The following is a 115343-nucleotide window of genomic DNA, read 5'->3' as shown; positions in this document are numbered from 1 at the left end:
AATTCAAGTACTTCCGAACGCCACCTTCAAATTCATCTTCTTCAACAATCGCCGCTTTTACAGCAATTCCTTTTTCTAAATGAAGATTCAACTCTTCTTCTGTCAGAAGACTAAAATCGTCGATAGCTAATAGTTCTGATAGCCACTGTTCATTAGATATAAAAGCATGTTTGATCACTTCGGCCATGCCAGATCGAACTTCTCCAGATGGTAAAGTGGTCAATAATCCACTGTCATATAAAACAGCTTTAGGCTGATAAAATGTACCTATCATATTCTTACCTAGCTCGTGATTGATTGCTGTTTTTCCGCCTACTGCGCTATCATGTGCCAAAATCGTCGTCGGAAGCTGAATAAAAGGAATGCCCCGCATAAATGTTGAAGCGACAAACCCTACAACATCTCCAGTAGCTCCTCCGCCAAATGCTAACAACAATGAATTTCGTGAACAGCTTTCAGATAGTAGAAAGCTGTGGCAGGCCATAAAGGTCTCCACAGATTTCGCACTTTCTCCGGCAGGAATCGTTAATACACGAATATCCCAATCCGTTAAATAATTCAACAAATATTGTAAATGAAGATCTGCCACTTTTTCATCTGCGATAACCACAATTCGGTCAGCTGCATCTAGTAAAGGGCGATAAGTATCCGCAAACAAATCGAATGCTCCGGCACCAATATGAACAAGATAAGGATGATCAGCTTCGACTTGCAATTGCTTCATGCTTAAAACTCCTTCGTGTAATTCATATAGTTTTTCAAGTTATCAACTAAACGCGGCATTTGATCAGCATCAAACTGATCTAATAATGCATTTGCCACTTCCCAAGCTACAACGTGTTCAGCCACAATCGAAGCTGCTGGAACCGCACAACTATCTGAACGTTCAATGCTTGCTTGGAACGGTTCTTTTGTTTCAATATCTACACTTTTTAGTGGTTTATATAAAGTTGGGATTGGCTTCATCACACCTCTTACAATAATCGGCATACCCGAAGTCATACCACCCTCGAAACCACCAAGATTATTGGTATTACGTGTATAGCCATTTTCTTCGTCCCATAAAATTTCATCATGGACTTCACTGCCAGGTTTTCTCGCCATTTCAAATCCTAATCCGAACTCGACACCTTTAAAAGCGTTAATACTCATAATAGCCGCAGCGAGTTTGGCATCTAATTTTCGATCATAATGGACATAGCTGCCAATACCTGCTGGCATACCTTCTACAATAACTTCTACTGTGCCCCCAATAGAGTCACCATTTTTTTTCGTTTGATCGATTAAATCAGTCATTTCTTTTGTCACTGATGGATCAGCACAATAAACAGCATCATTTTCAACAATTTCGCGAATTTCATCTGCTGATTTCCCAATATAACTTTCAGGATTAACTTTTATGCCTCCAATTTCCGTAACGTGAGAAACAATTTTGATGCCAAGTTCTGCTAGTAATTGCTTCGCAACTGCTCCTACCGCTACTCGCACAGTTGTTTCACGCGCTGACGAACGTTCTAAGACATTACGAAGGTCACGGTGACCATATTTCATCCCGCCGTTTAAATCGGCGTGACCTGGGCGTGGACGTGCTATTTGACGTTTCACTTCTTCTGTTTCTTCAATTGGTTCAATGCCCATAATAGATGTCCAATGCTTCCAATCGTCATTTTTGACGACTAAAGCGACAGGAGAACCTAATGTTTTACCGTGTCGAACGCCAGAAACAATTTCAACCGTATCTTTCTCGATTTGCATTCTTCTACCGCGTCCGTGTCCGCCTTGGCGTCTTTTTAATTCTTTATTAATCATTTCTGCCGTTAAAGGCAACTGCGCCGGCAACCCCTCTATGATGGCAGTCAATTGCGGACCGTGTGATTCTCCTGCTGTTAAATAACGCATTTACACTTTCTCCCTTCAACGTGCTAAAGTATTTATGTATCACTATACCATAAGGCATTTCTTCAATTCTATATTAAAATCACTTAAAGTGAAACTTCAATCAATTGAAAATTTTTATCTTCATCAATTATTCATATTCAACAAAAAAGCCGCCCCAAAAGGGACGGCTTTTTAAAGGGTAAATTAGTTAACCCAGCTGTTCATTGTTTTTTCATATGATACTAACTCTTCTTCTTTGAAGAATAAGCCGATTTCGCGTTCTGCACTTTCAGCAGAATCCGAACCGTGAATCATGTTTTTACCAACAGTTACTGCGAAGTCTCCACGGATTGTTCCTGGAGCTGCATCTTTAGGATTAGTAGCGCCCATCATTTGACGTGCAGTCAAAATAACGTTTTCGCCTTCCCAAACCATTGCGAATACAGGACCTGAAGTGATGAATTCTACTAATTCACCGAAGAATGGGCGTTCTTTGTGCTCGCCGTAATGCTCTTCAGCCAATTCAGTAGGGATTTGCATTAATTTAGCACCTGCTAAATGATATCCTTTTTTCTCGAAACGTGCGACGATTTCTCCGATTACGTTGCGTTGAACGCCATCTGGTTTAACCATTAAAAATGTTTTTTCCAATGTAAACACTCCTCTATTAAAAGCTCGGGCTTTTTGCCCACCTTAAAAAATACTATCATTGTCGAGTCATTTGTCAACTAGCAACTTAAAATTTTCGTTTCCCAATAAAGAAAGCAATTTTGCGCATCGTTTTTACGCCTTGCCCTTTTGGCAAGAACGAAAGTTCACGCAAAGCCTTTTGTAAGTAACGTTCACTCATTTCTTTTGCTTCTTCGATTCCTGAACTATTGCGTATTGCTTCAACTACTTTAAAACGCTCTTCGTTAGAAAGACCCTTATTCAAATTCGCTTTTAACATCGCATAAAGTTCAGGATCTTTTCGTGCACATAAAATCGGCAAAGTTATGTTCCCTTGAATAAAATCGCTACCCGCAGGTTTGCCCAATTCTTCGTCTGTAGAAGTAAAATCCAAGATATCGTCAATAATTTGAAATGACATTCCGATAAAGTAACCAAAACGTCGCAAATGCGCTGCAGTCTTTTCATCGGTTCCGGAAACAAGAGCTCCCAGTTCGCAACTAGAAGAAATCAACAATGCTGTTTTCCGTTTAATACGCCGGAAATAATCACGTAAATTTTGATCTAGTCTATATTTGTCTTGGATTTGAATAATTTCGCCTCGGCAAACTTCAATTAAGGTTTTAGATAAAATTTCATGCACACGCGGAGATTCAATTTTAGTAATGTGTTCCAGTGCTCGCGCCAAAATAAAATCACCTGTGTACATCGCTACACTATTATTCCACTGCGCTTTAACGGTTGGTTGGCCTCTACGGATTTCCGAATCATCTATAACGTCATCGTGAACGAGAGACGCCATATGAATCAGCTCGAGTGGCACAGCAACTTGTTTCATCACATCGATATCATAATTTCCAAATTTTCCTGCAAGCAAAACAAAAACAGGTCGGATTCTTTTCCCTCCGGCCTGCAATAAATGAAGAGACGCATCATTTAAAAGGAGAGATTCGGAATCCACTGCCTGTTCCAATTCTTTCTCGATCATTTCTAGTTCCGGTTTAAGATCGGAATAGAGCAACTTCAACTTCATCTTTTCCACTTAAAATCCTTCTCCCGCTAGTTTACTTTTTTTATTCCTAAATGGAGGGCGGCGGCGCCTCCTGTATAAGGCTTGTATTTAACTTTTTCAAATCCGACTTCAGCAAACAGTTTTGCTAATTGTTTCATGCCCGGAAACGTTTTTGCTGACTCCTGTAACCAAGAATATTCGTTGTAACTTTTAGCGAAGAGTTTACCAAAAGCCGGCATAATGAATCGGAAATACATTCTAAAGAAAGGTTTGAAAATCATATTTTCAGGTTGAGATGTTTCTAAGCAAGCAATCATTCCACCTGGTTTTAACACACGGTGCATTTCAGCAAGCACTTGACGGTAATCTGGCACATTGCGTAATCCAAAACCGATTGTCGCAAAATCAAACGAATTGTCGGGGTATGGCAAGGACATTGCATTTCCTTGGATCAATTCGATTTGCGGCATATCCTTTGTTTTGTCATGGCCAACATTCAACATGTTTTGACTAAAGTCCAGTCCAATCACTTGTCCGGTTTCGCCTACTGCTTTCCCTAATGCAATCGTCCAATCAGCCGTTCCACAGCAAACATCGATAGCTGCGGCACCTTTTGGCACCTGCATTTTAGACATCGTATCTTCACGCCATTTATTATGTTGTTGAAAACTTATCACCGAATTCATTTGATCGTAGTTCTCAGATATTTTTTCGAATACTTCGTGGACTCTCTGTTCTTTCGTTTTAGGCATATCAGTCATCCTTCTCGGGTCAGCTGCTCAGCTCTATGCTGGTGCGGGGTTATTTGATGGAGCAGAAATTGTGCCAATTCATAATCTAGTGCACAATCAGCGATCGACGCCAAAATCTGTTCATGCAGGCTATCCAACTTTTCCGTTAGCCAATATTTCGTATAATTTTCATGGACTAGATTTGTGTTTAGCTCTCGTAGAAAATGCGAATAATTTTTAGATTGCAGTCGTTTTAGTTCTTCAGCATAACGTATATACAGCAAGGCTTGTTTTGCCAGTGGTGCATATTCGGTATAGCCATAGAATGTATAAAAAGACATTAAAAGTTCAGTTTCAATAACGGTAATGGCTTTTTCAATTTCTTCTACCGTTCGAAATTCCTCTTCAAAAAAGGAGGTTTTGCTTTCACTCACTTTTATAATAGCTGATGCCAATTGCTGGACCATCGAAATATTTTTAGCGTTCACTAACATTTGATAATATATTCCACTGTATAAGTCTCCAGCTAATACGGTTAGCTGTTGTTCTTTAATAATGGGAGCATCCTCTTTTATTTGATCATGGGCATGTAATGCGGCATAAACAATGGAAACCGTTTTTGCAGAGGCTTCAATATCCGGCGACCAAGTTTTCCCGCTGAAAAAAGGCAATAGTAAAAAAAACAAACGGGACTCTTTGACAGAGGGACCTTCTGTAAATTGATCGAGCGTCCGCTGTCGCACAGCATTCAAGACCTCGATTTCCATTGAGATGATTTTCGATTGTATTTGATGTCCCTTCATACTGCTTGCTCCATTCATGATTTAGCCATACTACATCAGTATATCACAGGCATAGCCTTGCCTTCATCAATATCGTTTATTTTTTAGCTTCACTTTCAACGATACCATGGGCAGAATGAATCTCCGCTTTGCCACGGATTTTCATAGCTGAAGTGTGTTCAGTAAATTGGGCAATCATCACTTCGCCTTTATCCAATTTTTCAGTATGGTGAAATTTTGTATCGTTCCCTCGAGTCAACCCAATAACGTTTACGCCATCTTCTTGAGCACGGATAATAATATATTCTGTCTGAGCCATTCTCGCACCTACTTTATAGTTTTAATTCATATTGATGTAAGTAATTATTTCTGAACGCTTAACCGCATCGGTTTCAAGAATCCCTCGTGAAACAGCTGTCACTGTTTTCGCTCCTGGCTTCTTAATCCCTCTCATCGTCATACACATGTGTTCTGCTTCAACCATGACATAAACGCCATGTGGATTTAAGGTTTCCATTAAAGACTCAGCAATCGACGATGTAATACGCTCTTGAAGCTGCGGACGTTTTGAAACCGTTTCTACCGCACGAGCCAATTTACTTAATCCCGTTACGACTCCATCGCGAGGAATATAAGCAATGTGCGCTTTACCGAAAAACGGCACAAGGTGATGTTCACACATCGAATAGAACGGGATATCTTTGACAAGTACTAATTCTTCATGACCTTCATGAAAAACAGTTTTAAAATATTCTTTTGGATCTTCTTTTAATCCAGAAAATACTTCCGCATACATCTTAGCTACCCTTTTCGGTGTATCTTGTAACCCTTCCCGACTTGTGTCTTCTCCAACTGCTTCTAAAATCATCGAGACCGCTTGCTCGATTTTATCAAGATCTACTTTTTGTGTTTTCACATCTATCACTCTGCTTCCCCCTGTTGAAGACGAATCGGTTATTTGTTTGGCAGCAAGATGGCTGCTCATATGTTTTTTAGCTCAATTTACTTTTACGTACATTTGTATCAATCTAAAACTTCAAGAGCCTGAGACGGCTCCCTCCGCTTTTCTCTGTCTAGCTTCAGCGGTCTGCTCCTCGGGTCATAAGTCATTTTGGCTTGACGGCTGAAAAACGCCGTTTCGCCAATCCGTCTTATGCCTGTCGGAGCAAAACGACCGCTTCCGTTTTTCTCACTGTCTAGCTATGGGAGCCAGCCCCTCGGGGTCATAAGGCATGCTGACTGTGCGGCTGAAAAAACGCCGCTTCGTCATCCTGCCTTATGCCTGTCGGGGCTAAGACGGCTCCCTCCGCTTTTCTCACTGTCTAGCTATGGGAGCCAGCCCCTCGGGGTCATAAGGCATGCTGACTGTGCGGCTGAAAAAACGCCGCTTCGTCATCCTGCCTTATGCCTGTCGGGGCTAAGACGGCTCCCTTCGCTTTTCTCACATGAATCGTAGCATACGCGCGGGTGTTTCGCAAAATTGTTGGCTCAAAAAAAGGATGACTTTTGCAAGATTGTGTCTCGCAAAAGTCATCCTATGTACAGAGGCTAAAGCTTACTTCACTGCGTCTTTAAGCGCTTTACCTGGCTTAAATGCAGGAACTTTGCTTGCAGCGATCTCGATTTCAGCACCAGTTTGCGGGTTACGTCCTTTGCGGGCCGCGCGTTCGCGTACTTCAAAGTTACCGAATCCGATCAACTGTACTTTTTCACCTTTAGTTAAAGCGTCTTGAATCGTCTCAAATGCAGCGTCAACTGCTTTGGCAGCGTCTTTACGAGAAAGTTCAGCTGCTTCAGCAACAGAGTTCACTAATTCTGTTTTGTTCATGCTATTCACCTCCTCTCAAAGGGGATGCAACCATCAATCCTGTAAAAAGAGTATCACATCGAAAATCGCATAGCAACAACAAACAACCCACTTTTCCAATAAACATATCAAATGCTAACAAAATTTTCTAAAAAGCAGCTATTTCTATCAAAAACGCGTTAAATCAAGGTTTTTTACTCTGTTAAAAATATCGGTTCATTTTCTTCGTTTATGGTGTATGGAAGTGAATAAGCCGGGAGTACCGGATAGTCTTCATACAAAATAAATCGAATATCCTGACCAGGTTCTAGCTCTCCCTCATACTCTTGAAGCTCTGTAAAAAGGTCCATGGCATAATCAATATAGACGTCTCCACTTCCCGTAATGACCATTGGTAAGTTTCTACCGCTATAAGGGCTAACTACAGTTGGTTCTTCTGAGAATCCCATTGCTTTATGATTAAATTTATAGACATTATCTGCCAATATTTCAGCGATTGGAGCTTTTCCTCCATTTGCACTTTTTCGTACGTTCACTGATCGAATCGCATCTGCAGCTTTTAAATCAACCAGTTTTACCGTTGGATTCTCTTCAACATCTACTAATACATATTGAAAAATTCCGCCCATTTCAAATGCATTGGTCGGTATTTCTGCAGTATATGCAGGAACAATTTTTGAAAAATCGATAGGATATTTAATATATTGATCTATATCCATATCCCGAGTTTTAATCGGTAACAAACCACCTGTCGCATTTCTATACTGATTTACAGCATTTTGCACAGTGATTAATTGGTCTTCATACGGAACTTGATTTTCAGCTCTCTCGCTTTGCGGATAGCCACAAGCCGTCAGAACTCCAATCGTTAACAACAATAAAAACAACATTACTATTTTTTTCATTTTTTTCACCTCAAGCGCCACCAGTCGGTCCGCTGAATACCGTGAATATCATGATGAAAAATCCAAGAATCAGCAAAATATATGCAACTAGCGCAAAAATAAATTTAAGAATGCCATTTTGCAATTTGTATCTACTTAAATAGATTAGACCCATTGAAAGTAGTAAAAAAAGAATTCCGGCAAATGATACCCACATTTTGTCTAAAGCACTCATAATTGCCCGCCTTTCGTAGTGTTTCAGTCCATAGTATAGCATAAAAAAAGAAGAGTCTGCCTTAAGCATCCTCTTCTTTTGTGACAATTATAGCAAGTCGACTAAGTCTTCCATTTCGTTCTTTTTCGTGCGTCTCATCAATTTTCCAACTGCGTCATCTGTCGACACATTATCAAAAAGTACCGAATAAAGAGCAGCTGTAATTGGCATAGGCACATCATACGCTTCTGAAAGCTGATAAGCAGCTTTCGTCGTCCGGATTCCTTCGACAACCATGCCCATTTCTTCAAGCACTTCGTCTAATGATTTTCCTTTGCCTAACATATTCCCTGCTCGCCAATTGCGTGAATGCACACTTGTGCACGTCACAATCAAATCACCTACACCAGTCAAGCCCGAGAATGTTAGAGGAGTCGCTCCCATTTTGACACCGAGACGGGCGATTTCCGCTAGCCCACGTGTCATAATAGCTGCCTTTGCATTGTCACCAAACTCTAGTCCGTCTGTAATTCCGACAGCTAATGCGATGATATTTTTTAAGGCTCCACCAATTTCAACACCGATTACATCAGTATTTGTGTAAACACGGAAATAATTATTCATAAACAGATCCTGAATTCGCACAGCTGCCGCTGTATTCTCACAAGCAGCTGTAACCGTTGTCGGATGCTCTTGAACTACTTCTTCCGCGTGGCTTGGTCCAGATAATACAACTACTTCCTCAATCCATTGTTCCGGAATTTCTTCACGAATCATTTCACTAATACGTTTCAACGAATCCGGTTCAATTCCTTTGGAAACATGCACAAACAAAATTTTACGGTTGAGATTTTTTTTAATTTCTTGACAAACTTCACGAATAGCTTTTGTCGGAACAGCCAATACAAAAATATCACCGTGCTCAACCGCCTGTGGCAAATCACTTGTCGCCTTTAGACTTTCCGGAAGTTGAGTATCTTTTAAATAGCGTTTATTTGTATGCTGGTTGATTTCATCAGCTTGCTCTTGACGATGTGTCCAAAGCAATAAATCATGACCGTTTTGAGCCAATACATAGCTCAGCGCAGTCCCCCAGCTTCCTGCTCCAAATACAGAAACTTTTTCCATAAGCTAAAACCACCTTTACCTTAAGTACGAGCTCTCGTTATTAGACGAAGAGGAGTTCCTTCAAAATCGAAGCTTTCGCGAATTCGGTTTTGTAAGAAACGTTCATAACTAAAGTGCATCATTTCGGGATCGTTCACGAAGACAACAAATGTTGGTGGTTTGATAGCCACTTGTGTTGCATAATAAAGACGCAAACGACGACCTTTATCCGATGGTGCTGGGTTCATAGCAACTGCATCTTCAATAACTTCGTTTAAGATACTCGATTGAATACGTCTTGAATGGTTATCGTTCACTTTGTTAACAATTTCTAAAATATTATGCACGCGCTTGCCGCTTATTGCCGAAACAAACATAATTGGTGCATAATCTAAAAACAAGAAATGTTCGCGAATTTTACGTGTCATGACATTCATGGTTTTTTCGTCTTTTTCAACGGCATCCCACTTATTGACAATAATAATGACAGCTTTACCCGCTTCATGTGCATATCCTGCAATTTTTTTATCTTGTTCTTGAATGCCTTCTTCTGCGTTCAAGACCACTAAAACAACGTCTGAGCGTTCAATAGCGCGCAAAGCTCGTAATACACTGTATTTTTCAGTTGTTTCATAAACTTTCCCTTTTTTACGCATACCCGCAGTATCGATAATAACGTACGGTTGCTCATTGTACTCATATTGCGTATCAATAGCATCGCGCGTTGTCCCTGCCACTTCACTGACAATAACACGCTCTTCACCTAAAAATGAATTTACAAGAGAAGATTTACCAACATTTGGACGGCCGATTAATGAGAATTTTATGACATTGTCAGGATATTCTTCATCGTCGTCTTTCGGGAAGTTTTTAGCAACTTCATCCAACAAATCCCCTAATCCTAAACCGTGAGACCCAGAAAGTGGGAAAGGTTCACCCATTCCTAATGTATAAAAATCATAGATCATGTGACGCATATCAGGATTATCAATTTTATTGACAGCTAAAATAACTGGTTTTTTCGTCTTATATAAAATTCTTGCCACTTGTTCGTCTTGCGTAGTGACGCCATCGCGTCCATTTACAAGAAAAATAATAACATCTGCTTCGTCCATAGCAATTTCTGCTTGTTGACGGATTTGTTCAAGAAACGGTTCGTCACGAAGATCGATCCCGCCTGTATCTATAATATTGAATTCGTGTGTCAGCCAATCTGCCGAACTGTAAATACGGTCACGCGTCACTCCTGGAATATCTTCCACAATTGAAACCCGTTCTCCTACCACGCGATTGAAAATCGTGGACTTACCAACGTTCGGCCGGCCAACTATTGCTACTACCGGTTTTGACATAATAAATTCATCCTTCCACTTCTGATATGCCTATTATACACGAAAAAGGCGATGTCATCTGTTAAATGTCCATCCCCTTTAATTGTGCAATATTCAGTTTTTCGTAACACCTGCATAAGAAGCTGGATTAAAGCCTCTGGCAGTTAAATATTGTGCCAATTCTCCCGTTATTATTGCAGGACATTTCTGTAGTTCCATTAAGTTTTTAGCGCCTAACGCTGTCATCATCATAGCCAAATCTTCATACAAAGAGTGAATCTCCGAAATCAGCTGCTTTTCGCCTTCTTGCATCGCGATTTTTAAAAATGAGCCAGCTAAACCTACCGCATCTGCTCCTAGCAAAAATGCCTTTACCATGTCTCGAGCATCTTGTATTCCTCCAGAAGCAAGCACTGTTTTATCAAAAACACTTTTTACTTCAACAATTGCTGGCGCGGTCGGAATACCCCAGTCTTCAAAATAAGATAATTTTTTTTGGCGTCGCTCGTTTTCAATAGAGGCAAAATTTGTTCCTCCAAAGCCACTGACATCTATCGCTGAAATGTCAAAATCACTTAATTTCACTGCCGTTTCACGTGATATACCAAATCCGGTCTCTTTTACGATTACAGGGACCTTGACTCCTTCTACAATGGCTTGAATACGCTCAAGTGCACCCCGAAAGTCACGGTCTCCTTCTGGCATCGTTAATTCTTGTACAACATTTAAGTGAATTTGCAGTGCATTGGCTTCGATCATTTCGACTGCGTCCTTTGCTTGTTGCACAGTTGCTTCACTTCCAAGGTTACTGAAAAATATACCATCCGGATTTTCTTTCCTGACTACAGCGTATGATTGTCTCTCAGTCGCATTTTTAAGCGCAGCCATTTGAGATCCAACTGCCATAGCTATTCCCGTCTCCCGAGCAACACGAGCTAAAAGACCATTCAACTTTTGAGTGTCTTGTCCACCTCCACCAGTCATTGCATTAATAAAAACAGGTGATTCTAAATTCAAATCACCTGTTTTTGGTTTTATGCAAATATCGGATACCGCAGAATTAGGCAATGCTTGGTGAACAAAACGAATATCATCGAACATGTTCTTTTTGCTTTGTCCTGTAGATAAAGCAAACTGTATATGATCCATTTTACGTTCAGCTCTCGACATCTTATTCCGACTTAAACCCTTTTAGTTTATCACCAATGACGTCACTGATTGAGAAACCAGATGACTCTTCAGGCATATCGTAATTCGAGAAATCTTGCTCGCCTTGTTTCTCCTGCAATTCTTTAATGCTTAGAGACAGGCGTTTATCAGCTTTATTGACTTCTAAAATTTTAACTTCTACTTTTTCGCCTTCTGTTAATACTTCATTTGGCGTTGCGATATGTTTATGTGCAATCTGCGAAATATGAACCAATCCTTCTACTCCAGGTAAAACTTCCACAAATGCACCATAGCTAACTAAGCGCTTAACGGTCCCTGTATGAACAGATCCTTTTGGCGCTTTTTCGTCGATAGCATCCCACGGCCCAGGAAGCGTATCTTTAATCGATAACGAAATTCGTTCAGAATCGCGATCAACAGATAAAACTTTCACAGTTACTTCTTGGCCTTCTGTTACCACGTCAGAAACTTTTTCTACATGTTCATGTGATAGCTGAGAAATATGGACAAGTCCATCAACTCCTCCAATATCAACAAAAGCACCAAATGACGCAATGCGTTGCACTTTACCTGTTAACTCATCACCGGCATGAATTTTATCCATGACTTGTTCTTTTTGCGATTCTTTTTCCTTCTCAACAACTGCACGATGAGAAAGGATTAATCGATTATTTTCTTTTTCCATTTCGACGATTTTAAATGTCAGTTCTTTTCCTTTATAATCTTCAAAAGACTCGACAAAATAGTCTTCAACTAGCGAAGCTGGAACAAATCCACGTACGCCTAAGTCGACAACTAAACCGCCTTTAACAACATCTTTTACTTCGGCTTCGATAATTTCGCCTGATTCAAATTTCGTTTCCAAATCATCCCATGCTTGTTCTGCATCCACTTTACGTTTAGATAAAACAAAATTTTCATCTTCTACTTTAGTAATGATTAACTCTAATTCATCTCCAACTTGAACTGAATCTGAGGCTTTTTCAATGTGTAAGCTAGATAACTCACTAATCGGAATGATGCCATCAAATGGCGCCCCTTCAATCGTTACCGTAACTGCTTTTTCTTCAATTTTTGCTACTACCCCTTTAACGCGATCTCCTGTTTGGAAGTCACGGTTTTCCATCTTATTCGTTTCCTCTGACATAAGTAGCCCTCCTTCACAAACTATCCACCTTCTATTTTATTCGAATTCTCTAATAAAAACAAAAATTATCACTTATTGACTGAATAGTCATCTAATATCTTTTGAATACTTGCCATAATGACTTCAGTCACTTCTTCTGCCGAGGCTTTTCGCTCACGAAAAGGTGCCATGAGGATTGGTTCACCGTAAACAACTCGTACTTTCCTGAATGCCTTATAAGGTCCGATAATCGCACATGGCATGACATCCGCATTGCCTCTTAATGCAAAAAAGCCTGCTCCACTAAGACCTTTCTTTAATACGCCATCCGTTGAACGTGTTCCTTCTGGAAACAGCCCAACCACATCACCGTTTTTTAATATTTTTAATGCAGTTCGAAGAGCTTCACGATCACTCATGCCACGCTTTACAGGAAAAGCATTTACTTTTGGCAAAATCGATCCGAGAATTGGCGCATTGAATAGTTCTTCTTTTGCCATAAAATGCACTGTTCGAGGAGCAGTCATTCCAACAACGGGTGGATCTAAAGCATTGATATGATTCGAACATAGAAGAATACCGCCATTTTTTGGAAAATTCTCTTTGCCAATTACTTCAAACCGGTAAAGAGGACTTAATACTGTTTTTACAAGTCCTTTGCCAAATGCATATAAATTCACTTTAAATCAACCTCTCTTCAGCCAATTTCAATATTTCTTGTGCAGCTTGTTCAATAGTCAAAGACGTCGTGTCCAAATAGATAGCATCATCTGCCTGCCGCAATGGTGCCACTTCACGTTCACTGTCCATTTTATCTCGCTTGGCAATTTCGGCTTGAAGTTCTTCAAGCGACGTCACAATATCTCTTTTTTGATTTTCCACAAATCGTCTTCTCGCTCGTTCTTCCACTGTTGCGGACATAAATACTTTTAATACAGCATCCGGAAGGACATGCGTTCCAATATCTCGGCCGTCCATGACAACTCCACGGCCTTCAGCCAATTGTTGTTGCAGTTCGACCATACGCATACGCACCAATTCATGCGCGGCCATTTCTGACACCGCTTTCGTTACATTTTGCGAACGAATTGCTTCAGTTACATTATTTTTATCGAGAAAGACTAATTGGCCATCTTCAGACGGTTGCAAGTCAATTTCAGTTTCCGCCAATAATTTTCCAGCTTCTTCATTGCTAGCCATATTAATGCCTTCTGCTAAAGCTTTCATCGTAATAGCACGGTACATAGCACCGGTATCGATGTAAACATAGCCCAATTTTTCTGCTACAATTTTTGCGATCGTGCTTTTTCCAGCAGCGGCCGGGCCATCGATTGCTATTTGTATCGGTTTCATCAAAATAGTCACCTCATCCTAAGTATTCATCATATTTTAACATAAAAAAAAAGTCTTCATATGTAAGACTTTTTTAGTATTTACTTTAATCTTCTGATTGCCCCGACGAATTTTGATCGCTATAGTGTGACAACGAAAGTTGATGAGCTTGCTTTGCCTTTCGAAGTCCAAACCACCATAAGAAAAGCATGAACGGAATTGCTCCGTACACAATATTATCGTAAATGTACAAACTCGAATTATATGCAAGATGAAGAATTACTGTGCTAACAATCGCCCAACCAATCCATCGTCTCCTCGTGCCGCTTTTGCTAAATTTGGCTTTCCCAAAATAATAACCCATGACCACCCCGAATAACGCATGACTTGATACCGGCAAAAAAGCCCGTATAAATGCCGTTTGCAAACCAAATTCCAATATGTATAGTATATTCTCAATTGTTGCAAACCCGAGAGAAACGCTAGCACCGTATAAAATTCCGTCATACGGGTCTTCAAAATCAACGTGGCGATAAACAGCTATTAATAATACTAACCATTTGAAAAATTCTTCAATAATACTGGAAAACACAACATTTTGTATAAACCTATTCGTAAAAACACCTTCAGCATCAAACACATATTGAACGAAGAGAATTGGAAATGTTAAAACTGCCCCATATACAAAGCTTTGAAACAGCAGCTTCGATGGTTCCCCAGAAAATTGATCACGCAAATAAAAGTAACTAAAAAGCGCTAGACCGGGGGCTATTGCTACCGTTAGTAAAATAATCATACGCGTACCCCTTTAATTGGATTACACTGTTTACTCATACTCATGTATCTATTTTTCACTTCGCGCTTAACACTTATTCCAATTTTATCTTTCAAAAGCATTTGCTTGAATCACGTTTTGAGTGGATAACAATACAGAAAGCTTTATACGTGCTTTTTTACTGTCGTAATCACTACCAAGAATCACGCCACGAGTCAATAAATCATGAGCACTACCTGGATAACTATATGCCGGATAGGTATTTCCTTCTTCAGCACTAGTTGTTAACACTACTGGAATGCCCTGTTTTATCGCATGATCAATTGCGTCTACCATATGCGGAGATACTTGCCCTCTACCCGCAGCTTCTAAAACAATTCCTTCTGATGGTCCTGTTACTAGTTGGTCAATTAAAAAACCATCCTGCCCCGAATGACATTTAATAATATCAACACGTGGCAATCGACCTTTCACTATATGTACTTCATGCATCACCGGTTTCTGATAAATACGCACCGTATCGTTATCAATAATACCAAGATAACCATGCCCAAACGAATCAAAACCTTGTAAATTACTAGAATGAACTTTTTTAACGTATTTAGCGCTATATATACGTTCGTTAAATACTACAACAGCTCCAATCCCTCGCAGATTTGGGTCTACCGCTACGTATATGGAGTTCTGCAGATTTGAGTAAACATCTGTACCAACTTCTTCTGGAGATCGCTGAGACCCTGTAATAACCACTGTACGATCATCATCAATTGTTAAATCCAAAAAGTACGCTGTTTCTTCTAACGTATCTGTTCCGTGCGTTACAACGACTCCTTCAACTTCAGGGTCTTGTAATTCTTTAAGAATAGCTTGTCTAATTTCCATCATTTGTTCAAAACCAATATGCATACTCGGCAACTGGAAGACATCGACTACTTTTACTTCGATTTCTTCTGGAAGCTGACAAAGCTCAGCTAATTCTTCTCCTGAAATCGCTCCCGACTTTAATAGCCCATTTGAAATTTCTCGACTGGCAATTGTTCCGCCTGTCGTAATTAGTGATACTTTTTTCTTCATACCCAAACTCCCCTTCTAGATTAAAAAATAGTACATTTATGTAAGACGATAAAAAGAAGGCACAATTATGCTGTGCCTTCTTTTTTTGCAATAGCTTCCGCAATTTGCTGTCCATGAAAGCGCCCATTTTCAATAAAAATTTCGTTAGCATTATTTCCTGCTGCTATAACGCCAGCAATGTATAAATTATCTACATCGGTTTCCATTGTTTGCTCATCAAAAGTTGGTCTACCCGATGCCTGATCAATAGCAATACCCATAGATGTTAAAAACTTATGGTCTGGGTGATAACCAATCATCGCAAAAACAAACTGATTGGGGATCGTTTCTTTTTGATCATTGACTGTTAACTCAACATTGTCATCTGTAATTCGATCGACCATTGAATCGAATAACATTGTGATTTCGCCTTTTCTCACTAAACCATCAAATTCCGGTAAAATCCATGGTTTAATGCTTTTAGAATAGCTCGTACCATGATAAGACACTGTCACTCTGCTTCCAGCTTTGTGTAAGGCTAATGCAGCATCTACAGCCGAATTTTTGCCACCGATTACTAAGACATCCTGATCAAAATAAGGGTGTCCTTCCTTAAAATAATGCATCACTTTCGGTAAATTTGCGCCTTCTACTTCAAGTTTATTCGGTTGATCATAATATCCTGTCGCAGCGATAACATATTTTGCTTGATATTGACCTTTTGACGTCGTGATTTTAAAAAGGTCGTCCTTTTCAACCTGTTCAACCGTTTCGAAAGGTCGCACTTGAATACCACTTCTTTTAACAACTTCTCGGTAATACACTAGAGCTTGGTTTCTTTTTGGCTTACGACCTTCAATAATAAAAGGCACGTCACCTATCGATAGTTTTTCACTTGTACTGAAAAAAGTTTGATGCGTTGGGTAATTGAAAATAGCATTGACGATGTTGCCTTTCTCAATTACGGTCGTATGCAATCCCTTTTTCTCCAATTCAATCGCAGCCGACAAACCGCAAGGACCGCCTCCGATAATAAGAGCATCTACATATTCCATTTAAAACATCTCCTGTATTTAATCCTTATATAAGCATAAAGGACTTCTACTTTATTTGCCAAATTTTATTCGTTCATATCCGTTTAGGAGCAATTGTTAGCAAATGATATTCTGCTGGCGCACCTAACCGTAGATGTAATGTCGTAGTACCAAACCCATTCGTGATTAGTTCAATTCGATCGTTTTTATATTTTATCGCACCTTTTTTGAACATCCCAAAAGGTCCAACACGTATTTGACCGCCATGCGTATGACCGGCAAGCAGCAAATCGGCTGAATACGGGGCTTTTATCTTCCAAAAATCAACTGGTGTATGTGAAACAAACACTACTGTGTCTTGTTCTTTCACTTCACTGAATGCATTTTTTAATCCATCAGGTTTATAGGCGAAATGATCTAGCCCAACCAACTTCAATTGTGGATTGTTAAACAGCAGAACAGATTTATCATCTAACACAATCACGTCGTATTGTTTAAAAATCTTTCTGAGTGCCTCCTCATCTACTTCTCGGTCATTATTTCCCCAGACAAAGTAAACAGGGGCATGAGATCGTAAGTTTTTAATATTGTTGGCTACTCGTTCCAGTGGCACGCCTTTTTCAACTAAATCTCCACCAATGACGATAATATCTACAGGAAAATTGATTAAGTCTACTTTTATATTTCTGCGGTGAATGTCCGCAATAAAAAGCAAGTTAAATGGCTCAAAAGCTCTGGTTGCAGGCAGTTTGATTGTCTTTTTAATCAGGTTTTCTGAAACAGCATTTCGTGCCATGTACAGGAGCATTGACAATGCTACGAATCCAATTCGCATTAAATATTTCATGTGGAGTTTCCTTTCATAAAAGAAGAAAAAAACATAAGCCAGGCTTATGTTTTTCTTTCATTCTACTATTCGTCTTCTGCAATATCCAATACTCGGAAGCCTGATTTCTCAAGTTCTTTTACAAAACGAGCAATATTGTCTTTCTTTTCAACCTTTAATACTATGCGCCGAACCATTTTATTCGTCTCATCAAAAGTAACTAAAGAGATTACAGATTCTTTGTATTTCTCAATAATTTCTCCTAAGCGGCCAATACGACCTTCTGATTCTACGGAAGTAAAAGTAATTCGGAATCCCGGTTTATCTATCCCAAATGCACTTTGCAATTGGTTAACGATATCAAAACGAGTAACGATTCCTAAAAATTGACCTTTATCAACTACTGCGATAATCGGAAAATCATTTAGTTCAACTAACGCTTTTTCGTAAACATCGTTAATTGTTAAGTGGACTTCCTGGTTTACAACTACGTCGCTCACTTTAGTGGAACTGATAAATTCTTCTTTAGTTTTTCCTGAATAGAAAAACGCACGATATGCATGGTACCAAGTAAAGATCCCTTTGTACTCTGTTCCATCTACTACTGGCAAAGCATCAATTGTGTGCTTTTCTAGTAGATCGAAACCTACTTGTACTGAATCTTCTAATTTCACTGTATAACATTTTTCTCTTTTCACCATTACGCTTTTAACAAACATCTATTCGCCCCACTTTCTATTTTTTTACTTTGGTCGTAGCTATTTCTTCACCCTTAAGTTTATGGCAATGTTATGCTTTGCCCTGGGCTGATGCTGTTTGAACTTAACCCATTTGCTTGTTTGATTTTTTCTACAGCCGCAGCTGCTCCTGCTGCGCCGTAATTATTAACAGCGATTCGATATAATGTTTCACCAGGTTTCACTACGTAAGTCTTACCAGAAGCACTTGGTACTTCTTCTTTTTTATCGGCTTCGGCTTTGGCTTTGGCTTTTGCATCAGCTTCCACTTCGGCTTGTGCGTCCGCTTCTTTTTTAGCTTTTGCATCAGCTGCAGCTTTCGCATCGGCTTCTTCCTTTGCTTTTGCATCGGCTTCGGCTTGTGCATCAGATTTCTCTTTATCTACCTGCGCTTGAGCGTCTATTTTTTCTTTTTCAGCTTTTGCTTGTGCATCAGCTTTTGCTTTTTCAGCTTCAGCCTTTTCTTTTTCTTCTTTTTCGGCCGCAGCGACAGCAGCACTAGAAGGCTGGGAATTCATTTCAAAACTCACTTCATTTTCTGTAGGTTTGGCTGTCAAAGAATCGTCGGGTTCAAAAAAGAAAGCTACATAAATCAACAAAGAAACTGGAATTAATATAAAGATAAAAAATAACGCAGGCATCAAAAGACTTTTACTTTTTTTAGATTTAGGCTTTTGGGCATGTCTTTGAGCTGCTCTAGACAACGCTGATTGATCGTCTACTGATATTTCTTGCCGATTCTTTTCAATCGACTCATGATAACTATGATTCCCCATACATGACTACCCCTATCTGTACTAATATATCTATTATGACGAAAAAAGGCTCATTTGTAAATGACAGTTAATGAAAACCTTATATAGGTAATATTACACTTAAACGACCTTGCCAATCAAGGGGTATTGGTTTTTTTTCAGAATAAGAAAATGCCTCAAAAACACCGTATTCAATTCCATCATTCACACAGCAATTGTCAGGTTTGTTGATAAGTTGTTGATCAAAGCAACTTATAATATAACTTCTCAAACAACCGTCTCGTGTAATCAGTTCGCGAATTTTCGATGCTTGCTGTCTCTTACCTATTCTTAGCTGTTCAATTTGGCTTGTAACACCAGCTAGCGGTAATTTAGTCATCCAGTAAGCGATGACACGAAATGCAGTTTCTCTCACAATTCCTTGGTCGATTAAATGCGTTGCTGATGATCCACCATTGAATACTGCCGCTATTTCATGTTTTGTCGGCAAATCATCCATTACTAAACTTTCAAGTAAAGCCTCATCTCCTTGGGCATAGAGCAGCGTTGCTAAAGCTGGAAGACCGTCCCTTCCAGCTCTTCCTACTTCTTGGACATACCCTTCGATAGAAGTTGGTACTTGAAAGTGAATAACTTGTCGAATATTTGGAATATGTACCCCCATACCAAAAGCATTTGTGGAACAAATCCACTCTACTTCTTCATTTTGAAATTGCTGTTGAACGAAAACCCGATCTTGATGTTCCATTCCACCGTGATAGTAGGCAGATGAAATTCCTTGTTCCGTTAAAAGCATAGATAATTCTTGGGACTTTTTTCTGGTTCCGGCATAAATAATTCCGGGACCTTTAAATTTTTGAATAAAAGCTCTTAAAAACTCAAGCTTTTCACGGTTATCTTCAAATTTCTTTATATCGTAGACAATGTTTTTTCTATCCATTGGATGACAATAAACGTATGGCTTTATAAGCGCCAAATATTCTTTGATTTCATTAGTAACTTTGTCAGTAGCAGTTGCTGTTAATGCTAAAACTTGCGGGAATTTTAAAATCGGCAATACTTCGGAAATCCGTAAATAATCTGGCCTAAAATCAAATCCCCATTGAGAAATGCAATGAGCTTCGTCGGCTACTAATAAAGAAACGCGTATTTCTTGTAATTTTTTTTTGATGAACGGTTGAACTAGCATTTCCGGTGATATGAAAATAAATTTATACGAGCCGAGATTGTTCATAACCCTATCTTTATCTTCTGGTTTTAAAAAAGAATTAATGGCCACAACTGATTTTTCGCCCATTTTCTTTAATTGTGCTACTTGGTCTTGCATTAAAGACAATAACGGTGAAACAATCAAGACACTGTCGGGCAAAATTTTTGCTGGTAATTGATAACAAATGGATTTTCCCATTCCGGTAGGCAATAACGCAATCACGTCCTCACCAGCTATTACCTTCTCGATAATTTCTTTCTGCCCTGGACGAAAAGAAGAAAACCCGTAAGTCGAATATAGTAACTCCTCCAAATTCATTGATTTTCCTCCTTAATCGATAACGCAAGACGTATTTGAAAATAGCTCGCATCAGGTAAATGCTCTTTGATGTCACGTAACCTTTTCGATTGCTGACTTTTACTTTCAATAATGATTGCTTTATACAATTCTTGACTCATAAATGACTTGAAATTAAAATACGGATCATTCATCGCAAGTTCTACAACATGATCTTCAATCGTGCTAGTTTTCAACTGTCGTAAAGAAGCAATTTGTTCTAACGTAAAACCTCTTTCAAATAATTTTTCTGTACGTTGTGCAGTTGCCGTCAAAGAGGACTGCTGGATGACGCCTTCCATTAAACCTAATAGTAGCGGAGGCTTAGACTTTTCTATTTCTGCCATCCAGCTGTGTAGAGCTTCTACAGTCATCAATTGCACATCTAAAACAGACAATTTTTTAGATGTGGCAATTTGTTGCCACGTTAACCCACTCAAAGCAAGACCCGTTAATCGTTCTGTGAGAATCATTTTATGTGTTTCAGAAATAGCTGAATCGGCTAAAGTAGTGAAGAGTTCTTTTTTAAACGCCTGGACTACTGCTAAATCTCGAAATTGAATTTGTTGTAAATATTTTTTCACCCACATTTGTATTTCTTCATTATTGACAATTGGGTCAAAAATTTTTACAGACTGACTCATATGGGATAAAGTTTGAACAATTAGTGACAATCGGTTAAAAAAGAGAATTTCATTTCCACGGTATTTCCAGCCATTTAACGGCGTGTCGGAAATACTTGTATTTATCGCTTTTTCAGTGAGTTCGATCACTTGTTCATTTGCTAGCAAATAACCTTGTGAAAATAAGCTCTTAATCACTTGGTCATAGGCTTTCTTATCCAATTTAGGGAAAATACCAAAATAAGGATAAAGGCCAAAATAGCCAATATCCTGTATTGTTTGTCCGGACTTCTTTCCTTTTATTAAATGATAAGGAGAAGAGATGGTACGTTGCCGATTTAAAGGTTTCATAATGGCCAAAATGAGTTCACTAAATAACAAGCTTGGACCCCCTTAGCGGTTTTAGGTTGAAAAACTTCTCAAACACCTTTAGAATAAATACGATAGTATAACTGAACTTGTTCGGAGATAAAGGAGTGGAAAACAATATGGCTAAGTATACCATTGTTGATAAGGATACTTGCATCGCTTGTGGTGCTTGTGGTGCTGCTGCACCCGACATTTACGATTACGATGATGAAGGAATCGCGTTTGTTATTTTAGATAATAACATGGGAACAGAACAAGTTCCAGATGAACTCGAAGAAGACATGGAAGATGCATTTGAAGGCTGTCCAACAGATTCTATCAAAGTTGCAGATACATCTTTTGAAGGCGATCCTTTAAAATACGAAGATTGATTAAAAAAGAAGGCGTTCTGGAATTTCCCAGAACGCCTTCTTTTTATGTGTTCCTGTCAGAACTGACCAGGCACTTACGCTTTTTTTGTCTAGACTCCACTAGCCAGATTCTAGGTTCATAACTCTCTCTGGCTGTGCGGCTAAGAACATGCCGCTTCGCCAGAGCACCTTATGCCCGTCGAATCTACACGGCTAGTTACGCTTTTCTTTGTCTAGACTCCAGTGCCTAGCTCTTCGGGACATAAGTCAACCCAACAGAGTGGCAAAGAACGCCACACTGCTAGGTCTCCTTATGCCTGTCAGAGCTGACCAGGCACTTACGCTTTTCTATTACATTTATGATAAATAGTAGGTTCTTTGTTTTTCAATCCACGTGTGCATGCTGCTGAACATTAGCAAGACTACTGCGGTTAAAAGAACGCCTTTGATTAAGTTAAACGGGAGTATTCCTAAAACAATCATTCCGAATAATGCATCACCAGTTGTTGGTGGCATGTTAAGGAAATATGTGTACATCGGTAGGAAAACAAAATAATTTAAAATGCTCATGCCGATTGCCATCGACAATGTTCCTATCGTTAATCCAAAAGCCATACCTTTTTTAGTTGCCAGTTTTTGATAGATAAAATAAACCGGCAAAATAAACAACAAGCTCGTTACAAAATTTGCCATGTGGCCAACTGGAACTCCTGTTGGGCTACCTGCGAAAAGCCAATCCAACACATTTTTAAAGAAGGCTACTAAAATCCCTGCGACCGGCCCCATTGTAACAGCGGCGATTAATGCAGGCACATCACTAAAATCTACTTTCAAAAAAGCAGGAAGTGCAGGTAGTGGAAAGTTAAAAAGCATCAATATAAAAGAAATACTGCTTAACATCCCAATCGCGATCATTGTTTGTAACTTTTTGTTCTTCATATTCCTCTCTCCTTGTCGTGATTCACCAGAAGAAAGGTTCGGACTCCGTATTTACATATAAAAACCCTTAAGTAATAACTACTTAAGGGAGAAAAGGCACACTTAATAGCGTTCCGTCTACATGTAAACGACAAACGTCCGCACCTTCACCTTCTCCCATCCAGACTATACTGTCGGCTTTGGAATCTCACCAAATCCTGCGTTTTACGGCTCGCGGGCTTATGAACAGAGTTCAATTACCGCCGGTAGGGAATTGCACCCTGCCCCGAAGATGAATCGATATTTTGTTATGCCCTAATATTAGTATAAAAAAGAAAGGTTGTAAACAAATTTGTTTACAACCTTTCTTTTACTTACTGTAATGGCCACGCTATTAAATTAGGCGCTACCGGATTTGGTAATGGCTCATTAAAATCAAAACCGTTCCAATTCTCTTGCTGTATTCCTCTCACTACTACTTCTTTATCGAAAGTATCAGCTGTCAAAACAAGACTTTCAAGCAAACGAACTGCCTCTATTTTGTCTAATGATTCTAGGTCGACACTGTTCATAAATTCAACTTGAACAAGTTTATCGGTTTCTGACACTTGAAATTTCCAATCTTGTGGGATTGTTGCCTTGTATATATCATTCGGATTTTCAGCAAGTGCTGTAATGGCTTCTGTCACTGAATCAAACGGCATATTGTATGCTGGTGCCAGGTAAATTTCACCATGCTCCGTTTGATAAGCATAGTATGCGAGATTTTCTACTCCCGGAACTAATTTTTCTACCGGTCCAACTTGAGAAAACTCTGCAGTAGAACCATCTTCATTCACAACGTTAATTTCTGTTACATCTTTAAATGTCTCTGTAATGGTATCCATGTATACACCAATACTTGCTGAGGCCAAATCATATTGATGGTCTTGCGGAAGCAAATGGCGAATGCCTGTTGCCGTCTTCTCTAAAGTTCCAACGTACGGATGATAATTATCAAATCCTAGTGCAACCTCATCTAAGTCATCTGCATATTCTTTATATAAATCTAACGATGTCGGCATAGAACCTTCAAAAGTTTTCATTATTTCTTCATTCGGAATTAGAAAAGACACCGGTATAACGAATGCATTCTGAGTCATCCCAATAGTCATCAAAGTTTGATCACCTATTGTTTCTTCATAAACTGCTGTTCGCAATGTCCCATCTACTTGAGCCGTTGAATATGAATCTGCACTTTCAGCTCTAGATTCTCCAGCTTCAGGTAATCCTTCCTGTTCTTCTACACTTTCCTGAGACTTCATCTCTGCCCCGTTGTTCGAATTATCAGCAGAACTTTCACTGTTTTGAGCAGAATCGATGCCATTTTGATTGATAATGGAGGAGACCAACAGTCCAACAGCGATAAACGCCAATGCTGCAACAAGAAGCGGTAACCATCTATTTGGCCGCTTATGAGCCGGCTCTTTTTGAACCAATTGATTATAGACTTTTTCTTTTGGCCGGTTATCTTTTATCGCAGGGAAATCCTTCAACAAATCTTCGATAGATTCATCGGTCCATTTGTTATTCGGCATTTCCATCTCCCCCTTCCCTAGCGATTAATTTTTCGCGCAAGGCTTTAATTGCACGGTGCTGGGTTGTTTTCACTTTCCCTTCAGTCCAGCCTAGTACTTCAGCGGTTTCCGCAATTGACAAGTCCTGAAAGAATCGCATAATAACGACCATCTTTTGATCTCCTGTACAAGTGTCTAATGCCTTGTATAAAAATATTTTATCTTCATTTAACAATGAAACTTCTTCTGGGAGTTTTTCCGACGAAACTAATTGCTGTGTTTCCCAATCAAAATACTCCATCGAATGTTTTGAGCGAACTGCCGCTTTTCGAAAATGATCAATTGCCACATTTTTAGCAATTGAAAAAAGCCATGTTTTCTCTGAACTTCTTCCTTCAAATCGATCATATGCACGAAAAGCACGAATATAAACTTCTTGCATTAAATCTTCTGCTAAATGTCTGTTTTTCACCAGATAAATTAAAAATTGAAAAACATCCTGGTGATACTCATCGTACAGCCGGTGGAAAACGGAGTCTTTCAATATACTCCCTCCGTCCTTTAGATTAGTCGTCTCTGAAAATGAAAAGTTACATGTCTTTTAAAGGCAATAAGAAAACAAAAGAAGTACCTTGTCCTACATTACTTTCTGCATAAATCTGACCTTCATGAGCTTGTATAATATTGCTCGCTATTGCTAAACCAAGTCCTGTTCCACCTTTTCCGAGCGTCCTTGCCTTATTCGCCTTATAAAATCGTTCAAATACAAATTCCAAATCTTCTTTTGATATACCGACTCCGTTATCATTGATCGAAATCTTCGCATACTCTTTTTGTTGTTCGACACGAACGACCACTTGCCCTTCTTTAGGCGTATGGCGTATGGCATTATCGATTAGGTTCGTCATCACTTGTTCTATACGATCTTCATCAATCTCCGTTGCCGCCCAATCATCGATAGTCGTTTCGAAAGACAAATGAACTCCGTTTTCTTTCGCAATTTGAGAAAACTTAAGTGTCATCCGTTCAATAGAGCTGTTTAATTGAACAATTTCTTTATAGAGTCGCATATATCCTGATTCTAAACGGGCCAGATTCAATAAGTCAGTGACTAAACGACCCATCCGTTGTGATTCTTCGTATATGATTTTCGTCATTTCACGACGCTCTTCTTCTGTTGCACCAACATCATCTAAAATCGCTTCACTATAGCCTTGAAGCATGGCAATAGGTGTCCGCAACTCATGTGACACATTGGCGATGAAATCTTCTCTCAGCTTCTCTAAGCGATGCTGTTCTGTCATATTATGCAAAACAGCAACAGCTCCACGAATCGATTCACCACTATACAATGGACTGAAATTGATAGCGTAATATGCACCCTCGATTTCTAACTCTTCTTCAATCTCTTCTTGAAATCCGATTACATGATCAAGCATATGAAGCATTTCAGCAGGCAAAGGTCTCGCATATTCAGAATCATTTTTAATCGTCCAGTGCTTTAATAATTTTTCAGCTGGCGGATTACTCAATAAAATGGTTTTATCCTGATTAAACGTGATAACAGCATCTGCCATCGACGTTAAAATACTTGATAATTGCTCTTTCTCTTGATTGATTACTTCTACATGATGCTTGAGCTGTCGACCCATTTGATTGAAAGCAGTAGCTAATTGACCAATTTCATCACTAGATGTTGCTTTAACTTTTGTATCAAAATTGCCTTTCGCTAACTCAAATGCACCTTCACGCATTTTTCGTAGAGGCGAAGTGATTCGTGAAGATAAAAAGAAGGCAAAAAATGTTGTTAATAATAAGGCGATAAATGCTGATAAGAAAACAATATTAGTCGTTCGTTCCGCAGTACGGTCCATTACTTCCAATGATTGATAGATAAATACAACACCATGCTCTTCTTCTCCGGTTTTCAACGGACTGGCTAAGACAATATAAGATTCAAGACGATTTTGCTCTGTTAATGAAGGCAAAAGCATTTCTTTCATCACAGTTTCATTTGTTTCAAAAACTTTCTGAAACGCTTTTTCATTTAAGATTTCTTCCCGTGTCTTTGTCCCATTCAATCCATCATGAATATAATAGCTACTTTCATACGGTTCTTCAGCAATTACTGCATTTGTTTCAGCGCCAATAATATCACCAATGATTTCTAACGAATTCACTACTTCTTCATGCTCGTTAAAAATATTCGCAATCATATTCGCTTCACTATTCAACGCTTCTTCCACAGTTTGACTATGATAGTTCCCTAGAAACTCCAACAGCAGAACGGTCACAATAAAAAGGACAAAGGAAACGAGAAGCAGGATCGTAATCCAAAGCTTCCCGACAACACTATTCCATATTCTATTCATTGCCAACCTCAAATTTATAGCCGACGCCCCATACCGTGACAATCATTTTCGCAGCTGATTCTGATACGCGATTCAGTTTTTCACGCAATCGTTTGACGTGCGTATCTACTGTACGTAAGTCACCAAAAAAGTCGTAATGCCACACTTCTTTGAGTAAGTGCTCACGGTCAAAAACTTTATCGGGTGCTTTTGCTAAAAAGTACAATAACTCATATTCCTTCGGCGTTAAGTTTACTTCTACGCCATCCGCTGTGACACGATGAGCATCGTGATCAATAGTCAAGTGAGGGAAAACAACCAAGTCTTTTGAAACCGTTGAATTGGAAATCGGTGAATAAGCAGACGAACGACGTAATATTGCTTTCACACGCAACACTACTTCTCTCGGACTAAAAGGCTTCACAATATAATCATCAGCTCCAGATTCAAAACCTTCCACTCGGTTAGCTTCTTCCCCTTTTGCAGTAAGCATGATAATAGGCGTCATTTTAGTTTCGCGTAATTCTGTAGCAACAGCGACTCCATCTTTTTCAGGCATCATCAAATCGAGCAAGATGCAATGATAATCTTTTTCTAGTGCCATCTCTAATGCTTGAACACCGTTTTCTGCTTCTTCCACTACATATCCTTCACGCTCTAAATACATTTTCAACAACCGTCGAATTCGTTCCTCATCGTCTACTACTAAAACCGTAATTTCCTCTGACATCCTAACCCCTCCAACTTTCTACTGTTATGTCTCATTGTACCGATAACCTTATTAAAAATAAAGAAAAGTGTAAGCATACGTTGAAGTCTAGACTAAAATAAAAGACCTTTTCCGTTACCGGAAAAGGCCTGCTTGTTATGCGTAAGAATGCAACCCGGCGATTATTAAGTTTACTGCAACTAAGTTAAACATGATGATTATAAACCCAAGCACAGCTAGCCATGCAGATTTTTCACCTTGCCACCCTTTGCCTAAACGCAAATGCAAGTATGCAGCATAGAATAACCAGGTTATCAGAGCCCATACTTCTTTCGGGTCCCAGCCCCAGAAACGAGACCAAGCAATTTGTGCCCAAATCATGGCGAAAATTAATGCACCTAATGTAAATACTGGGAACCCAATAATTACGGCACGATAACCGATTTCATCCATCAATTGTATGTTAACGTTTTTAACAAATGGTTTTAAGATTGCAGCAATCCGTTTTCTGAAAACCAAACGAATTAGCCAATATAGAACCGTACCGACCAAAATTGACCATACAACAGTCGTCAATTTTCCTGCATGAACAATCGCAGGCATTTCAACAAGTGGTGTCATGGCATCATCCGTTAACGCGACATAGTCATTCATGCCGAAAAGCGGGGGCATCGTGTACGTCACAGCCGCATCTTTGCTTTCTTTATCCACATAAGTAAATTCTGCTTCATAGCCTGTTAACGAGAAGAAACTACTAGCGACAACAAATCCAAGAACTAGTACAAGCGAATACATAATGGCTTCTAACCCCATACGTTGCTTGGATTTTTTCGTAAGATCTACTACTTTCAATAAATAAATCAATCCTGCAGCCGCACTAATTGCTAAAATTCCTTCCGCAATTACAACTGTGCTGACATGAATCGCCAACCAGTTTGTTTGAAGAGCTGGAATAAGCGGACTCACTTCACTTGGGAACATACTCGCAAACGCAATGATCAATAATGCGACAGGCAATACGATCATGCCCAATACAGGCGTTTTATACAAGAAGTACAAAATGATAAATCCGCCAACTAAAGTCATTCCGAATGCCGTTGTAAATTCGAACATATTACTTAGCGGCGCATGACCTGTTGCGCCCCATCTTGTGAAGAAATAGCCAAGATTGGCAGCAAAACCGATGAGCGTAATGGTAATTGCAACCATACCCCATCGCGACTCTGATTTGAATGTACCTTCTTTATTTCCTTTAACTGCTCCACCGAAAACAAATGTTGCAATAAGATAAGCGACAAAGGCTACATATAATAAACTTGAACTTATTTCAGCTAACGTCATGACAATACTTCACCTTCCTTTTCCGCTTTCTCTTGTTTTTCGATTTCATCTTGTTGATCTGTGTAAGCGGGCAATGATGCATATTCAACAACTTGATTTAAATCTTTTTTCAAGCCGAACCAGTTTTTGTTGGTATGACCGGCTAATAGAATGGTGCCGTCAGTTTTTTGCTGAATCCAGAAGCGACGGTGATTAAAATACATCCCTTGAGCTACACCAATCATAAAGATTAAACCGCCAAGACCAAGAATCGGCAAGGTGCTGTCTTTACGAACTGTTAAACCTGACACATCTCGTGTTTCAACACTTTGGAAGGCTAATTTATACTCGTTTTCACCTAAAGGCTCAACCGTATTTTTAATCGTAATAAAGCTCGTTTCTCCTTCTGGAGTATCAGGAGTAAACAATTTCACTAAAAAGCCAGGATTGTTCGGTAATGGTGTTGCCGTTTGCGGTTCGCCATTTTCAAATCCTGAGAAATCTGGATAATAGCCAATCAATTTAACAGAAGCGCCATTATCAAGTTCATAATCTTTTTTTGGATCGATCAAATCAATGGTCAATTCACCAAAAGATTCTTCTGTCTCTTTATTAATAAACGAGAAAGTCATTGCTTTTAGTTCATCTAGACGGAAGTCCATTTGATAAATAGCGTACCCAGCAAATTTTAGTGGTTGATTTACACGAATTGGATATTCTTTCACAACTTCCTGCCCATCAACTGCACCGGGTAATGCATCTTCTTTCTTTTTATACAGAACAATATCTGTCTGATAGTTTTTAGCTACCGTACCCACACGATCCAAAGCTTCTCCGAAGATTTCTTCGCCGCCTTCACCTGAATAATTTTCAAGTTCAAAGTTTTTGTTTTCCAAGTAATAACCAGGTACTTCTGGAATTGCTCTTGTTTCACCTTCGCGAATCCAAAGACTCTCATCAATATAAAATCCTGGCATCATACGTAACATAACCCCGAACAAAAAGATGATAAGTCCGATGTGATTGACATAAGGACCCCATCTAGAAAAACGACCTTTTTCAGCTAATAAGCCATTTTTATCTGTGCGGACTTTGTATTTCAGTTCAGATAATTTTTCTTCTGCTTTTTTTAGCGTATCTTCTGCTCCTGGTCCTTCAGCGTAAATTCGCTGCTTGTCCATAAAGCTTGGATGACGCAACACACGTTGATTTTTTAACGATTTATAAAGAGGCACAAAACGATCTAAACTAGCAATAATCAACGAAATGGCTAACATTCCAACTAAAATAATAAACCAAAACGAACTGTATAAATCATGAAAGCCAAGTGCATGGTAAATTTGACCAACTACACCATACGTATCAGCATAATATTCTTTAATCGTTGCTTCTGTATTAGCAGGAACAAATGCTTTCTGAGGCAAAATGGTCCCAATTGCAGCAGCCACTAACAATAAGACAATAATCCCAACACCGACTTTAACACTTGAGAAAAAGTTCCAAATTTTATCGATGATGGATTTATTATAAGTTTGTGAACGTCTTGCAGTTCCTTCGTAACGCATGTCGACCAGTTTGCTATTTTGTTCTTTTTCAGTCAAAGACCGCCCACACGATTCACAAAGGTTCGTACCAGGCGGGTTTATATGACCGCATTGACATTGCAATTTTTCCATCCAAAAAATCTCCTTAGTCAGGTTTGATTTCTTCCATAAAGCCTTCAATATCCTGTTCTGTCATTTCACCTGTAATGATGCGCTGAATGTTCCCTTCCGGATTCACAAGCACTGTGGTTGGCAATGGCCTTATGTTATAAGCCGTCATCACACTTTTTGTTTTATCAATCACTACTGGGAAAGACAAGCCGTATTGATCTGCAAAAGATTGGACTTCAAAATCTGATTGAGCAATATTAACTGCGAGCACCTGAACTCCCTGGTTTGTGAAAACCTCGTATTGCCGATCCATTGCCGGCATTTCTTTTGCACAAGGCTTACACCACGTACCCCAGAAATTTAAAAAGACACCTTGACCTTCGTAATCTGATAACTTATGGTTTTCGCCTTCAAGATCTACTAAGGTGAAATTAGGCGCTTTATCACCGACTTTTAGCACCGTCACATCTTCAGCTGTAGCGCTGTTATAAATTGTATAGCCAATCGCAGCTATTAGGATCGCTAAGATGGTTGTTCGCATCACAGCTCTTTTTCGCTTCTTGCTATTCTTTGTTTGTTTTGCTTTTTCATCCATACTTGTTCCCCCCTTCGAGGTATCTTACGCAAACCTAATTATAACAAAGTTTAAACCGTCACAAATTTGGAGTTTTGAAGGGTTTGTGAACGTTAGATAATTAGACGCGCTTGCCCGTTTCAGCTAACACGCGTAATAATTTCACTTCATGCGCAGATAGCTCACGTGATTCGCCAGCATTCAAGCCATGCAATGTTAGGAAAGCAAATTGTTCACGGCTCAATTTTTGAACTGGATATCCGATAGCTTCAAACATTCTCCGAACTTGGCGATTTCTTCCTTCGTGAATGGTAATTTGCACAATTGCTTTACCCGTCTTTTTATCGCCTGACAAAAGTTTCACTTTCGCAGGTGCTGTCATGCCATCTTCTAACTTGATGCCACGCTCTAATTTTCTTAAATCATCCTTTTCAGGAATACCTTTTAAACGTGCTACATACGTTTTATCAATTTCAAATTTCGGGTGCGTGAGCATATTGGCAAATTCACCATCATTAGTCATGATTAATAACCCAGATGTATCGTAATCTAAACGACCAACTGGATAAATACGTTTTTCAATTCCTTCGAAAAAGTCTGTTACCACTTTTCGGTTTTTATCATCTGAAACAGCGGAAATGACGCCACGTGGTTTATATAGTAGATGATAGACTTTCTGCTCTTTTTCAAGCTGAACGCCTTCTACTTCGATTTTATCTGAGTTTGAAACTTTTACCCCAAGCTCTTTTATTGTTTTTCCGTTCACTCTTACTTTGCCGTCTAAAATCAATTGTTCCGATTTACGTCTTGATGCTACCCCTGCATGTGCAAGTACTTTTTGTAATCTTTCCATAAATAAGTTCACCTCATTAGTATTTTTTCGAAAAGCGTACGCATCTGAGTGGAACAGATGCTACAACTAGGTAGTTTAAAACGTGTTTCACCTTATCTAGCCGAGTACTGCAAATATATTACAATAACTTGATATGCCGTTCGTTCCTCTCGGAATTATGTCACATTTCTCTGAAAAGCGGAAGCACTAAGCTCAAAAGAAAAGAAGACTGTCAATAACACAGCCTTCTTGTAAAACCTTACACTTTCACTTCTTCTTTAAAGGTTTGTTGAAAATTTGTCATAAAAAGATCGGTATCTTCATCCAGGTCATTTGCAGCCTCTTCCGGTAATGGAGGAAGTTCTTCTAGATTCTTCAACCCAAAATAATTTAGAAACTCTTTCGTAGTACCATATAAAATAGCACGCCCTGTTCCTTCAACACGTCCAGCTTCTTGAACCAGCCCTTTAGCAGTTAATGTTTGGAGTGCTTTTTCACTTTTTACTCCGCGCAAGTCTTCTACTTCTACACGCGTAATGGGTTGCTTATAAGCAATAATTGCGAGTACTTCTAAAGATGCTTGTGACAAAGCTTGAACAGTAGGGTTTTCTACCAATTTTTGAATGGTTTCAGCAACTTCCTGCTTCGTAACCAATTGAAAAACACCCGCTAATTCTTTTAGTGCAATACCACTAGTTGAAGAGCAGTACCTTTCATCTAATGCGGTAATCCCTGCTTGTAATTCTTCTAAGCTGACCTCTGTTAAAAATTGAAGCTGTTTTACTGTTAGGCCATCGTCTCCAGCCACAAAAAGTAAAGCTTCTATTTTACTCGAAAGATTCGTCTTCATATTCCCACTTGTCCTTTCTGAGTTCCACCATCAAATCAGTAAAATTCTTTTGCTGCTCTACTGCAACCACTTGTCGTTTCATCAATTCCAAAATCGATAAAAACGATACCACGAGCACAGATTTATCATCCGAAGGAAATAAATCACTAAAAGCTGTACGGCCTTTTGACAATTTTAACTGATCCACTATGGAAGTCATTTGTTGCTTGATGGAAATCTCTTGTCTAGCAATCCGCGCGGATAAAGGCGCTTTTAACTGTTTGCGACGAAGCATTTTCTGAAAAGCACCAAGCATATCGTAAGCATTTACTTCAAGATTGACTTGGTCATCAGGCAAAGTTATTTGGATATCCGATAAATCCATCGGCGCTTTTGTATAAATTATTGAACGATTGCTTTCAAGTTCTCTTAAATTTTCTGAAGCATCTTTGAATTTCCGATACTCTATGAGTCGAGACACTAATTCTTCTCGTGGGTCCTGCTCATCAAATTCAAATTCAACTTCATCCAATTCTCGTTCATGGACCGGTAAAAGCGTTTTACTTTTTATCGCAAGCAAAGTAGCTGCCATTACAAGGTATTCACTCGCTTCATTTAATTCAAGGACTTGCATCGCACGTATGTGTTCCATATACTGTGAAGTAATCTGTGAAACTGGAATATCGTAAATATCAATTTCCAAACGGTGGATTAAATGCAATAATAAATCAAGAGGACCTTCGAAGGCCTCTACTTTCACTTCATAAGACATGACTATACCACCTGACTGTTAAAATACTCATTTATCCCGATTAATGGGCAATTATTCTTTATTATAGTAGAAAGGGGATCAAAATGCATCCACTTCAACATCCACTGTTTATCCAGTACATTGTTAATTTTAATCTAGAAAAAGATTTTTTTGAATGTCATGAAGTTGGCGAGGACTACTGGAAGTTAGTTGCACCGAAAGATAAAATGCACCCCCTTACCGGTTGGATACAATTAGCTGTTGGCATGTACCACTGGCGAAGAAGCAATTATCCTGGTGCATTGCGCTCGTTTATCCGTGCCAAAGTTAAGTTAACACCAGGAGGCACTTGGGTCGAAGGGTTTGATCACGAAAAATTGATCGGCATTTTAACTTATTCGATAAAAGCTGTTACAGAAAGACAGCCTTTTGTTGTACAGGAAATTCCTGTTGTTTCAGAAGAGTTGATAAAAGCAGTAGAAGCATACTGTTCTGATAACCCTTTACCTCAACAAGATCCTTATTTCCTTATGCACAAACATAGACTTCGAGATCGATCTTCAATTATTAGTTTACGTGAACAAAAAAAAAGGCGAAACCTTTAACTTAAAGGTCGCCTTTTTTTACTGGGCATTTTTTTAGAAAGGCATCGGTTTCTTCCGTTGCACGCATTTCTCGTTCTTGCATTATATCTTGGATTTTACCGATCATCTCATGACCGATTCCTTCTCCACGATGTGAAGGGTTTACTGATATGTGGTGGATAGTATAAGATTCTTCTTCTACTTGCAGTCCTAATAATCCAACAAAATCATCTTCTTTTTTCCAAAGGAACAATTGCCAATCCGGATTTTCTTCATAAATATGCATGGTTTGCTGAAGTTTTTTCAACTCTCGTTCTTTCGGCATGAACGACATTAGCCCCATCGCAATCTTTTCGAATGATTTCTTATATCTGAATAACATATTTAAATCCCTCATTTTCGTCTTAAAGCGGCTTTTACCATACTACTATAAATCTCCTGATAACTCAAGAGAGCCTTTTTTAGCCGCTAATGACATTTTCTGCAAAGAAGAGCCAGTAAACAATTCCCCAACCAATAGCCATTGCTAATATAAATAATAGCAAAACTACGTTTCCTTTTTTCATTCTTGCACAGCCTTTTGTGAATAAGGCAAGTCTTGTTTGATCAAATCATCGTTTGTTTCACGTTTGACAACAAGCTGAGAAACGCTATTTTCGACAAAAATAACAGCTGGTCGTGCAATACGATTATAATTGCTCGCCATTGAATAACCATAGGCTCCGGTACAGAAAATGCCCAAAATATCCCCTGCCGTTACAACAGGAAGGTCTGCTTGTTCAATTAGTTTGTCTCCAGACTCACAGCATTTCCCTGCAATTGTATATTGTTCAGTCAATCCAGCATTTGCATTATTTGCGATTACTGAACTGTATTTTGCCCCGTACAAAGCCGGGCGAATATTGTCCGACATTCCCCCGTCAACCGCAGCATACTTCCGAGTTCCAGGTACTTCTTTCGTAGACCCAATTGTATATAGTGTCGTTCCGGCGTCACCAATTAACGAACGACCTGGTTCGATCCAAATTTCAGGAATTGGGTATCCAGAAGCTTTGGCCGTTTGTTTCACCGTTTCAATCATCTGCTCTACATAAACAGCTGGTTCAAGTGGCTTGTCTTCTTCTGTATAACGAATCCCAAAGCCTCCACCAAGGTTTAATACAGGACATGTGTAATCAAATTGCTCTTTCCAACTCGCCATTTTTTGCATTAGTTTTTCAGAAGCCAGTTGAAATGCACCCGTATCAAAAATTTGCGAGCCGATATGGCAATGCAGACCTAATAAATTCAAATAGTCGTGGTCAAAGGTTTGTTCAAATGCACGATCTGCTTGACCATTTTTCAAATCAAAACCGAACTTTGAATCTTCTTGGCCTGTTGTAATATAGTCATGTGTATGAGCTTCAATGCCCGGAGTTACACGCAATAAGATATTCATTGGTTGCTCTAATCGCTCGGAAAGTTTCTTCAATAAGTCGATTTCATAAAAATTATCGACTACGATGCAGCCAATCCCCACTTCGAAAGCCATCTGTAATTCTTCTACACTTTTGTTATTGCCATGGAAATGGATTTTTTCAACCGGAAATCCAGCTTTAACAGCTGTATAAAGTTCACCAGCAGAAACCACATCTAATGACAATTTTTCTTCTGCTGCTACTTGGTATATCGCAATCGTCGAAAAAGCTTTACTAGCATAAGCAACTTGGTAGCCAATTCCTGCTTTTTCAAAAGTTTCTTGAAAAGCTCTAGCTCGGTCGCGAAATAATTGAATATCGTATACATAAAGAGGCGTACCGTATTTTTTCGCCAACTCTACCGAATCAGTTCCACCGATTGTTAAATGACCTTGGTCATTAATTGTTTGTGTGCCATATAAATGCAATTAAAACCCCTCCTGATAATAGCTTTATAAGAAAAATCTTGCTGAGCAATTACCCAGCAAGATTTAGTGTCAATCGGTTATCAAAGCTGAAATCAGTTTGATTTTTTCAACCGGTTCACTTGTATATTCGATACTATTATATATCATTTTAGAACATTCTGCGAGCTCTTCTGTATTCGAATAAATTGTAGCAATCGACTCTCCCGCTTTAACGAAGTCTCCCACTTTTTTGCGGAGAACAATTCCAACAGCTAAATCAATTTCTGATTCTTTTGTTGCGCGTCCTGCACCAAGCACCATTGCAGCAGTACCAATTTCATCCGCTTCCATAAATGAAATATAGCCTTCCTCTTTTGAAGGCACTTCAGTTACGAATTGAGCTTGTGGCAATAATGTGACATCATCCACAACAGCTGAATTGCCACCTTGATCTGCGATAAATTGCTTGAACATTTCTAAAGCCTGTCCATTTCGAATTACTTCTTCTAACATTGTTCGCGCTTCTTCAAGTGTTTCTGCTTTTCCGCCGACAACGACCATTTGGCTACCAAGAACCATGCACAATTCGGTCAAATCTTCTGGACCATTACCTTGTAAAGTTTCAATGGCTTCTTTAACTTCTAATGCATTACCAATAGCAAATCCAAGAGGCTGACTCATATCAGAAATAATCGCCATTGTTTTTCTGCCTGTTGCATTGCCAATTCCAACCATAGCATGCGCCAGTTCTTTAGCGTCTTCCGGTGTTTTCATGAATGCCCCTTCACCAGTTTTCACGTCTAGAACGATCGCATCCGCTCCGGCTGCAATTTTCTTACTCATAATCGAGCTTGCAATTAACGGAATGCTGTTTACAGTACCCGTGACATCACGCAACGCATACATTTTTTTATCCGCCGGAGTCAAGTTACCACTTTGTCCAATTACTGCTAGTTTATGATCATTTACTTGTTTGATGAAATCTTCCGTTGAAAGTTCAACGTGGAAACCATCGATTGCTTCTAACTTGTCGATCGTTCCACCAGTATGACCTAGACCACGACCACTCATTTTTGCAACTGGAACGCCACAAGCAGCGACTAATGGACCTAAAACTAAAGTCGTTGTATCGCCCACACCACCTGTAGAGTGCTTGTCGACTTTAATGCCTTCAATTGCTGACAAGTCGATTTGGTCACCTGATTCTGCCATCGCCATTGTTAAATCTGCGCGTTCACGTTCTGTCATATTTTGAAAATAAACTGCCATTAGGAAAGCGCTCATTTGATAATCAGAAATATCACCATTTGTATATCCTGTGATAACAAACTTAATTTCTTCTGTCGATAACTCATTGCCATCTCTTTTTTTCTCGATTACATCTACCATTCTCATGCATACTACCGCCTTCTCAATTTGATTTTCAAACAGTTAAACTGCATTTCAAATATTACTTATTGGTTAATGCGAGATAAAAAGCTCTTACCGAATTTAGGCATATCTACTGAGAAGTTTTCAGCGATCGTAGCACCGATGTCAGCAAAAGTTTTACCTGTTTCAAGCTCATGTCCACCCGTGAAACGTGGAGAGTAAGCTAAAAGTGGTACATATTCACGTGTATGGTCTGTCCCAGGGAATGTTGGATCGTTCCCGTGATCAGCTGTAATGATTAACAAATCATCTTGCTGCATTTTTTCCAACACTTCTGGCAGACGAGCATCAAATGCTTCTAATGCATCTCCGTATCCTTGTGGATTTCTTCTATGACCATAAAGTGCATCAAAGTCCACCAAGTTCAAAAAGCTTAGTCCGTTAAAATCTTCTTTTATAACTTGCACTAGTTTATCCATGCCATCCATATTATCTTTTGTACGAATCGCTTTCGTCACACCTGCACCGTTGTAAATATCATCGATTTTCCCGATAGCGATAACATCTTTTCCACCATCTTTTAATTCGTTCATAACCGTACGATCAAATGGTGCTAAAGCATAGTCGTGACGATTTGATGTACGCTTGAATGCTCCAGGCTCTCCAAGAAATGGACGCGCAATAATACGGCCTACTAAATATTCAGGTGCTAATGTCAATTCGCGAGCGATTTCACAAATACGGTATAGTTCTTCTAATGGAATGATTTCTTCGTGAGCCGCAATTTGTAACACTGGATCAGCAGAAGTGTAGACGATAATGGCGCCTGTTTCCATATGCTGTTGGCCAAGCTCATCTAAAATTTCAGTACCACTTGCGGGTTTGTTACCAATCACTTTACGCCCCGTTTTTTCTTCAAGTTGTTCGATTAATTCTTTTGGGAAGCCATCTGGATACACTTTAAAAGGAGTATCAATATTCAGGCCCATAATCTCCCAATGCCCAGTCATTGTATCTTTTCCAACTGAAGCTTCTTGTAATTTTCCGTAATAAGCGGATGGTGAATCTACGTTTGCAAGCCCTTTCACAGGAACGATATTGCCAAGTCCTAAATTCTCCATATTCGGCATTGTTAAACCGCCTACAGATTCCGCGATATGTCCGAGTGTATCTGATCCTATGTCCCCGTATGCTTCAGCATCTGGCGCTTCTCCAATGCCTACTGAATCTAATACTACTAAATGAACGCGTTTAAATGGTTTTGTCGTCATAAGTATTCCTCCTTATTTTGCTTTTAGTTTACCACATACACTACCCTTGTCGGAAGTCAGACCTTTATTATGCACGTGGATGGAATTGAGAATAAACGTCTTTTAATCGCGTTTTACTCACATGCGTATAAATTTGAGTTGTAGAAATATCTGCATGGCCCAACATTTCTTGAACAGCGCGAATATCTGCTCCATTTTCTAGTAGGTGTGTAGCAAAAGAATGACGCAGTGTATGCGGTGTTAACTCTTTCTGAATACCAGCTTTTTGGGCATGCTGCTTTAGAAGTTTCCAAAATCCTTGACGAGTTAACCGTTTTCCCCGTTGATTGATAAAAAGGGCATTTGTCTTTTCTCCACTCTTCACTAAATCCATCCGTCCTTGCTCAAGATACGTTTGACAAGATTTTAAAGCAGATTTACCCAGAGGAATAATTCGTTCTTTGCCGCCTTTTCCTGTACAACGAACAAACCCCATTGTTAAATGCACATCTTCTATATCAAGATTAATACATTCGCTGATACGCATCCCACTAGCATACAGTAATTCCAACATTGCTTGATCACGCAATCCGTTTGCTTTGTTGGTGGCAGGTGCTTGTATTAAGGCATCAACCTCTTCAATAGATAAAATGTTCGGTAATTTTTTGTCCATTTGAGGCATTTCCAAGTGAACGGTTGGATCTGTTTCGACTATACGTTCACGAATCATAAATTGATGAAAAGAACGAATGGAGGATATATGACGAGCTACTGTTCGTGGTGTTTTTGTCGTTTCTTTTAAGTGACGTAAATGATTTAATATATGCACGCGTTCTACTTTTTTCAATGAATCGAGCTGCTCTACTTCTTTTAAATACTGTAAATAGACTTTTAAGTCGCGTTCATAAGACGATAAAGTATTGTCCGCAAGCTGTCTTTCAACACGCAGAAAATGTATATAATCATCGAGTGCATCTTTTCCAAAATTCATGTCTCTGCCTCCTTCACCTACTACGTTTACATATGGGTTTTCCCACAATAAAAGGACGGCCTGTATGGGCCGTCCTTTTTGGCATCAGTTATTCTGATGGATTTTGAGAATTGCTGTCGTTGCAGCGCCAGCAGATGCCATGGAAAGTAAGACGGTGGTCTTTAATTTGGAAATTCCAGCGTTTCTCTACTATGTTCTCCACATCTTCTAAAAGGTCTTCTTGTATTTCATCTACTGCTCCACATTCCAAACAAACAAGATGATGATGGAAATGTGCCGCACCTTCTTGACGCAGATCATAACGTGACACACCATCACCGAAATTTATTTTGTCGACAATTTTCAATTCAGTTAAAAGTTCTAATGTCCGGTATACTGTTGCCAATCCGATTTCCGGTGCAATGTCTTTCACTAAAAGATAGACGTCTTCTGCACTCAAATGGTCTTCTTCATGGTCCAACAAAACTCGAACTGTTGCTTCACGCTGTGGCGTCAATTTGTAACTCGCAGCGTGTAATTGTTTTTTTATGCGGTCGATTCTAGTTTCCATGCGACGCCCTCCCTCAAACTGCCTTTATTATATCAAAAGGGAGTTCTCAATTACAAGAATACTATTCATTGTTTATTAATAATCGTTATAAAGTGATAATCGTTTCAATTCTCAATTGACAATCGATGCTTTGCCCACAATACAGCGAACGCTGTTTTTGCATCGTAAATTCGTTCATCTACTACCATTTGCTCTGCTTCTTCTAGCGTGACTTCCATTAGTTCAACAAACTCATCATCATCTAGTACTGCGCCATTTGTCGCTTTGCTCAAACCTTCTGCTACGAATAAATGAACCACTTCATCCGCAAATCCAGGTGAAGTCGCAAACGTTTGGAGTTTCACTAACTTTTCTGCTGTATACCCTGTTTCTTCTTCTAATTCACGCATGGCAGTCGTCTTAGGAGCTTCTCCTGGTTCAAGCTTACCAGCTGGAATCTCTACTAGAGATCGCTCTAGCGCTTTACGGTACTGTTCTACAAGAATTATTTTATTGTCAGGTGTAATCGCAATAATCGCAACCGCCCCTGGGTGCTCAACCAATTCGCGTTTTGACGTATGGCCATTTGGTAACGAAACATCATCAACTTTAAGATTGATGACCTTACCTTCGTATAAACGATTGGAATGGATTGTTTTTTCTTCAAACTTCTTCATTAGAACCCTCTTTTCATTTGTGGTTTCTCTGACAAAAAGTATACCATATTAGAGACGACAGACTAAATGAGGTGGGAAAAGATGAAGAAAAGACAATTAGGTACAAGTGGACTTGCAGTAAGTGAAATTGGCTTTGGCTGCATGTCTCTACCGACTGACGAAAAAGATGCAGGACGTATTGTTGACGAAGCAATTGCTCACGGCATTAATTATTTTGACACTGCAGATTTATACGACAAAGGAGAAAACGAAAAAGTTGTCGGCAAGGTATTAAAGCATCATCGAAATGATATCATCCTTGCCACTAAAGTAGGCAATCAGTGGCAAACCAACACAGATGAAGTCCAGTGGAACCCAAGTAAGGACTATATTAAAAAACAAATTCACACAAGTTTAAAACGATTGCAGACTGATTATATCGATTTGTATCAATTGCATGGTGGTATGATCACCGATAACTCTATAGAAACCATTGAAGCTTTTGAAGAATTAAAAAAAGAAGGCTTAATTCGCGCTTATGGGATTTCATCAATTCGCCCAAATGTTATCAACCGCTTTTTAACGGAAAGTGAGATCGCATCTATTATGATGCAATACAGTTTACTAGACCGCCGCCCAGAAGAGTTACTCGACATGATTCATCAATCCGGTAGATCCGTAGTGACTCGTGGGACATTAGCAAAAGGCCTACTAACTGCTGAAGGTCTTGAACGAGCAAATCAAACCAAAGGATATTTAAATTACGAGTCAGATGAACTAAAGAACACATTGCAACAGCTTATGAGCATTCACAACAATCTCCACGCTTTGTCAGTGCACAGTGTCTTGCAGCATAAAGCAATCGGTTCAGTGGTAACAGGTGCTAGCTCTCCAGAACAAATTAAATCAACCATTAAAGCTTATGAAACCACTGTCACGCAAGATCAACTAGAGCAAGCAAAAACAGTAACACGTCAAGATGTCTATAAAGAACATAGAATTTAAATTTTTTTCGACATACTTTAATGAAATTTATATTAGGCATAGAGCTCAGGTTTCCAACGGAGCTCTATGCCTATTTGTATTTGCTTGAAGTGCTAATCATCTGGAATTCCCAACTAATATAAATCTAAAAAACGCTTAAAACCCAGTAGTTACAATAGTCTAAGTGACTAAATTTAAAAAAGAACACTAAATATTCTAAAAATATGGAAAAATAAGTTGTTTTTTAAATTTTCTTTGTTATTATGAATAGATAGAATCACTTTTAAGTGAAAAATTAAAATAAGGAAGGAATTCTATAGGTATTAATACCTTTATTCACGTAAGGAGAAAAGTTTTTACAGATTGGATGCAATACCCATTAAAGGAGGATGAAAAAATGATAAAGAAGATTTTTACTACTGCAGCTGTATTAACTTTAGTATTAACAAATGCCAGTTTGGCACCTTTAGCAGCCACTACTTTTGAAGATCCAAGCAATGTAAAACCAGCTGACTATGCAACAGATGTCAGTTTAAATCCAACATTAGAAGCGATCGTTAAAGATTCTACAGGAGCAGTTATTAACACAGTAGACTTTAAAAAAGGAGTCAAATACGACTTTGCGAATAACAAAAACATGACAGGATTTGAAAACGATGCTGCAGAGAACCCTCTCTCTTCAAGTATCCCGACAAATTCAACTCCTTTAACAGCCCAAAAAATTGATGCAATTGCTAAAAATGATAACAAAACCGCAATTACTAAAAGTAGTAATGGTTTTCCATCTCAACGCTTTGTAGTTGATGTATCTAAGGACATGGCCGCAGGAAATGCAATCGAGATTTACTGGGAAGGTAAAACGCTAGCGAACGGATTAGCGAATTTATCTGCATGGGACTACAAAGCAAATAGTTGGATTGCTTTGAGCCAACAAGAAGGAAATTCAAAAGGTAACGAAATAGCCATGTCAGCTGAAATTGATAAAGAAAGATTTGTTAAGGATGGAAAAGTTCAAGCAATGGTTCATGACTCTGGCACTGTAACGAATTCTAAGGATGAAGACTTTACAATGCTATGGTTTACAGACACTCAATATTACGCGGAAGATTATCCTGAAGTTTGGACTTCAATGACAGACTGGATGATTAAAGAGTTTAAAAACAAAAAATTTGAATATGCCATGCATACGGGCGATGTTGTCAATCAAGTTGACAAACCAGAACAATGGGAAGTCGCCAAAACAAACTTAGATCGACTAGATGCAGCTAATATTCCTTATGGTGTATTACCAGGAAATCATGATGTCGCGTATGATAAAGTCAATGACCTCTATGACTATTCTATTTTCGCAAGATACGCTGGAATTGATCGCTTTAAAGACAAACCATGGTTTGGCGGAGCCATGAATGAACAAAACCAAAACCATTATGACTTATTTTCATTCGGAGATCACGACTTCATTTTCCTATACCTTGGTTTTGGCCGAAACGGTTCTCCAGAAACTGTTGAATGGGCAAATAAAGTTCTTAAGCAATACCCAGACCGCAACGCTATTCTTGGAATGCATGAAAATATTAATTCCTTGAATCAATACGTAACTGATGACGCAAGACTCGTTAGCAGAGAGATTGTCAATCCAAACGCAAACGTTAAAATGGTTCTTAGCGCGCATCATCACGGCTCTAATTACCGCGTCAAAAAAGTTACAAATGAAGACGGTACGCAACGAGATTTAATAGAAGTATTGGGCAATTATCAGGGCAACACTGCCCCTGATCGAGGTCAAGGTTACTTACGCTTGTTGACGTTCGATCCAACTGACGAAACTTTGGATTTTGTTTCGTATTCTCCTTATCTTAACGATTTCGATTTTGATAAATTTGATTCAGCTAAAGAAAGCTTTACAGTGAATTTTGATTTGGCAGATGTAAAAGCTAAACCAAATCCAAGACAAATCGAAACAGATTACTTAGCTGTTAATATCTATACAGATCAAGCGATTGGACAAGTTAAAAATGTAAAATCAGGCGATAAAGCTACTGTTCAATGGAATGACTTAAACGAAAAAACAAACTACCAATGGTATATAAATATGATTAATGCTGCTGGAGAAAATGAAAAATCCCCAGTTTATCAATTTACAACTGGTGCAAAAAAACCGGATCCAATTCCAGACCCGAATCCAACACCAGACCCAGATCCAACACCAGACCCGGATCCAACACCAAACCCGGATCCAACACCAGACCCGAATCCAACACCAGACCCAGATCCAACACCAGACCCGGATCCAACACCAAACCCGGATCCAAGTGCATTCACAGATGTGTCTGATAGATATTTAATTGCAGTAAATTACCTTTTATCAAAAGGGATTACTGAAGGTTTAACTACAACACAGTTCGGAACAGACTTAACCATCAAGCGAGTTGATGCTGCAGTATTGCTTGCAAAAGCTTTAAATATCGAAACAATAAACGTGAAAAATTCTGGTTTTACAGACGTTCCTGATAGAGCTAAAAAATATGTCGACGCTCTAAAAGAAGCTTCTATTATTAACGGGAAAACACCAACATCGTTTGGATCGAATGCAGAAATCACACGTGGCGAAGTAGCTATTATGCTGACAAACGCGTACAAATTAAAAGCAAATACTAATAGCGTACCATTTACTGATGTATCCGATAGGTACAAAGATTCTGTAGCCGCTCTTTTGGAACATGAAATCACGCAAGGGAAAACAGCTACAAAATTTGGAACAGAAAGTTCACTAAAACGCGGTGAATTTGCGATTTTCCTATACAAGTCTAATCACTTAGGAAATTAAATTCGGAAATCCTTACCCTCTCTCAAAGTAATAGCACTTCATCATAGCTAATGTTAATTTTTAGAACCAGCTATGTGAGGCACTATATTTTCACAAAAGCACTTACTGTATAAAACTAGCCCAGTATAACAATATCAAATACACAAATAGCCAACCCTCACTTCAACAGGGTTGGCTATTTCACTTTTCTATTATCTATATTTGCATAATGTATATTTATTATCTTTAAAACTTATTCCCTTTATCCCCGTGACGTTCTAGCAATTCAGCGAACGACAAATTCTTCTCACGTTCTTTCCGTTCAAATAAGCGTTGCGCTTCTTTTTCTTCTTCTAGCTTTTGCTCTTCTTTAAGTAGTTCTTTTTTTGTTTCTTTCAACTTTGATAACATGTCTTCAGAAAACACACCATTAGATTCTTCTTTTCTTTTAGCCACAGGTTTTCTCTCCTTAAGGACGTTTAATAACTGTTGCGATACCTTGGCCGCCACCGATACATAAAGTCGCAAGACCTGTTTTCGCATCGCGTTTAATCATTTCGTGTAATAACGTAACGAAGATGCGTGTTCCACTTGCACCGATTGGGTGACCAATAGCAATTGCTCCACCATTAACATTTAAAATATCATGGTTAAATTCTAGTTCACGATCAACTGAAATTGACTGAGCCGCAAATGCTTCGTTCGCTTCGATCAACTCAATATCACTTAGTGACATGTTCGCTTTAGCTAACGCATTTTTCACTGCTTGTACAGGACCAATCCCCATAACAGCTGGATCCACTCCTGCCGTTCCACTTGATACGATTGTCGCAAGCGGTGTTAATCCTAATTCCTCCGCTTTTGCTTTCGACATCACAACAACTGCTGCTGCGCCGTCGTTAATCCCCGATGAGTTCCCCGCCGTGACACTACCATCTTTTTTGAACGCCGGGCGCAACTTCGCTAATTTATCTTCGTTCGAGCTACTCTTTACGTACTCATCTGTTTTAAAGATGACCGGATCGCCTTTACGTTGCGGAATTTCCACGGGTACGATTTCATCATCAAAGCGACCTGATTCAATTGCAGCTGATGCACGTGCCTGTGAACGCGCTGCAAACTTATCTTGTTCTTCTCGCGTGATATCATATCTGCTACATAAATTTTCTGCTGTAACGCCCATGTGATAGTCATTAAACGCACATGTCAATCCATCAACAAGCATGCTGTCGACTATTTTTTGATCTCCCATGCGGAAACCACTGCGTGCGTTTTCCATTAAATAAGGCGCACGGCTCATGTTTTCCATACCGCCAGCTACCACAATTTCTGCATCCCCCGCATAAATCGCTTGATACGCTAATTGAATGGATTTTAATCCAGAACCACACACTTTATTAATAGTCATTGCTGGAACAGTTTCCGGTAGACCTGCATTAATCGACGCTTGACGAGCCGGGTTTTGACCAAGTCCTGCTTGGAGTACATTTCCCATAATAACTTCTGATACTTGATCTGGTTGAATGCTTGCACGCTTTAGTACCTCTTTAATAACGATTTCCCCTAACTTCGTAGCTGGAACATCTTTAAGAGACCCTTGAAATGAACCTACCGCTGTTCGGACAGCGCTTACAATAACGATTTCTTGTGACATGAATTTTCCCCCTTGAATGATTGTTTGCTAGTTGCTCTTTCATCCCACTCCTCTATACAATGGATAGTAGGGGGGATACTATGTTCAGTTTACCAAAGAATGCAACGATTATCGAGGTTGGGCCACGAGATGGTCTTCAAAACGAAGGGAAACTTGTTCAAACAGAGGATAAACTTCAATTTATTAGCGCTTTACAAAAAGCAGGAATCCAAGAAATGGAGCTAACTTCATTTGTTTCTCCAAAATGGGTGCCTCAAATGGCAGATTCTAAAGATATCGTTGCCGGCACAGAAAAAATGGGTCGCCAGTTTGTCTTAACGCCAAACGAGCGTGGCATTGATGCCGCTCTAGAATCCGGTGCCCAATCACTTGCTGTTTTTGTAGGCGTTTCTAATACATTCAATCAAAAAAACATTAATAAAACGACACAAGAAAGTATGGCCGCCTTAAAGCCGCTTGTTCTTGATTTGAAAAAACAAAATGTTTTTGTTCGTGCTTGCATTTCTACGGCTTTTTATTGTCCTTTTGAAGGCGCTATTTCTCCTGAAGCGACAATTGATCTTTGTCGCGAATTTGTCGATTGGGGTGTTGACGAATTGAGTGTCGCAGACACCATCGGGATGGCTAATCCAAAAGAAAGTTATGACTTATTTACAAAACTCGTAAATGAATTTCCTGAAGTGCTGATGACCGCTCACTTCCACGATACGCGAAGAATGGCTTTAGCCAATATTATTTCAGCGCTTCAAGCAGGTGTTACACGTTTCGATGCCTCTGCAGGCGGTTTAGGCGGCTGTCCTTTTGCTCCTGGAGCAACAGGCAATGTGGCGACGGAAGACGTTGTTAATATGCTTCACCGGATGGACATTCAAACAGGAATAGATATAGACCTTCTTTGTGCAGCTATTGGAAAAATAGAACCTCATGTGACAAATCCAGTTACGACAGGAATGTACACGTTATACAAAAATCGACTTTAAGGAGCCAACGCGATGAAGAAAAGATTAATCTGGACTTCAGCAATTGTTTCTAGTGTTTTAACAGCATCCGCGACCGTCGTAGGAATCATCGCCAGCAACCGACTCATGTATGTAAAGAAAAAAGATGATCAATTAATTTTGGAAAGAGAAATCACGGCGAAACGCTATGACGAAGTATGGTATGCAAACGTGCCAAAAAGCGAACAGTGGATTGAATCAGAAAACGGTTATCCGATTAAAGCTATTTTTTTAGAACCTCATGATACCAATCGTTACGTCATCATTTGTCATGGTGTGACCGAATCAAAAGTTAACTCCTTTCGGTTCGCTCGGATGTTCGAGCATTTAGGATTTAACTCGGTCGTATACGACCATAGGCGCCACGGCGATTCCGGCGGAAAAACAACCAGCTTTGGTCATTTTGAAAAACTCGATTTAAAGGCAGTTGTTAAAGCACTCCGGTTGCACGCGGGACCCGATTTGTTTTTCGGTATCCACGGTGAATCAATGGGGGCTGCGACCACTCTTTTATACGGGGGTATGGAAGATACCGCAGATTTCTATATTTCAGATTGTGCATATTCCGATATATATGAACAAATTCTGCATGTCATGAGAACGACAACGCCCTTACGCACTACTTTAGCATTAAGACTCGCAAGTCTTTTCATGAAAATGCGTGAGGGTTATTCGATCGCTACAGTATCACCTCGAGAAACCGTAAAAAATATTAAGAATCCTGTACTTTTTATACACAGCATCAATGATGATTTTGTTTTACCGAAAATGAGCGAAGAACTATTTGCCTTAAAACAAGGCCCAAAAGAATTAAAGCTGTTTTCAGAAGGTGCACATGCACAGTCGTTCAATAAAAACCCAGAGGAATACGAAGAAACCGTCGCTGAATTTCTAATGAAATACGGACTCCTAACGCCTAATCAGAAAGAAATTCCGGTATCTTTTCCTATTAATCTTACTAACACATAAGAAAAGCACTCCGCGGAGTGCTTTTTTTATGTGTTTTTGTTTCTGTTTAAAACTAACTTCATGCCAGCTTCTCCCTCTAACCCAATGAATAATTCAGTAATTGGTCCACTTTTCACGATACCTGTAACATGCAATTCAATCGTATCTAAGTTGTAATCTGTCATATCCTTCACCAATTCTTGAATCTTATCCAAAGAAACCGGAAAAGCTTTTTTGATACGCTCGTTTTCTAGATGAAACTTCCCCGCCTCTTTTCTATCTTCTTCAATAACCGGCAAATAAAACTTCAACTCTTCGTTTTCTGCCATTTTGCATTCCTCCTTTAGTTTTAACGCGAACATGGGGACTTATTGCCACAATACCCGATATCGTTAAATCTAATTGCAAATTGCGACAAAATAAAAAAAGCACTCCGGAGAGTACTTTTTATTTTTTAACTTTTTTTTCTGGTTTAGTTGATGCTTTATTCATTTGAGACATCATTTGATTGATTTTTTTCTGAGACGGTTTTTGTCCCATTTGCATCATCATGATTCGTAGCATTTCTTCATTGATTGGTGGGTTATCTTGCAAATATTTCATCATATATCGACGAGCGATATAGAATCCAAGTGCAACACCTGCGAGTAAAGCCACGATAACGATTACGATCCAGATCCATGTATCCATTCTTGTTACCTCCTTCGTGTTGCGTAAATAAGTAGTGCACCACAATGGATTATACTATAAAAAAAGTATTGTGACCATAAGTAGAAAAATAATAAAAAAATGGGAGCCATAACTGCTCCCATTCCTCATTTTACTATTCGTTAATTAAGTTTTTCACTTTGTTTGCTACGTTTTCAACAGTAAAGCCAAGCTCTTCCATAATGCGTTCGCCTGGTGCACTTGCGCCAAAACGATCAATTGCTAGAATATCGCCTTCGTCACCTGTATAACGATCCCATCCGAATGAAGTACCTACTTCAATCGCTAGACGTTTTTTAACAGTTTTCGGAATAACAGATTGCTTGTATTCTTTGTCTTGTTTTTCGAAACGATCCCAAGACGGCATTGAAACAACAGATACGTTGATGCCTTCTTCAGCTAATTGCTTTTGAGCTGCAACAGCTAAACCAACTTCAGATCCAGTCGCTAATAACAATGCTTGTGGGTTTTCAACAGGTGATACCACATAAGCGCCTTTTTCAACGCCAGCTTCAGCTAATTCTCCGCTGTTTTCCAAGATTGGTAAATCTTGACGAGATAAAACTAAAAGAGTCGGTGTTGTTTTAGCTGTTAATGCTAAACGCCATGCCGCTTTTGTTTCGTTTGCATCTGCTGGGCGGACAACACTCAAGTTTGGCATTGCACGAAGAGAAGCTAAATGTTCAACTGGCTCATGAGTTGGACCATCTTCCCCAACAGCTACACTGTCATGTGTGAATACGTACGTTACAGGGAGCCCCATTAAAGCAGCTAAACGAATTGCCGGGCGAACATAATCACTGAAGACGAAGAACGTTCCACCAAAGACATGAAGTCCGCCGTGAAGTGCCATACCGTTTAAGGCAGAACCCATCGCGAATTCACGAACACCAAACCAAATGTTACGGCCTTCAGGATGTTCAGCGTCAAAGTCGCCTCCACCTTTGATGTTAGTTTTGTTAGATCCAGCAAGGTCAGCACTACCGCCGAAGAATGAAGGAACTGTTTTAGCGATTGCATTGATCATATCTCCAGAAGAAGCACGCGTTGCTTGTTTTTTACCAGCTTCGTATGTTGGGAATTCCGCATCAAAGTTTTCTGGAAGTTCCCCACGAATAGCCATTTGCAATTGCCCAGCTAGTTCTGGGTGTGCTGATTCGTATTGAGCGTACAATTCGTTCCATTCAGATTCAGCTTTTGCTCCCAATTCTTGAGTAGCTCGTTCAAAAGTTTCATAAACTTCTTCGGGTACGTAGAAAGATTCTTCAAATGTCCACTCGTAATTTTCTTTTGTTAACTTCATTTCAGCTTCACCAAGTGGTGCTCCGTGTGAATCTGCTTTACCAGATTTGTTGGGAGAACCGTAACCAATTACTGTTTTAACTTCGATTAATGTTGGTTTGTCTGAAGACTTCTTCGCTTGTGCAATTTTTTCAGATAAATCATCCATTTCGTTGCCATCATCTACGCGCAAGTAGTTCCAGCCGTATGACTCAAAACGTTTTTGAACGTTTTCAGAAAAACTTTTGCCCAGTGGTCCATCCAATGAAATATCATTGCTATCGTAAAGTACTACTAATTTATTTAATTTCAAATGACCCGCAAGAGAAATTGCTTCTCCCGCAACACCTTCCATCAAATCACCATCTCCGCATAAAGCGAATGTGTTGTGATCGACGATGTTCATGCCTTCTTTATTGTATGTAGCTGCTAAGTGACGTTCAGCCATAGCCATACCAACTGCCATACCAATTCCTTGGCCAAGTGGTCCGGTTGTTGCTTCAACGCCTACAGTGTGACCAAATTCCGGGTGACCCGGTGTTTTTGAATCCCATTGACGGAAGTTTTTAATTTCATCCATTTCCAAGCCATAACCGCTTAAATGAAGCAAGCTATATAAAAGCATGGAACCATGTCCTGCCGATAACACAAAACGGTCACGGTTAAACCAATCCGGATTTTTCGGGTTATGGTTCATGTGTTTTGTCCACAATGTATACGCCATTGGAGCTGCGCCCATTGGCAATCCTGGATGTCCAGAATTTGCTTTTTCAATAGCATCGATGGAAAGCGTACGAATTGTTGTTACTGCAAGTTGATCTGCGTGGGTTGACATAGTAACATCCTCTCTCAAACAAAAAATTTAATCCTATTCTAGTTTAGTCAACTATAGGAAAGAATACAATAAAAAAGAGAATAAGTATTTAATTCAAATACTTATTCTCTCGAATATTTTTGACCTTGTCAGGAGTTACATCGTTTCCTTCAGGGTCGATTACTTTTACGTTTTCAATTGTACCGCGCATTGTCTTGCGGAAAGTTTGCAAATATTCTTGGCGTAAAGCAGATTGTTCTTTCGCCTCTTCTTTAGATAAACCTTCTGTTTTAGATTTGCGAGACAATTCATTAATACGGTTTAATTTGTCTGGTGATAACATACACATCCACCTTTCTTCTTTTCATATCGTACAAAAAAAGTCGGGTTTCTGCAATGTTTTAGTCTTCCATAAGTCTTTCATATTCTTTGAAACGGCGATGTACTGTAGCTTTGCTTGCCTGATAACCGAAACCTTGAAGCGTTACAGCAATTTCGCTAAATGTTAAACCGTTGGACTTTAAACTCACAATTTGATCAATAGGTAAATCTAAGCGTTCCCGTCCATCAGGATTCCCTTTACCTTTTAAATTTCTTTCTGGTTTATAGCCATTATCCACAGCGCGTTTCATGCCTCGTTTTATTTTGGCATTGTGTATTTTACGCTGATATTCTTCGACAATCGCTAATATTTCTAGAACCATGTCGTCCATATCGTTTAACGCAATTGGTCCTTGATCTGATAATGTATAAACTTTCACATCATACTTTTTCATCACATGTAAAAGTGCTATACGCGCGTGTCCTCTACCTAAGCGTGTTTCATCTTGTATAAACACCGCTTCTACTTTTTCAGTTTTAATGCTGTTGAGCATTTCTAATAATCCATCACGGTCCATTTCGTACCCACTATGTTGATCAGTGAACACACCATCTACTTTATAAGATTGCTGAAATGCAAACTTCATCAATTCTTCTTCTTGTCTTTCTAGTGAAGATTCTTGCGTGTCTTTCGTTGTACTGACACGGCAATAAATAAATGCATTTTTCTTCATTCAGAATCACCTGCAAATGTTCTTGTCTCATCTGGGGAAAAATTTAGTTGTTCACTGGGTATCTTAAGAGATTGCCCTGCGATAATTTTTGCGGTAGAAAGATTATTTTCTTTCATAATTTCCTCAATCCATTCATGATGGGGAGTCGAACCACTGAAAGATTCAGCTAATGTCCAGAGCGTATCCCCTTCTTCTATTTTTACTTGGCTTGTTTGTACACTATTTGTATTATGGGTCAAAATTACGTAAAAAGTAAATACCATAATTAAAGCAAAAAATAAGATTAGGTAAGAATTTTGTCGGATGATTGTCATCTAAATCGCCTCCTGAGAATAAGTGTTCGGAATGTATGTTCTCATAATAATGCGAACAGGTGTTTTTGTCAACGATAAAATTCGAACCTATGTTTGCATTTCATTTCCCAAGTTGGTATACTATTGGTAGAAATCCAGTAGAACTACTCAAATGAGGTGAAACGGTTGAAAAAAGTATCTAAACGTCAAGAAGACATACTGACATTCATAAAAGAAGAAGTCCGCCTAAAAGGTTATCCGCCTTCCGTTCGTGAAATTGGAGAAGCAGTTGGTCTAGCATCTAGTTCGACCGTTCACGGTCACTTGGCACGCCTTGAAAGTAAAGGCCTTATCCGCCGTGATCCTACAAAACCTAGAGCGATTGAAGTGATCAGCACTGAAGAAGCATTAATTGATAAAAGCCCAGTATTACACGTTCCGTTAATCGGTAAAGTAACAGCGGGTATGCCAATTACGGCCATTGAAAATGTCGAAGAATATTTCCCGCTACCTCAAAGCTATGGTACGGAAGATGATCATATTTTCATGCTTGAAATCATGGGAGAAAGTATGATTGAAGCTGGAATTTTAAACGGAGATTACGTGATAGTAAAGCAACAGCAAACAGCCAATAACGGCGATATTGTTGTGGCCATGACTGCTGAAGATGAAGCCACTGTTAAACGTTTTTTCCGTGAAGAAAACTATTTCCGCTTGCAGCCAGAAAACTCTTCAATGGACCCAATCATTGTTGATCAAGTTTCTATTTTAGGTAAAGTGGTTGGCGTTTATCGTCAAATTCATTAAAGAAAAGCATTAAGCTAAAGTTTTGATTAAACTGTAGACAAACTCGAGTCGTTTGAGTTTGTCTACAGTTTTTTGGTATAAACAGGTTGCTCTAATCGCTTTAAGGATGGTTCTCTCCAGATCCTTGTGGCTCACCTATCCCACGGACACGTCATCATGAAACATACATCGATTAATAAACAAAAGAAGCGTTGGAATAAACTTATTCCAACGCTTCTTTTGTTTAAGCTATAAAATGAACTTCCATCTATTATCCCTAATATTATTATTATGTAAACAAGATGCTTTATTATTTACTACAACTAAATGCTAAAATGACTGGTATTCTTTTTCTTCGTTCATATTCTTCTATGTTTTGGAAATCTTGACGTCTCGGCATTCCTTCGCGAAGTCCAGTAATTGTAAATCCTACCTTCGTTAAAGAGGCAAAGTAGCTTTCAATCGTACGATGATGCTTGACAACTATTTTATCTATCCATGGTTCATGCCGTTCGCCTTCTTCAAAGTAGTCATCGACAATCCAATTACCTCTTCTTTCACCTGTCTTTTTGCTTTCAAAAGAAGAAGTCGTTAAAGGATGTTGAACACTGAAGACAAACTTCCCATCCGCTTTTAAATTATCGTGAATTTTGCGGAATAATTCCTCCACATCTGTCAAATAATGAATTGCCAAGCGGGAAGTAACAATATCTATGTCTTCTTGTGGAAAATCGTATGCTTCCATCGCGGACTTTGTGACCTTACCTTGGAGGCCATGTAAATTTTGAGACGCCAATTTGCTCATTTGTTCAGACCCTTCTACACCATGATAATATAGCGCACCTAAATCCATTAGCTCTTTTCCAAACTGTGCATCTCCGCACCCTAAATCTAGTATGCGCTTGTCTTGAACACTTCCTAGTAAATCATATACCACAGGTTTTTCAATACTGTTATTCGGACTGTCTACTCGATTTCTTCTTTGTAAATAGTTAGACAAAAAATCTGTTTCCTCATAAACACTCGAACCTTTAAATTCCAACATAATTCCCCCTTATTTTTTTGAACCATAATCAATTTTTCCGCAAAAAAAGATGTTGCTTGAGCAACACCTTTTGTGCAGCTCATAATTGAAGAAATCTTCTACAACTCGCTGACTTTTATATAATTAACTAAGTTAATTGTAATACGAAAAATACTACCTGTTTCTTTGTCTGAAACTTCGTAAGTACCATTTGACGGAATTTGACTTAATACCGCTTCTTTATCCGCAGCTTGAACATGATGAATGAATGTGTTTTCTTTATCAAAATTAAACTCTACTCGAAACATCTTCATGTAATGGCCTCCTTCAATCTAATTGCATTAAACCTTTTCTTTCTGAATCAGTCTAACATAGTTAAGACTCTATTGCTGTTTGGAGAATTCTTTAAGAATAATCACTTTAAGTGCCAATAACTCTTCTTCACTTAAATCTTCTTCTAGTTTTTTGATAACTTCCTCTGGAGACATTGTTCCATCTTCTACTTCGGATTTCATGTTAACCAAATTTTTTATTCCTACTTTTTTTACCAATGTTTGAGCAGCATCTTCTGTCGTTTTAAAGGGCAAAGTCTCATTAGTATTAGTTTGCTCTTGTTGCTGATCTGATACTCGAATTTCTTCTATATAATTAATCATTTGTGGATCATTTTCTACATATTCTACTACTTTTTCCATTTGACCACTATCTTTTAACTTTTCAGTCGTCTCTAAAACAAAACGTTCTGCCGACAGATCAGGTCCGATGACATACACGCCAATACCGGCAAATGAAAAGAATATCAAAAAAATGATGATTGTCATTAAAAAACGCATTGTCAACTTCCCCTTTTCTTTACTATTATAACAGCATATACAATAAAATGTATAAAATTCCCAAAAAAGCCTCAAATCCCATTAAATAGGAATTCGAAGCTCTCTGATATTACGTATACTCGTTTGATTGTTGTTTCCGCTGCTCAGCAATCCACCAATCAATATGTTCTAAGTTAAATATAATGATATCTTGGTAAGCTTTGCGATGCGGTATCTTTCTTTTTAACATCAAATCTGTAATCTCTTCAGCAGCCATTGGATAACCTACTGACTCCAAATAACTTACTAACTTTGAAAGCCCTTGAATCTTCCTCAATTTAATCCCCTCCCACAAAATCCTCCTTTTGTGCAAACAAAGGAAAATTCAGTACGAGTTATTAAATTTGTAGGCTGCTCTATAGTATAACCATAAAACAAGGACTTTAAACCTTTCTAATAAATTCTAATACAAAAATATATAACATATACATAGATTAACATCATTAAAAGACGAATTTTTATCATTTATAAATATTTCTATAGTGAACTTTAAAATTTTTGAGTATCAAAAAAATAATGGCCAAATTTATTGACGTATCTCTTTTTCCGGTAATTGCCAACGCGTATATTCTTCAATGAAAAAATAAACGAATAAGCTAATCACTGGGAGGTAAGTAGCCACAGGGAACCAAACAAGTCCAAATGCCACATAAAAAAAGACTGAAACATAAAACGGTAAAGAAAAGTACTCAATTAAGAAATGGATAAATAATGAGACCGGTAAAACATAAAGAAAATACCAAGAAAATATGAATACAAAAAGCGCATAACCCACAGAAAGGGAATCATCCGAAAAAAAACTTACAACGGAAGCAAATTCTGCTAAGAAAAAGGCCATGATATAAAAGAAAGCAATAACAGCCATTGAACTGTATAAAGCTATTTTTGCTTGTTTAATAATAGATTCTTTTGTAAGAAGAGAATTACTAAACAAAAAAACAATCAACATCCCAATAAAGAAAAGAATTAGTTTTGCGAAAAGCGAAACTTCAGACACTATAACTATTGATAAAAATACTAAAATTGTCCCTGTCCGCAACACTGTATATGCCATTCATATTTCTCCTTACAACTGGTTATTTTTTTTTGTGATAAAATGCAGATTTTACTATCTCTGCCACATAACTTATATGATATATATTTGCATTCGGAACTTATTATCGCAGCTCTTTATTGTCTTTTAAAAGCCAATTACTCATTTACTCTAATTCCCTCCATATCATGTGTCAACTTGATATTAGACTCGTCTGAGAGATCTTGTTAGCGAAAAATGTTACTTCATCTTGACAATATTTTATCGAACTTTTCTTACAAATTTGAAACTTCCTCATTGCAACTCCGATACAACATTACGCTATTATGAAAATACAGTCGGTAGTTTCAATCTCGTTGAGTGCTGGCCGCCACGTTTAATCTCGCAATTTTTCATCTTGGTTTTGCATTACTCTTTTCTCTTCGAACATCTTTCTTTATTACTAATCCTTCTAAGTCTAACATCACTCGATTAACTCCAGTACTGGTCATTTGTAGGTGCTGGATTTTTCTTTTTAAGGTCAATCATAGTTCATCTAACCAATCGCGATACTTTTCTCTTTCGCATAACCTTTTTCATTTTTCTAGGAATGGTTATTGCTGCTAATATCCTTCTTTTCCAAAGAGGCATACAAGTATAGTCACACAGCTAGTCTTACCATAAAACGCAAAAAAACCGTTGGAGCTATAAGCTCCAACGGTTTTACTATTAATACATTTTCAAGTATTGCTCGCGTTCCCACGGGTGGACAGATGTGCGGAACATGTCCCACTCGATTTCTTTTGCTTCGACGAAGTTATTTAAAATATGTTCGCCCAATGCTTTAGTCATTACTTCATTTTTTTGTAATTCTTGTAGAGCAGCATACAATGTGCCAGGAAGGTCTTTAATGCCGACTGCTTCGCGCTCTTTTTTGTTCATAGCGTAGATATTGCGATCTACCGGGTTTGGTGGAGTCAATTTTCTACGGATGCCGTCAAGACCTGCACCTAGTAGTACTGCCATTGCTAAGTAAGGGTTAGCAGCTGGATCGACTGAACGCACTTCAACACGTGTAGACAAGCCGCGTGATGCCGGAATACGGATTAACGGGCTTCTGTTTTGTCCTGACCAAGCGATGTAACAAGGCGCTTCGTATCCAGGAACTAGACGCTTATATGAGTTTACTAGTGGGTTTGTAATAGCTGTAAATCCTTCAGCGTGCTCTAAAATACCTGCAAGGAATTGGTAAGCTGTTTCACTTAGTTTCATTTCGCCGTCTTCATCTAGGAATGTATTGCGGTCTCCATCAAACAACGAAACGTTCATATGCATACCAGAACCGTTTACACCAAATAATGGCTTCGGCATAAATGTCGCATGAAGTCCGTGTTTACGAGCGATCGTTTTAACAACAAGTTTAAACGTTTGGATATCGTCGCATGCTTTTACAGCATCAGCATATTTAAAGTCGATTTCGTGTTGCCCAGGTGCCACTTCATGGTGAGATGCTTCAATTTCAAAGCCCATTTCTTCTAACTCAAGCACGATGTCACGTCGGCAGTTTTCGCCAAGGTCCATAGGTGCTAAGTCAAAATAACCACCGTGGTCATTTAGTTCTAATGAAGGTTCGCCACGTTCGTCAAGTTTGAACAAGAAGAATTCTGGTTCAGGTCCAAGGTTGAAGTGTGTGAATCCTAATTCTTTCATTTCTTTTAATACACGTTTCAAGTTTGTACGTGGATCTCCAGCAAATGGCGTACCGTCTGCACTGTAGATATCACAGATTAAACGCGCTACTTTTCCTTTACCTGTGATCCATGGGAAAACAACCCAAGTATCAAGATCCGGGAATAAATACATATCAGATTCTTCAATGCGTACGAAACCATCGATTGAAGACCCATCAAACATCATTTTGTTATCGAGTGCTTTGTCCAATTGGGATGTCGGTATTTCAACGTTTTTAATGACCCCAAGAATGTCGGTAAATTGCAGACGAATAAAATTAACGTTCTCTTCTTTTACTAATCGTTGAATGTCTTCTTTTGAATACTTGCCCATGTTCTCTTCACTCTCCTATGAATGTTATATGTAAGCCCATTTCAGTTAAAGAAACGGGATAAATCACCTTGTCTAAAGCCGCCTTTTTCAAATGGACGGGCTTGGTGTTTCAATTCTTCATGCAACAACTTTCGCAACTCTGAATCGCTTAAGCTTTTCGGCTCAGCTTTTTCGTTTTTAGGCGTTTCTTTTAAATCGTAAAGTTTTTTAATGCCTGCGATATTAAGCCCTTGATCTAAATAGTCTTTAATCTCAAGCAAAGCATCGACGTCATTTAGTGAAAACATACGTTTGTTGCCTTCTGTACGGGCAGGGCTGATTAGCTTGTGCTCTTCGTAATAACGAATTTGTCTCGCTGTCAATTCCGTCAGCTGCATAACTATGCTGATGGGAAGAAGCGGCATCGTCCGTCTGACCCGGTTAGTCATAAGATTCACTCATTTCAAATAATTACTACTTCTAAATCATACATCACGTTACATTAGTTGTCAACGAAATGTTATGTTTTCTAACATGTGAATTTTTTGCGTGTTTATTAACTAAGTATTATTTAAATTAGTTGTCGTTTTTTTAAGGCTGCAACGGAATTTAATACAGCAATTTTCACATGTTCATATGTAAGTCCGCCTTGGACAAATGCCGTATACGGTGGCCGAATCGGACCGTCTGCTGTTAGTTCAATACTAGATCCTTGCACAAATGTCCCTGCCGCCATAATTACATCGTCTTCATAGCCAGGCATATACGCTGGTTCGGGCTTGAATTGCGCGTTGACTGGTGAACTGGCTTGTATTGTTTGGCAAAAAGCAATCATTTGTTCAGCAGTTTGAAATGATACTGATTGTATTAAATCTGTGCGTTTATCACTCCAATGAGGCGTTGTAGTCATGCCTACTTCTTCTAATAGTGCAGAAGTGAAGATAGCTCCTTTTAAAGCTTGTGAAACTACATGAGGTGCCATAAAAAAGCCTTGATACATATCAGGTAACGCATTAAGTGATGCTCCAGCCTCTCCCCCTATACCCGGAGAAGTCATACGATAACCGCATTTTTCGATTAAATCCTTTCTACCAGCAATATAGCCACCAATTTTAGCCAAGCCGCCTCCGGGATTTTTAATTAATGAACCTGCGATCAAATCCGCTCCTACTTCGATTGGTTCTAGTATTTCTACAAATTCACCATAACAATTATCAACGAAAACAATCGCCTCAGGTTTTAACTGCCTGATATTCACAATCATTTCTTTAATTTCTTCCATAGTAAAAGAAGGACGCGTGTCATATCCTCTCGAGCGTTGAATGGCAATTACTTTTGTCTTGCTGTTAACCGCTTTTTTGGCAGCATCCCAATCAATCTTTTTCTCCACATTTAGTTCTACGTGCTGATAGCTAATACCAAAATCTTTTAATGATCCTGTATCTTTTTCTCCTCCAGAAACAATCGAATCTAATGTATCGTATGGTTTACCAGTAAGATACAATAATTCATCTCCCGGACGTAATACACCAAATAAAGAAATTGTAATAGCGTGAGTTCCTGAAATGATTTGCGGTCGCACAAGCGCCGCTTCTGCTTTAAATACATCAGCATAAACTCGTTCTAACGTATCTCGACCTTCATCATCGTATCCATAGCCTGTTGATGGATTAAAATGATGGTCACTAACACGTTGGGTATGAAAAGCCGTCAATACTTTCTCTTGGTTTATATAAGCCGTTTCATCAGCCTGTTGAAGTTGTTCTTGAATCTTTTCTTCTATATTTTTAATAGTTGTTAACATGTAATTCTCCATTCTCTTGAATTTCTCTTTCTATTATGCGGCATGACTTGAAATAGCGTCAAATTCTGCTACAATTCATAGAGTTGTATGTTGAGGAGGAAAAAGGCTATGGCTTGGGAAGTACTGAGCGCAATCGGCACGATTGCCTTTGCAGTATCCGGCGCAATTATCGCTATGGAAGAAGAATATGATATTTTCGGTGTGTATCTTCTTGGTGTTGTCACAGCCTTTGGCGGTGGCGCTATCCGGAATTTATTAATAGGAGTGCCTGTTTCGGCATTATGGGAACAGGAATTTATGTTTCAATTGGCTTTTGTCTCGATAACGATTGTTTTCTTATTTCCACATAAATTGCTCGGTCATTGGAACCGTTGGGGTTACTTTTTTGATGCCATCGGATTGTCAGCATTTGCTGTTCAAGGAGCCATTTATGCAGTTGAATTAGAATTGCCGCTGTTTGCGGTTATCGTGGCCGCCGTTCTGACTGGGTCAGGTGGAGGAATCATACGGGATATGTTAGCTGGAAGAAAGCCACTCGTGTTAAAATCTGAAATCTACGCCGTTTGGGCAGCATTGGCAGGCTTGTTTATAAGCTTTGATTCAGCCAACACCGACTTGATGCTGTATTCATTGTTTGTCTTCATAACAATTTTGCGTGTTTTATCGTATACGTTTAAATGGAGATTACCCGCTCGTAAAATTCATATTATTTGAGAAAACAGGCCCCTCGGCAGTATACCGAGGAGCCTGTTTAAATTTTGCTTATGCGATGGTTTCGCCATTCCAAGCTAGCATGCCACCCTCAACGTTAGTTGCGTTGATATCATTGGTTTCTAGAATCCCTCCAGCCATTTCACTGCGGCGACCTGAACGACAAATCATATAATACTCTTTTTGTGCATCTAGTTCTCCGACACGTTCTTCCATTTCACCAAGAGGAATGTGTTTTGCCCCAGGAATCATTCCTGTTGCCACTTCATCCTCTTCACGAACGTCGATGATGTTCAACTCTTCGCCCGCTTCTACACGTGTTTGCAATTCATCTGTTGTAATGGTTTTCATCAATATCCCTCCTGAATTTAAATCTTACTCACACAAAAATCCTATACCCCAAAAAGCAAGCTGTCAATCAGAAAAGCGCAGGCAGCCGTGTAGATTCGACGGGCATAAGACGCGCTGACGAAGCGGCGCTTTTGCCGCACAGTCAGAGTGGCTTATGACCCAAGAATCTGGCTGCCGAAGCTAGACAATCAGAAAAGCGGAGGTGCCCATGTAGCTCTAATAAGGAAATCAAAAAAAATACCGGACTGCATCGACAGTCCGGAACCCCTCTTATTCTTCGTGCTCAATTGCTACAGCTTTTGCTGGCGAGAACGTTGAAATCGCATGTTTGTAGATTAATTGTTGTTTGCCGTCAGTTTCAACCAACACCGTAAAATTATCATAAGATTTAATGATTCCTTTTAGTTGGAAGCCATTAAGTAAAAAAACGGTAACATAAATATTATTTTTACGAAGCTGATTTAAATAGACATCCTGAATATTGATCGGTTTCATGTGAATCCCCCTATTTCTCTGTTGGCGTTTGGTTTGCCGTAAGTTTATCAATTCGACAGTCTCTGTCATTTCCCTGCATAAAAGCAATTATTTCCTGGAGATTTTTTTCTGGCTTTTCCAATGCATCAATCCAGAAAATAGGTAACTTGTTTTTAAAATACGTAAATTGTCTTTTAGCATATTTACGTGAGTTTTGCTTGAGCTTTTCAACTGCTAACTCTAGACTCCATTGTCCATCTAAATAGCTATAGATTTCTTTATAACCAATTGCTTGAATGGATTGAACATTTCGAATACCTCTTTGCTTTAACGCTTCTACTTCTTCGACTAAGCCTCGGTCTAGCATTATGTCCACCCGTTGGTTGATACGCTCATATAGTACACTTCTCGGAATATCTAGTCCAATAATGACTTCGTTATACATTGGGGACAAGGCTAAATTGCCGTCTTCTTTTTGCTGACCACTCATGAATATTTCTATGGCTCGCAAAACACGGCGCGTATTATTTGGATGAATATCACTTTGCGGATCCAATTTCACCAATTTTTCATGCATCCATTCAATACCGAATTGCTCTAACTCCTTATTCAAGCTCTCGCGCAACTCTTGATCAACAGCTTCTTTTGAAAAACGATAATCAAATAATACCGCTTGAACGTAAAGACCTGAACCCCCAACAATAATCGGCAACTTGCCACGTGATTGAATATCAGCAATTTTTTCCCGCACCAATTGTTGATATTCAGCTACCGAAAAACTTTCATCAGGCTCTTTAATATCGATTAAATGATGAGGAATGCCCGCCATTTCTTCCGGCAAAATTTTTGCTGTGCCAATTGTCATATCACGGTAAATCTGCATAGAGTCTCCGTTAATGATTTCCCCGTTTAGGTGTTTGGCTAACTCTAGGCTTAGTGCAGTCTTACCAGACGCTGTTGGACCAACTAAGGCCAATACATCAATCATTTCCGCACATCCAATCTCCAATTACACTAAAGTAATTGTGACGACCAAGTTCGTTTAGTAGTTCATGTCTTGCACCTTCAGCAAGATATACTTTAACTTTACTCACACCTGCATCACTAAATTGTTTGGCTGCACCGAAAACACCTTTGCCATTATCGCCTACAGGGTCTACCGCTCCACTAATTAGTAAAATCGGCAAATCTTCACGAACGTGAGCGATTGCTGCCGGATTGTTCACAGTAGTAATTCCCGAGAACAGATCACGATAAAATTGATTAGTCGATTCAAAACCACAGAGCGGATCTGCTTCATATTTTGCAACCATTTCTTTGTCTCGACTTAACCAAGCATATGCGGAACCTTCATGTTCAAATGGTTTATTAAAGCTACCAAACGTTAGTTTTCCAAGTGCTTCACTTTGTTCTTGCATGCCGTACATTTTTGCAGACGCAGCTGCTATGACTTTTCCAAGTTTTCCAGAAACACCTGGGTCTCCACCTGTAGCAGACAATACTACACGGTAAACCGACTCACTATACAATTGAATATAACGACGAGTCACAAATGAGCCCATGCTATGACCAAACAATACAAGTGGCAGTCTTCCAGTTGCTTGTTGCACTTCTTGTATAACTGTATGCGCATCTTCCACCACGCGTTCAAAGCCATTATGATCTGCAAAATATCCTTGTATGCCGTTACGTTCAACAGTTTTTCCGTGGCCCCGTTGATCGTGTGCAGATACTATAAATCCGCGTGACACTAAATATTCCGCAAATTCTTGGTAACGTTCTATGTGCTCTGCCATGCCATGAATAATATGGACATGACCAATCGGGCTTATTGGTTCGTAACACTCATAATATAGTTCGTGACCATCAGAAACGCGCATATAGTCTTTCGTTATTTGCATTTTCTACACCCTTTCTCATATCCTATACCCTAAAATCTGTCCATAAAGACAGCAAATTTTAATTCATTACACGTTTGAACATTTTTTCAACATCATAGGTTTTAAAATGAATAATAACCGGTCGTCCATGCGGGCATGTAAAAGGCTGTTCAGCTTTTCTCAATTCTACTAACAAACGTTCCATTTCGTGTTTTTGCAGAAAATGATTTGCTTTAATCGACCGTTTACAACTCATCATGATTGCGGCATCTTCACGCAATTTTTTCACGTCAACTTTGCGTTCTGCCAAAATTTGTTCGATTAAATCTTCGATGACTTCTTGTTCAAAGCCTTTTGGAAACCATGTTGGGTATTCACGGACAATAAACGATGTATCTCCAAACTCTTCTAGAAAAACACCACTGTCGGAAAGAACAGGTAAATGATCTTTTAACCTTAAAGCTTCATCTCGACTATAGTGGAATGTTAACGGCAACAACAAAGCTTGTCGTTCGTTACTATCAATATCTCCGACTTTTTCACGGAAGTATTCGTATTTAATACGTTCTTGTGCTGCATGTTGATCGATCAAATAAAAGCCATCGTTACTTTGCGCTACGATATATGTTCCATGAATTTGACCAACGACTTCAAGTTCTGGAAATTGAGGACCTTCTTCTCGTTCTTCCTCGTACTCTTGAACAGGTGGTGTTTCCTCAACGGATGGGTAATGCTGTTGAACAGACTCTTTTTCTTGTTGAACAAATACTTTTTCTTGTCCTACCGAAAGTTTTGACCATTCCTGAATCGGCTCTTCTTTTGTTTCTTGAACTGTAAACGAGCTTTTCCACAAATCTAATTGTCTTGTCGGCGCTTGTTTAACCGGTTTTGGTTTATCTATTACGGGTGCTCGAACTACTGTACTAATAGTTCGACGAAGCGTTTCATGGATCAATTCCATTAATTCTTTTTCTTTACTTAAACGAATTTGCTGCTTTGATGGATGCACATTGACATCCGTCAAATAAGGGTCTCCTTCAATATTCATGACAACTATTGGCTGGCGCTCTAACGGCAAAAACGTATGATATGCTTTATGAACTGTATTGGCAATCGCGTAATGCTTAACCCAACGCCCATTTACAAATAAAGAAATATAATTTTTATTGGCCCGCGTTATTTCAGGAAGCGATGCATAACCTGATATTTTGTAGTCATGAGATTGCCCTTCAAAAGGAATCATTTTCTTAGCAATCGCTACGCCATATATATCCGCCAATACTCGTTTGATTTCTCCACTGCCTGAGGTTTGAAGAATAGTTCTGCCATCATGCCCCAGCTTAAAAGCAATTCCCGGATAACTCAGTGCAAAGCGGTTTAACAAATCAATTGAATGACCCAACTCTGTCTGCAAGGTTTTCATATATTTTAAACGAGCAGGTGTATTGAAAAACAATTGATCAATTTTTATATCCGTTCCTTTTCTAAGAGATCCCGCGCGATGTTCTGTCAAACGGCCGCCTTCCATATGCACAAAAGTACCACTTTCACCGTTTGATGTATGCAATGTTACTTTCGATACTGATGCAATACTAGCCAATGCTTCCCCGCGGAATCCAAGTGTCCGAATTCGGAACAAATCATGTTCGTTCGCTATTTTACTAGTCGCATGGCGAGAAAATGACAATAATGCATCTTCCGAATCCATACCAGCCCCGTTATCGATTATTTGAATAGAAGTCAGTCCTGCTTCAACAAGCAATACTTCAATGGCCGTACTCCCCGCATCGATAGCGTTTTCCACTAGCTCTTTAACGACGGAAGTCGGCCGTTCTACTACTTCACCAGCAGCTATTTTATTGGATAGAGGTTCGTCCATCAATCGAATGATGCCCATGCGCTCACTCCTTATTGGTTTAACTTCTCTTGTAGGTCATTAATCATTTGCAATGCTTGAAGCGGCGTCATCGCCGACACTTGTACATCTTTAATGGTTTGTAAAATTTCGTCTTTTTCTGTATCCGCTTCATCAAAAAATGATAATTGTTCGATTGTTTTTGGTTGTTGCTTTTTATCTTGTTCAAAAGTTTTTAACAATTCTCGTGCACGCGCAAGAATGGCTTCAGGTAAATTGGCCAACTCTGCAACGTGAATTCCGTAGCTTTTATCAGCAGGTCCTTTTTTTACTTTATGAAGAAATACTACTTTGCCTGACTGCTCCATAGCTGCTACGTGAACATTGTGCAGTTTTTCAAGTGAATTTTCTAACGCTGTTAACTCATGATAATGCGTCGAAAACAGTGTGTTGGCACCGATTTCTCTATGAATATATTCAATCATTGATTGAGCTAGCGCCATTCCGTCATATGTCGAAGTACCACGGCCAATTTCATCAAACAGCAATAAGCTGTTTTTGGTTGCATGGGTAATGGCGTATTGCGATTCCAGCATTTCAACCATAAATGTACTTTGTCCAGAAACTAAGTCATCAGCTGCTCCAATACGTGTGAAAATTTGATCGACAATTGGTAAGTTAGCAGATTCAGCAGGTACATAACTACCAATTTGAGCCAAGACGATTGTCAATGCAACTTGTCGCATATACGTACTTTTACCTGACATGTTTGGTCCTGTAATAAGTAGCATATTTTGATTTTCCGCAAGAACGCAGTCATTTGGTACATAATGTTGTTTGTTGAGCATTTTTTCGACAACTGGGTGACGCCCTTCGATTATGGAGATTTCATTGGAATCATTAAAATCAGGTTTTACAAAACGGTATTTTTCTGCCACATTGGCAAAGCTTAAAAAGACATCTAATCCACTAAGTGAAGAAGCCAAGCGTTGAATGCGTGAAATATACTGTTTCACTTCGTCTCGAATCGCTACAAACAACTCATATTCGAGTGCTAAACTTTCTTCTTCAGCTGTTAGGATTAACGCTTCTTTTTCTTTTAGTTCAGGCGTGGTATAACGTTCAGCGTTTGCTAATGTTTGCTTTCGGTCATAGCGCTCTAAATCCGCTAAATGCATATTAGCTTTTGAGATTTCAATATAATAACCAAAAATACGGTTATAGCCAATTTTTAACGATTTGATGCCGGTTAATTTGCGCTCTTTTTGCTCCAGTTCAGCAATCCAGTCTTTACCATTACGTGAAGCATATCGGAATTCATCCAGTCGCTCATGGAACCCATCGCGAATCACTCCACCTTCTTTTGATGACAGGGGCGGATTTTCACTAATGGCTTGCAGTAATTCACAAACTTCAATACAGCGATCCAATTTCTCACCGAATTCCAGTAAAGCTGGATTACCTGACTTCGCCAATTCATCGATTAGCATTGGAACTTTCTCCAGAGAGCTGCGAAGCTGCGCTAAATCTCTCCCACTAGCGCTACCAAAGGCGATTCGCCCAGATAGACGTTCTAGGTCATAAACTTCTTTTAACAAGCCTTGAAGCTCTACACGCACGAAATACCGCTCGATCAATGCCGCTACCATTTGTTGGCGTTCTTCGATCATTCGTTTATTCGCTAATGGTTGATGCAACCATTGCTTTAATTTCCGGCTTCCCATTGCTGTCATTGTTTCATCTAACAACCACAGTAAAGTGCCTTTTGTTTCATTGCCGCGAATAGACTGCAGTAATTCTAAATTTCGTTTAGAATGAAAATCAATGCTTAGTAATTGGTTATTTTCTTTATAAGCAAAAGCTTGGATATGGTCTAAAGATTGTTTTTGTGTACGAGCAATATACGTCATCAACCGGTGACAACTAGTTTGTAAATCTTCTGGACAATCTATCGTCAAAGATGCATTCATCTGATAAGAATCTTCCATGGTTTCAATCGACAAGACTAAATCTTGTTCTTCTTCTGTCAGCAAGACAAACAATTGCTCTGAGACGACTAATTCACGAATGCTTAAAGAGCGCAGTTCCTGTAATAACGCTTTTTCAGTTCCCATTATGTACGTCGCTGTAGCTTCACCCGTACTAATATCCACATATGACAAAGCGAAACCATCTGTTAGTTCATCAGCAGCAGCTAAAAAAACATTAGATTTGGAATCTACACTTTTTCCCTCTGTATGTGTCCCAGGTGTTATTAAACGGACGACCTCGCGCTTCACAACGCCTTTAGTCGTTTTCGGGTCTTCTACTTGTTCACAAATGGCCACTTTATGACCTTTTAAGATTAACTGATCAATATAGTTTTTTGCCGCATGGTGAGGCACGCCACACATCGGAATCCGGTCATCGCCATTTCCTCCACGTGCGGTTAACGTGATTTCTAGTAGTTGAGATGCTTTAATCGCATCATCATAAAACAATTCGTAAAAATCGCCTAAACGGAAAAACAAAAAAGCATCCAAGTATTCGGATTTCACTTGAAAATATTGTTGCATCATTGGTGTCGGTGCCATTTTAAAACCTCTTTCAAATCGATTCGTCGTTTCTCCATTATACCAAAAATAAAGGCGGAAAAGAAAAAACTGAAAGAGCTTTGGCTCTTTCAGTTTAATTCTGTTTAAATGCGTTTCACTTCTCGCTTGTATTCGGTTATAAAGACCAGATTGTTTTATGCCGTCGGAGCTTAACGGTCGTTTACGCTTTTCTCTTCGGCTAGCTTCAACGACCAGCCCCTCGGGTCATAAGCCACTCTGGCTGTGCGGCTGAAATAACGCCGCTTCGCCAGATCGTCTTATGCCGTCGGAGCTTAACGGTCGTTTACGCTTTTCTTGTTACCCGCAGCTTCCTGGTTTGTCGTTGCGGACTTTTGATCCTGTTTCGCCGCGTAACAAATCGCCACCTGTTTCAGTAATGATGTTGTTTGTTACTTGGTTAGCAATTGCTGTTGATACCATTTGTAACAATGAGTTGACATCGCTTTGCGATTGCTTGAATTCTTGAACGATCGGCACAGCGTCAATTTCTTCTTCAATCTTCGAAATTTTACCTTCGATTAAATTCAACGCACGTTCTTTGCCGTATGCTTGGAAGTTTACTGCTTGTTTTTGTAAACTTTTCAGGCTAGCAATTTTTTCGCGAATTTGTTGGTTTTCGTTAATTTGTGCTTCTGCACGTTTAAAGAAATCCACTTCTTCTGTTGCTGCGATCATATCTGCGACTTCGCGTGCTTTGTCGACGATTTCTTGTTTTGTGTATGTCATTTTTAAACACCCATTTCTTGGCCAGCGACAGCTTCTAGTTGTTCACTGCATTGCGACCATGTTTTAGTTTCGGTAAATCGGACTTTGACATCTTTATTTTAAGCACAAACCCTTACTGTACGTATTTACAACTAGCAAGGTCTATACCTTTTGATAGCATTTAGATATTTTTTAAATCTCACGATCTGTTCGAAGTTTGTAAAGAAATAGATCTTTCCATCTCTAAAAAACTCTTTTTACTCACTCCCTCATTATACTGAAAATGAGGCTTGCACTTCAAGGTCTCTGCTCTAATTGTCGAAGTTTCGTCACGAAGCTGGAGATTTATCCTTGGAACGGATAATCTTCATTGATATAAACGCGTTCAAAGCTTGTCGCTTTACCCGTTTGATCATCCACTTCTGTGAAAAATCCACTCACCACTGAACGGCCACGTTTTGGCACTTCAAATCGAGTTGGCATATTCGTTTTGAAACGATACAACACAGCTTCTTTGTTCATGCCTAATATTTCATCATACGGTCCCGTCATTCCCACATCCGAAATGTACGCAGTGCCATTTGGTAAAATACGTGCATCGGCAGTTTGAACGTGTGTATGTGTTCCAACAACCACTGAAGCGCGCCCATCTAAATGCCAACCCATCGCAATTTTTTCGCTTGTTGCTTCTGCATGAAAATCCACAAACACTAATGGCGAAATAGCTTTAGCTTCGGCTATAAGCTCATCCGCTTTTTGGAATGGATCTTCATGAGGTGGTAAGAACACACGGCCATGCAAATTAATAACAGACAAAGTTTGACCATTTTTTGTGACCGTAGCCATTCCGCGACCTGGTGCTTCATCTGAAAAGTTTGCTGGGCGAATCAAATAATCAACTTCATCTATAAAATCAAAAATTTCTTTCTGGTCCCATGTATGGTTACCCATCGTTACCATATCCACGCCCATGAATAAAAGGTCTTGATAAATAGCTTTAGTAATGCCGCGACCTGCTGCTGCATTTTCACCATTGGCAATAATTACATCTGGTGCATATTTTCTTTTTAACCTCGGTAAATACGATTCTAGTGCATCTCTTCCGATTGATCCGACAATATCTCCAATAAATAAAATTTTCACAAACTCACCTTTTTCCCATAAGAAAAAGGCTTCTTTGAATAGACATTCATCGAAGCCTTACTCTTATTATTTTGCGTATTCAACTGCTCTAGTTTCTCTAATAACCGTCACTTTAATATGACCTGGATAATCTAACTCTTCTTCTATCCGTTTCCGGATGTCTCGAGCTAAACGATGTGCTGTCATATCATCAATTTGTTCAGGTCGCACCATAATGCGAATTTCACGTCCCGCTTGAATAGCGAATGATTTCTCTACGCCTTCATACGACTCGGAAATTTCTTCAAGTTTTTCTAGGCGACGAATGTAGTTTTCCAATGTTTCACTTCTTGCACCTGGACGAGCGGCAGACAATGCATCTGCTGCTGCGACAATGACAGAAATGATTGACGTCGCTTCTGTGTCACCGTGGTGGGAAGCAATACTGTTAATCACTACAGGATGCTCTTTGTACTTAGTTCCAAGTTCTACACCGATTTCAACGTGGCTACCTTCTACTTCGTGATCGATTGCTTTACCAATGTCATGTAGTAGTCCGGCACGACGAGCTAGTGTAACGTCTTCTCCAAGTTCAGCTGCCATTAAGCCTGACAAGAATGCTACTTCCACAGAGTGCTTCAGCACATTTTGTCCGTAACTTGTACGGTAGCGAAGGCGTCCAAGAATTTTGATCAAATCTGGATGTAAATTATGAACTCCTACGTCAAATGTGGTTTGTTCACCAATTTCACGAATTTGTTCATCCACTTCACGTCTAGACTTCTCAACCATTTCTTCAATGCGCGCTGGATGGATACGACCATCTGATACCAGTTTTTCTAGAGCCAATCGAGCCGTTTCACGACGGATTGGATCAAATCCTGACAGAATAACCGCTTCTGGTGTATCATCGATGATTAAATCGATTCCTGTTAAGGTTTCAAGCGTACGGATGTTACGTCCTTCACGCCCGATGATACGACCTTTCATTTCATCGTTTGGCAGATTTACTACTGATACAGTAGTTTCTGCTACATGGTCTGCCGCAAATCGTTGCATCGCCAATGATAAAATATTTTTCGCTTTTTTGTCCGATTCTTCTTTTGCACGAGCTTCAGATTCTTTCATCATTACCGCAATATCAGTTGAAAGTTCTTTTTCAACATCTTGCAAGATAATAGATTTGGCTTCTTCTCGTGTCAAAGATGAGATTCGTTCCATTTCAGATTGTTGCTGTCGGACTAAATCTTCGGCTTTGCTCTCCATCTGTTCAATATGCTGTTGTTTTTCTGTGAGTGCTTCGTCTTTACGTTCTAGACCCGCTTCTCTTTTGTTTAATGCATCATCCTTGCGATCCAAATTTTCTTCTCTCTGCAACAACCGATTCTCTTGTCTTTGTAGTTCAGAACGGCGTTCCCGAATATCAGATTCTGTTTCAGTACGCAATTTATGATTTTCGTCTTTCGCTTCCAATAATGCTTCTTTTTTCAGCGCTTCAGCTTCTCGTTTTGCATCTTCGACAATTTGCTCCGCAGAGTTTTTAGCGCCTGCAATATTGGAATCGTTTGCTTTTTTTAATGCAAAATAACCAACAACTACACCGACGATGATACCAAGCAAAGCGAAGATGAACTCATTAATAACCATTCGGACACCTCCTCTTGCTATTGAATTTTTTTCATTTTAAAAGATGAATGATCAAACTTGTTTCACTACAACTATTTTAAAATTAGTAAATTATACAATTTTAATTGTATAGATGGACTTATGTCGTGTCAACCCAGGAAAGCGTAAGTAGAAGTACAACGCTAAAGAGAACTTAGCAACTAGTTCGAGTATACGGGCACACTAGATTCTACTGAAGACAGATGTCACTTCATCTGTTATAACAAAAAAAGCCGCAAAGCTTCTGCTTAGCGGCTTTTTCTGACTTATAAAGCGAGTCTTATTTATCGTCTTCGTCAATTAGAAGATTAAAGTCTTCTGGTTCTTCTTTAGTTGCAGCAATTGTATACGTAGCTGCTGCCATCCCGTAAGATTCACGGATTTTATTAGAAATCTCATTACGGATTTCCGGGTTTTTAAGCAAGAATTGCTTAACATTTTCACGGCCTTGGCCAATTCGTTCTTCGTTATACGAGTACCATGAACCACTTTTTTGGATAATTTCCAAATCAGAACCGATATCCACGATTTCACCTTCACGAGAAATCCCTTTTCCGTACATAATATCCACTTCAGCAGTACGGAATGGTGGAGCTACCTTATTTTTCACAACTTTTATCTTCGTTCTGTTACCAATAATTTCTGTACCTGATTTTAATGCTTCTGCACGACGTACTTCTAAACGAACAGATGAATAGAATTTCAATGCGCGACCACCAGGTGTTGTTTCTGGGTTACCAAACATTACGCCAATTTTCTCGCGAATTTGGTTAATGAAAATAACAATGGTATTAGATTTGTTAATAACACCAGATAATTTACGAAGAGCTTGAGACATTAAACGTGCTTGCAATCCCATATGCGAATCGCCCATCTCGCCTTCAATTTCAGCTTTAGGTACTAATGCTGCTACTGAATCGACAACGACAATATCAACTGCTCCACTGCGAACAAGTGCTTCAGCGATTTCCAATGCTTGCTCACCTGTGTCCGGTTGTGACAACAATAATTCATCAATATTTACACCTAAATTTTTTGCGTAAACTGGATCTAAAGCATGCTCTGCATCGATAAACGCCGCAGTTCCACCAATTGCTTGAACTTCTGCGATCGCGTGAAGAGAAACCGTCGTTTTACCTGAACTTTCAGGTCCGTAAACTTCTATTACGCGTCCACGTGGATAACCGCCTATTCCTAATGCTGTATCCAATGCCAATGAACCACTTGATACGGATGATATATTACGGTCGGTTTTTTCCCCCAATTTCATGACAGAACCTTTACCGAATTGCTTTTCTATTTGTTTTAACGCCATGTCTAATGCTGCTTTACGATCGCTCAAAAGAAATCCTCCTCTAAATGAAAACCTATTTTCTATCTGTCTCTATTATACTAGCTTATTGAGAAATACACAAGAAAAAAGCGAACGTTTATTCGGTTATTTATTTTTAAAATTTATTTTTAAACGTCCTATTTTACGCATTTCCCGATTTTGGCAATAAAAAAACACGCAAAATTAAATTTTGCGTGCATTTTCTTCTGTTAACGTGCGAATGACGTAATATAACGCGAGTTTAACAGCTCGTAAACGATTGGTATTGCGCATTCCTGACAATTGAAGGCGATAAGATTTAGAAGTTTCTTCTGTTGCTATTCCAATCCAAACAGTTCCTGCTGGCTGGTCACCATGCGCGTCTGGTCCTGCTGCACCGGTTAATGAAACGCTAATATCGGTTTTAAATTTAGCTCGTACAGCTTCTGCCATAGCTAATGCTGTCTGCTCACTAACAACGCCGTATTCAGCTAGTAATTCAGCTGATAAGCCAAGCTGATGAACTTTCATTTCTTCGTTGTACGTAATGACTCCACCTGACAAAACAGCACTTGCTCCTGGAACCGAAGCCAATTCAGACTGAAAAAGTCCTGCAGTTAAACTTTCGGCTGCAGATATTGTTTTACCTTGATGTTTTAAAAGCTCAACTACTTTAGAGGCGAGTGAATCGTTATCATAACCATAAAGATAATCACCTACGACATCTAAAATTTCCTCTTTAGTTCCATCAATCAACTTCCACGCTTCTTCTGTTGTATTGGTTTTAGCTGTAATACGTAAAGTGACTTCTCCATCAGCAGCGAGTGGTGCAATTGTCGGGTTTGTTTGTTTTTCGAGAATATGGTGCAAACGGTCTTCGAGTTCTGCCTCACCTATACCATAAAAGCGCAAGACGTGTGACAAAATAACATCAGCTTTGTTTAATAAGCTTGCAAGTTTAGGTTTTGCCTCAAATTGGAACATTGGCTCCATTTCTTTGGGTGGTCCTGGCAGCAAAATATAAACACGTTCGTCTTTTTTGTACATCATTCCTGGAGCCATGCCATTATAGTTAACAAGAACGTCACTGTCTTTTAAGACCAACGCTTGCTTTTTGTTATTCTCCGTCATTGGACGTCCTGCACGCTCAAAAAATGCGACGATTGAATCTAACGCTTCCACGTTCATCTCAAGTGACGTATCTAAATGACGAGCAATCGCTTCTTTCGTCAAATCATCTTTTGTGGGGCCTAGTCCTCCAGTAAACAAAATAAGGTCTGCACGATTTTCCGCAATCTTGATAGCATCTTCTAACCGTGCCGGGTTGTCCCCAACTACTGTATGGTAGTACACATTAATGCCAAGTTCCGCTAAATGATTAGACAAAAACCGAGCATTTGTATTGGTGATCTGTCCTAATAATAACTCTGAACCTACTGCAATAATTTCTGCGTTCATTTATTCGAACCCCTTTTTTGCGCTTATTTTGAAGTCATTAATGCACGACGATTGGCATAGAAATAATCCCAGCCAGACCATACTGTGAAGATCAATGCGATATAAAGCATAATTTGACCAAATGGCAAACCAACTAAAACAAAAATAGTATCATGTAGCAATAATGCAGATATCGCTAAAATTTGTGCTGTGGTTTTTATTTTCCCTAAACCACCGGCTGCAACAACTTCGCCTTCACCTGCTAGAACTAAACGTAATCCCGTAACTGCAAACTCACGGCTAATGATGATAATCACAATCCACGATGCTGCAAATTCTAGTTCTACTAAAATGATTAAAGCTGCTGAAACCAATAGCTTATCCGCTAAAGGATCCAAAAACTTCCCAAACGTTGTAACTAAATTGAATTTACGGGCATAGTAGCCATCTACCCAATCTGTTAAGGATGCAAAGATAAAAATTAATCCCCCAACAAAGTGAGTAACGGGCATTTCAGCGCCAAAAAGCGTCATTGTTCCCCAGTCAAAGCCGGCTAACATAACTACCATAAATACAGGAATCAATAATATCCTTGAGATGGTAATCTGATTTGGTATGTTCATTGTTGTTTCCCCTTTCAAACTTTCAAGAAAAATAGCCATCCAAAGATGGCTATTCGACGTTTGTCAATTGAATAACGATATTTTGGGTTTGGAGCGGTTGCGTATACTCGATGTTTTCACCGTTCATAGTCAATGTAATATTAGCGTATTCACCAATGCGTACATGTACACGGTCCACTTCAGCTAAATCGAGTGTTTCTTTTTCTCCAGCTTGCATAACACGCGCTTTCGAAGTTAACTCTTGTTGATTCTGATCAGTGGCAGCAATCCAGGACGGTCCATCCGCAACTATTTCTAGCTGAGGATTTGCCGTTCCTTGCCACGTGTAAGTCGTTGTTTCGCCTTTTGTTTCCTTAAGAGAAAGGACAGACGTAGGTTCTGCAGGTTTTTCCACTGGTTCTTCAGCAACAGTTTCTTCTGTTTCTTTTGGTGTAGCAGGAACAGGCTCTTCGTATGGAACGCCTACTCCTTCATCTTCTACCGGTCTATTTGCTGTGTCTCTGTTCGTCGATGCACTATAAAAATACCAAGACACTGCCAGAATTAAAACAATAAAAAAGGCGACCAAAACTTTTGGGATGATTTCGGCATACGTATCGTTCGAAGCTGTGCGTGTAACTGAACGGCTTCTTGAAGTGAACGTTTCCGGCATTTGCTTTTTTTCAACCGTGTCACTAGCCGGCATTTCTGTTTTAAACTGGTCAAGCAATTCTTCACCATTTAATCCTACAGCTGCAGCATACTGCTTAATAAAAGCACGTACATAAAAAGCACCTGGCATCATACTGTGATTGCCATCTTCTATACCAGCCAAGTACCGCTTTTGTATCTTGGTCAAATCCTGCAAATCTTCCAAACTAAGATTTTTGGCGATTCTGGCCTGTTTTAGCCTTGTACCCAACTCACTCAAACCGATCACCTGCCTACTTAAAAGTTGAAGCCGTCTCCAAACATATTACCTTCTGATTCTTCATTCATGAATGTATTTTTCTCCAATACTTCATAAGTGATCTTTTCATCTGGGTGGTGACGTAATTCAATAATATAATCAAAATCATCAATGCTGTATTCGGATTGCTCTACAAACTTATCCGGATGCTCTACTACTTTAATCGTTGGCATGCGCATCATTTCACGTACTAATTGCATATGCCGTTCATCGGCCGAGCGGCGGGTAACAATGCCATCTAAAATAAAAATATTGTTATCATTGTGCTCATCACCCATTAACTGGTTGCGAACAGTTTGTTTAATCATTGTAGAAGATAGGAAAATCCACTTTTTGTTCGCACTAACACTTGCAGCAACAATGGACTCTGTTTTTCCTACGCGTGGCATTCCTCTTAACCCGACCAACTTATGACCTTCTTGTTTGAAAATTTCTGCCATGAAATCTACAAGCAATCCTAGTTCGTCACGCACAAAGCGGAATGTTTTCCGATCATCAGCATCTCGTTGAATATACCTGCCGTGTCGTACTGCTAAAATATCCCGCAGTTTTGGCTCACGGAACTTAGTGACAGCAATCGTTTCGATAGTTGATAGAATTTGTTCAAAGCGTTCTAGTTGGACATCATGTTCTGCACGCAACAACATACCCCGACGCCCTTGATCTACACCATTAATAGTCACGATATTTACCCGTAACATTCCCAAAAGAGAAGCGATATCGCCAAGAAGACCAGGACGGTTGACTTGGATTTCGTATTCAAAATACCATTCTTTCATGCAATATCCGACCTTTCTCTATACAAGCTGTCTAAAAGGGTTTCTAGTTAATATGATAGCTGATTTGCTGCTCTCGTGAAAGAGGCATTTACTTAGAGAAATACGATTACATCAACCATCCACCATTAATGCGTAATGTTTGCCCTGTCATATAATCTGCTTTTCCTCCGATTAGAAAATCTACAGCATCTGCTATATCTTGAGGAGATCCAAGTCCGAGTGGAATTTCTTCCTCAATTTCCTGTATCTCTTCTTGAGAAAAACCGTCATTCATTTTTGTTTGAATAAAGCCAGGTGAAATGGCATTCACACGCGTTCCCGAAGGCGCCATCTCTTTTGCATAAGCTTTGACAAACGCCAATTGTGCACCTTTTACCGCTGAATACATTGTTTCCATAGATGCACCTATCTCTCCCCAAATTGAGGACACAAAGACCACGTAAGACTTGTCGTGGCGATGAAAAAATGGTGATAATGATTGAATTACCGAAATCGGGTTTTTTACATGTACACGCCATAAAGCTTCCATATCTTGTTCCGTTGTATCGATTAGCATCTTCATCAGCGATTGCCCACTAGCAACAACAATGCCCGACGCATCATATACATTGTTTGTCAGCTTCTCTACACCCTCTTCATAGGTAAAGTCAGCTTGGACCGGTATAAACTCCTGCAAAGGATATTTTTTCGTGAGTTCTTGTACGAGTGTAGCTGGCGAATTAGCATTCCAGTGTAAATACAAAGACCAACCACTTTCTGCTAACTGTCGCGCAATGCTTTCACCAATTTCACCGGACGCCCCGAGCAGGACAACAAATCGTTTCACTGTTCATCCTTTTTCGGAGGCATAATCGTAAAGACAGATTGCTGGGATTCGTGACTGACTAAGGCAAATGCATTTTGCAAATCAACAACCTCTAGCTCTTCTAATACCGGAACAACATCAAATAAATTCATTTCATTAAATGCATAATTGGTGAATTGGTTAGCAATGTATTCTGGAGAATTCAACGCTCTTAAGAAAAAACCAATTTTTTTGCGGCGCACCCGGTCAAGATCTTCTTGACCAAATGGCCATTTTTCAACTGCATTTTGAAGGGTATGTTTGATTTCTTTTATTAAAACCTCAGGCTTGTGCGTATCTGAACCGACTAACGCATAACCAAATCCTTGTTCTAACGAATAGTCGAATGAATAAGACTCATCAATCCAATCGTTTTCATAGGCGTGGTGATAAAAATCAGATGTTCGGCCAAATAATAATTCATAAGCAAGTTGAGCCGCTAGCTCATGCTTAAGCATTTCTGGACCGATTAAATCTAGTTTTTCTGGTTTAATACCGTAAAATACTTTTGGTTTTTGAACGCTCATTTCTAGCACGCGTTCTTTAATAGCTACTTCTTTTGGCTCTTCAGGATAAATGCGTGTAATTTCTGTAGGTTCTTCAAATGTTTTTTGTGCTTGGTCTTCTTTTACTAAAGCCATCATTTGATCTGGATCTACGTTTCCTACTATAAATAACACCATATTTGAAGGGTGATAGAACGTATTGTAGCACGTATATAAATGTTCAGCTGTAATATCCTGAATCGATTCTACGGTACCCGCGATGTCAATTTTCACAGGATGATTTTTGTACATGTTTTCAATAATTCCGAAATACAAGCGCCAATCAGGTTGATCGTCGTACATTGTAATTTCTTGTGCGATAATGCCTTTTTCTTTTTCCACGGTTTTCTCAGTGAAGTAAGGGCTTTGCACAAAATCTAGTAAGGTTTTGACGTTTTCGTCAATTTCCCCTGTTGCTGAAAACAAATAAGCTGTTCGTGTAAATGATGTAAACGCGTTGGCTGCAGCTCCTTGTTTACTGAACTCTTGAAACACGTCCCCTTCTTCTTTTTCAAACATTTTGTGTTCTAAAAAGTGGGCGATGCCATCTGGAACTTTGATTGGTTCTGATCCACCTTGAGGCACAAAATGGTTATCGATAGAACCGTATTTAGTTGTAAACGTGGCAAATGTTTTAGAAAATCCTTTTTTTGGTAAAATATAAACCGTTAAGCCGTTATCAAGCTTTTCATGGAATAATGTTTCTTCTAATTGTTCAAATTCTACTTTATGCATTTGTTTCATCCTCCTTGCCGGATAGGAAGTATGTCATTTCCAACGACAACTCCTGAGCAACTGACGCGATATCTTCTTTCGTGACATTTTTCCATTTATTAATCATATATTCAGGTTCGAAACGATCAGTTAATTCCATGTATTGATCATAAATATCAATTTGTCCACGCGCCGAATCGAGAGCTTCTTTTAATTGATTGACCAGCAACGCTTTTGTTTGATCAAGTTCAACATCTGAAATATTCCCTTTTTTCACTTCTTCTAATTGTTCTAAAACTAAAGTCACCGCTTTTTCTTCTAGTTTGGAATCAATGCCTGCAAGAACGAACATTAACCCAAATTGCGAAGCAAAAGAACTAGATACGTAATATGCCATGCTTTCTTTTTCACGAATGTTTACAAATAATTTAGAATGCGCATAGCCACCAAAAACGCCGTTCATCAGCTGCATGATTGGGAACTTCTCATCGCGGAATGTAATCGGCGTAAAAAATGCCATATGTAGCTTCCCTTGTTTCATGTCTTCAAATTCAAGCACGCGTGGTTGCTCTGGCTTTACCAATTCCATAGGCGGTACTGCAATCGCTTTTTCACGATCTTTAAAATGGAAAAATTCGCGGATGTACGAAGCGATCATTTCTGGTTTCACATCGCCAACCGCATAAATTTCAATTTCATTCTGTGAAATCATTTCGTTGTATTCGGCCACTAATTGTTCATTCGTCACGCTTTCAACGATTTCAATTGTGCCATTTGATGTAATAGAAGCTGGATGGTTCGGTAAGGCCAACTCCATCATCCGCTGCTGTGCATAACGTGTTTTTTCATCAAATACAGATTCGATACGTTGAACTATAGAATGTTTTTCCCGCGTGAATATGGATTCTTTGAACAAGCCATTCTCAAAATTCGGTTTGAACAAAACGATATACATTAAGTTTAATACTTTTTCTAGCACACCTTTTTCAGACAGATATTGATCGTTGACTGTTTCGACATTTAATGTAACCACGTGCTCATTTCCACGCTTTGATGAATCTATGTAAAGAGACGTACCATATAAGTCATCAAGCACCATCCGAAGTGCTGTATGCGACGGATAAACCTCGTTACTATGTTGCAATACGTTCGCCAAAATCGAACGGGCAGATGCCTTTTCTTTCGTTAGTTTATCCTTAAATTTAATTGAAAAATTTATCGTTTTAAATTGCGTTGTCTCATTGACATGCACATTTACGCCTTTAGCAATATTAATTGTTTCAAACATGTAAAATCCCCTCTCGTCGTTCATGCTCTAACTATACCGAACCTTTTCCGTTAATTGCAAATAAAGAAAAGCGAAAGCGGCCGTTTAGATTCGACGGGCATAAGACGACCTGACGAAGTGGCGCTCTTTGCCACACAGTCAGGGTGGCTTATGACCCGAGAATCTGGCCGTTTGAGCTAGACAAATGAAAAGAGCCGTCATTTGCGACGGCTCTTTTAAAAATCTTATCGTTGACCTTTGATATAAGGTTTTCCGATCGCTAGTGGAGCATGAGCGCGACCAATAAATCCTGCTAGTGCAAGAATCGTTAATACGTATGGCAAAATTAATAAGAAGACGTTTGGAATTTCCGAGATAATCGGAATAGATGATCCGACAATACTTAACGACTGTGCAAACCCGAAGAATAAGGCTGCCCCCATCGCTCCAAGTGGATGCCATTTACCAAAAATCATAGCAGCCAATGCCATAAAGCCTTGACCATTGATTGTGGCATGACCAAAATCATTTGTAATCGTTTGTGCGTAAATTGCGCCACCAATACCAGCTAACCCACCAGAAATCATAACAGCAATATAACGCATTCTAGTTACATTAATCCCCATTGTATCAGCAGCCATTGGATGTTCCCCTACAGCACGAAGACGAAGACCAAATGGCGTCTTGTAAATAACAAACCATGCAAGTACTGCTACACCGATTGCAAAGAACGACGTATTATAAACCGATTTAAAAAATAAAGGTCCAATAATCGGAATATCGGATAGAAACGGAACATTGTAACGCGAGAAACGTTCAGTGATAAAATCCGTCTGCCCTTTATCAAAAATTCGTTTTACCAAGTAAATCGATAGCGCAGCTGCTAGTAAATTGATCGCAACTCCGGAAACTACTTGATCTGCACGGAATGTAATAGAAGCTACAGCATGCAATAGTGATAATAGAAGAGCTGCAAACATAGCTGCAATTAGGGCAATCCATGGCGTAGCTGACCCAAATGTGTCAGCATACAATAAGTTAAACAAGATTCCAACGAAAGCACCGATAACCATTAATCCTTCAAGTCCAATGTTGACGACACCAGATCTTTCTGAGAAGACACCGCCAATTGCGACTAAAATAAGTGGTGCAGCATAAAAGATTGCTGAAGGAACGATGAAATATAATACCTCAAGGAAACTCATATTACTTCGCCTCCTTCTTCTTAGCTGATGCACGGAGCAACAGCAAGCGAATGATGTAGCCCGAAGCTACAAAGAAGATAATAACTGCGATAACAATTTCAACAATTTCAATTGGAATACCGGCAGCATTCGGCATATTTAATGCTCCGTACTTTAATGAACCAAATAATGTAGCACCAAACACAACACCAAGAGGTGTGTTCATGCCCAATAAGGCTACCGCGATTCCATCAAATCCGATACCGGTAAATCCACCTTTAGAAGACACATACTCGAAAGTTCCAAGGGCTTCCATTGCGCCACCAAGACCGGCAAATGCACCAGAAATAACCATGGCTAATATGATGTTTTTATTAACGTTCATACCTGCATATTGAGAGGCGTTTTGGTTAAACCCAACTGCTTTTAACTCAAACCCAAGCGTCGTTTTTTCTAAAATAAGCCACATCACACCAACCATCACTAATGCAATAATAATCCCGAAATGCAGTCGTGAAAATTCGGTTAAGTTTTGTAAAAACTCAGAACGTAGAGATGCACTTGCGTAAATATTGCCTGTGCGATCTCCACCGTCAGAAACTGTACGAATTAATGCATTTGTTACGTGTAATGCAATATAGTTCATCATAATTGTAACGATAACTTCGTGTACACGGAATTTAGCTTTTAAAAGACCTGGAACGAAGCCCCATATGGCACCTGCTACAGCTGCAGCCAAAATTGCTAAAGGCAAATGGATAATTTTCGGCAATTCTACAGCTACTCCAACATATGCTGCAGCAAACCAACCTACAATTAATTGACCTTCAACACCGATATTAAACAGACCTGAGCGGAATGCAAAAGCTACCGCAAGACCAGCTAATAAATAAGGTGTGATTTGGCGAATGGTTTCACCGATAGTATATAAGTCTCCAAAAATCCCGTTCCACAGAGCGGCATAGCCTTTAAGTGGGTCATAGCCGCTGACCAGCATAATAACTGCGCCGACCAACAATCCTAAAATAACGGAAATGATGGGGACCAAGAGATTGGTCGCTCTATTCGACATGCTGATCCTCACCTTTCTGTGTTAAATCCTGTGCTTTTTTCTGATTAGTATGTCCTGCCATTAACAAGCCTAGTTCCTGCTCGCTCGTGGTTTCTGGCGTTACAATATCCACAATTTCTCCATCATGAATGACGGCAATTCGATCTGAAACGTTCATAACTTCGTCTAATTCAAATGAAATCAACAATACGGCTTTTCCTTTATCGCGCTGTTCAATCAAACGACTATGAATAAATTCAATTGCCCCAACGTCTAATCCCCTAGTTGGTAAAGCTGCAATCAATAAATCAGGGTCTCGGTCAACTTCTCGGCCAATAATCGCTTTTTGCTGATTCCCACCAGATAGTGAACGAGCTAACTCTGATGGACCTTGTGTTCGAACGTCAAAATCTTTAATAATTTGCAAAGCTTTTTCATTGATTTTGTTGTAATCGATGATACCAGATTTAGAAATCGGCTTGGTATAGTATGTTTGAAGAGAAATATTATGACCAATTGGGAAATCCAGTACTAGTCCATGCTTATGTCTGTCTTGAGGAATATGCCCAACGCCCGACTCTGTTACTTTACGAGGTTTCATATTGGTAACATTTTTTCCATTAATTGAAATGGTTCCACTCTTTACTTTTCGAAGCCCAGTAATCGCTTCGATTAATTCAGACTGTCCATTTCCATCAATTCCTGCAATTCCGACAATTTCGCCTTTACGGACATTCAAATTCAAGTGTTTCACTTTTTCAATGCCACGATAATCAAGGACGACTAAATCTTTAATATCCAAAGTTTCTTCTCCCGGGAACGATTCCCCTTTTACCGTAGTAAATTCGACTTGGCGTCCAACCATCAAAGATGCCAAATCGTTCGGATTGGTTTCGGCTGTAATAACCGTTCCAATTCCTTGTCCTTTTCGGATAACAGTTACACGGTCAGATACATCCATAATCTCTTTTAGTTTATGCGTGATTAAAATAATGGATTTTCCTTCAGCGATTAACCGCTTCATAATTTGAATCAATTCGACAATTTCCTGTGGTGTTAATGAAGCAGTTGGTTCATCAAAGATCAAAATTTCAGCGCCGCGATACAAAGTTTTCAATATTTCTACACGCTGTTGCATACCTACCGATATATCTTGAATGATAGCATTCGGATCAACGTTTAGGCCGTATTGTTCAGACAGTGCCTGTACTTTTTTAGCAGCGTCTTTTTTATTTGTAACACCATATTTTGTTGGCTCGGTTCCCAAAATGATATTTTCTGTAACTGAAAAATTTTCGACCAACATAAAATGCTGGTGAACCATTCCGATTCCAAGATCATTCGCTATATTTGGATTAGAAATGTCTACTTTTTTTCCGCGAACTCGGATTTCTCCGCCTTCTGGCTGATACAAACCGAACAAAATGTTCATTAATGTCGATTTTCCAGCGCCGTTTTCCCCTAGTAATGCGTGAATTTCTCCCTTTTTCAGTTGCAGCGTAATATTGTCATTAGCGACAAATGTACCGAACTCTTTACGGATATTCAGCATTTCAATTACATACTCCACTGTTGTCACTCCCTCAAGACTGCTAACTTTTTTAAAAAAATTAATTAATACAGGAAAGGCTTCCGTTTCCAAAAACCTTTCATCTATTAATTTCTATCAAATAGACAAAAAAAATCATAAAGACCGGTTAAACCGGCCTTTATGATGACCGTCTTAAAACTTTCTATTACTCTACAGTTTCAGGAACTTCAATGTCACCATTGATTACTTGTTGTTTAAATTCTTCAATTTTCGCCATCACGTCTTCAGGAATTGCTCCACGTGAATCAGCTAGATCTACGCCATCATCAGACAAACCGTAAGTAACTGTTTCGCCACCTGGGAATTCGCCTGCCATACCTTGTTCAGAAATATTGATTACAGCTGTATCTACACGCTTCAATACTGAAGTCAAAGTAACGTTAGCGTCACCTGTTTGACCTTCATCGTATTGATCCGAATCTACACCAATAACCCAAATATTTGCTTCTGGATTCGACTCTTTACGTTCTTTAGCTTCAGTGAAAACACCGTTACCAGTGCCGCCAGCTGCGTGGAAAATGATATCTGCTCCAGCAGAATACATACGGTTCGCAGTTGTTTTACCTAATTCCGCTTTATCAAAAGCACCTGTGTATTGAACATCAACTTCAACTGACTCATCTACAGCTGCAACGCCTGCAAGGAATCCTGCTTCAAAACGCTCAATTACTGGAATTTCCATTCCGCCAACAAAACCAATTTTCTTCGTTTCAGACATTAGAGCTGCTGCTACACCCGCAAGGAATGCACCTTCTTGCTCTTTAAAAAGAACACTCGCAACGTTTGGAGCATCAACTACTGCATCAATGATTGCAATTTGTGCTTCAGGCTGTTGATCAGCAATTTCTGCTACAGCACCTTCCATCAAGAAACCAATTCCGAATACAACATCAAAATCGCGACGGATTAAGTTGTTCAAGTTAGTGTTGTAATCCGCATCTGATGCAGATTGAAGATAGTCATAGCCACCATCGCCTTTTTCAAGACCATTGTCTTTACCAAATTGCTGAAGACCTTCCCATGCAGATTGGTTAAAGGATTTATCATCTACGCCTCCAACATCAGTAACCATGGCTACAGAAAAGTCAGAAGTTTCTTCTCCGCCTTCTCCTCCACCAGTTTCACCGTTTGAAGTATCTTCGTCGCTACCGCAGGCAGCAAGCATAGTTCCAGCAGCAAGCATTAATGATAAACCTAGACCAAATTTACGTTTTGTCAATGTAATAACCCCCAAGGTTTTTTTGATATTAGCAGGAATTTGATGTTTTACATACGTTTGCGAACCACATGAAAGCTAAATTTATCAGCTCTAAAGTAATTCTTTGAATAAAGCACCAATCGATCGTCTTCATCGTAATGGAGCTGTTTTAAAACAAGTAATGCTGTTTCCGGTTCACACTCCAGGATTGGTGAAGCATCATCATGATAGCCAGTCGGATCAATAAATGTCACCGCATAGGAGATATGAATGTCTCCAGATTCTTCAATCGCTTTAAAAATGGAACTTTCTGTGCGTTTCAAAAAATCTGTAGGCAAATACGCGGAAGGAACCTTGTCGATACAATAAACTACAGGGTCGCTGTTTGCCGTACGAACGCGTTCAATAGTAATAATGGTATCATCGGCTTTGCAATGAAAGCGTTTTATATCCTCTTCAGAAGAAAGGCCCTCTGACGTGCTTAAGTAAATAGCACCGGGTTCCATTCCTGCCTGACGGATCATATCGGATACACTTGTCAATTGTTCAATTCCTGAGGAAAATAAAGGTTTTGAATTGACGAATGTCCCAACTCCGTGGCGTCTGATGATAGTATTATCTTCTTCCAACAACCGAAGCGCTTCTCGTAAAGTCGCTCGGCTAACTCCAAGTGTTTTCGATAATTCGAATTCGGACGGCAACTTCTCTTTTTCTTTGTAGACGCCCGCAGCAATATCCTGTTTCATTCGATCGATCACTTGAAGGTACAAAGCACGATGATCCGATTTAATTGTCATACGATTCACCACCCATGACAGAGATCAGACATCTGATGTAAAACATTCCTACTAATCAGAATTACTATAACACTTATTAGAAACGAAATAAATAGTAAATTGTCGAATTCAGCGAATTTTCGGTTCTCGAATCAATAAACTAGTGATTAATTTATCACAAATAACTTCAAATTCCTCAATAATCTTCCTGCTTTGGAACTAGTACCGTACGCGGTTTACTGCCTTCATAGGGTCCAACGACACCACGTTGTTCCATCTGATCAATAATTCGAGCTGCACGTGAATACCCGACACGGAAGCGACGCTGTAACATTGAAACGGAGGCCGTCTGCATTTCTGTGACTAGCTTTACCGCTTCATCGTAAATTTCATCTGTTTCTTCGTCTATTTTGGTTTCATCAATTTCACTCGGAATCATGTCTTCCTGATATTGTGCTTTTTGTTGTTCGATTACAAAGTCTACAATTTTTTCGACTTCTGAATCAGACAAGAACGCTCCTTGGACACGCACCGGTTTTGATTGACCTGCCCCTAAGAACAACATGTCTCCACGACCAAGTAATTTTTCAGCGCCACCCATATCCAGTATTGTGCGCGAATCGATCGATGATGAAACGGCAAAAGCTATTCGAGAAGGAATATTCGCTTTGATGACCCCTGTGATGACGTTAACACTCGGACGTTGTGTCGCAATAATCAAGTGAATTCCTGCAGCACGCGCCATTTGAGCCAATCGCGTAATGGCATCTTCTACTTCATTTGAAGCAACCATCATTAAATCAGCCAATTCATCGACAATAACTACAATAAACGGTAATTTTGGATGCTTGTCTTCATTTTCTTCATTGAAAACACGGACATATTCGTTATAACCTTCAATATTTCGTGTGCCTGTATGAGAGAAAAGTTCGTATCTTCTTTCCATCTCTGAAACAATTTTCTTTAATGCTTGTGCTGCTTTACGCGGATCTGTGACAACGGGTGCTAAAAGATGTGGTATGCCGTTATAGACGTTTAACTCGACCATTTTCGGGTCAATCATCATCATCTTCACTTCATGCGGTTTAGCACGCATAATAATGCTAGTAATAATGCCGTTAATACAGACTGATTTCCCGCTACCCGTCGAACCGGCAACTAATAGATGCGGCATTTTGTTTAATTGGGTCATGACAGCCTGACCAGTAACATCTCTACCAAGTGCAAATAATAATTTAGCGTCGGGTTGGTTGTTTTCCTCTGACTCTAACACTTCACGTAAGCTAACAATTGAAACTTCCGAGTTTGGCACTTCAATACCGATTGCAGATTTCCCCGGAATAGGTGCTTCGATACGAATATCGCGTGCAGCTAAAGCTAATGCTAAATCATCATGTAAACTAACAATCTTGCTAACTTTGACGCCCGTGTCCGGCAATACTTCGTACTTTGTCACTGCAGGACCTAAATGAACTTGCGTTACTTTTGCCCTTACACCAAAACTTTGGAACGTTTTCTCAAGTTTTTTGGCATTTTTTTGGATGCCGGAATATTCTCCACTTTGATCATGATGTGGCGGCAGAGTTAATAAGCTCATCGGAGGCAATTGATATTCCTCATTCTCTAGCTCTTCTGCAGTTGATAATAATTGGACGTCTCCGGTCTCTTGTGGTTGTTCAGCAACTTCTGGTGGAGCGGCTTGTTTTGGTTTAACATTTTCGGTGAATGCCGAAATAATCGGTGCTTCTTGTTTTGGCTCGTATAAAAGATCTTCTTCCTTGTCGTCATCTTCATCGTATGACAGGGATTCGTTGATTTCCAAAACTTGTTCAGATTCTGACTTTTTACGAGAAGCACGTGTTTTTTTCGGCTTACTTTGTTTAAAGCGACTCATTAACGAATCGATAATCGGACGCATACTTGGTATTTTTTCTGCGATAAAAGGAGCGGCGGCTTTTCCTGTTAAAATGATGGCACCAATCGATAGTAAAATGATGGCGACAACCCATGTGCCTGCCGTTTCGAAAAGAACGTGCAATAGCGCATACAGTAAAGCCCCTAAAATCCCGCCTCCTGTTGCTAAATAACTATTCCAAATAGTACCGGTCATTTTTGTTGTGCGGATTGTTTCGGCAATAACGTTTGAAGAAGTGATTGGTAAAATACTATTCGCTGCCCAAATTAAATGGCAAATTAGTAAAATGCCAATTAATACAAATACGGACCCGAACGCCACTTTTATTTTAGGTTTTGGCCATTCGCGTTTTACCATGACAAATATCGCGATAAAAACGAGTGACACAGGGATTAAGAACGCCATATATCCTGCTACATATTCAGCTATATTGTAAAACATTTTACCAATAACGCCGAGCTGAAAAGTCATCAATACCGCAATTCCTAATAAGATTAACCCGATAACTTCATATGCAATCATTGGCATGGGTTGTCTTTTTTTATTTTTCGGTTTTGCTTTTGGTTTCGCTTTTGTTCTTGCTCTTGCTCTCGCTTGTGATTTTTTTTTCGCGGTTTCACGAGCCCTATTCATACCTATCCCTCACTTCTTCCATAATCGAAAAAGGATTTCCTCCGATAAAATCGGTATGGAAATCCTTTTACTTTTTTCTTAGTATTCCATAATAATTGGGATAATCATTGGACGGCGTTTTGTTTGTTGGAACAAATAAGAATTCAATGTATCGCGAATTTCTTGTTTAATGTTGTTCCACTCAAATGCATCTCTAGTGACGTACTTTTCAACGACTTTACGAACAAGACGCGTCGATTCTTCCATAAGTTCCTCTGATTCACGAACATATACGAAACCACGTGAAATCATTTCCGGACCAGATGCAATTTTCTTCTCTTTGCGGTTTAACGTAACTACAACAATGAAAATACCATCTTGTGATAGTAATTTACGATCGCGCAGTACAATGTTTCCGACATCGCCTATACCAATTCCATCAATTAATACATTTCCAGCAGTAACACGTCCGCTCATGCGAACTTTGCCACCTTTATATTCTACGATATCGCCTTTGTCTGCGATAAAAATTTCAGACTTATTTAAGCCAACTTGTTGGGCTAATTTAGAATGCGCAATGAGCATTTTGTATTCACCTTGAATTGGGATGAAATACTTTGGCTTCATCATATTCAACATCATTTTCAAATCTTCTTGACTGCCATGGCCCGAAACGTGAACTTTTTTACTTGAAGTCAACACGTTTGCTCCAGCTTTCGCCAATTTGTTCATTGTTTGGAACATCGGAACTTCCATACCGGGTGATGGTGTGAATGTGATTAATACTGTGTCCGTTGGTTTGATCTTAACGTCTTTATGTTGCTTGCGAACCATTTTATCCAGTGCTTCTAGTGGTTCACCTTGGTTACCTGTAACGATAATAACAACTTCATCATCGCGATAGTTTTCCAAGTCTTTCAATGAAATAACCGTGTCTTCATCCACAGTCAAATAACCAAGTCTTAAACCGACTTCATAGCTACTCTCAAGACTTCTACCTGCTACTGCAACCTTTTTACCTGTCGCTGCCGCAATATCAAATACCTGCTGGATGCGGATAAAGTTTGATGAATACAATGATACAAGCACACGGCCTTCAGCTGCTAGAAAAGCAGACAAAATATGGTCAGCAACAACAATTTCTGATGTTGTGTAACCAGGACGTTCTGCTTCTGTTGAATCGGACAACAACATCAAGACACCATCTTCTCCTAATTTCGCCATTTTTGCGATATCAGGCTTATAGCTGCCTTTAGCTGATTGGTCAAATTTAAATTCACCCGTATGCACAATAGCGCCTTCTGATGTGTGGAAGACAATTCCTAATGCGTCAGGAATACTATGTGTTGTATGGAAAAAAGTCACATGTGTTTTATCAAAGTTCATGCGGCTTTTGTTCGTCACCTCAAAAAACTTCACATGCTTTAAAGAACCTTGTTCTTTAATATGTTCTTTTGCCAATGCGATTGTTAATTTCGATCCATAAACAGGCACTTGGATTTTCTTTAATAAATAAGCAATTGATCCAATCGCATCTTCATGTCCGTGTGTTAAGAAAACACCTTTCACGCGATCTTTGTTTTCTACTAAGAAAGTCATATCTGGAATGACGATGTCCACGCCAAGCATTTCATCTTCCGGGAACATCAATCCGCTGTCTACGACAAACAAATCTTCGTCAATTTCAATTACATACATTGCTTTGCCGATTTCTCCGACTCCGCCTAAAGGGATAACTCTTATTACTTCATTTTTAATTTTACTCAATTCATTTCCTCCTAAAATTCACCCGTACACATCCATAGAATTCATTATACGGGAATCATCGGAAACAGTCCAAAGAAAAAAATAAACCGGCACATTGGCCGGTCATTTTAACGACTATTGCTCGAGATTAAATAATATTTTCCTCGATTAACGCTTCAGCAATTTGGACGGAATTCAAGGCTGCGCCTTTAACCAAGTTATCCGAAACGACCCAAAGGTGGAAGCCATTCGGGTTATCTAAGTCTTGACGAATGCGCCCAACAAACACTTCATCTAGTCCAGCCGTCATTAATGGCATCGGGTAAATTTGGTTTGAAGGGTCGTCCATCAGTTCAACACCTGGTGCATCGGTCATTGCTTGTTTCACTTGATCGACAGTCGCTTCTTTTTGTAGTTCTACATAGACAGATTCTGAATGACCAGTAACTACCGGAAGACGTACACAAGTTGCCGCCACTGCTAAAGAATCATCATGCATTATTTTTTTCGTTTCATTAATCATTTTCATTTCTTCAAATGTATAACCATTTTCCGTGAATTGATCAATTTGCGGAATCACATTAAAAGCAATCGGATAATGCTGTTCAGCTGATTTAACTGGCAACACTTTTGCTTCTGCTTCTTTTGCATTATCAAAGTCAGCAGCTTGCGCTTTTAATTCATTAATCGCATCAATTCCAGCACCAGACACAGCTTGATAAGTAGAAACGACAACTTTTGTCATACCGTATAATTCTTTTAATGGCTGTAATGCACAGACCATTTGAATCGTAGAACAGTTTGGATTGGCAATAATTCCTTTGTGCAAACGTAAATCGCTTTTGTTTACCTCAGGGACAACGAGTGGTACTTCTTTGTCCATACGGAATGCACTCGTATTATCAATAACAATTGCTCCGCGTTTAACAGCTTCCGGTGCAAATTTCTCTGAAATACTACCACCTGCACTAAACAACGCGATATCGATACCTTCAAATGATTCTGGCTTTGCTTCTTGCACTGTATAGACTTTGCCATTGAATTCAATTTCTTTTCCAGCAGAACGACTAGAAGACAAAAAGACGATATCTTTTATCGGGAAATTCCGTTTTTCCAATTGTTCTTTCATTTGCTGACCAACTGCTCCTGTTGCTCCTATAATTGCCACATTGTATGTTTTCAAAATATTCGCTCCCTCAATGATGATTTGAGTTATTGTAACATAATTTAGTCTGCTAAAGGAATAGAAAACACAAAAAAGCTTCCTTAAACTAAGGAAGCTTCTTTCGGACGAATAATAGAAACGGCGGGTGCTTCCAGCAGAATTTCTAATAAGCCTATTACTTTTTGAAGTGAAACTTGGTCGATTTGTGTTAACACTTCTTCATAAGACTGGTGTTTTCCTAGTAGCATTTCGTGTCTGCCATTACGGCTCATGCGTGCGCTCGTACTTTCAAGTCCGAGCATTAAACTGCCTTTTAACTGCTCTTTGGAATCTGTGATTTCCTGCTCTGTTATACCACCATTTTTTAGTTCTTTTAGTAAGCTTAAAATGACTTGTTGCATTTCAGCCATTTGCTCATCTGAAGTTCCTCCGTATATTGCTAAAGTTCCGTGGTCAGAATACGCCGAATGGTAAGAGAAAATAGAGTAAGCTAGACCTCGTTGCTCTCTAATTTCTTGGAACAATCTCGAAGACATAGAACCCCCAATAATATTGTTTAACACCGTAACATTATAAATATCTGGATCGTTTAAAGATAAGCCGGGATAACCAAGGCATAAATGACCTTGTTCCGTTTCTTTGTTTTTTAATGAATAGCCAGACGTGAAATTAGGAAGTTCATATTTTTTAGGGCTTTCTTCTTTTTCAAAGTCCCCAAACAACGATTCAATCTTTTCTATTAACGCCGGAGTGATATTTCCTGCTACTGATACCACAGTGTTTGCTGGCGTGTAGTGACGGTCCATATAATCGCGAATTTTCTCTGGTGTAAAGCTCGCTAAAGTTTCAGCGGTTCCAAGTATCGGTGCGCCAATTGAGTTTTCCGGATACATAACACGCCAAAGTTGCTCATGAACATCGTCATCAGGCATATCTTCCGTCATGCTGATTTCTTCAAGAATAACTTGACGTTCTTTATCAAATTCTTCTGGGTCCATTTGCGAATTGAAAAACATATCTGCAAGCACTGTTACTGCGTGCGCTGCATGATGATCTAATACTTTGGCATAGTAGCATGTATATTCTTTTGACGTATAAGCGTTAATATCGCCGCCAATACGATCAAATTCACGAGCGATTTCTTTAGCTGTTCTTGAATCTGTTCCTTTAAACAGCATATGTTCGATAAAATGGGTAATGCCATTTTCTTCTGGCAATTCATCTCGGGAGCCATTGTTTACAAAGACACCCATTGCGACAGAATGAAAATGTGGGATATGTTCGGAAACAATGCGCAATCCATTTTTGCAAGTCTGTGTAGTCACCATGTGCATGTTCCTCCTCATAGTAAAAAATTGCCGACAAAGTCGGCAATTTGTATGGTTAACCTTATTCTTGGTTTTGTTTTTCAGCTGCTTCTTTTTGTTCTTTCAAAACAACTTTACGTGATAAGTTTACACGGCCTTGACGGTCAATTTCAATTACTTTGACTTGGATGATTTGATCCATCTTCAGAACGTCTTCCACTTCTTTCGTCCGTTCTTCTTGGATTTCAGAAATATGAAGAAGTCCATCTTTACCTGGGAACAATTCAACGAATGCGCCAAACTTCTCGATACGTTTCACTTTACCTTCGTAATATTCGCCGACTTTCGCCTCGCGAACGATGTTTTCAATCATTGCTTTCGCTTTTGCGTTCATTTCTTCATCAACAGATGAAATAAAGATTGTACCGTTTTGCTCAGTATCAATTTTAACGCCAGTTTCATCAATGATTTTGTTGATTACTTTACCACCAGGTCCAATAACATCGCGGATCTTGTCTGGGTTGATCTTCACCATAATGATTTTCGGTGCGTATTTAGAAAGAGTTGTTCTTGGTTCAGCAATTGTCGCCAACATTGATTCTAAAATGTGGATACGGCCAATTTGAGCTTGAGTCAATGCTTCTTCTAAAATTTCACGAGAAAGACCGTCAATCTTGATGTCCATTTGAAGAGCTGTAATGCCTTTTGCAGTACCTGCTACTTTAAAGTCCATATCGCCAAGATGATCTTCCATACCTTGGATATCAGATAATACCGTATAGTTATCGCCTTTTTTCACTAGACCCATTGCAATACCTGCAACTGGAGCTGTAAGTGGTACACCCGCATCCATCATCGCAAGTGTTGAAGCACAAATACTTGCTTGTGAAGTAGAACCGTTCGATTCAAGTACTTCTGCAACAAGACGAATTGTGTAAGGGAAATCTTTTTCGTTTGGAATAACCGCTTCTAATGCACGTTCACCAAGTGCCCCGTGACCGATTTCGCGGCGACCTGGTCCACGAAGGAATCCAGTTTCACCAACCGAGAACAATGGGAAATTGTAATGGTGCATAAAGCGTTTTGTATCTTCAATACCAAGACCGTCGATGATTTGAACATCACCTAAAGCACCTAGCGTACAAATACTCATCGCTTGCGTTTGCCCACGCGTAAATAGACCAGAACCGTGCGTACGGTTCAAAATGCCAACTTCAGAAGACAATGGACGGATTTCAGAAGGTCCACGGCCATCCGGACGGATTTTTTCGTCTGTAATTAAACGACGAACTTCATCTTTCACCATTTTATCTAAAATTTGACCTGCTTGTTTTTTAACTGCATCGTCAGATTCCTCGTATGCTGCCATAGCGCGTGCTTTAACTTCGTCAATTGCTTCGTTGCGCGCTTGTTTTTCGTTAATTTGAACAGCTGTGTTCAAATCAGTTTCAACAGCGTCTTTAAGAGATGATGTCAATTCTGCATCCAATTCATATAGTTGGATGTCAGATTTTGCTTTACCAACTTCTTCAGCAATTTGTTCTTGGAAAGCGATCAATTTCTTAATCTCTTCGTGACCGAACATAATTGCTTCTAAAATGATTTCTTCAGAAACTTCTTTTGCTCCTGCTTCAACCATGTTAATCGCATCTTTTGTTCCAGCTACGATTAAGTTGATTGAGCTTTGCTCCAGCTGATCGTTTGTTGGGTTAATAATATACTGACCGTCGATCAATCCAACGATTACGCCAGCAATGGGTCCGCCAAAAGGAATATCCGAAATCATAAGAGCTAATGAAGATCCGAACATTGCAGCCATTTCAGATGGGCAATCCTGATCTACAGACATAACCATCGAAATAACTTGAACTTCATTACGGAAACCGTCTGGGAATAATGGACGAATTGGACGATCGATTAAGCGACTAGTTAACGTCGCTTTTTCAGATGGACGTCCTTCACGTTTAATAAATCCGCCCGGTATTTTACCAACAGCGTAAAGACGTTCTTCGTAGTTTACAGTTAACGGGAAGAAATCTAATGGTTTTGGTGTTTTTGATGCTGTTGCAGTTGATAAAACTGCTGTATCACCGTAACGAATTAATGCAGCTCCGTTTGCTTGTTTTGCCAATTGGCCAACCTCTACTTGTAATTCGCGGCCTGCCCAATCCAGTGTGTAGACTTTTTTTGTTTGCTCCATAATATCGAGCTCCTCTCTATTACCATGTATCTATATACTATATGTATCCAATTAGTAGTGTATCAAAAAAGCATCTAGTATGCGATGCGATAGTTTAAAGTTTTATCCATAAAGAAAAAGCGGGACGAATCCCGCTTTTACTGTTTACTATTAACGGCGTAGGCCAAGTCTTGCGATTAACTCACGGTAGCGAGATACTTCGTTTTCACGTAAGTATTTTAGCAAGTTACGACGGCGTCCAACCATTTTGAATAGACCACGACGTGAGTGATGATCTTTTTTGTGAGTACGTAAGTGCTCATTCAAGTTGTTGATGTCTTCTGTAAGAATAGCGATTTGAATCTCTGCAGACCCAGTATCAGTGTCGTGCACTTTGTATTCGCTAATCAATTCATTTTTGCGTTCTTGTGTGATTGCCATACTGTTTCCACCTCCTAATTTCTGATATCCCCAATTACCGAGCAAACGTTGGTGATTCGATTTGCCAAGCAACGGTTTGTACTTTTAGTACTCATAAATAATAGCATAAGGCATTTTTAAAATCAACTGCACCGGTTAATTTATCCGACTGAATATTTGTTCAGCCGTCACTTTATCGCGCTGTATTTGTTGTTTCAACTCGTCAATTCCTGAAAATTTTTGCTCATCGCGGATGCGGTCATGCCATTCAACTTCAACCATTTCTCCGTAAATCGATTTGTCAAATTCAAGAATATGAACTTCAATCACTTGTTTTTTGATATCTGGATTATTAAACGTTGGTTTGTAGCCAATATTGCAGACTCCGTTATACACTTCGCCTTGCACTCGAATTTTCACCGCATAAACACCCCGACTTGGCACGACTGCACCCAGTTCAGGTTCTACGTTAGCTGTTGGAAATCCAATTGTCCGTCCTCGTTTGTCGCCATTTACAACCGTACCTAAAACGCGAAAAGGTCGTCCGAGCAACTGACATACTTTCCCGGTTTCGCCTTGCTTTAACAATTCACGAATACGGGTCGAGCTAATTTTTTCAGCGCCCTCTTCTAACTTATCAGCGACCGTAACGCCATAACGACCTTCGCTCATCTGTTTCATCAATCTCATATCGCCTTTTCCTTTACAACCAAATGAAAAGTCAAAACCGGCTGTGACATGTTTTGCATTTAAACCCGTAATAAAAAATTCAATGAATTCTTCTGGCGTCAATTTGGCAAACTCCGAAGTAAATCGAATGATAAAGCAGTAATCTACATTCATGTCTTCTAAAATATCCATTTTTTGCTGCATAGGAGTTATATAAAAAACTTCTTCTTTTCTTCCACCGAGCACCAGTGAAGGATGCGGATCAAAAGTCATAACTGCTGATTTAATCCCTTGTTGTTCAGCTTGTTTAATGGCTTCTCCAATAACGCGCTGATGACCTTTATGTACCCCATCAAAAAAACCAAGTGCCAATGATAAGGGACCCGTTTCGTTAACAGGCTTTACCTGGTTCGGATAAGTTAAATGAATAATTTCCATACTACACCTCGTCTGCTGTCGGAAAACCGAACATTTTTTCAGGTTTCATTTTGTCCGCTTTTTCAGGATGATTTTTATAAAGTGCTACAGGCTGTCCTTTATACGTCAACACAACAAATCCCATTTGGTCGAGTATAGAATGCCGTGCAAGTACTTGTCCATTTTTTACAGCAAAAATCTGTTTGGACTCAATTTCCATGAAAGGAAACAAACTTAAGCCATAACTTAGCGGTTTCAAAACATCACCGATATGTTCATTTTGAGCAAGTTCAGCCACTTCGGCAAGTGTTACGCAATCCTGTTGGCTGAATTTCCCTGATTCTGTTCGTGTCAGTCTAGACATATGGGCAGGGTATCCTAAAGCTTGCCCTATTTGCACAGCCAGTGTGCGAATATAAGTTCCTTTTCCACAACGTATGCGAATATTGAATTTGATTTGCTGACCGGACCATTCGCTATCGTCATCCATCAATTCGATTGAGTCAATCCGGACCGTTCGCTCTGGGCGCTCAACAGGAATTCCTTGACGAGCATATTCGTATAATTTTTTGCCATTTACCTTAACGGCCGAATACATGGGTGGAATTTGCTTAATGTTCCCTGTTAATTGAAGCAACACCGCTTCTACTTGTTCGCGTGTGATGACTTTTTCTGATGGGTCTGTATCCACAGTTTCGCCTGTAGCGTCTTCAGTTTCCGTTGAATACCCAATCGTTACTTCCGCCTCATAGGTCTTTCCTTGGTCGGTAATATACTCCGCTACTTTTGTAGTGTTGCCGATACAAATTGGTAACACGCCGTCTACTTCAGGATCTAGAGTGCCTGTATGTCCTACCTTTTTTGTTTGCAAAATTTTTCTCAATTTAAAAACACAGTCGTGTGAAGTCATTCCTTTTTCTTTCCATAACGGTAAAATTCCGTTTAACGCCATATCATTTTAACCCCTTTGCTTGATGCAAAAAAAGCCCACTATCTATTATAGACAGCGGGCTTTGTTTTAATCTTCTTTTGGTTCTTGAATATCACGCAATAATGTATCAATCCGATTGCCATATGCAACCGATGAATCGATTTCAAAAGACAGTTCAGGAGTTTTACGAAGACGGATTCGTTGTCCAATTTCAGAACGGATAAATCCTTTTGACTTCGTTAACCCAAGCAATGTCTGTTCTTTTGCATGGTCTTCGCCTAATACGCTGATATATACAGTTGCTTGCTGGAGATCTCCTGTAACTTCAACATCTGTTACAGTGACAAATCCGATACGTGGATCTTTCAGTTTTCGACTGATGATATCGCTAAGCTCTTTTTTCATCTGCTCAGCTACACGATTCGCGCGCATTGTCATTGATAGTCCACCTCGTTCTTACAAATATTCTTTTTCATTCTCCAAGCATTCCCATGCAGGATTGCTTTCCAAATAGTAGAGAACCTGTGCCATTTCTTTATCTGCCACTTCTTTTGATGAAGAGACGATAACAAAAGCGAGACGGGTTCGCTGCCATACATTTTGGTGATCAATCTCTGCAGCGGAAACGTTGAATTTTTGTTTACTGCGGGTCAGCATGCTTTTAACAACTGCCCGCTTATCTTTTAACGAATGTGCCGTTGGAATGAAAAATTCGCATTCCATATAGAGGATCATTTACGTTTGATTTCTTCCATAACGTAAGCTTCGATAATGTCCAATTCTTTTACATCATTGAAGTTTTTGATCGTAATCCCGCATTCGTATCCTTTTGCCACTTCTTTAGCATCGTCTTTAAATCGTTTCAACGTGTCGATTTCGCCTTCAAATACGACGATACCTTCACGAATAACGCGGACTCCGCTATCGCGAGTGATTTTACCTTCTGTTACATAACTTCCGGCAATAGTACCCACTTTAGAAACTTTAAACGTACTACGGATTTCTACTTGTCCAATAATTTTTTCTTCAAATTCCGGATCAAGCAATCCTTTCATAGCAAATTCAATTTCTTCAATTACTTTATAAATGATGCGGTGTAAGCGGATATCTACACCTTCAGCTTCAGCAGTGCGTTTAGCGTTTGCATCAGGACGAACGTTAAAACCGATAACAATGGCATTTGACGCAGCTGCCAATGAAATATCAGATTCTGTAATCGCACCAGCACCTGTATGAATGATTTTCACATTTACGCCTTCAACATCAAGTTTAAGTAGAGATGCAGCCATTGCTTCAACTGCCCCTTGAACGTCAGCTTTGACGATTAAGTTAAGTTCTTTCATTTCGCCTTGTTTTAATTGATCAAACAAATTATCAAGTGTTACACGTGTCTTCTCAGAACGCTGAACTTGAAGTGCTGAAGTTGCACGTGTTTCTCCAACTTGGCGAGCTGTTTTTTCGTCTTCAAAGACAACAAAACGGTCTCCAGCTTGAGGTACATCGTTCAATCCAGTAATTTCAACTGGTGTAGAAGGGCCGGCTTCTTTTGCACGACGACCTGTATCAGATACCATCGCACGAACACGACCAAATGTATTTCCGACAACAATCGGATCTCCAACTTTTAATGTTCCATCTTGTACTAGAAGTGTAGCAACTGAACCGCGGCCTTTATCAAGCTCTGCTTCAATAACTGTACCAATCGCACGACGTGCAGGGTTGGCTTTTAATTCGCCAACTTCCGACACAAGAAGAACCATTTCAAGTAGTGAATCGATACCGTCTCCAGACAAAGCTGAAATCGGAACGAAAATTGTGTCGCCGCCCCATGCTTCTGCTACAAGTCCATGTTCAGTCAATTCTTGCATAACACGATCCGGATTTGCACTTGGCTTGTCCATTTTGTTTACTGCAATAATGATTGGAACTTCTGCTGCTTTAGCATGGTTGATTGCTTCAACTGTTTGTGGCATAACGCCGTCATCAGCTGCTACAACGATAATCGCAAGATCTGTTACTTTAGCTCCGCGTGCGCGCATTGTTGTAAACGCTGCGTGACCAGGAGTATCTAGGAACGTGATTTTTTTGCCGTTATCGACAACTTGGTAAGCACCAATATGTTGTGTGATTCCGCCTGCTTCGCCAGCAGTAACTTTTGTGTGACGAATAGAATCTAGCAAAGTTGTTTTACCGTGGTCAACGTGACCCATGATTGTAACAACTGGCGGACGCTCTTCGTTTAAGCTTTCATCTTCTGGCTCAAAGTAAACTTCAAGATCTGTTTTATCAACTAAGATCTCTTCTTCCACTTCAACCTCATATTCCGCACAAATCAATTCAATTGTATCTTTATCCAATTCTTGGTTAATGGTAGCCATTGCACCAAGCATGAATAATTTTTTGATAATTTCAGACGGCTCGCGTCCTAATTTTTTTGCAAGTTCAGCTACCGTTAATGACTCACTAAAAGTGATTTTAGCCGGCAGTTCTTTTTCTCTTTTAGGCATAGGCGGCAACGGATTTACTGGTTGTTGCTGTTTGCCTTTCCCTTTGCGGTTTTGGAATCCGTTACGGTTTCCGCCGCTTGGACGTCCTGAAGAACGCTGACCAGGTCCCGCTGTTGGCTTCGCTGCTTTTGGTGTAAAGTTCGAACCAGATTTTGCGGGTGTTGTTGGACGTTGACCATTCCCTTGTGAACGGGATTGTCCTTGACTTGGAGCTGCTGCTGGACGCGACTGGCTTCCTTGTCCTGAAGGACGTTGGCCTTGTGACGGTCGTGACTGGCTTCCTTGTGACGGACGTTGGCCTTGCGCTGGACGTGACTGGCTTCCTTGTCCTGTTGGACGAGATTGACCTTGTGCTTGACGTGACTGGCTTGCTGGACGTGATTGTGCTGGTGGACGTTGCCCAGCTCCAGCATTTTTATAAATGCCGTCTAATTTTGTTACATCTGAATCTTCTAATGTTGCCATATGGTTTTGAACTTTGACATTTAGTTTTGACAATTCATTGATGATTTCTTTACTTGGCTTATCTACTTTTTTCGCGTATTCATGTACTCGAATTTTGGTCATCTGCTCGCCCCCGATTAATTTCTTCAATCAAGCTGATTAGTTTTTTTGCAAATCCTGAATCTGTGATTGCAATCACTACTCGCTCTTCCTTACCTATCGCATGTCCCAACTCGTAACGGGATCCAAAAACACGGATTTCTACACCGTTTGATTTGCATTTATCATGCAATTTCTTACTTGTATTGTCTGAAGCATCTTCAGAAAGAATCACTAATTTTGCTTTACCTTTTCGAACTTCACTCACGGACATTTCTTCACCAGAAATGGTCATTCTTGCACGTGTAGCTAATCCCAGTAATTGAAGGACTTTTTCTTTGGTCATTATTTCAACTGCTCTCTAAGAACGACGCGAATTAACTCATCATAAATTTCGTCTGGAACCTTAACTTCTAATTGCTTGTCCAGCACTTTCTTTTTGCGCGCAGTCGCGATGGCATCTTCCGATTTCGAAAGATATGCGCCGCGTCCTGACTTTTTGCCTGTCAAATCGACGGATACTTCGCCTTCTTTTGAACGGACAACGCGGGTCATTTCTTTTTTAGGATGCATCTCGCCTGTAGCTACACACTTCCGTAATGGAATTTTCTTTTGTAGAGCCAACGGACATCACCTTTTCTACGTTATTCTTTATCTTCGTAAAAATCAAAGTCATCCAGTTCTTCACCAGATTCTACTAATTCGATGCTAGAATTCTCGTTTGGATAAATTCCAAGTTCACGCGCATCTGTTTCACTCTTAATGTCGATTTTCCAGCCTGTTAATTTTGCTGCTAAACGAGCATTTTGTCCACGTTTACCGATAGCAAGAGATAGTTGATAATCAGGCACAACAACGGTTGTCGATTTTGCTTCTTCGTTTACTTGCACATCTAATACTTTAGATGGGCTTAGTGCGTTAGCTACAAATACAACAGGTTCTTCTGACCATTCTACGATATCAATTTTCTCTCCACTTAACTCGTTTACGATAGTTTGAACACGGCCACCTTTAGATCCAACACATGAACCCACTGGGTCAATATCATCGCGATGAGCAAAAACCGAAATTTTTGAACGGTCTCCAGCTTCACGTGCGATTGACTTGATCTCAACAATGCCATCATAAATTTCAGGCACTTCGTTTTCGAATAAACGGCGCAGTAGTCCTGGATGTGTGCGTGAAACAAACACTTGTGGTCCGCGTGTCGTGCGTTCTACTTTTGTGATGTACACTTTAATGCGATCATGTGGTTTGTAATGTTCATTTGGCATTTGTTCTGTCTGGGGAAGCACAGCCTCAACTTTGCCAAGTCCAACGTATAAATTGCGAGCGTCCATGCGTTCAACAATACCGTTAACGATATCATCTGCACGATCAACAAACTCTTCGAAGATCAAGCCACGTTCAGCTTCACGTACGCGCTGAGTCACAACTTGTTTTGCTGTTTGAGCCGCAATACGACCGAAGTTACGAGGTGTTACTTCTTCCTCTACTACATCTCCAAGTTCATATGCAGGGTTGATGACTTTTGCATCTTCCAACGAAATGTGAAGACGTTCATCTTCAACTTCCTCTACTACATCTTTACGAGAATACACCAGCATTGTTCCCGTATTTAAATTTAAATCCACACGAACATTTTGTGCTTGGTTAAAATTTCGTTTGTACGCTGTTACTAAGGCTGCTTCAATCGCTTCAATTAAAACTTCACGCGAAATTCCTTTTTGTTTTTCCAATACTTCAAAAGCATCCAATAACTCACTGCTCATTTTATTCACTCCCAGGTTCTTCAATCAGGTTTAACAGAAAAATCAATGGCCAAACGGATAACTGCAATTTTGTTTTTTGCAATACTGATTATTTTTCTGCGTGTTTTGATTTTAATTTCAATTTCTACTTGTTCATCATCAAAAGACTTTAAATAACCTTCAAACTCTTTTGCATCTTCAACAGGTTCATATGTTTTGATGTAAATGAATTTACCGATCGCTTTTTCAAAATCTTTTTCTTTCTTCAACGGACGTTCTGCTCCTGGAGATGAAACTTCCAAGAAGTAGTTTTGTTCAATTGGATCTAATTCATCCAAAATCCCACTTAGTTTTTCACTAACTAAAGCACATTGTTCAATATCAATTGGTGCTTCTGGATTGTCCACGTACACCCGTAAAAACCAATCGCGTCCTTCTTTTAAAAACTCCACGTCTACAAGTTCTAGTCCTAGTTCACTCGTAATTGGTTGTGCTATCTGCTCGATTTGTTCTGTAATTTTGCTCATACATGCCTCCCGCCAATTTTTCGCCATAACAAACAGAAAAGAGCGGGAGAACCCACTCTTCTGCGACAGAGCTATTCAGTAAATGTTACTACAATAATACCATAAACCGCGCCGTGGTGCAACTGACTAGAACAGTGACAGCTGATTCGCTTCTGGCATACCTTCTAAGCAACCGTGATCATCCATGTATTCGATGATTGTTTTTGAAACACGACCACGTTGTTGCAAATCTTCTTTCGATAAAAATTCCCCATGTTCCCTTGCAGCTACGATTGATTTCGCTGCATTGGTTCCTAATCCTGGGATAGCATTAAACGGCGGAATCAAACTCTTTCCTTCAATAATAAATTGATCAGCAGAAGATTTATATAAATCTACTTTTTGGAAAGTATAGCCCCGCTCTACCATTTCAAGCGTTAGTTCCATAACCGTTAATAAGTTTTTCTCTTTAGTTGAAGCTTCTAGACCTTTGGAATTGATATCATCAATTACTGAACGAATCGATTGCGACCCTTTAGACATTGCATTAACATCAAAATCTTCAGCCCGAACGGTAAAGTATGCTGCGTAATAAAGAATCGGGAAATGAACTTTGAAATAAGCAATCCGAACAGCCATTAATACATATGCAGCCGCATGGGCTTTCGGGAACATGTACTTAATCTTTTTACAAGATTCGATATACCAGTTTGGTACACCTTCTTTTTTCATCGCTTCTTCAAATTCAGGTGTTAAGCCTTTCCCTTTTCGAACGGATTCCATAATTTTAAATGCTAGTGAAGACTCGAGTCCTTGATAAATCAAGTAAACCATAATGTCATCTCGACAACCAATTACATCTGACAGCTGACAAGTACCATTTTGAATCAATTCTTGCGCGTTACTTAACCAAACGTCCGTCCCGTGAGACAGTCCCGAAATCTGAACCAGCTCCGAAAACGTATTCGGCTTTGTTTCTTCAAGCATTTGACGGACAAAACGCGTACCAAACTCAGGAATGCCTAGTGTACCGGTCTTGCAGCCAATTTGTTCTTTCGTTACGCCAAGCGTTTCTGGTCCGGCGAAAATCTTCATTACTTCCGGATCGTCGGTAGGAATGGTTTTTGGGTCTATTCCAGATAAATCTTGCAGCATACGAATTACTGTCGGATCATCATGTCCGAGAATATCCAGTTTTAATAAATTATCGTGAATCGAATGGAAATCAAAATGAGTCGTCTTCCATTCGGAATCCTGTGCATCTGCAGGGAATTGAATCGGCGAAAAATCATAAATGTCCATATAATCTGGAACAACAATAATTCCTCCTGGGTGCTGACCAGTGCTCCGTTTAACACCTGAACAACCTTGCACAAGTCGATCGATTTCTGCACCACGAATTGTCATATCCCGGTCGTTTGCATAGCCACGGACATAACCATAAGCCGTCTTTTCTGCAACCGTCCCAATCGTTCCGGCACGGAAAACATTATCTTCACCAAATAACTCTTTTGTATAGTTGTGAGCTTTGGACTGATACTCACCACTAAAGTTTAAATCGATATCGGGAACTTTATCCCCTTTAAATCCTAAAAACGTTTCAAACGGAATATCTTGACCTTCTTTTTGATACGGAATATCACAGTCTGGACAGTTTTTATCTTGCAAATCAAATCCGGAACTGACTGACCCATCATCAAAAAACTCGGATTTTTTACATTTTCTACAAATATAATGTGGCGGCAACGGGTTTACTTCTGTGATTTCAGTTAATGTCGCAACTAAAGAAGACCCAACCGAACCACGCGAACCAACTAAGTAGCCGTCATCTAACGATTTTTTAACAAGTTTGTGTGAAATCAAGTAAATAACCGCAAATCCGTGACCGATAATGGATTTAAGTTCTTTTTCAATCCGTGCTTCTACAATTTCAGGTAACGGTGAGCCGTAAATTTGTCGAGCCATATTATAGCTAAGCTCTCGGACTTCCTCATCAGCGCCTTCAATTTTTGGTGTGTATAGTTCATCTTTGATCGGTTTCACGACTTCAATCATTTCAGAAATTTTCAAGGAATTGGCTACCACAAGTTCATGTGCCGTTTCACTGCCAAGAAAATCAAATGCATCTAACATTTCATTAGTCGTTCTAAAATGCACTTTCGGTAATTTCGTACGGTTCAATGGATTCGCTCCACCTTGTGATCCGATTAATACTTGACGGAAAATCGCATCTGTTTCATCAAGGTAATGAACATTGCCAGTCGCCACTAACGGTATCTCTAATTTGCGGCTAATTTTTACGAGTTTGCGGATAATGTCTTCTAAATTCCATTCATCTCGAATCATTTCTCGTTCGATTAAATGTGAATAAACTTCTTTCGGATGAACTTCTAAATAATCATAAAATTGAGCAGTCTTTTCGACTTCTTCCATCGATTTTTGCATAACTGCTTCAAACACTTCGCCTTTATCGCAACCTGAACCTACTAAGAGTCCTTTTCGATGCTTTTGCAACAACGAACGCGGAATACGCGGCACTCGGTAGAAATAATTGATATGCGAAGCAGATACTAGTTTGAAAAGGTTTTTCAATCCTTCGTCGTTTTGCGCGAGCAGTGTACAGTGAGTCGGACGCGATCGTTTATACGCATCGCCACTACCCACATAATCATTTAATTGATCATGATACAAAATACCTTTTTGATCCGCTTCTTTTAAAAGATGCGTCAACAAATACGAAGTTGCTTCCGTATCGTAGATGGCTCTGTGATGCTGCGTTAGCTCAATGCCAAACTTTTTAGCCAATGTATTTAGACGATGATTTTTCAATTCAGGGTGAAGCATACGCGCTAATTCTAAGGTATCAATTGTAGCATGTACGGTATCTATGCCGTATTTTTTGTAGCAAACATACAAGAAGCCCATATCAAATGATGCATTATGAGCGACCATAATATGGTCTCCTGCCCAGTCATGGTATTTGCGAATAACTTCTTCTACTTCCGGTGCATTTTTCACCATGTCATCCGTAATCCCAGTTAAATCGATCGTCGTCGATGATAGTTCATGATGCGGGTTGGCAAAACTTTCGAATTTATCAATGATTTGACCGCCTTTAATCTTTACAGCAGCCAGCTCAATGATGGTATCGTAAACAGCTGATAAACCTGTGGTCTCTAAGTCAAACACCACGAAGGTTTCTTCTTCTAATAGTGCATGGCGCTCTTCATACGCAATCGGTACACCATCATCTACTAAATTCGCTTCTAATCCAAAAATTGCTTTAATGCCATGTTTTTTACTGGCTGCGTAAGCATCCGGAAATGATTGCACACCAGCGTGATCGGTAATGGCGATAGCAGGATGACCCCATTTGGCGGCTTGACTTACTAAAGAATCGACAGACGAAACAGCGTCCATTTGACTCATTGGTGTGTGCAAATGCAATTCAACACGTTTTTCTTCAGCCGTATCTCGTCGAAGTTCTGGTTTGATTTCCACCATATCTTGCGCCATCATGACCAAATCTCGAACAAAAGTATCCGTTTGAATTGAGCCACGCGCTTTTAGCCACATGCCTTTTTTCGCATTGGCCATTAATTCAGCATCTTCTTTATCGCGCGAGAACATTTTCACAAGAATCGAATCGGTATAATCTGTTATTTTAACCGTTAATAATGAACGTCCGCTTCGTAGTTCACGAACCTCAGCATCAAAGACATAACCTTCGATAGTCACTCGGCGCTCTTCATCAACAATGGATTTAATATCAACGATATTTTCATCCGGTTTGATCGCAGAACCCATTTGGAATGGTCCTGAAGGAGCTCCATTTTCTTTCTGGCTGGTTTCTCGCTTTTTCATATCCGACAATGCTTTTTTCGCCATTTCTTCTTCTTCGCGCAAACGTTCTGCCATGAAAGCTGCATGAGCGGCTTCTTGGTTTTCGTCTGATAGTTGAAAATCAATGGCTACATGTGGAAAGCCAAATTGACGGTAAACCCCTGCTAGTTTATCACTGTATTTTGATTTTAATGCCATCATTTCATGTTCATGACTGCATTGTAATAATAATTTATTGCCATTCCATACTGGCGCTTGTGACAATAACCGCTCACGTAGTGGCGGTGCCATGTCTGCCAATTCTTCAACAGCATATTTCCAATAAGATAATACTAAGTCTTCCTGTGCCGTTTCTTGTGCGGTTTCAATGTTTAGTTGAACTCGAGCAATTGGAGAAAATGTGCTATATAGACGTTCTTTTAATAATAGATACAAGTCAATCGGCAAGATATTCTTCAATTTCACAATAAATTTCCAGGAACGTTCTTTTTTATGGACGGTCATCCGTGTCAATTCAGCTTCTTCGAAAAAAGGCATGTGTACATCTTCCGTTAATTCGAGATGCTGAAGCAGCAATTTGAATCGCATCTTAGAGTCTTGCTCGTTTGTCATAATTATCCCCTTCATGGTAGTGATTTAAGAAAAGTGCTAGCTTAAGTTCTTTCAGGATCTTCTGAAGCAAGCAGAAAAAGAAAGGAAAGTACACAATGTACTTTCCTTTCATCATATCAGATTTCGTTATTATTTTTTAAAAAACTGCTGTATTTTCTCAAGTACTTCGTCACGCGTCCATTCAAATGTTTCACCTGTACGACGTATTTTAACTTCTAAAATGCCTTCTGCTGCTTTTTTACCAATGGTGATACGGATTGGCAATCCGATCAAGTCTGCATCTGCAAATTTCACACCCGCTCGTTCTTTGCGGTCATCAAGTAATACTTCGTAACGGTTTTCTTTTAATAACGAATACAGTTCTTCGCCAAGTTCACGCTGCGTATCGTCTTTAACATTAACCGGTACTAAATGAACTTCATAAGGAGCAACAACATCTGGCCATGTAAAACCATTTTCGTCTTGGAATTGTTCTGCAACTGCAGCCAGCACACGAGATACACCAATTCCGTAACATCCCATAATATAAGGCATCGCTTTGCCTTGATCGTTTAAGAACGTACCTTTTAACGGAATACTGTATGTTGTGCCCAATTTGAAAATGTGACCTACTTCAATGCCTTTAGCAAATTGAATTGTTCCTTGTCCGTCTGGAGAGGCATCTCCTTCTTGGATAAAGCGTAAGTCGTGGAAAGCAGGAACTGTAAAGTCTTTTCCTGGTGTTACATTTTTATAATGATAGCCGCTTTCGTTAGCTCCAGCAATTCCATTAACGATGTTTTCCACTGCGTGATCAGCAAACAAACGAATATCTTCAGGCAAATTGATAGGCCCTAACGAACCGATATCACAGCCTAATAATTGCTGTACCTCTTCTGGTGTAGCCATTTCGATAACAGTAGCACCGGTAGCATGTTTAACTTTAACATCGTTCACTTCATGATCGCCTCTTGCTAAAACGATAACCAATTCCTCATCCGCTTTAAAGACCATTGTTTTAATGCATTTATCAGCAGTAGTTCCAAAAAATTCTGCAACGTCTGTAATTGTATTCTTACCTGGCGTTGCAACTTTTTCCAACGTTTCAGGAGTTTCGTCTGAAACTGGATAATTTACGTTAACTGCAGCCATTTCGATATTCGCTGCATATGAAGAAGTGTCCGAATAAGCAATTGTATCTTCACCAATTTCCGACAACACCATAAACTCATGGTTGTCTTTTCCACCAATCGCACCTGAATCCGCAATAACTGCGCGGAAATTTAGTCCAAGACGTGTAAAGATATTCGTATATGCTTGCATCATTACGTCATACGTTTCATCTAAACTTTCAGTCGTCGCATGAAACGAATAAGCATCTTTCATTAAGAATTCACGGCCACGTAACAAGCCAAAACGGGGACGTTTTTCATCTCTAAATTTCGATTGAATTTGGAACAAATTCAAAGGTAATTTTTTGTAAGATTTAATCTCATCACGCAATAAGCTCGTAATGACTTCTTCATGAGTTGCACCTAGTGCAAATTCACGATCATTGCGATCTTTCAAACGCATCAATTCGTCGCCATAAGAATACCAACGACCAGATTCTTGCCATAATTCAGCTTGTTGAAGTGCAGGCATGAAGATTTCGACGCTATTAGCAGCTTCCATTTCTTCGCGAATCACGGTTTCAACTTTTTGAAGTACACGTTTTCCAAGTGGTAAAAACGAGTAAATACCGCTCGTGTTTTGACGGATAAAGCCTGCGCGTAATAATAACTGATGCGATCTTACTTCTGCATCGGCTGGAGTTTCGCGTAAAGTCGGGATAAACGTTGCTGTTTGTTTCATTCCAGAATACACCTCAACTGACTATAAAATTTTTAGTAAAGTATTAAAAGTTCAGGACAGGCAATAAATCGCCTGTCCACTGTTGCTCAATTGCTTATTTTAAAAGAAATATTTTTGAATATCATTCCAAGTGACAACGAGCATGAGTAGCATAAGTAGCATAATCCCGACAAAATGGACCATTCCTTCTTTTTGCCGATCTACCGGTTTGCCACGTAATGCTTCAACGATAAAGAACATTAAACGTCCACCATCAAGTGCTGGTAATGGAAGCAAGTTCATAATACCAAGATTGATACTTAACATACCAGCCCAGCTCATCAACGTGAAGAAACCATATTTGGCAACTTCTTCAGTCGTTTTGTAAATCCCTACAGGACCTGACAAGGCATCAATTGTAAATTGCCCTGTTACAAGCATTCCTAATAGACGGAATATTTCTTTGAACCAAAAGATGGTTTGTTCAGCACCATATGCGAATGAACCAAGAAAATCTTTTTCCATCGGGCTTTGGTATAGAACACCAATAACCCCAACCTCTTCAGCAGATTGCTCTGCAACTTCAGGAGTAATGGTAAAGTCTAACGGCTCACCGTCGCGTTCTACTTCAAAAGCTAGCGGATTTCCCGCATTGTTTTGAACAGATTCAACTAGCTCGTCCCATGTAGCAATTGCATTTCCTTCGATTGAGGTTACCAAATCACCATTTTGCATTCCTGCTTCAGCTGCCGGACTTTCTTCTGTTACTTCAGTTATCACAGGTTCAAAAGTAGGAATGCCTTGCATCATGCCAAGTGCTGTAAAAATAAGAAACGCTAAAATGAAATTGAAAAGCGGACCTGCAAAAATCGTCATAAATCGCTTGCCTACTGTTTTTGAATCAAATTGTCGATCATATGGAGCTAAAATAATTTCTCTGCCATTTTCCTCGACAACAGCGTCACGTGCTACATCAATGCGCACTAATTTTTCTTCTTCGTCATAACCTTTAATCCAAAGCTCTTTTTCCAAATCTGCTTCTTCTACTTCTAAAAACAGAATTTCAGGATAAACATTCTTTTGATTCATGATTATTTTTTTAGCTAATCCTTCTTTGTTCAATAAAATGCCGATGCGATGGCCTGCCTGAATATGGATTGTGTCCATATCTTCGCCTGCCATGCGCACATAGCCGCCAATTGGCAACAATCGTAATGTGTAAAGCGTTTCTCCTTTGGTAATGCCCAAAATTTTCGGACCCATCCCAATTGCAAATTCACGAACTAAAATGCCCGCCCGTTTTGCGAAAAGAAAATGACCAAATTCATGGAAAAATACTAAAGCACCGAAAATTATTATAAACGAGATAACCGTTTCCATTTTGAACCCACCTTTATAAACTTATTCGGTTTTGATCTTTAGTTATTTTAGCATTTTTTTAACGAATTTTCTTGTTTCAGCATCTACATGCAAAATCGTTTCTAAATCTGGATTAGCTAAAACTTCATGTTGATCCATTGCACGTTCAATCATTTCCTCAATTTGCAAAAACGTAATTTCTTCATTAAGGAACAATGCTACAGCTTGTTCGTTCGCAGCATTTAATACTGTCGTCATGGTTCCACCTGCATTTCCAGCATCAAATGCCAATTGCAATGCACGGAAGCGTTTATAGTCCATTTCTTTGAAATTCAATTGACCAATTTCTGCTAAGTTTAGTCGTTTTGCTTCAGGACGCGGAAAGCGATCCGGATAAGACAAAGCATATTGAATCGGTACACGCATATCGGGAGTGCCAAGTTGCGCCATAACGCTTGTATCTTGGAATTCGACCATCGAATGAATAATACTTTCTCGGTGAAGTACAACATCAATATCCGCATATGCAAAATCAAATAGTACATGAGCTTCGATGACTTCTAATCCTTTGTTGACCATAGTGGCTGAATCAATCGTAATTTTCGACCCCATCGACCAGTTTGGGTGATTTAATGCATCTTGAACAGAGACGTTTTTCAATTGTTCACGTGTTAAATCACGGAAGCTACCACCAGAGGCCGTTAAGATTAATCGACTGGCTTGCTCTTTCTTTTCGCCGTTTAACGCTTGAAAAAGTGCCGAGTGTTCACTGTCAACCGGCAGTATATCTGCACCATAATGTCTAGCGCTATCCATAACTAAATGTCCTGCTGTTACGAGCGTTTCTTTATTTGCAATAGCGATGGTTCGGCCAAGCTTGATTGCTTCTAATGTAGGCTCGAGACCAACACTACCAAGTACTGCATTGACAAGGACATCCGCATCGTAAACAGCGATTTCGATTAGACCTTTGGCACCGCTCACAAACAACACACTCGGGTATTCAGCTGCTAGTGTTTTTGCGTCTTCTGGTTGTTGAATACAAACAATTTCAGGTTTGAATTCCGCGATCAGTTTACGTGTAATGTCCATGTTTTTTCCAGCAGCAAATCCAACTAAAGTAAATTCATGCGGATGTTCTCGGATAATGTCAGCTGTTTGCACACCAATCGACCCCGTAGCACCCAGCAAAATAATTTTCTTAACCATTCAGCAATTTCCTCTCTTAGATGAAATGTAAAAAGTGAAGCAAAGGCATCACAAACAAAATACTATCAAAACGATCCAATATTCCGCCGTGTCCTGGTAAAATCGTTCCTGAGTCTTTCACGTTAAAATGTCTCTTCAACGCAGATTCTACTAAATCACCCATTTGACCAAAGACAGAGGCGATTATAGTCACCACTACGATTAATATAATGGAATGGTTTAATGGGATGAAATAGTCAAAGATCAATGCAATTCCAATTGCCCAAACAATTCCACCAACAAATCCTTCAATCGTTTTATTTGGCGAAATTTCCGGCCACAGTTTCCGCTTGCCAATTTTACGTCCTGTAAAATAAGCGCCTGAATCAGTAAACCAGACTATTAACAAAGCAAATATTAGATAACTAAGGCTTGCTTCACGCGTTTCGATAAAGTAATAGAAGCCAATACCTACATATAAAGTACCCATAATAGCAAATGCTGCATCATCAAAAGTAAAACTGTTTTTCACAATTACTGTATGTATCAAAAGTAAAATAACGGCTAAAAAGGCAAATTCAATTTTTTCGTATCCAGTCCATTCAAACACTTGCTGCGCCCATTGAGTAGGAAGCATAAATGCATATAATGCAATCAGAGAAATAAGGCCAGGAATACTCCGTAAGCTCCGGCCTTTCATTTTCAAAAGTTCTTGCAAGGCTACTGTTCCTAACATATACACAAGTAAAATAAACGGAATACCCCCATAAATAACAAAAGGGATGAAAAATGCCGCTGCGATAACACCTGTTATGATCCGTTGTTTCATTTCACTTCGTCCCCTTTCAACCCTCCATACCGGCGATTACGATTTTGGTAAATTTGAATCGCTTCAAGTAAGGAATTTTCATTAAAATCGGGCCACAAGGTTTCCGTAAACCAAAACTCGGTATAAGCCAATTGCCAAAGCATGAAATTACTTAAACGCACTTCACCACTTGTACGAATCAATAAATCAGGTTCAGGTAAGCCTTTTGTCATTAGCCCTCCTGTAATGAGGTCTTCGTTTATGTCGTCAAGCGTTAACGTGCCTTCAGCTACTTGTGCAGCAATGTCTTTAACTGCATCAACAATTTCTGCGCGACTTCCATAATTTAATGCGAAATTTAATATAAGTCCTGTATTATGTTTTGTCGCTTCTTTTGCCTTATTTATAGCTTTAAGTGTATGCGTTGGCAAATTCTCATGGTACCCCATCATTTCTACGCGCACATTTTCTTCTACTAATTCAGGTAAAAAGGTTGTTAAAAATTCTTCAGGTAAACGCATCAAAAAATCCACTTCAATTTTTGGACGTTTCCAGTTTTCTGTGGAAAATGCATACAAAGTTAATACACTTACCCCTAGTTCGTTGGCAAGCTTTGTCACTTTGCGAACTGTCTTCATTCCTTCATGATGCCCAGCAACTCTTGGCAATGAACGTTTTTTTGCCCAACGGCCATTTCCGTCCATAATAATTGCAATATGCGCCGGAACTTCTTCATTTGGAATCAAAACTGAGCGATCTTTATTTTCCATGACCACATCAGTATTTCTTTTTAATAGTTTATTAAACATAGTTAATCCTCCACCTATTACAAATCGGCATGTCTATTGCTTATCATATCAAAAAAAACAGCATTGTGCGCTTCTTTCAGAATAGAGCTATAATTTTTGGCATGAAAAAGCGTCCTGTTTAACAGGACGCTCAACATAAGATGAAGTTCGATTTAAACTTCCATAATTCCTTTTTCTTTATCTTTAGCCATTTCATCGATTTTCGCAATGTTGTCATCTGTCAATTTCTGAACATCATCGGAATATCCACGTAAGTCATCTACTGTAATTTCACTTTTCTTCTCAAGTTTTTTAAACTCGTCATTAGCATCGCGGCGAATATTGCGGATTCCAATTTTCGCTTCTTCTGCTTCTTTTTTCACTTGCTTAACAAGGTCTTTACGACGTTCTTCAGTCAAAGCAGGTACAGCTAAGCGAATAACAGAGCCATCATTTGATGGACTTAAACCTAAGTCAGATTTAAGAATCGCTTTTTCAATATCACCAAGAACCGATTTGTCATACGGTTGGATCATGATCAAACGAGCTTCAGGAATTGAAATTCCCGCGACTTGGTTGACCGGTGTTGGAGAACCGTAATAATCGATTGTCAATTTATCCAAAATTGATGGTGTTGCACGGCCAGCACGAATTGATGCTAAATCGCGTGAAAAAGCTTGGATTGCACTAGTCATTTTAGTTTCGGTTTCATTCATTACTGATTTCGGCATTAGATTGTTCTCCTCACTACTGTACCGATTTTCTCTCCAAGTACAGCTCTTTTTATATTTCCTTTTTCCATAATAGAGAATACTACGAGTGGGATGTCATTGTCCATACAAAGCGTAGAAGCAGTTGAATCCATCACTTGCAAACCTTGTTGAATCACGTCGAAATAAGAAAGTTCATCATATTTCACTGCAGTTGAATCCGTCTTCGGATCAGCTGAGTAAACACCATCAACATTGTTTTTTGCCATTAAAATGACATCGGCTTCAATTTCTGCCGCACGCAATGCTGCTGTTGTATCAGTTGAGAAGTAAGGATTTCCTGTACCTGCTGCAAAGATGACAACCCGTTTTTTCTCTAAATGACGAATGGCTCTTCTGCGGATATATGGTTCAGCTACTTGGCGCATTTCAATAGATGACAGTACGCGTGTTTCAACGTCCTGTTTTTCTAATGAATCTTGTAAAGCCAATGAGTTCATAACTGTCGCCAACATGCCCATATAATCAGCTGTCGCACGATCCATACCCATTTCAGAACCGACTTTACCTCTCCAAATGTTACCGCCGCCTACAACTACTGCGACTTCTACTCCGAGTTCTACCACTTCTTTTACTTGGCTTGCTACTGATTTGATAATCTCAGGGGACAATCCGAAACCCTGTCCTCCTGCCATTGCTTCACCACTTAGTTTTAATACAATGCGTTTATATTGCTGAACACTCATCGGTACCCTCCATTACACTTTTATTGAAAAATAGGGAACACATTCTCGTGTTCCCCAAGTTAAATCATATGATAAACGATCTTATTTTTTGTTAACTTGGCTCATAACTTCATCAGCAAAGTTGTCTTCACGTTTTTCGATTCCTTCTCCAACTTCGTAACGGATGAATTCTTTAACAGTTCCACCAGTTGAAGTTGCGAAATCACGAACTTTTTGATCTGAGTTCTTAACGAATGCTTGGTCAAGCAAGCAAATGTCTTCGAAATATTTACCAAGACGACCTTCAACCATTTTAGCAACGATTTTTTCAGGTTTGCCTTCGTTTAATGCTTGCTCAGTCAAAATTTTGCGCTCGTGTTCTACTTCGTCAGCAGAAACTTCATCACGCGAAATGTATTTAGGGTTTAATGCAGCAATGTGCATAGCGATGTCGCGAGCAGCATCTGAATCTGTAGAGTTCTCAAGAACTACTAATACTGAAATTCTTCCGCCCATGTGTAGGTATGGTCCAAATGCATCAGCATCTGTTTTCGTGCGAATTTCAAAGCGACGCAAAGTGATTTTTTCACCAATTTTAGCGATAGCGTTTGAAATGTGGTCTGCAACTGTCAAACCGTTAGACATTGTAGAAGCGTTAGCTTCTTCAACAGTAGCTGGTTTAGTTGTGATCAAGTGGTCGCCCAATTCTTTTACTAATGTTTGGAAGCCTTCGTTTTTCGCAACAAAGTCAGTTTCTGCGTTTACTTCGAAGATAATTGCTTCGTTTTCTTTTACAAGAATCGAAGTAATCCCTTCAGCTGCAATACGGTCTGCTTTTTTAGAAGCGCTTGAAAGACCTTTTTCACGTAGGAAATCGATTGCCGCTTCCATATCACCGTCTGTTTGTACTAAAGCTTTTTTACAATCCATCATCCCTGCGCCTGTTTTAGCGCGTAATTCTTTTACCATTTGTGCTGTTACTGCCATGATTAAATTCCTCCTTCATAATTTGTAGCTATTTTCTCAAAAAAAGGTGATAAGAGGGGTTGGCCGCTTATCACCTGTGTAATCGTGAATTACTCAGCAGATTCAGCTTGAGTTTCTTCATCTTCTTCCGGTTTTGACTCAAGCAATGCATCCGCCATTTTACCAGTTAATAATTTAACTGCGCGAATTGCATCGTCGTTTGCAGGAATAACATAATCGATTTCATCTGGATCACAGTTAGTATCAACAATACCAACGATCGGGATGTTCAATTTCATTGCTT

The 115343-nt window shown here is 39.4% G+C and carries 114 protein-coding genes and 1 riboswitch (2 of these 115 cut by a window edge); of the genes, 8 read left to right on the top strand and 106 right to left on the bottom strand.

From position 1 onward, the window contains the following. The 25 genes from aroB to MLE13_RS02125 all read right to left on the bottom strand — a co-directional run. Positions 1 to 724, bottom strand: partial view of a 3-dehydroquinate synthase gene (gene aroB, locus MLE13_RS02245; protein ID WP_240747815.1) — the 5' portion only. It extends 350 nt beyond the left edge of the window; only the first 724 of its 1074 coding nucleotides appear in the window; the start codon lies at positions 722 to 724; its stop codon lies beyond the left edge, outside the window. Positions 725 to 726: 2 nt separating this feature from the next. Then, positions 727 to 1899, bottom strand: a complete 1173-nt coding sequence (gene aroC / locus MLE13_RS02240; RefSeq protein ID WP_240747814.1) for a chorismate synthase — start codon at positions 1897 to 1899, stop codon at positions 727 to 729. Positions 1900 to 2082: 183 nt separating this feature from the next. Further along, positions 2083 to 2529 (bottom strand): nucleoside-diphosphate kinase, encoded by a 447-nt coding sequence (ndk, locus tag MLE13_RS02235; RefSeq protein ID WP_008431013.1) that lies wholly within the window; start codon positions 2527 to 2529, stop codon positions 2083 to 2085. Between the two features lie 85 nt (positions 2530 to 2614). Beyond that, positions 2615 to 3589, bottom strand: coding sequence for a heptaprenyl diphosphate synthase component II (gene hepT / locus MLE13_RS02230; RefSeq protein ID WP_240747813.1), 975 nt, complete (start codon positions 3587 to 3589; stop codon positions 2615 to 2617). A gap of 17 nt (positions 3590 to 3606) precedes the next feature. Beyond that, positions 3607 to 4311 (bottom strand): demethylmenaquinone methyltransferase, encoded by a 705-nt coding sequence (locus MLE13_RS02225; protein ID WP_240747812.1) that lies wholly within the window; start codon positions 4309 to 4311, stop codon positions 3607 to 3609. Positions 4312 to 4316: 5 nt separating this feature from the next. After that, positions 4317 to 5093 carry a heptaprenyl diphosphate synthase component 1 gene (locus MLE13_RS02220; RefSeq protein WP_240747811.1) on the bottom strand — a complete coding sequence of 259 codons (777 nt, stop codon included), beginning with the start codon at positions 5091 to 5093 and terminating at the stop codon, positions 4317 to 4319. A 76-nt stretch (positions 5094 to 5169) separates the two neighbouring features. After that, a complete protein-coding gene (gene mtrB, locus MLE13_RS02215) occupies positions 5170 to 5391 on the bottom strand; it encodes a trp RNA-binding attenuation protein MtrB (RefSeq protein WP_006829861.1) in 222 nt (73 codons plus the stop codon). Between the two features lie 21 nt (positions 5392 to 5412). Further along, positions 5413 to 5997: a GTP cyclohydrolase I FolE gene (folE, locus tag MLE13_RS02210; protein ID WP_346429145.1), complete on the bottom strand. Its 585-nt coding sequence runs from the start codon at positions 5995 to 5997 to the stop codon at positions 5413 to 5415. Between the two features lie 630 nt (positions 5998 to 6627). Further along, positions 6628 to 6900, bottom strand: coding sequence for an HU family DNA-binding protein (locus MLE13_RS02205; protein WP_006829858.1), 273 nt, complete (start codon positions 6898 to 6900; stop codon positions 6628 to 6630). A gap of 173 nt (positions 6901 to 7073) precedes the next feature. Continuing rightward, on the bottom strand, positions 7074 to 7784 hold the full coding sequence (locus MLE13_RS02200) for a hypothetical protein (RefSeq protein ID WP_240747810.1): 711 nt from the start codon (positions 7782 to 7784) through the stop codon (positions 7074 to 7076). Positions 7785 to 7794: 10 nt separating this feature from the next. Beyond that, complete coding sequence (locus tag MLE13_RS02195) at positions 7795 to 7998, bottom strand: DUF2768 domain-containing protein (protein ID WP_008431005.1); 204 nt, start codon at positions 7996 to 7998, stop codon at positions 7795 to 7797. An 87-nt stretch (positions 7999 to 8085) separates the two neighbouring features. Further along, positions 8086 to 9105, bottom strand: coding sequence for an NAD(P)H-dependent glycerol-3-phosphate dehydrogenase (locus MLE13_RS02190; protein ID WP_240747809.1), 1020 nt, complete (start codon positions 9103 to 9105; stop codon positions 8086 to 8088). 20 nt (positions 9106 to 9125) lie between these two features. Continuing rightward, a complete protein-coding gene (gene der / locus MLE13_RS02185; RefSeq protein ID WP_008497802.1) occupies positions 9126 to 10436 on the bottom strand; it encodes a ribosome biogenesis GTPase Der in 1311 nt (436 codons plus the stop codon). A 93-nt stretch (positions 10437 to 10529) separates the two neighbouring features. Further along, positions 10530 to 11564: a type 2 isopentenyl-diphosphate Delta-isomerase gene (gene fni, locus MLE13_RS02180; RefSeq protein WP_276323771.1), complete on the bottom strand. Its 1035-nt coding sequence runs from the start codon at positions 11562 to 11564 to the stop codon at positions 10530 to 10532. 22 nt (positions 11565 to 11586) lie between these two features. After that, positions 11587 to 12732, bottom strand: coding sequence for a 30S ribosomal protein S1 (rpsA, locus tag MLE13_RS02175; RefSeq protein WP_240747807.1), 1146 nt, complete (start codon positions 12730 to 12732; stop codon positions 11587 to 11589). A 68-nt stretch (positions 12733 to 12800) separates the two neighbouring features. Next, a complete protein-coding gene (locus MLE13_RS02170) occupies positions 12801 to 13391 on the bottom strand; it encodes a lysophospholipid acyltransferase family protein (RefSeq protein ID WP_240747806.1) in 591 nt (196 codons plus the stop codon). Position 13392: 1 nt separating this feature from the next. Then, on the bottom strand, positions 13393 to 14067 hold the full coding sequence (cmk, locus tag MLE13_RS02165) for a (d)CMP kinase (protein ID WP_240747805.1): 675 nt from the start codon (positions 14065 to 14067) through the stop codon (positions 13393 to 13395). Positions 14068 to 14149: 82 nt separating this feature from the next. Then, entirely contained in the window at positions 14150 to 14839 is a 690-nt protein-coding gene (gene prsW / locus MLE13_RS02160) for a glutamic-type intramembrane protease PrsW (protein ID WP_240747804.1), read from the bottom strand. Positions 14840 to 14923: 84 nt separating this feature from the next. Then, complete coding sequence (locus MLE13_RS02155) at positions 14924 to 15892, bottom strand: asparaginase (RefSeq protein WP_240747803.1); 969 nt, start codon at positions 15890 to 15892, stop codon at positions 14924 to 14926. 65 nt (positions 15893 to 15957) lie between these two features. After that, positions 15958 to 16926 carry a YpdA family putative bacillithiol disulfide reductase gene (locus MLE13_RS02150; RefSeq protein WP_240747802.1) on the bottom strand — a complete coding sequence of 323 codons (969 nt, stop codon included), beginning with the start codon at positions 16924 to 16926 and terminating at the stop codon, positions 15958 to 15960. 73 nt (positions 16927 to 16999) lie between these two features. After that, positions 17000 to 17752 carry a metallophosphoesterase gene (locus MLE13_RS02145; protein WP_240747801.1) on the bottom strand — a complete coding sequence of 251 codons (753 nt, stop codon included), beginning with the start codon at positions 17750 to 17752 and terminating at the stop codon, positions 17000 to 17002. A gap of 65 nt (positions 17753 to 17817) precedes the next feature. Beyond that, the gene (locus MLE13_RS02140; protein ID WP_240747800.1) at positions 17818 to 18450 is read right to left on the bottom strand and encodes a CBS domain-containing protein; all 633 of its coding nucleotides are present in this window, start codon (positions 18448 to 18450) and stop codon (positions 17818 to 17820) included. Between the two features lie 59 nt (positions 18451 to 18509). Beyond that, positions 18510 to 19172, bottom strand: coding sequence for a LysM peptidoglycan-binding domain-containing protein (locus MLE13_RS02135; RefSeq protein ID WP_240747799.1), 663 nt, complete (start codon positions 19170 to 19172; stop codon positions 18510 to 18512). A 151-nt stretch (positions 19173 to 19323) separates the two neighbouring features. Then, positions 19324 to 20751 (bottom strand): RecQ family ATP-dependent DNA helicase, encoded by a 1428-nt coding sequence (locus tag MLE13_RS02130; RefSeq protein WP_240747798.1) that lies wholly within the window; start codon positions 20749 to 20751, stop codon positions 19324 to 19326. Further along, positions 20748 to 21773 (bottom strand): helix-turn-helix domain-containing protein, encoded by a 1026-nt coding sequence (locus MLE13_RS02125; RefSeq protein ID WP_240747797.1) that lies wholly within the window; start codon positions 21771 to 21773, stop codon positions 20748 to 20750. Before MLE13_RS02125 ends, MLE13_RS02130 begins: the two co-directional genes overlap by 4 nt. Positions 21774 to 21880: 107 nt before the next feature. Here MLE13_RS02125 and MLE13_RS02120 point away from each other — a divergent pair, with 107 nt between their 5' ends. Next, complete coding sequence (locus tag MLE13_RS02120) at positions 21881 to 22132, top strand: ferredoxin (RefSeq protein WP_006829841.1); 252 nt, start codon at positions 21881 to 21883, stop codon at positions 22130 to 22132. Positions 22133 to 22468: 336 nt separating this feature from the next. Here MLE13_RS02120 and MLE13_RS02115 read toward each other — a convergent pair whose 3' ends face one another. The 11 genes from MLE13_RS02115 to MLE13_RS02065 form a co-directional block, all read right to left on the bottom strand. Beyond that, positions 22469 to 23050: an ECF transporter S component gene (locus MLE13_RS02115; RefSeq protein ID WP_240747796.1), complete on the bottom strand. Its 582-nt coding sequence runs from the start codon at positions 23048 to 23050 to the stop codon at positions 22469 to 22471. Between the two features lie 144 nt (positions 23051 to 23194). Beyond that, a riboswitch (FMN riboswitch) is annotated at positions 23195 to 23327 on the bottom strand. 76 nt (positions 23328 to 23403) lie between these two features. After that, positions 23404 to 24606, bottom strand: coding sequence for a hypothetical protein (locus tag MLE13_RS02110; protein WP_240747795.1), 1203 nt, complete (start codon positions 24604 to 24606; stop codon positions 23404 to 23406). Further along, a complete protein-coding gene (sigX, locus tag MLE13_RS02105; protein ID WP_240747794.1) occupies positions 24596 to 25129 on the bottom strand; it encodes an RNA polymerase sigma factor SigX in 534 nt (177 codons plus the stop codon). The genes MLE13_RS02110 and sigX overlap by 11 nt, the downstream gene beginning before the upstream one ends. A gap of 46 nt (positions 25130 to 25175) precedes the next feature. Further along, entirely contained in the window at positions 25176 to 26957 is a 1782-nt protein-coding gene (locus MLE13_RS02100; protein ID WP_240747793.1) for an ATP-binding protein, read from the bottom strand. Continuing rightward, the gene (locus tag MLE13_RS02095; RefSeq protein WP_240747792.1) at positions 26950 to 27666 is read right to left on the bottom strand and encodes a response regulator transcription factor; all 717 of its coding nucleotides are present in this window, start codon (positions 27664 to 27666) and stop codon (positions 26950 to 26952) included. Before MLE13_RS02095 ends, MLE13_RS02100 begins: the two co-directional genes overlap by 8 nt. Positions 27667 to 27801: 135 nt before the next feature. Next, positions 27802 to 28986: a c-type cytochrome biogenesis protein CcsB gene (gene ccsB / locus MLE13_RS02090; protein WP_240747791.1), complete on the bottom strand. Its 1185-nt coding sequence runs from the start codon at positions 28984 to 28986 to the stop codon at positions 27802 to 27804. Further along, positions 28983 to 30641, bottom strand: coding sequence for a cytochrome c biogenesis protein ResB (locus tag MLE13_RS02085; RefSeq protein WP_240747790.1), 1659 nt, complete (start codon positions 30639 to 30641; stop codon positions 28983 to 28985). The genes ccsB and MLE13_RS02085 overlap by 4 nt, the downstream gene beginning before the upstream one ends. Before the next feature lie 13 nt (positions 30642 to 30654). Beyond that, positions 30655 to 31215 carry a thiol-disulfide oxidoreductase ResA gene (gene resA / locus MLE13_RS02080; RefSeq protein WP_240747789.1) on the bottom strand — a complete coding sequence of 187 codons (561 nt, stop codon included), beginning with the start codon at positions 31213 to 31215 and terminating at the stop codon, positions 30655 to 30657. 100 nt (positions 31216 to 31315) lie between these two features. After that, positions 31316 to 32047, bottom strand: coding sequence for a pseudouridine synthase (locus MLE13_RS02075; protein WP_008430976.1), 732 nt, complete (start codon positions 32045 to 32047; stop codon positions 31316 to 31318). A gap of 238 nt (positions 32048 to 32285) precedes the next feature. Next, positions 32286 to 32876, bottom strand: coding sequence for an SMC-Scp complex subunit ScpB (gene scpB, locus MLE13_RS02070; RefSeq protein ID WP_240747788.1), 591 nt, complete (start codon positions 32874 to 32876; stop codon positions 32286 to 32288). Beyond that, positions 32854 to 33627: a segregation/condensation protein A gene (locus MLE13_RS02065; protein ID WP_240747787.1), complete on the bottom strand. Its 774-nt coding sequence runs from the start codon at positions 33625 to 33627 to the stop codon at positions 32854 to 32856. Before MLE13_RS02065 ends, scpB begins: the two co-directional genes overlap by 23 nt. Positions 33628 to 33710: 83 nt before the next feature. Between MLE13_RS02065 and MLE13_RS02060 the strand changes: the two genes are divergently transcribed. Then, positions 33711 to 34211, top strand: a complete 501-nt coding sequence (locus MLE13_RS02060) for a DUF309 domain-containing protein (protein ID WP_240747786.1) — start codon at positions 33711 to 33713, stop codon at positions 34209 to 34211. Between the two features lies 1 nt (position 34212). Here the strand turns inward: MLE13_RS02060 and MLE13_RS02055 are convergent, their stop codons facing one another. The 7 genes from MLE13_RS02055 to MLE13_RS02025 form a co-directional block, all read right to left on the bottom strand. Then, entirely contained in the window at positions 34213 to 34572 is a 360-nt protein-coding gene (locus tag MLE13_RS02055; protein WP_240747785.1) for a GNAT family N-acetyltransferase, read from the bottom strand. Positions 34573 to 34752: 180 nt separating this feature from the next. After that, positions 34753 to 36075 carry a diaminopimelate decarboxylase gene (gene lysA, locus MLE13_RS02050; RefSeq protein ID WP_240747784.1) on the bottom strand — a complete coding sequence of 441 codons (1323 nt, stop codon included), beginning with the start codon at positions 36073 to 36075 and terminating at the stop codon, positions 34753 to 34755. Positions 36076 to 36144: 69 nt separating this feature from the next. Continuing rightward, entirely contained in the window at positions 36145 to 37449 is a 1305-nt protein-coding gene (locus tag MLE13_RS02045; RefSeq protein WP_240747783.1) for a pyrimidine-nucleoside phosphorylase, read from the bottom strand. A gap of 59 nt (positions 37450 to 37508) precedes the next feature. Then, a complete protein-coding gene (gene deoB / locus MLE13_RS02040) occupies positions 37509 to 38696 on the bottom strand; it encodes a phosphopentomutase (protein ID WP_240747782.1) in 1188 nt (395 codons plus the stop codon). A 67-nt stretch (positions 38697 to 38763) separates the two neighbouring features. Continuing rightward, on the bottom strand, positions 38764 to 39666 hold the full coding sequence (gene xerD, locus MLE13_RS02035) for a site-specific tyrosine recombinase XerD (RefSeq protein WP_240747781.1): 903 nt from the start codon (positions 39664 to 39666) through the stop codon (positions 38764 to 38766). Between the two features lie 88 nt (positions 39667 to 39754). Further along, positions 39755 to 40216 (bottom strand): Fur family transcriptional regulator, encoded by a 462-nt coding sequence (locus tag MLE13_RS02030; protein ID WP_008430965.1) that lies wholly within the window; start codon positions 40214 to 40216, stop codon positions 39755 to 39757. 104 nt (positions 40217 to 40320) lie between these two features. Then, entirely contained in the window at positions 40321 to 40872 is a 552-nt protein-coding gene (locus tag MLE13_RS02025) for an NUDIX domain-containing protein (protein ID WP_240747780.1), read from the bottom strand. An 81-nt stretch (positions 40873 to 40953) separates the two neighbouring features. On the opposite strand from MLE13_RS02025, the gene MLE13_RS02020 reads away from it, so the two are divergent. Both MLE13_RS02020 and MLE13_RS02015 read left to right on the top strand, forming a co-directional pair. Beyond that, positions 40954 to 41856 carry an aldo/keto reductase gene (locus MLE13_RS02020; protein ID WP_240747779.1) on the top strand — a complete coding sequence of 301 codons (903 nt, stop codon included), beginning with the start codon at positions 40954 to 40956 and terminating at the stop codon, positions 41854 to 41856. Between the two features lie 376 nt (positions 41857 to 42232). Continuing rightward, a complete protein-coding gene (locus MLE13_RS02015; protein WP_240747778.1) occupies positions 42233 to 44662 on the top strand; it encodes an S-layer homology domain-containing protein in 2430 nt (809 codons plus the stop codon). Positions 44663 to 44887: 225 nt separating this feature from the next. On the opposite strand, the gene MLE13_RS02010 is transcribed toward MLE13_RS02015, so the two are convergent. Together MLE13_RS02010 and MLE13_RS02005 are read right to left on the bottom strand one after the other, a co-directional pair. Next, complete coding sequence (locus MLE13_RS02010; protein WP_240747777.1) at positions 44888 to 45097, bottom strand: DUF3886 domain-containing protein; 210 nt, start codon at positions 45095 to 45097, stop codon at positions 44888 to 44890. Positions 45098 to 45110: 13 nt separating this feature from the next. Then, the gene (locus tag MLE13_RS02005; RefSeq protein WP_240747776.1) at positions 45111 to 46295 is read right to left on the bottom strand and encodes an acetyl-CoA C-acetyltransferase; all 1185 of its coding nucleotides are present in this window, start codon (positions 46293 to 46295) and stop codon (positions 45111 to 45113) included. An 80-nt stretch (positions 46296 to 46375) separates the two neighbouring features. Here MLE13_RS02005 and MLE13_RS02000 point away from each other — a divergent pair, with 80 nt between their 5' ends. Then, complete coding sequence (locus MLE13_RS02000; RefSeq protein WP_240747775.1) at positions 46376 to 47275, top strand: hydroxymethylglutaryl-CoA lyase; 900 nt, start codon at positions 46376 to 46378, stop codon at positions 47273 to 47275. A gap of 12 nt (positions 47276 to 47287) precedes the next feature. Next, entirely contained in the window at positions 47288 to 48262 is a 975-nt protein-coding gene (locus MLE13_RS01995) for an alpha/beta hydrolase (protein WP_240747774.1), read from the top strand. Between the two features lie 26 nt (positions 48263 to 48288). On the opposite strand, the gene MLE13_RS01990 is transcribed toward MLE13_RS01995, so the two are convergent. From MLE13_RS01990 to yneA, 6 genes are all read right to left on the bottom strand, one after another. Then, positions 48289 to 48570: a hypothetical protein gene (locus MLE13_RS01990; protein WP_240747773.1), complete on the bottom strand. Its 282-nt coding sequence runs from the start codon at positions 48568 to 48570 to the stop codon at positions 48289 to 48291. Positions 48571 to 48688: 118 nt separating this feature from the next. Next, entirely contained in the window at positions 48689 to 48931 is a 243-nt protein-coding gene (locus MLE13_RS01985) for a YneF family protein (protein WP_065528070.1), read from the bottom strand. Between the two features lie 133 nt (positions 48932 to 49064). Continuing rightward, entirely contained in the window at positions 49065 to 51065 is a 2001-nt protein-coding gene (gene tkt, locus MLE13_RS01980) for a transketolase (protein ID WP_240747772.1), read from the bottom strand. An 88-nt stretch (positions 51066 to 51153) separates the two neighbouring features. After that, entirely contained in the window at positions 51154 to 51387 is a 234-nt protein-coding gene (locus MLE13_RS01975; protein ID WP_240747771.1) for a DUF896 domain-containing protein, read from the bottom strand. Positions 51388 to 51445: 58 nt separating this feature from the next. After that, positions 51446 to 52099 (bottom strand): YneB family resolvase-like protein, encoded by a 654-nt coding sequence (locus tag MLE13_RS01970; RefSeq protein ID WP_240747770.1) that lies wholly within the window; start codon positions 52097 to 52099, stop codon positions 51446 to 51448. Then, positions 52096 to 52413: a cell division suppressor protein YneA gene (gene yneA, locus MLE13_RS01965; protein ID WP_240747769.1), complete on the bottom strand. Its 318-nt coding sequence runs from the start codon at positions 52411 to 52413 to the stop codon at positions 52096 to 52098. Before yneA ends, MLE13_RS01970 begins: the two co-directional genes overlap by 4 nt. 165 nt (positions 52414 to 52578) lie before the next feature. Between yneA and lexA the strand changes: the two genes are divergently transcribed. Next, on the top strand, positions 52579 to 53199 hold the full coding sequence (lexA, locus tag MLE13_RS01960; protein ID WP_146556711.1) for a transcriptional repressor LexA: 621 nt from the start codon (positions 52579 to 52581) through the stop codon (positions 53197 to 53199). A gap of 289 nt (positions 53200 to 53488) precedes the next feature. Here the strand turns inward: lexA and MLE13_RS01955 are convergent, their stop codons facing one another. The 8 genes from MLE13_RS01955 to MLE13_RS01920 all read right to left on the bottom strand — a co-directional run bounded on the left by MLE13_RS01955 (position 53489) and on the right by MLE13_RS01920 (position 59945). Further along, positions 53489 to 54220, bottom strand: coding sequence for a class I SAM-dependent methyltransferase (locus MLE13_RS01955; protein WP_240747768.1), 732 nt, complete (start codon positions 54218 to 54220; stop codon positions 53489 to 53491). A 101-nt stretch (positions 54221 to 54321) separates the two neighbouring features. Then, positions 54322 to 54516, bottom strand: a complete 195-nt coding sequence (locus tag MLE13_RS01950) for a hypothetical protein (RefSeq protein WP_240747767.1) — start codon at positions 54514 to 54516, stop codon at positions 54322 to 54324. A 69-nt stretch (positions 54517 to 54585) separates the two neighbouring features. Further along, on the bottom strand, positions 54586 to 55035 hold the full coding sequence (locus tag MLE13_RS01945) for a hypothetical protein (protein ID WP_240747766.1): 450 nt from the start codon (positions 55033 to 55035) through the stop codon (positions 54586 to 54588). A 109-nt stretch (positions 55036 to 55144) separates the two neighbouring features. After that, complete coding sequence (locus MLE13_RS01940; protein ID WP_240747765.1) at positions 55145 to 55351, bottom strand: hypothetical protein; 207 nt, start codon at positions 55349 to 55351, stop codon at positions 55145 to 55147. A gap of 249 nt (positions 55352 to 55600) precedes the next feature. After that, on the bottom strand, positions 55601 to 56128 hold the full coding sequence (locus MLE13_RS01935; protein ID WP_240747764.1) for a hypothetical protein: 528 nt from the start codon (positions 56126 to 56128) through the stop codon (positions 55601 to 55603). A 687-nt stretch (positions 56129 to 56815) separates the two neighbouring features. Beyond that, positions 56816 to 58150, bottom strand: coding sequence for a type I glutamate--ammonia ligase (gene glnA / locus MLE13_RS01930; protein ID WP_240747763.1), 1335 nt, complete (start codon positions 58148 to 58150; stop codon positions 56816 to 56818). A gap of 41 nt (positions 58151 to 58191) precedes the next feature. Next, complete coding sequence (locus MLE13_RS01925) at positions 58192 to 58578, bottom strand: MerR family transcriptional regulator (protein ID WP_240747762.1); 387 nt, start codon at positions 58576 to 58578, stop codon at positions 58192 to 58194. A gap of 122 nt (positions 58579 to 58700) precedes the next feature. After that, a complete protein-coding gene (locus MLE13_RS01920) occupies positions 58701 to 59945 on the bottom strand; it encodes an aminotransferase class I/II-fold pyridoxal phosphate-dependent enzyme (protein ID WP_240747761.1) in 1245 nt (414 codons plus the stop codon). 96 nt (positions 59946 to 60041) lie between these two features. On the opposite strand from MLE13_RS01920, the gene MLE13_RS01915 reads away from it, so the two are divergent. Next, a complete protein-coding gene (locus tag MLE13_RS01915) occupies positions 60042 to 60647 on the top strand; it encodes a trimeric intracellular cation channel family protein (RefSeq protein WP_065528081.1) in 606 nt (201 codons plus the stop codon). A gap of 48 nt (positions 60648 to 60695) precedes the next feature. Here the strand turns inward: MLE13_RS01915 and MLE13_RS01910 are convergent, their stop codons facing one another. The 47 genes from MLE13_RS01910 to rpsB form a co-directional block, all read right to left on the bottom strand. Further along, positions 60696 to 60995, bottom strand: a complete 300-nt coding sequence (locus tag MLE13_RS01910) for a rhodanese-like domain-containing protein (protein WP_240747760.1) — start codon at positions 60993 to 60995, stop codon at positions 60696 to 60698. A gap of 270 nt (positions 60996 to 61265) precedes the next feature. Then, positions 61266 to 61490, bottom strand: a complete 225-nt coding sequence (hfq, locus tag MLE13_RS01905) for an RNA chaperone Hfq (RefSeq protein ID WP_008430925.1) — start codon at positions 61488 to 61490, stop codon at positions 61266 to 61268. 10 nt (positions 61491 to 61500) lie between these two features. Continuing rightward, positions 61501 to 62457, bottom strand: coding sequence for a tRNA (adenosine(37)-N6)-dimethylallyltransferase MiaA (gene miaA / locus MLE13_RS01900; protein ID WP_240747759.1), 957 nt, complete (start codon positions 62455 to 62457; stop codon positions 61501 to 61503). Beyond that, entirely contained in the window at positions 62450 to 63370 is a 921-nt protein-coding gene (locus MLE13_RS01895) for an alpha/beta hydrolase (RefSeq protein ID WP_240747758.1), read from the bottom strand. Before MLE13_RS01895 ends, miaA begins: the two co-directional genes overlap by 8 nt. 58 nt (positions 63371 to 63428) lie before the next feature. Further along, a complete protein-coding gene (gene mutL / locus MLE13_RS01890) occupies positions 63429 to 65246 on the bottom strand; it encodes a DNA mismatch repair endonuclease MutL (protein WP_240747757.1) in 1818 nt (605 codons plus the stop codon). Positions 65247 to 65257: 11 nt separating this feature from the next. After that, positions 65258 to 67777, bottom strand: coding sequence for a DNA mismatch repair protein MutS (gene mutS, locus MLE13_RS01885; RefSeq protein ID WP_240747756.1), 2520 nt, complete (start codon positions 67775 to 67777; stop codon positions 65258 to 65260). 318 nt (positions 67778 to 68095) lie between these two features. After that, positions 68096 to 68524: a RicAFT regulatory complex protein RicA family protein gene (locus MLE13_RS01880; RefSeq protein ID WP_038704218.1), complete on the bottom strand. Its 429-nt coding sequence runs from the start codon at positions 68522 to 68524 to the stop codon at positions 68096 to 68098. A gap of 324 nt (positions 68525 to 68848) precedes the next feature. Beyond that, the gene (locus MLE13_RS01875; RefSeq protein WP_240747755.1) at positions 68849 to 69646 is read right to left on the bottom strand and encodes a TIGR00282 family metallophosphoesterase; all 798 of its coding nucleotides are present in this window, start codon (positions 69644 to 69646) and stop codon (positions 68849 to 68851) included. A 66-nt stretch (positions 69647 to 69712) separates the two neighbouring features. Then, entirely contained in the window at positions 69713 to 71272 is a 1560-nt protein-coding gene (rny, locus tag MLE13_RS01870; protein WP_240747754.1) for a ribonuclease Y, read from the bottom strand. A 298-nt stretch (positions 71273 to 71570) separates the two neighbouring features. Continuing rightward, positions 71571 to 72632 carry a recombinase RecA gene (gene recA, locus MLE13_RS01865; RefSeq protein WP_276323770.1) on the bottom strand — a complete coding sequence of 354 codons (1062 nt, stop codon included), beginning with the start codon at positions 72630 to 72632 and terminating at the stop codon, positions 71571 to 71573. Positions 72633 to 72806: 174 nt separating this feature from the next. Continuing rightward, the gene (locus tag MLE13_RS01860; protein ID WP_240747753.1) at positions 72807 to 74060 is read right to left on the bottom strand and encodes a competence/damage-inducible protein A; all 1254 of its coding nucleotides are present in this window, start codon (positions 74058 to 74060) and stop codon (positions 72807 to 72809) included. A gap of 23 nt (positions 74061 to 74083) precedes the next feature. Next, positions 74084 to 74662, bottom strand: coding sequence for a CDP-diacylglycerol--glycerol-3-phosphate 3-phosphatidyltransferase (gene pgsA / locus MLE13_RS01855; RefSeq protein ID WP_240747752.1), 579 nt, complete (start codon positions 74660 to 74662; stop codon positions 74084 to 74086). A 49-nt stretch (positions 74663 to 74711) separates the two neighbouring features. Beyond that, the gene (locus tag MLE13_RS01850; protein WP_346429144.1) at positions 74712 to 75581 is read right to left on the bottom strand and encodes a helix-turn-helix domain-containing protein; all 870 of its coding nucleotides are present in this window, start codon (positions 75579 to 75581) and stop codon (positions 74712 to 74714) included. A gap of 8 nt (positions 75582 to 75589) precedes the next feature. After that, a complete protein-coding gene (locus MLE13_RS01845) occupies positions 75590 to 76390 on the bottom strand; it encodes a YmfK family protein (RefSeq protein WP_240747750.1) in 801 nt (266 codons plus the stop codon). A 106-nt stretch (positions 76391 to 76496) separates the two neighbouring features. Then, complete coding sequence (gene ymfI / locus MLE13_RS01840) at positions 76497 to 77216, bottom strand: elongation factor P 5-aminopentanone reductase (RefSeq protein ID WP_240747749.1); 720 nt, start codon at positions 77214 to 77216, stop codon at positions 76497 to 76499. Further along, positions 77213 to 78514, bottom strand: a complete 1302-nt coding sequence (gene yfmH, locus MLE13_RS01835) for an EF-P 5-aminopentanol modification-associated protein YfmH (protein WP_240747748.1) — start codon at positions 78512 to 78514, stop codon at positions 77213 to 77215. The genes ymfI and yfmH overlap by 4 nt, the downstream gene beginning before the upstream one ends. After that, on the bottom strand, positions 78507 to 79781 hold the full coding sequence (gene yfmF, locus MLE13_RS01830) for an EF-P 5-aminopentanol modification-associated protein YfmF (RefSeq protein ID WP_240747747.1): 1275 nt from the start codon (positions 79779 to 79781) through the stop codon (positions 78507 to 78509). Before yfmF ends, yfmH begins: the two co-directional genes overlap by 8 nt. Before the next feature lie 224 nt (positions 79782 to 80005). Continuing rightward, entirely contained in the window at positions 80006 to 80965 is a 960-nt protein-coding gene (locus MLE13_RS01825) for an ABC transporter permease (protein WP_240747746.1), read from the bottom strand. A gap of 1 nt (position 80966) precedes the next feature. After that, positions 80967 to 82016, bottom strand: coding sequence for an ABC transporter permease (locus tag MLE13_RS01820; RefSeq protein ID WP_008497929.1), 1050 nt, complete (start codon positions 82014 to 82016; stop codon positions 80967 to 80969). Then, on the bottom strand, positions 82006 to 83565 hold the full coding sequence (locus MLE13_RS01815) for an ABC transporter ATP-binding protein (RefSeq protein WP_240747745.1): 1560 nt from the start codon (positions 83563 to 83565) through the stop codon (positions 82006 to 82008). Before MLE13_RS01815 ends, MLE13_RS01820 begins: the two co-directional genes overlap by 11 nt. Positions 83566 to 83731: 166 nt before the next feature. Further along, positions 83732 to 84805 (bottom strand): BMP family lipoprotein, encoded by a 1074-nt coding sequence (locus MLE13_RS01810; protein WP_240747744.1) that lies wholly within the window; start codon positions 84803 to 84805, stop codon positions 83732 to 83734. Between the two features lie 47 nt (positions 84806 to 84852). Next, positions 84853 to 85581: a GntR family transcriptional regulator gene (locus MLE13_RS01805; protein ID WP_240747743.1), complete on the bottom strand. Its 729-nt coding sequence runs from the start codon at positions 85579 to 85581 to the stop codon at positions 84853 to 84855. A gap of 175 nt (positions 85582 to 85756) precedes the next feature. Beyond that, complete coding sequence (locus tag MLE13_RS01800; RefSeq protein ID WP_276323769.1) at positions 85757 to 88108, bottom strand: FtsK/SpoIIIE family DNA translocase; 2352 nt, start codon at positions 88106 to 88108, stop codon at positions 85757 to 85759. A gap of 78 nt (positions 88109 to 88186) precedes the next feature. Next, on the bottom strand, positions 88187 to 89854 hold the full coding sequence (locus MLE13_RS01795) for a ribonuclease J (RefSeq protein WP_008430894.1): 1668 nt from the start codon (positions 89852 to 89854) through the stop codon (positions 88187 to 88189). 127 nt (positions 89855 to 89981) lie between these two features. After that, on the bottom strand, positions 89982 to 91019 hold the full coding sequence (locus tag MLE13_RS01790) for an aspartate-semialdehyde dehydrogenase (RefSeq protein ID WP_346429149.1): 1038 nt from the start codon (positions 91017 to 91019) through the stop codon (positions 89982 to 89984). Between the two features lie 80 nt (positions 91020 to 91099). Further along, positions 91100 to 92326 carry a M16 family metallopeptidase gene (locus tag MLE13_RS01785; RefSeq protein ID WP_240747742.1) on the bottom strand — a complete coding sequence of 409 codons (1227 nt, stop codon included), beginning with the start codon at positions 92324 to 92326 and terminating at the stop codon, positions 91100 to 91102. A gap of 61 nt (positions 92327 to 92387) precedes the next feature. Continuing rightward, entirely contained in the window at positions 92388 to 94505 is a 2118-nt protein-coding gene (pnp, locus tag MLE13_RS01780) for a polyribonucleotide nucleotidyltransferase (RefSeq protein WP_240747741.1), read from the bottom strand. A gap of 150 nt (positions 94506 to 94655) precedes the next feature. Next, entirely contained in the window at positions 94656 to 94925 is a 270-nt protein-coding gene (gene rpsO / locus MLE13_RS01775) for a 30S ribosomal protein S15 (RefSeq protein ID WP_240747740.1), read from the bottom strand. Positions 94926 to 95060: 135 nt separating this feature from the next. After that, entirely contained in the window at positions 95061 to 96011 is a 951-nt protein-coding gene (ribF, locus tag MLE13_RS01770; RefSeq protein ID WP_240747739.1) for a riboflavin biosynthesis protein RibF, read from the bottom strand. Position 96012: 1 nt separating this feature from the next. Next, positions 96013 to 96942: a tRNA pseudouridine(55) synthase TruB gene (gene truB, locus MLE13_RS01765; RefSeq protein ID WP_240747738.1), complete on the bottom strand. Its 930-nt coding sequence runs from the start codon at positions 96940 to 96942 to the stop codon at positions 96013 to 96015. A 66-nt stretch (positions 96943 to 97008) separates the two neighbouring features. Continuing rightward, entirely contained in the window at positions 97009 to 97359 is a 351-nt protein-coding gene (gene rbfA, locus MLE13_RS01760) for a 30S ribosome-binding factor RbfA (protein ID WP_008430880.1), read from the bottom strand. Between the two features lie 18 nt (positions 97360 to 97377). Further along, positions 97378 to 97656, bottom strand: coding sequence for a DUF503 domain-containing protein (locus tag MLE13_RS01755; RefSeq protein WP_240747737.1), 279 nt, complete (start codon positions 97654 to 97656; stop codon positions 97378 to 97380). Further along, the gene (gene infB, locus MLE13_RS01750) at positions 97653 to 99995 is read right to left on the bottom strand and encodes a translation initiation factor IF-2 (RefSeq protein WP_240747736.1); all 2343 of its coding nucleotides are present in this window, start codon (positions 99993 to 99995) and stop codon (positions 97653 to 97655) included. The genes MLE13_RS01755 and infB overlap by 4 nt, the downstream gene beginning before the upstream one ends. After that, positions 99973 to 100317, bottom strand: coding sequence for a YlxQ family RNA-binding protein (locus tag MLE13_RS01745; RefSeq protein WP_008497939.1), 345 nt, complete (start codon positions 100315 to 100317; stop codon positions 99973 to 99975). The genes infB and MLE13_RS01745 overlap by 23 nt, the downstream gene beginning before the upstream one ends. Continuing rightward, on the bottom strand, positions 100317 to 100595 hold the full coding sequence (gene rnpM, locus MLE13_RS01740; protein ID WP_008430874.1) for an RNase P modulator RnpM: 279 nt from the start codon (positions 100593 to 100595) through the stop codon (positions 100317 to 100319). The genes MLE13_RS01745 and rnpM overlap by 1 nt, the downstream gene beginning before the upstream one ends. 20 nt (positions 100596 to 100615) lie before the next feature. After that, a complete protein-coding gene (gene nusA, locus MLE13_RS01735) occupies positions 100616 to 101743 on the bottom strand; it encodes a transcription termination factor NusA (RefSeq protein WP_008497941.1) in 1128 nt (375 codons plus the stop codon). A 20-nt stretch (positions 101744 to 101763) separates the two neighbouring features. Next, positions 101764 to 102249 carry a ribosome maturation factor RimP gene (gene rimP, locus MLE13_RS01730; RefSeq protein ID WP_240747735.1) on the bottom strand — a complete coding sequence of 162 codons (486 nt, stop codon included), beginning with the start codon at positions 102247 to 102249 and terminating at the stop codon, positions 101764 to 101766. A gap of 126 nt (positions 102250 to 102375) precedes the next feature. Continuing rightward, positions 102376 to 106683 (bottom strand): PolC-type DNA polymerase III, encoded by a 4308-nt coding sequence (locus MLE13_RS01725; protein WP_240747734.1) that lies wholly within the window; start codon positions 106681 to 106683, stop codon positions 102376 to 102378. A gap of 129 nt (positions 106684 to 106812) precedes the next feature. Beyond that, the gene (locus MLE13_RS01720; protein WP_240747733.1) at positions 106813 to 108516 is read right to left on the bottom strand and encodes a proline--tRNA ligase; all 1704 of its coding nucleotides are present in this window, start codon (positions 108514 to 108516) and stop codon (positions 106813 to 106815) included. Between the two features lie 99 nt (positions 108517 to 108615). After that, positions 108616 to 109875, bottom strand: a complete 1260-nt coding sequence (gene rseP / locus MLE13_RS01715) for an RIP metalloprotease RseP (RefSeq protein ID WP_240747732.1) — start codon at positions 109873 to 109875, stop codon at positions 108616 to 108618. A 42-nt stretch (positions 109876 to 109917) separates the two neighbouring features. Further along, on the bottom strand, positions 109918 to 111063 hold the full coding sequence (gene dxr, locus MLE13_RS01710; protein ID WP_240747731.1) for a 1-deoxy-D-xylulose-5-phosphate reductoisomerase: 1146 nt from the start codon (positions 111061 to 111063) through the stop codon (positions 109918 to 109920). Between the two features lie 16 nt (positions 111064 to 111079). Continuing rightward, the gene (locus tag MLE13_RS01705) at positions 111080 to 111871 is read right to left on the bottom strand and encodes a phosphatidate cytidylyltransferase (protein WP_240747730.1); all 792 of its coding nucleotides are present in this window, start codon (positions 111869 to 111871) and stop codon (positions 111080 to 111082) included. Continuing rightward, positions 111868 to 112659, bottom strand: coding sequence for an isoprenyl transferase (locus tag MLE13_RS01700; RefSeq protein ID WP_276323767.1), 792 nt, complete (start codon positions 112657 to 112659; stop codon positions 111868 to 111870). Before MLE13_RS01700 ends, MLE13_RS01705 begins: the two co-directional genes overlap by 4 nt. Before the next feature lie 152 nt (positions 112660 to 112811). Further along, positions 112812 to 113369 carry a ribosome recycling factor gene (gene frr, locus MLE13_RS01695; RefSeq protein WP_240747729.1) on the bottom strand — a complete coding sequence of 186 codons (558 nt, stop codon included), beginning with the start codon at positions 113367 to 113369 and terminating at the stop codon, positions 112812 to 112814. Beyond that, entirely contained in the window at positions 113369 to 114094 is a 726-nt protein-coding gene (gene pyrH, locus MLE13_RS01690) for a UMP kinase (protein ID WP_008497949.1), read from the bottom strand. Before pyrH ends, frr begins: the two co-directional genes overlap by 1 nt. Positions 114095 to 114175: 81 nt before the next feature. Then, positions 114176 to 115060 carry a translation elongation factor Ts gene (gene tsf / locus MLE13_RS01685; protein ID WP_065528091.1) on the bottom strand — a complete coding sequence of 295 codons (885 nt, stop codon included), beginning with the start codon at positions 115058 to 115060 and terminating at the stop codon, positions 114176 to 114178. An 89-nt stretch (positions 115061 to 115149) separates the two neighbouring features. Then, positions 115150 to 115343 carry the final stretch of a 30S ribosomal protein S2 gene (gene rpsB, locus MLE13_RS01680; protein ID WP_008430856.1) on the bottom strand. Its footprint extends 523 nt past the window's final position, so only the last 194 of its 717 coding nucleotides appear in the window; the start codon falls outside the window, past its right edge; it ends in the stop codon at positions 115150 to 115152.

The organism is Planococcus halocryophilus (assembly GCF_022489025.1).
GTDB lineage: Bacteria > Bacillota > Bacilli > Bacillales_A > Planococcaceae > Planococcus > Planococcus halocryophilus_A.
This window is presented reverse-complemented; position numbering and strand designations above follow the sequence as displayed.

Coding starts and splice junctions, on each gene's coding strand:
- MLE13_RS02075 (WP_008430976.1), bottom strand. CDS start 32,047: ATGGAAAGATTACAAAAAGTACTTGCACATGCAGGGGTAGCATCAAGA.
- MLE13_RS01860 (WP_240747753.1), bottom strand. CDS start 74,060: ATGAACGCAGAAATTATTGCAGTAGGTTCAGAGTTATTATTAGGACAG.
- MLE13_RS02060 (WP_240747786.1), top strand. CDS start 33,711: ATGCATCCACTTCAACATCCACTGTTTATCCAGTACATTGTTAATTTT.
- MLE13_RS01910 (WP_240747760.1), bottom strand. CDS start 60,995: ATGAAAACCATTACAACAGATGAATTGCAAACACGTGTAGAAGCGGGC.
- ccsB (WP_240747791.1), bottom strand. CDS start 28,986: ATGACGTTAGCTGAAATAAGTTCAAGTTTATTATATGTAGCCTTTGTC.
- MLE13_RS02095 (WP_240747792.1), bottom strand. CDS start 27,666: ATGTCAGAGGAAATTACGGTTTTAGTAGTAGACGATGAGGAACGAATT.
- rny (WP_240747754.1), bottom strand. CDS start 71,272: ATGGTTATTAATGAGTTCATCTTCGCTTTGCTTGGTATCATCGTCGGT.
- yfmH (WP_240747748.1), bottom strand. CDS start 78,514: ATGCATAAAGTAGAATTTGAACAATTAGAAGAAACATTATTCCATGAA.
- MLE13_RS01845 (WP_240747750.1), bottom strand. CDS start 76,390: ATGAAAGAATGGTATTTTGAATACGAAATCCAAGTCAACCGTCCTGGT.
- MLE13_RS01700 (WP_276323767.1), bottom strand. CDS start 112,659: ATGTTTAATAAACTATTAAAAAGAAATACTGATGTGGTCATGGAAAAT.
- MLE13_RS02000 (WP_240747775.1), top strand. CDS start 46,376: ATGTTCAGTTTACCAAAGAATGCAACGATTATCGAGGTTGGGCCACGA.
- MLE13_RS01745 (WP_008497939.1), bottom strand. CDS start 100,317: ATGACCAAAGAAAAAGTCCTTCAATTACTGGGATTAGCTACACGTGCA.
- rpsO (WP_240747740.1), bottom strand. CDS start 94,925: ATGGCAATCACACAAGAACGCAAAAATGAATTGATTAGCGAATACAAA.
- MLE13_RS02015 (WP_240747778.1), top strand. CDS start 42,233: ATGATAAAGAAGATTTTTACTACTGCAGCTGTATTAACTTTAGTATTA.
- MLE13_RS02005 (WP_240747776.1), bottom strand. CDS start 46,295: ATGTCACAAGAAATCGTTATTGTAAGCGCTGTCCGAACAGCGGTAGGT.
- MLE13_RS02155 (WP_240747803.1), bottom strand. CDS start 15,892: ATGAAGAAAAAAGTATCACTAATTACGACAGGCGGAACAATTGCCAGT.
- hfq (WP_008430925.1), bottom strand. CDS start 61,490: ATGAAACCGATCAATATTCAGGATGTCTATTTAAATCAGCTTCGTAAA.
- MLE13_RS02055 (WP_240747785.1), bottom strand. CDS start 34,572: ATGTTATTCAGATATAAGAAATCATTCGAAAAGATTGCGATGGGGCTA.
- MLE13_RS01925 (WP_240747762.1), bottom strand. CDS start 58,578: ATGACTAACCGGGTCAGACGGACGATGCCGCTTCTTCCCATCAGCATA.
- yfmF (WP_240747747.1), bottom strand. CDS start 79,781: ATGTTTGAAACAATTAATATTGCTAAAGGCGTAAATGTGCATGTCAAT.
- MLE13_RS02085 (WP_240747790.1), bottom strand. CDS start 30,641: ATGGAAAAATTGCAATGTCAATGCGGTCATATAAACCCGCCTGGTACG.
- aroC (WP_240747814.1), bottom strand. CDS start 1,899: ATGCGTTATTTAACAGCAGGAGAATCACACGGTCCGCAATTGACTGCC.
- mutS (WP_240747756.1), bottom strand. CDS start 67,777: ATGGCACCGACACCAATGATGCAACAATATTTTCAAGTGAAATCCGAA.
- MLE13_RS02195 (WP_008431005.1), bottom strand. CDS start 7,998: ATGAGTGCTTTAGACAAAATGTGGGTATCATTTGCCGGAATTCTTTTT.
- MLE13_RS01825 (WP_240747746.1), bottom strand. CDS start 80,965: ATGAGTTTCCTTGAGGTATTATATTTCATCGTTCCTTCAGCAATCTTT.
- rimP (WP_240747735.1), bottom strand. CDS start 102,249: ATGAGCAAAATTACAGAACAAATCGAGCAGATAGCACAACCAATTACG.
- miaA (WP_240747759.1), bottom strand. CDS start 62,457: ATGATTGATGTATTGGCCTTAGTTGGTCCAACAGCGTCTGGTAAGACT.
- MLE13_RS01755 (WP_240747737.1), bottom strand. CDS start 97,656: ATGATCCTCTATATGGAATGCGAATTTTTCATTCCAACGGCACATTCG.
- MLE13_RS02120 (WP_006829841.1), top strand. CDS start 21,881: ATGGCTAAGTATACCATTGTTGATAAGGATACTTGCATCGCTTGTGGT.
- nusA (WP_008497941.1), bottom strand. CDS start 101,743: ATGAGCAGTGAGTTATTGGATGCTTTTGAAGTATTGGAAAAACAAAAA.
- xerD (WP_240747781.1), bottom strand. CDS start 39,666: ATGAATTTTGGAAAAGATGCACTCGATGATTATATACATTTTCTGCGT.
- scpB (WP_240747788.1), bottom strand. CDS start 32,876: ATGAAGACGAATCTTTCGAGTAAAATAGAAGCTTTACTTTTTGTGGCT.
- deoB (WP_240747782.1), bottom strand. CDS start 38,696: ATGACGACAAAACCATTTAAACGCGTTCATTTAGTAGTATTAGATTCA.
- fni (WP_276323771.1), bottom strand. CDS start 11,564: ATGGATCATATACAGTTTGCTTTATCTACAGGACAAAGCAAAAAGAAC.
- MLE13_RS02025 (WP_240747780.1), bottom strand. CDS start 40,872: ATGAAGAAGTTTGAAGAAAAAACAATCCATTCCAATCGTTTATACGAA.
- rseP (WP_240747732.1), bottom strand. CDS start 109,875: ATGGAAACGGTTATCTCGTTTATAATAATTTTCGGTGCTTTAGTATTT.
- glnA (WP_240747763.1), bottom strand. CDS start 58,150: ATGGGCAAGTATTCAAAAGAAGACATTCAACGATTAGTAAAAGAAGAG.
- MLE13_RS02190 (WP_240747809.1), bottom strand. CDS start 9,105: ATGGAAAAAGTTTCTGTATTTGGAGCAGGAAGCTGGGGGACTGCGCTG.
- frr (WP_240747729.1), bottom strand. CDS start 113,369: ATGCCGAAATCAGTAATGAATGAAACCGAAACTAAAATGACTAGTGCA.
- MLE13_RS02130 (WP_240747798.1), bottom strand. CDS start 20,751: ATGAATTTGGAGGAGTTACTATATTCGACTTACGGGTTTTCTTCTTTT.
- MLE13_RS02200 (WP_240747810.1), bottom strand. CDS start 7,784: ATGAAAAAAATAGTAATGTTGTTTTTATTGTTGTTAACGATTGGAGTT.
- rpsA (WP_240747807.1), bottom strand. CDS start 12,732: ATGTCAGAGGAAACGAATAAGATGGAAAACCGTGACTTCCAAACAGGA.
- der (WP_008497802.1), bottom strand. CDS start 10,436: ATGTCAAAACCGGTAGTAGCAATAGTTGGCCGGCCGAACGTTGGTAAG.
- MLE13_RS01915 (WP_065528081.1), top strand. CDS start 60,042: ATGGCTTGGGAAGTACTGAGCGCAATCGGCACGATTGCCTTTGCAGTA.
- mutL (WP_240747757.1), bottom strand. CDS start 65,246: ATGGGCATCATTCGATTGATGGACGAACCTCTATCCAATAAAATAGCT.
- MLE13_RS01725 (WP_240747734.1), bottom strand. CDS start 106,683: ATGACAAACGAGCAAGACTCTAAGATGCGATTCAAATTGCTGCTTCAG.
- MLE13_RS01995 (WP_240747774.1), top strand. CDS start 47,288: ATGAAGAAAAGATTAATCTGGACTTCAGCAATTGTTTCTAGTGTTTTA.
- MLE13_RS02065 (WP_240747787.1), bottom strand. CDS start 33,627: ATGTCTTATGAAGTGAAAGTAGAGGCCTTCGAAGGTCCTCTTGATTTA.
- MLE13_RS01800 (WP_276323769.1), bottom strand. CDS start 88,108: ATGAATAGGGCTCGTGAAACCGCGAAAAAAAAATCACAAGCGAGAGCA.
- MLE13_RS01920 (WP_240747761.1), bottom strand. CDS start 59,945: ATGGAGAATTACATGTTAACAACTATTAAAAATATAGAAGAAAAGATT.
- MLE13_RS02145 (WP_240747801.1), bottom strand. CDS start 17,752: ATGAAATATTTAATGCGAATTGGATTCGTAGCATTGTCAATGCTCCTG.
- MLE13_RS01950 (WP_240747767.1), bottom strand. CDS start 54,516: ATGAAGATGTTTCGAGTAGAGTTTAATTTTGATAAAGAAAACACATTC.
- yneA (WP_240747769.1), bottom strand. CDS start 52,413: ATGACAATCATCCGACAAAATTCTTACCTAATCTTATTTTTTGCTTTA.
- MLE13_RS02115 (WP_240747796.1), bottom strand. CDS start 23,050: ATGAAGAACAAAAAGTTACAAACAATGATCGCGATTGGGATGTTAAGC.
- mtrB (WP_006829861.1), bottom strand. CDS start 5,391: ATGGCTCAGACAGAATATATTATTATCCGTGCTCAAGAAGATGGCGTA.
- MLE13_RS01990 (WP_240747773.1), bottom strand. CDS start 48,570: ATGGCAGAAAACGAAGAGTTGAAGTTTTATTTGCCGGTTATTGAAGAA.
- MLE13_RS02100 (WP_240747793.1), bottom strand. CDS start 26,957: ATGAATAGAATATGGAATAGTGTTGTCGGGAAGCTTTGGATTACGATC.
- pnp (WP_240747741.1), bottom strand. CDS start 94,505: ATGGAGCAAACAAAAAAAGTCTACACACTGGATTGGGCAGGCCGCGAA.
- ribF (WP_240747739.1), bottom strand. CDS start 96,011: ATGGAAATTATTCATTTAACTTATCCGAACCAGGTAAAGCCTGTTAAC.
- prsW (WP_240747804.1), bottom strand. CDS start 14,839: ATGATTATTTTACTAACGGTAGCAATAGCCCCCGGTCTAGCGCTTTTT.
- rbfA (WP_008430880.1), bottom strand. CDS start 97,359: ATGACAATGCGCGCGAATCGTGTAGCTGAGCAGATGAAAAAAGAGCTT.
- MLE13_RS01820 (WP_008497929.1), bottom strand. CDS start 82,016: ATGTCGAATAGAGCGACCAATCTCTTGGTCCCCATCATTTCCGTTATT.
- MLE13_RS01785 (WP_240747742.1), bottom strand. CDS start 92,326: ATGGTGACTACACAGACTTGCAAAAATGGATTGCGCATTGTTTCCGAA.
- MLE13_RS02030 (WP_008430965.1), bottom strand. CDS start 40,216: ATGGAAACTAGAATCGACCGCATAAAAAAACAATTACACGCTGCGAGT.
- MLE13_RS02205 (WP_006829858.1), bottom strand. CDS start 6,900: ATGAACAAAACAGAATTAGTGAACTCTGTTGCTGAAGCAGCTGAACTT.
- MLE13_RS01970 (WP_240747770.1), bottom strand. CDS start 52,099: ATGAAGAAAAATGCATTTATTTATTGCCGTGTCAGTACAACGAAAGAC.
- MLE13_RS02225 (WP_240747812.1), bottom strand. CDS start 4,311: ATGCCTAAAACGAAAGAACAGAGAGTCCACGAAGTATTCGAAAAAATA.
- MLE13_RS02220 (WP_240747811.1), bottom strand. CDS start 5,093: ATGAAGGGACATCAAATACAATCGAAAATCATCTCAATGGAAATCGAG.
- MLE13_RS01945 (WP_240747766.1), bottom strand. CDS start 55,035: ATGCGTTTTTTAATGACAATCATCATTTTTTTGATATTCTTTTCATTT.
- dxr (WP_240747731.1), bottom strand. CDS start 111,063: ATGGTTAAGAAAATTATTTTGCTGGGTGCTACGGGGTCGATTGGTGTG.
- MLE13_RS01895 (WP_240747758.1), bottom strand. CDS start 63,370: ATGCAAATAACGAAAGACTATATGCGCGTTTCTGATGGTCACGAACTA.
- MLE13_RS02020 (WP_240747779.1), top strand. CDS start 40,954: ATGAAGAAAAGACAATTAGGTACAAGTGGACTTGCAGTAAGTGAAATT.
- tkt (WP_240747772.1), bottom strand. CDS start 51,065: ATGTCAACCCACGCAGATCAACTTGCAGTAACAACAATTCGTACGCTT.
- MLE13_RS01975 (WP_240747771.1), bottom strand. CDS start 51,387: ATGTTATCACCAGACAAATTAAACCGTATTAATGAATTGTCTCGCAAA.
- MLE13_RS02140 (WP_240747800.1), bottom strand. CDS start 18,450: ATGTTTGTTAAAAGCGTAATGGTGAAAAGAGAAAAATGTTATACAGTG.
- pyrH (WP_008497949.1), bottom strand. CDS start 114,094: ATGAGTGTTCAGCAATATAAACGCATTGTATTAAAACTAAGTGGTGAA.
- pgsA (WP_240747752.1), bottom strand. CDS start 74,662: ATGAACATACCAAATCAGATTACCATCTCAAGGATATTATTGATTCCT.
- MLE13_RS01880 (WP_038704218.1), bottom strand. CDS start 68,524: ATGACATACACAAAACAAGAAATCGTCGACAAAGCACGCGAAGTCGCA.
- tsf (WP_065528091.1), bottom strand. CDS start 115,060: ATGGCAGTAACAGCACAAATGGTAAAAGAATTACGCGCTAAAACAGGC.
- MLE13_RS01935 (WP_240747764.1), bottom strand. CDS start 56,128: ATGGCATATACAGTGTTGCGGACAGGGACAATTTTAGTATTTTTATCA.
- MLE13_RS02150 (WP_240747802.1), bottom strand. CDS start 16,926: ATGGAATATGTAGATGCTCTTATTATCGGAGGCGGTCCTTGCGGTTTG.
- MLE13_RS01985 (WP_065528070.1), bottom strand. CDS start 48,931: ATGGATACATGGATCTGGATCGTAATCGTTATCGTGGCTTTACTCGCA.
- resA (WP_240747789.1), bottom strand. CDS start 31,215: ATGGATGAAAAAGCAAAACAAACAAAGAATAGCAAGAAGCGAAAAAGA.
- MLE13_RS02045 (WP_240747783.1), bottom strand. CDS start 37,449: ATGAGAATGGTAGATGTAATCGAGAAAAAAAGAGATGGCAATGAGTTA.
- MLE13_RS01805 (WP_240747743.1), bottom strand. CDS start 85,581: ATGACAATTAAATCGGATCATCGTGCTTTGTACCTTCAAGTGATCGAT.
- infB (WP_240747736.1), bottom strand. CDS start 99,995: ATGACCAAAATTCGAGTACATGAATACGCGAAAAAAGTAGATAAGCCA.
- MLE13_RS01705 (WP_240747730.1), bottom strand. CDS start 111,871: ATGAAACAACGGATCATAACAGGTGTTATCGCAGCGGCATTTTTCATC.
- MLE13_RS02110 (WP_240747795.1), bottom strand. CDS start 24,606: ATGCCGAATAACAAATGGACCGATGAATCTATCGAAGATTTGTTGAAG.
- MLE13_RS01720 (WP_240747733.1), bottom strand. CDS start 108,516: ATGAAACAAACAGCAACGTTTATCCCGACTTTACGCGAAACTCCAGCC.
- truB (WP_240747738.1), bottom strand. CDS start 96,942: ATGGCGTTAAACGGAATTTTACCGTTATGGAAAGAAAAAGGAATGACT.